This is a genomic window from Paenibacillus sp. sgz302164 (genome assembly GCF_056120505.1).
The window spans coordinates 115,344-230,686 of record NZ_JBVYOL010000001.1 but is presented as its reverse complement, the minus strand read 5'-3'; the positions used below and the strand labels follow the sequence as shown (position 1 = coordinate 230,686).

Below are 115,343 nucleotides of genomic sequence, written 5' to 3'. Positions count from 1 at the left end.
AGCAGCCGGAAGAGATCGACCGCCTGATGCAGCTGACGGACCCGGGACTCGTCTATCTGCTCTACGATACGGGCCATGCCTACTACGGCGGTTACGATCCGCTGAGCCTGCTCCGCAAACATTATGACCGGATTGCTTATGTCCATCTGAAGGATGTCCGCCAGCAAGTGCTCGATGAAGCGAGACAAGAAGGCTGCGATTTTGTCACCTGCATTCGCAAAGGCGTGTTTACCGTTCCGGGCGACGGCTGCATCGATTTTGCTCCGATTGTCGGCGAGCTTGCGCAGAGAGGGTACAGCGGCTGGGCGCTGCTCGAAGGCGAGCAGGACCCTGCGGTTCATCCGGCATACGAATACGCTCAAAAAGCGTTGACCTATATCCATTCGATAGCTTCGGCTAGGAAAGAAGAGGTGTAAGAATGAGTTATTTGCAGCTTCCGCAAGGAAAAGAGCTGGATTTCGTCGCTATCGGGAGATTGTGCATCGATTTGAACGCCAATGAAATCAACCGTCCGATGGAAGATACGATGACATTTACGAAATATGTCGGCGGTTCGCCGGCCAACATTACGATCGGCATGTCGCGCCTGGGGATGAAGACCGGATTTATCGGCAAAGTGGCCGACGATCAGATGGGCCGCTTCATCGTCCGGTATTTGGAGAAGAACGGCATCGAGACCGGGAACGTCGTTACGGATCGCACCGGCGCGGTGACCGGGCTCGCTTTTACGGAAATTAAAAGCCCGACCGATTGCAGCATTTTGATGTACCGCGAACGGGTTGCCGACCTGCTGCTGGAAACGGGCGAAGTGCAGGAAGAGATGATCGCCAGGACGAAAGTGCTGCTCATCTCCGGCACGGCGCTGGCGCAAAGCCCGTCCAGAGAAGCGGTGTTCCTGGCGCTGGATTACGCCAAAAAGCACGGAGCCACGATCGTATTCGACCTGGATTACCGCCCGTATACGTGGACTTCCCCCGAAGAAACGGCGGTTTATTATAACCTGGCCGCGGAGAAATGCGACGTTATTATCGGCACTCGGGAAGAGTTCGATATGATGGAGCAGTTCGAGAAGCGGCAGCAGCCTGACGACCGCACGACGGCGTCCAAATGGTTTTCGTACAGCGCGAAAATCGTCGTTATCAAGCACGGCAAACAGGGCTCGATCGCCTATACGCAGGATGGCCGAAGCCATACCGCCGCGAGCTTCCCGGCCAAAGTGATCAAAACGTTCGGCGCCGGCGATTCTTATGCGGCCGGATTTTTGTACGGCCTGATGAACGGCTGGGCGGTCGACAAAAGCATGGAGTTCGGGAGCGGGGCCGCGGCGATCGTCGTGTCCAGCCACAGCTGTTCCGACGCGATGCCTACGGCGGAGCAGGTTGCGGATTATATGGAGAAATGCAACAAAGGCGAAATCGTAATTTCATAAACATTTTCGAACGAAATAAGGAGGATTTATCGATATGACGACATCGGCAACGACACAGCGTTTGAAAAACTTTATTGGCGGCCAGTGGGTGGAGGCTTCTGCAGGAACCTCGGAGCCGGTCTACAATCCGGCAACGGAAGAAATTATCGCCCATGTGCCGATTTCGAGCAAAGAGGACGTAGACAAGGCGGTGGCCGCCGCTTCGGAAGCGTTCGCCTCCTGGAGCAAAACGCCGGTTCCGCGGAGAGCGCGGCTTTTGTTCAAATACCAGCAGCTGCTGGTCGATCATTGGGAAGAGCTGGCCGAGTTGATCACGAAGGAGAACGGCAAAAGCTATCATGAAGCGCACGGCGAAGTGCTGCGCGGCATCGAGTGCGTCGAATTCGCGGCAGGCGCCCCTACGCTGATGATGGGCAAGCAGCTTCCCGACATCGCCACGAATGTGGAATCGGGCATGTATCGTTATCCGATCGGCGTCGTCGGCGGCATTACGCCTTTCAACTTCCCGATGATGGTGCCTTGCTGGATGTTCCCGCTGGCTATCGCCTGCGGCAATACGTTCGTCCTGAAGCCATCGGAGCGCACGCCGCTGCTCGCGAACCGGCTCGCCGAGCTGTTCGCCGAAGCCGGCTTGCCGGCCGGTGTCCTGAATCTCGTGCACGGCGCTCACGATGTCGTGAACGGGCTGCTGGAGCATCCCCGGATCAAAGGGATCTCTTTCGTCGGCTCTCAGCCGGTCGCCGAGTACGTATACAAAACAGGCACCGCTCACGGCAAGCGCGTACAGGCTTTGGCCGGCGCCAAGAACCATTCCATCGTCATGCCCGATGCCGACCTTGACGGCACGGTCACGCAAATTATTAACGCCGCTTTCGGTTCGGCGGGTGAGCGCTGCATGGCCTGCTCAGTCGTCGTCGCCGTCGGCGATATTGCCGACGAGCTTGTAGCGAAACTGATTCAAGCCGGTGACCAGATCCAGATCGGCAACGGCATGGACGATGGGGTGTTCCTCGGTCCGGTCATCCGCGAGCCGCAAAAAGCGAGAACGCTGAAATACATTGAAATCGGGGAGCAGGAAGGCGCCATTCTCGTCAGAGACGGCCGCCGGGATTCGGCGGTGTCGGATAAAGGCTATTTCGTCGGGCCTACGATTTTCGATCATGTGCAGGGCGGCATGAAAATTTGGCAGGACGAAATTTTTGCCCCCGTGCTTTCGATTGTCCGCGTGGCGACACTGGAAGAGGCGATCGAGCTTTCCAACCGCTCCGATTTCGCCAACGGCGCCTGCCTGTTCACGCAGGACGGCAGCAACGTCCGCCAGTTCCGCGAGACGATCGACGCCGGCATGCTCGGCATCAATCTCGGCGTGCCTGCTCCGATGGCGTTCTTCCCGTTCTCCGGCTGGAAAAACTCGTTCTACGGCGATCTGCATGCCAACGGCACGGATGGCGTCGAGTTTTATACCCGCAAAAAAATGGTCACAGCACGCTGGTAAAAATAGTTGCATGAAGCGGGCCCGAGTAGTCGGGCCCAGGCTTCGACATCAACGCAAGGAGGAAACGCCGTGCCGCTAGTATCGATGACACACATGCTGCAAACCGCAGTTCAACATAAATATGCAGTAGGCCAGTTTAATTTGAACAACCTCGAATTTACGCAGGCGATTTTGCAGGCTGCCGAGGCGGAGCAAGCGCCCGTCATTCTCGGGCTGAGCGAAGCCTACATCCCTTACATGGGAGGACTGCAGACGGTAGCCTCTATCGTCAAAGGGCTGATCGGGCACTACGGCATCACCGTCCCGGTGGCGCTGCATCTGGATCACGGCTCAAGCTACGAGGTGTGCATGAAAGCGATCGAGGCCGGCTTCACGTCGGTCATGATCGACGCTTCCCATCATCCGCTGGAGGCCAACATCGAGGTGACGGGAAGAGTCACCCATGCGGCCCATGCGCGGGGCGTTTCCGTAGAAGCCGAGCTCGGCCGCATCGTCGGCCGGGAGGACGACATCAACGTCGACGAGGCGGAAGCGATGTACGCGATTCCCGAGGAATGCGTGCGCATGGCCCGCGAAACGGGCATCGACGCGATGGCTCCGGCGCTCGGCTCCGTGCACGGGCCTTACCGCGGGGAGCCGCGCATCGGCTTTGAGCGGATGGAGCAGATCCAGCGGATCACGGGACTGCCTTTAGTGCTGCACGGAGGCAGCGGCCTCCCGGATGACATTATCCAAAAAGCGATTTCGCTGGGGACGGCCAAAATCAATGTGAATACGGATAACCAATCGGTGTTCACGGCCGTCGTCAGGGAGCGGCTGCAAGCAAACGACAAGGAATACGACCCGAGAAAATATTTGGGTCCGGCCCGCGATGCCGTCCAGCAAGGGGTACAGAGCAAAATCCGTCAGTTCGGTTCGTCAGGCAAAGCGAGAGGGTGGAGAGACTAGATGAAGAAATTACAAATCGGCATTATCGGCGCAGGCCGGATCGGCAAAATTCACGCGGACAATTTGCTTCGTTTGCCGGACGTGGCGGTCGCCGTCGTGGCGGACTTGTTCGCCGACGAAGCGCTGCAGGAATGGGCGGCAGCCCGCGGCATCGCGCAGGTGACGAAAAATAGCGATGATGTCATCGGCAATCCGGACATCGATGCGATATTTATATGTTCGCTCACGGATTCGCACGTTCCGCTTATACAAGCGGCGGCGAAAGCCGGAAAACATATTTTTTGCGAAAAGCCGATCAGCATGGATATTCGGCAGACGAAGCAGGCCTTGGACGCGGTCACGGCGGCAGGGGTTAAGCTGCAGGTCGGATTTAACCGCCGGTTCGACCACAATTTCAAGCGCGTGCGCGAGTGGGTGGCCGAAGGCAAGCTGGGCGATCCGCACATCGTAAAGATTACTTCCAGAGACCCGAATCCGCCGCAGGAGAACTATATCGAAAAGTCCGGCGGACTGTTCATGGATATGGCGATTCACGATTTTGACATGGCCCGTTTCCTATCCGGCAGCGACGTGGAGGAAGTGTACGCCCGGGGCGCGGTGCTCGTCGATCCGGTATTTGCCAAATACGGCGATGTGGACACGGCGATTACGACGCTCACGTTCAAGAACGGCGCGATCGGGGTTATCGACAACAGCCGCCAGGCCGTCTACGGCTACGATCAGCGGATTGAAGTTTTCGGCTCCAAAGGCAGCGTATCCGCGGACAACGATTTCCCGAACACGGCGGAATTGAGCACGTCGGAAGGCATTTACCGAGACAAGCCCTTGCACTTTTTCCTGGAGCGTTACAACGAAGCATACATCGATGAGACGCGCATGTTTATCGACAGTCTGCGCAGCGGAAGCGACGTCCCTGTCGACGGCAATGACGGCTTCCAGGCGGAATTGATCGCCCTTGCCGCCAAGCTGTCCGTCCGGCTCGGCAAACCGGTGCGGATTGACGAAGCGATGCGGCTGGCGGAAGAGGTGGGCATATGAGCGATTTGATCGTACCGGCGCGCAAGCAGCCGCTTGCGGACGGCAATGTGCTAAGCATCACGCCCGAGTCGGCGGGCTGGACGTACGTGGGATTTTCCGTGTATGAGCTTGAAGCGGGCCAAACGCTTCGCAAGCAGACGGGGAGCAAGGAAGTCTGCATCGTCCTGTTGACGGGGCAAGCTCACGTGAAGACGAATAAGGCGAGCTTCGAGCGTTTGGGTAAACGGATGAGCGTATTTGAGAAAATACCGCCTTATTCCGTCTACGTGCCATCGGACGACAGCTATGAAGTCGAGGCGCTGACTGCGCTGACAATTGCCGTATGCGAAGCGCCCGGGCAAGGAACCTACGAGGCGCGGCTGATCGCGCCGGAGCAGGTGGGCGTCGAGACCCGCGGTTACGGCAATCTGGAGCGGCAAATTCATAACATTTTGCCGGAGCAGGAGCCGGCCGACAGCTTGCTGGTCGTGGAGGTGTTCACGCCGAGCGGCCATTGGTCGAGCTATCCGCCGCACAAGCACGACAGGGACAGTCTGCCCGAGGAATCCTTTTTGGAGGAAACGTACTATTACCGGGTCGTGCCGGAACAAGGATTTGCGGTGCAGCGGGTTTACACCGACGATGAGTCGCTGAACGAAACGCTCATTGTCAAAAACGGCGAGGCCGTTCTCGTTCCGAAGGGGTACCATCCGGTTTCGGCTCCTCCCGGCTATGAGGTATATTATTTGAACGTGATGGCGGGGCCGACGCGCACCTGGAAGTTCGCCAACGATCCGGCTCATGCCTGGATCATGCAGCCGCCTTCGCAGCGTTAGCCGTTCTTTCCAGTTGCAACTCATCCGGTTCATCCTCATAATGAAGGTATTGAACTTATCCAATCAACTGCAAATGAGGAACAGGGCATGAAAGCAACGATTTACGATGTCGCCAAGGAAGCGGGCGTTTCGATCGCGACCGTCTCGAAAGTGCTGAACGGCAAAGGGAAGATCAGCGCGGAGACGCGCGAATCGATCTTTGCCATTATGGAGCGCCTCGATTACCAGCCGAGCGTCATCGCATCCGCATTAACAGGCAAAAAAACGTATACGCTCGGCCTGCTCGTTCCGGACATCTCCAACCCGTTCTTCTCGGAAATCGCCAGAGCGATCGAAGATCAGGGGGAGCATCTCGGGTACAGCGTGATGATGTGCAGCACGGACAATAAAGACGAGAAAGTCGAAAGATATATTTCCCTGCTGCAGCAAAAACGGGTGGACGGCATCATTATTGCAACAGGCATCGACAATAAGGAGATTTTGGAACAACTGCTGTCCAAAAGCATCCCCGTCGTGCTGCTGGCCCGGGATATGCCGCTCGTCGCGGTGAACACGGTCGTGGTCGACGATTACGTAGGGGGCTGTCTGGCGGCAAGCCATCTGCTTGAGCTGGGACACCGCAACATCGGCATTATCGGCGAGCGGGAAAAAGTGCGGAGCAGCCGGGAGCGGGTCAGGGGCTTCCGGCAGACGATGGAGGACTACGGCGCCGTCTTCCGGCAGGAGAACTTGAAGCATTGCGACTACAAGGTGGAAGACGGCAAGACCAAAGCTTTGGAACTGCTCGGCTCGGCAGAACCGCCGACGGCGATATTCGCCTGCAACGATATGCTCGCTGTCGGAGCGCTGCAGGCGGCTAAAGAGGCGGGAATCAAAGTTCCCGCCGAGCTCTCCATCGTCAGCTTCGACAATACGATACTTGCAGCGGTGACGGACCCTCCGCTCACGACAATCGCTCAGCCTATGGAGCACATGGGCAAGCTGGTCGTGAACATGATCGTGGAGGAGCTTCGGGGGAACATGGAAGTGAAGCAGCGGACCGTGCTGCGGCCGGAGCTCACGATTCGGGAGTCGACGGCTGCGATCGGTTCCAGATAGTATGGATCCATACTTGTAAATGGCCCGTTTCCGTTCTTGAACAAGAGCGTTAGCGGGTTTCTCATCTTGTCAACTCGAGTGAAGGCAGGGCTGCTATGAAGAAAACATGGTACAACCGGTTATTGCTGTCTTATTTTCCTGCTCTCGTCATCACGACGACGATGATTATTTTTATTGCCGTTTCGGTCATTAACGAAATATCGGTGAAGGAAACCGAGAAAGCCAATCAAATCTTTTCCAATTATGTCATTAATTCAATGGAAACTTCGCTTCGCGGAATCGAACAGACGGTGCTGGACGGCATCGGCAACAACGATAAATTGAAAGCGTTTTTTGAACCAGACAACAATTCGGATCAAAGACTTGTCAATTACGACACATCCAGAGAGCTCGGCAAAATGATCAACGACAATTCCTTGATTTATTCGATTTATTTATACAGGGCCAAAGATCAAACGATTATTTCCAAAAACCTGATTGAAAAACTCGACAATTTTGCGGACAAGGATTACGCGCTGCAAGCTTACAGCCAGCCGGTTTCCATGCAGTGGTCGGCTGTGCGGGATTACAAGGAATACGGGTCGGACTCAAGCCAAAAAGTGATCACGCTCAGCAAAAAAGCGCTGCTTCCTTTCGGCGATCAAGGTGTCGTAGTCGTTAGCGTGCGGGTCGATGTGCTGCTGCGGATTGTCGATCAAATGATCAACAGCAACATTACGTTTATGGACATTTGGAGCGGGAACCACGAGCGCGTGTACCCGAACTATTCGTATGCCGCGGCTAATGATGCGAAAGAGAGCGCCGCTTTGCAAGGAACGATGATGTCGCAAATTCATTCCGACTATATCGGGTGGGACTTTGTAAGTGGTCTGAAAGTCGGCCAAATTTACGGCTGGGTCTCTTTTATTTCCCGAATGTGGCTCGGCATCGGGATTGCGACAATTTTGATCAGCATTGTTTACATCATTTATATGACCCGCCGCAATTATAAGCCGATCGAGGCGATCATGCAGCAGCTTAACGCTTTCCAGAACCGCCATGAATCGAAAGGCAGCGGCGGCAAGGACGAATTCGCTTTTATCGGCAAAGTGCTGGATACCTTGATCGACCGGACTCAAGTGTACGAAAAGCAGTATCAGGAAGATCTTCTCGTCCGCAGGAAGCAGTTTTTCCTGGAACTGATCGAGGGACACCGCAGAATTCAGCTGCAGGATTGGCAGACGCACATGGACCGGCTTCATTTGCCGAGCGAGTTCCGCCATCTCGCTTTTGCCGTCATAGAGATCGACCAATACGCGGAATTTCAGCGCAAATACAGCCCGGGAGATCAGGGCCTGCTCAAGTTCGGCATCATGAACGTCCTCAACGAATTTGCCGCGACAGAAGGGCACAGCATTTGGGCGGAATGGATTTCGGGCCAGCGGGTTGCGGTTTTGTTTATTTCCGGCCAGGCGGAGCCCGATATCGACGAAAGCTGGCATACGCTGCTGGACAAATTCCGCACCTGGATCATGGTGAACCTGAAGCAGTCCGTTACGGTCGGGCTCGGCGGCGTAACCGGCGATGTCGGCTCGATCCACAGCTTGTTCAAAGCGTCGATTACGGCGCTGCAGTACAAAATGTCCGAAGGCGCCAACCGCGTGCTCCGTTACAGCGATTTGATCGGCACGGCATCGAACGATACGCACAAATACGTGCAGATGGGCAACCGGCTTGTCCCCGATTTTCGCCTTATGCATGCGTCGTGGGAGACGCAGCTTGAGCAATTTTTCGACGAGCTGGAGGAAGAGACGCTTCAGGACGTTGAAATCCGTTACGTGCTGCACTATTTAATCCGTCTTTTTAACAGCGAAATGGAAGAGCTGCCGCTCGAGGCTTCGCGGGCGTGGTCGGAGAGAATATCGCCGTCTTTGCTTCAGCTGACGGAGTCTTCGGAAACGTTGGAGCAGATTCGGCCGCAGATGGTTGCCCTGCTCAAAGAGCTATACGGGCAGTATGCGGCGATCCGCGAATCGAATACGCATTACGGCATGATCAGCGCGATTCGCACCTATATCGAGGACAACTATGCGAACCCGGATCTTTCGTTGAATCACATCAGCGACATGTTCGGCGTGAACGGGAAATATGCCAGCCAGCTGTTCAAGGAAGAGTTCGGGATGAAATTCGTCGATTTCCTCGTGAACCTGCGGATGGAGCATGCCAAGACGCTGCTTTTGCAAACCGATGAATCGATCAATGATATCGCCGTCAAAGTCGGCTACCTGCATGCGATCTCTTTTGGCAGAACGTTTAAAAAAGTCGTCGGCGTAACGCCCGGAGACTACCGCAAATACATGAATACGTGATAAACAGCGAAAAAGTATGTTGACGGAAAACGGTTTATCGGGCGTTTCTGAATATTGTTCACCCGGCTGAATGATGTTGATTGACCCTTTGCCCATGGTGCCGTTATAACTGAGATACATTCACCGCAAGCCCGGCGGCTCCGGCCGTTCGGGTACAGGCGAATGAAGAGCGAAAGAACTGAGGAGGATTGGCTATGGTAAAAAAGAAAGCGCTTAAAGGGACCGTATTCACCGTCCTGAGCACCATTCTGACGGTCAGTGTTCTGAGCGGATGCACTAGCGGCAAGGAGGGTCAAACGACTGCCAAAGAGACAGCAAAAGAGACGGCAGGCGCATCAACCGCTGCAAAGAAACCGGTGACGATTAAAGTCGAGGTGTTCGACCGCGGCAATTCCCCGGCAGGCATGTCTGTCACAAACAACTATATTACGAAGTACGTGGAAGACAATTTTACCAAGAAAACGAACATTAAGGTTGAATACGTGCCTGTGCCAAGATCGCAGGAAGTGGAGAAGCTGAACGTGCTGATGGCAAGCGGCGACGCGCCTGATATCGTGTTCACTTACGATTCGAACGTCGTGTACAAGTATGTGCAGCAGGGCGGGCTTACCGAGCTCGGCAGTTTGATCGACCAATACGGTTCGAACCTGAAAAGCTATCTCGGCAAAGATACGCTGGCGTACGGAACGTTTGACGGCAAGCAATATGCGATCCCGGCCAAGCGCGTTTATCTGGGCAAATATTCCTCCGAAATTCGCCAGGATTGGCTCGACAAGCTCGGACTCCCGGCTCCGAAAACGACGGACGAGGTGTACCAGACGCTGAAAGCGTTCAAGGAGAAAAAGCCTGGAGGCGACCAAACGATTCCGCTCGGATTCTCGTTGGCGGTTTCGTCCTATGAGCCGATCCTCTGGACGTTCATCAAAAACACGACGGACGAAGAGCGCTACACCTTGACGCAAAAGCTCGGTTCGGGAGACTATCCGGTTCTGCTGCCCGGACATAAGGACGGCGTCCGCTTCCTGAACAAGCTGTATAACGAAGGCTTGATGAGCACCGATTTCGCATTGGATAAAGATAAAAAGAAACTGTATCAGGACGTTGCCACCGGAAAAGTCGGCATGTATGGGGAAGATGCGGGCGAATCCTACAAAATCCAGCCGCCTGACACGTACACGGTGCTGCAAAAAACGGTGCCGGGCGCCAAGCTGACTCCGATCGATCCGTATACGAACGCGGACGGCAAGCATGCCAAGCCTTCTTATATCCCTGCGGGTATTAACGTTATTATTCCGAAGTCCAGCAAAAACGCCGCCGAAGCGGTGCAATACCTGGATTGGATGGCGCAAAAAGACGTCATGTACGCGATGAGCTACGGCGTAGAAGGCAAAAACTACACGACTGTTAACGGTTTGCCGGTGCCGCTGGACAACGAGGAAACGAAAAAGAACTTCTACAACTTCGGCGACTACGTCCTCGTAACGAACGGAACCGACTTCGGCAGTGCCGATAAAAACACCGAAGCGCTGGCGCTGGCGTTACCGGAAGACCGTCGCAAAGATGCGGCTCAAGCGTCCAAGAACGGGCTTGCCGACGGAATCGCACCGCTCCGCTTCGACCATCCGATCGAGGCCGAGTCGAAATACGGCAAGGCGCTGGCCGACAAATACGAGCAGCTTCTGGTCAAATCGATTCTGGCGAAGCCGGCCGACTTTGACAAAACGTATGACGACATGCTGAAGGATTACATGACCAACGGCGGAGAAGCGATTCAAAAAGAACGCACGGAAGCCTACAAAAACATGAAGAAGTAACGGATGGATGCGGGCTTCATGCATGAAGACTGAACCGGTTTTCATGCATGAAGCCGCACATTTGCCGATTTGAGCGAAAGAGGGTGCAAAGATTGAAACGGTTCAATGTGTACATGATCAGATATTGGCAGCTGTATGCCATGCTTCTGCTCCCGGTCGCTTTTTTTATCCTTTTCAAATATGGTCCTATGTACGGAGTCTTGATCGCTTTTAAAGATTTCAACCTGTTTCGAGGGATTACGGAAAGTCCGTGGATCGGGCTCGATTCGTTTCGGGCCGTGTTCAAAATGCAAGATTTTTACATCGCGCTTAAAAATACGTTCATGCTCAATTTTCTCGATCTCGTCGTTTCCTTCCCGGCGCCGATTCTGCTTGCCATTATGCTGAACGAGCTCAGAGCGGCCTGGTTTAAAAAGATTTCGCAAACGATACTGTATTTGCCGCATTTCATATCCTGGATCATTATCGGCGGAATCGTCTACCAAGTATTCAGCACGAATACGGGCATTCTCAATTTGATGCTGGGCAATCTGGGCATCGGACCGATTCCGTTTTTATCGGATAAATATTACTGGCTGCTTACTTATTTGGTTACGGGTGTTTGGCAAAGCGCAGGCTGGGGCACGATCATTTATTTGGCGGCGCTGACAGGCATCAGCAAGGACCTGTACGAAGCGGCGGAAGTCGACGGGGCGGGACGCCTCAAACGAATTTGGCACATTACGCTGCCGGGCCTCAAGCCGACCATTGTCGTTCTGCTCATTTTGAAGCTGGGCGAGATGGTGCAGATCGGCTTCGACCGCCCGTTTGTCATCGGCAATGTGCAGGTTCGCGAGTTTTCGGAAGTACTGAGTACCTTCGTCTATAAAATGGGGATGCAGGCGGGCGAATATTCCGTCGCTACGGCGGTCGGATTTTTCCAGGCCGTTGTCGGCCTAGTCTTCATTCTCGCTTCCAACTATATTTCCAAAAAAACGACCGACCAAGGCATTGTGTAGACGCTTGTCCCGGAAAGGAGTGGAATTATGAACGCCAAAGCGGCCAGCCGTACGTTCGATATGATCAACATCGCATTTTTGATTTTGTTTTTGTTCTTTAGCTTGGCGCCCTTCCTGCATATCATTTCCATCTCGCTGAGCTCTAATGCGCCGATTTTGACCGGCAAAGTCAGCATTTTTCCCGTCGATATCAATTTTGAAGCTTATACCCGGGTGCTGATGGACTCGATGATGCTCAAATCGCTCGGTTATTCGATCTATTTGACGGTTCTGTTTACGGTCATCTGCATGGCGATGACGATTATAGCCGCCTACCCGCTGACCAAAATGGAGCTGAAAGGCCGCAAGTTTTTCATGTATTTGATCGTATTTACGATGTTTTTCAGCGGAGGCATCATTCCGGAGTATATTTTGGTGAAGGAACTGCATTTGCTCAACTCCACCTGGTCGCTCATTTTGCCGCTCATGATCAATCCGTTTTATTTGATTATTTTGATCACTTTCTTCCAGTCGATCCCGAAAAGTCTGGAGGAATCCGCCGAGCTTGACGGAAGCAGCCATTTCGGCACGCTGATCCGCATCATGCTGCCGCTTTCGATGCCGATCATCGCGACGCTCAGCCTGTTCTACGCGGTCAACCGCTGGAACGGTTTTATGGATACGCTGTTTTACATCACGGACCCGGAATTGTATCCGCTCCAGCTCAAGCTGTACCAGATGATCATGAACAGCCAGATCACGGATCAGCTGCAAATGGAAGGCACGCGGATGGTGCAGGTGCTGCCGGAGAGCTTGAAAGCGGCGAGCATCATGTTCGCTACGGTGCCGATTCTGATCGTGTATCCGTGGCTGCAAAAATATTTTGTGTCGGGCATTATGCTCGGGTCTGTCAAAGGTTAGGAGGATTCATATGCCGGATAAAGGCGAGTATTCATTTTCGACCTGCTGGAACATCAAGAAGCATCCGTCCGGCGGGCGGGAACTGATCGAAGAGATCAAGGAGCTGGGCTTCCGCTTCGTGGAGCTGAACTACAACATTAAGGCGGAGCATCTGAAAACGATCGAGCCGATGATCGAAAAAGGCGAAATCGCGATATCGAGCGTGCACAACGTGTTCCCGTATATCGCCGATAAAGACTACGATACGGATTCGGTCATGCTCGGATTTGATGATGAAGCCAAGCGGCGGCGTTCTATCGAACTGCTCATTCAATCGATCGAATACGCCGACAGGTACGGGGCGAAGGCGGTCGTCGTGCATCCGGGCGAGGTACCTTTTGCCTACAACATCGACGAAGAGCTGAAAAAGCTGTACCGCGAGCAGGGCAAAGATTCCCCGGCTTATCAGAAGCTGTGGCGGGAAATGTTGGACCAGCGGGAGGCAGGCAGTCCGAAGTATACGAGACGGATTCAGGACAGTCTGGAAGAAGTGTGCGAGCATGCCGCGAAAAAAGGGTACGACATCAAGATCGGCATTGAAACGCGCTCGCGCTGCTATCAAATGCCTTCGCTTATGGAAGCGAAGGCGATTTGCGACCATTTGCAGGGCAGCCCTGTAAGGCTGTGGTACGATATTGGCCACGCCATGATGATGGACCGTATGGGTCTCTACGACAATTTGCGCGAGCTGGAGCTGGTGCTGCCTTATATTTACGGCGTGCACATTCATGAAACGCTGGAGCTGTCCGATCACTGGTGTCCTTACGTGCACAGCAAGGAAACGTACTTCGATCATTTTCTGGGTGCGATCGAGCAGGCTCCTCTGAAAGTGTATGAATTGAAGGCCGCTTGTCAGCCGGACGAGATTCATGAGAGCCATGCGCAAATCACAAGCCGGATAGCCGGCGGCCGGGGCGCGGGCAAGGGGAAGGTGGCCGACTGATGGATCTCGAGCTGATCCAAACTTATGCGCCGTATATATACTTTGACGACCGGGAGCCCTTCTTCCCGGTTCGCGTCGGAGTGACGGTGCTGGAGCGCGAAGGGGCGTCCCCTTCGTTTCGAAGATCGTTCCCTTTTCGCGATCCGCGTCTGAAGCGGGTTATCGAGTATGCGATATATTGGGACTACGATATCCAGCATTTGTATGAGCTTGAGCATGTATGGGTCTATGTCGGGCATGAGGGGGAAGTGATCGATTGCGAAGCGAGCTTTCACGGCAAATATTTGAAAGGGCTGTTGAAGGATCGCAGCAATCTGGCGGACGAGACGCACGTGCGGCTGTACTCGCAGCCCGGCAAGCATGCGTTCAGCCCGGTCGCCGAGTTTTTCGAGCTCGTGCCTCATTTGTTCACGGCTGCGGATGAAGATGCGGGAGCGGACGGCTTGACGGTCCCTTATTTTTTGGAGGGGCGGGTTACTACGGACGAGGCTACGAACAAGCTGGTCGAAGCTTATTTGCGGTCCTGTGCGTTTAAGCCGTCCTTGACGTATAACGAGTACCGGTTGGACAAGGAGCTTTTCGTTCCCTGGTCGGAGCTGCTGGAGGAAATTCCCGGGCGGATTGCTGCCAGACTTGCCGAGATTCGCGAATCGCATAGCGGAAGCTAATATTTTGAGAGGTGAATAGGATGTATGCGGATTTAGTAAAAATCAACGATAAATGGACTGCAGCCGGTTTGGAAAGGCAGGTCACCGATCCGGACAGCCGATTCTACGGAGGCATTACCGACCCCGTTAGCGGGGTTGCCAGGCCAAGCCACGTAGGAACCGCGGCCGTATTGGCCCAATGGGTTCCCGCGCTTCTGAACCCGGATTCCGCTTACTACCAGGATAGCGGACTTTTGACAGCTATAGATCGTGCAGCCGCGTTTATGCTGAATCGCCAGCACGCGGACGGCACGATCTCTCTTGGTTCTACCAATTTCAATTCCCCGCCGGATACCGCTTTTGTCGTCGGCATCGCGGCTCCGGTGTATCAGCTTTTGCAAAAGCATCGGCAGGAGGGGACGCAGCCTGTCGCCGACAAGCTGAAGCTGTTTTTGGAAAGAACGGTTCCGGCCATGCTGACGGGCGGCTGTCATACCCCGAACCACCGCTGGGTCATAACCGCGGCGCTCGCTTTTTTGCATGACATATTCGCCCTGCCCGAACTTGTGGCAAGAGCCGATGAATGGTTGGCCGAAGGCATGGATATTACGTCGGACGGGGAGTGGACGGAGCGGAGCAACGGCATTTACAATGCGGTAAGCGACATCGCCCTGTACCATGCGGCAAAACTGCTGAATCGCCCCGAGCTGCTTGAGCCCGTGCGGCGGAATTTGCGCATGATGGTGTATCTGGTCCACCCTTCAGGGGAAGTGGTGACCGAATATTCCGGCCGTCAGGATTTCGGACAGCCCTCCGACATGTCGGGATATTTTCTCATATACCGCCTGATGGCGGCGCTCGACCGCGACCCATTGTTCGCGGCGATGTCCGATTATGCGGGAAGCTTTATCGGGGAATCCACAGCTCATCATAACGCGATGCTGGGGTATTTGCTGTTTCCCGACATCCATCTGGACGGTTTGGAAAGAGCGCCGCTGCCTGACCGTTATTTTCAGATTATTAACGGGCGGCATCCGCTCAAAGAGCATCTGGAACAGGTGGACGCAGTCGGCCACCATTCCAAAATTCAGCACAGCAGCATGCACTTCGCTTTCGGAAGCCCGGTCGTGCGCATCCGCGAGCGCGAGGACAGCGTAACGGTCATGGCCGGAACGCCGTCTTTCTTCTCTTTGCGGCACGGTCAGGCCCGGCTGCTCGGCGTGAAGATGTCCACCTCTTTTTCGCCGGGCATCGTCAAATTCGACGAATTCGAGCATCTCGGAGATGGCGATGGCGGTGCGGCTGCGTTTCGGCTGGCGTCGACGCTGGAGAAGGGCTACAACGGGCCGATTCCTGCAGCGCATCTCCAGGCAGCGAAGAGGCCGGAAGGGGTCAGCCCGTGGTATTTGCTCCCGCACCAGCACAGGCCAATGACTCATGTGCAAACGCACAAACTTCAGGCGGAGCTGACGCAGCAGGGCGCCGAATGGTCGATCCGCGTGAAGTCGGATGAGCGTGAGGACGTGTACACACAGCTTACTTTCATTTTTGGCGAGGAAGGAACGCTTGAAGGCGACGGCTTGCACGCTTCGGGCGACGGCCGGTTTTTCCTGCAGAGCGGATCTTGTCTGTACAAGTCGGGCCGGAACGCCATACAAATAACCGGAGGCGCCTACGAGCACTGGCTGCCGGGTGTGCGGGAGGATCAGCACCCCGGCGGCTGCAAGTACGTTCATGTGAACCTGCTGACGCCGTTTGACAGAACTTTTACGATTCATTTGCTTTAATGGAAAATGTGAAGTGGAGCTAAGTACCGGAACGTGCCGGAGCACGCTGGAACTTGCGGGAACATGCGTACTGGACGATGCGTACCGGAACACGCGGAGGAGAAACGAAACAGGCCTTTGGAAAGGATGAGCGGATTGACAGCATATTTTGAACAATTGGACAGCTCGCATTACAGGTTCAGTGACAAGGACGAGGCTATTTTGACGCTTCTGGCCGACCGCTACAAAGGGGCGAATCCGGCTGCCCCTTTTATGTACCGCGCTTTTTACAAAACAGGGATTTTGCAGACGGCCGACGGGATGTACGACATCAATCTGGCCGACAAGCTGCCTGACGCCCGAGTGGGCCAATATGCGTACGCCTGCGCGCTGGTATGGAGCGAGAGCGAGCGGAATCTGGAAATCGGCATCAGCTGTCTGGGGCCGCTGCGTTTTTACTTCAACGGGCAATTGGCGTACCGCTCCAATGTGATCGACGAAATCAAGCCGGATGCGAAAGTCAAGCTTAGTCTTGATTTCCGCAAAGGCTGGAACATGCTGGCCTTGCAGCTGCGCAAAACGCCCGCAGGCTTCGGCTGCCGGATCGGCGCCGAGGAGGCAAAGGTACGCATCCTGAACGTGCTCGCTCCGTTCGCGGAGCGCCAAGGCCAGGCAGGCTGGGTATTCTCCGAGCCTTGCGATGAAGACCTATTCGCAGGCGGGGCGTTCCCCGACCTGCTGTCGTCAGAGATTGGCAGCGGCGTGACCTGGCTGCCCCGTACGGGCTGGAGCCCGGAGGAGCAGGACAAGCTGCCGTGCGAGCGGCTGTTCGGCATCCGCCCGGGCGGCGCGGCTTACGGCTGGACCTTGGCCGCCGTGCCGGGAACGGGCGGCCGGCAAACCTGCCGGCTGGAGGGGCGTGCCGAAGGGCCTCTGACGGTATGGATCGACGGCGAGCAGGTGGCGGTATGCAAGCAGGCCGGAGATTTTCAAACGGACCTTGAGCTTCCTTCCGGCAAGCGCCAAGTGCTGGTCAAAAGCGTATGCGGAGCGGACCGCTGGGGCTTCTCGCTCCGCCTGTTTGCGGGCGGCGCTTTATGCGCTTTCGTGCAGCCGTGCCCCATTCAAGGGCACGCGGAGCCCTGGCTCTACGCCGGAGTCGTTGACGCGAACGATGCCGGAAAGCCTTCCGGCATTATGACGATGTCGCGGCTGCTGGACGAAGCGTCCGGCACGGAGAACGGCGGAGCGGGCCGGGTCTATTGGCAGCTGGACGCCCCCGGTGCGCGGCCCCGCCCGTTCTATGAGAATGCGATGCTCAGCAATAAATGGACGACGAGCGGAGCGACGAACTTCGGCCGATGGGATTACCCGCTGGGCGTGACGATGTACGGACTGCTGCAGACGGGCCGGGTGTTGGATCGCCCGGACCTCATCGAATATGCGGTTTCGCATATTCGCGCTTGTACGGACATGTACGAATACTCGCTCTGGGATCGGCAGGAGTACGGATTTCCGGCGCTGAACCAGCAGTTGGTGCTGATGCGCATGCTGGACAACTGCGGTTCTTTCGGCTCGGCCATGCTGGAAGCTTATCCGGACTGCGAGGATTCCCGCTTTCTTGCGATCGCTGACGTCATCGCCGATTTTATTGCCAACCGCCTGGAAAGAAAGCAGGACGGCGTCTTTTTCCGGGAATGCCCGGGGGAGTATGCGGAAAATACGATGTGGGCGGACGATTTGTACATGAGCACGCCTTTCTTGCGGAGATATGCCGCAATTAAGGGAAGCCCGGCGTTTTTGGACGAGGCCGCCAGACAGTTCCTGCTGTTCAAAAGCTATTTGTACATGCCCGAGCAAAAAATCATGTCTCACGTATTTGATTTTAAATACGGCCGGGCGACCGGAATTCCGTGGGGACGGGGAAACGGCTGGACGATTTTCTCCCTGTCGGAAGTGCTGGAGGCGCTGCCGCAAGCGCATCCCGACCGTCCCGCACTGATCGAGTTCTTCAATCAATTGTGCGAAGGCTACATGAAACTGCAGGGAGACAACGGATTGTGGCATCAAGTGCTGAACGATCCCGAAGCATATCAGGAGGCCTCGTGCACGGCCATGTTCGCCTATGCTTTCGCGCGCGGCGTCCGTTTCGGCTGGCTCAGCGACCCGGCGCCGTATATGAAAGCCGCGTTTAAGGCATGGGAAGGCCTGAGCCGGCTTGCGATCGACAGCCAAGGCAACGTTCACGGCGTATGCAGCGGCTCGCGGTACTCGTTTACGGCGGAGTACTACAAGGATGATTTGCTTACCGTCCTCAATGATAACCATGGTATCGGCATCATGATGCTGGCCGGAACCGAGGTGCTGAAGCTGAAGCTTTGGCAGGATGTCAGGGAGCATATTGCTCAAGCGTGAATAAAGTTCAGCCCATTTGCTTGTTTGCAAATGGGCTTTTTTTGCTGCGCCGGGATGGGGGTGGGGAGAGCGCGAGGGTGATGGATGGTTTGCTTGCGCTGCAACCGCCCCAAGATGCAAAGACGGCACAGGCCAGGCCGTTCGTGAGCGGGTTGGGAGCGCGAGAACCTGCTCTGCCGGAAACCCCGACCGCCGGAGCCGGCAGCACAATTTGCCTGGTTGCGCGCAGAAAGCCTGATAAAAAGGTCTTTTGCCTGCAGATACGCTGACAAACGAACAATTCCTGCAATTGTGGGAGGCTTTTCACCGAAATGGGCCGCTCCCAGCGAAAAAATCTGCACTTTCGCAAGCTGTTGAAAAACCCCCACGTTAGAGGAGATAGCCATAATCTGCCTGGCCGCACGAAAAAACCTGCAAAAATACATGAATTTGCGTCCTTGATCGCTGTCCACGAACAATTCCTGCAAAAGTGCAGGCTTTTCACCGAACACATAGACTCATGCTCACTTTCAGCGAAAAAGCCTGCACTTTTGCAGGTTTTTCGCCAAAACAAGCGAATTTCGGAGAAAAAGCCTGCACTTTCGCAGTTTTTTTCCTAGCAAGCTGATTTTGTCCAGTCGTGCAGTCCCACGACCTATACCTGGAGAGGCGCAAGCCCAGAAAAGGCGGCTGTCCCCAAATTAGCCGCACTCGTTCTCCTAGCCCTCGTAGAGTGTCGCGACTTGCTCGGGCAGCCTGCACTTTTGCAGACTTTCTTCCGGCCAAGACGCCTCACCGCCCCATTTTGCTGCACTGCAGCTCATGCTGCCAGGTGACGCGCCCCCTCTAGTTCCCTCGCCCCGTCACATTCGGCAATCTGACTTTCGCGGGCTTTCCGGTCTGTCAGTGCCGTTGGTTTCCCAACGGGTACCGGCATGCATGGCCCTATTGTGAATGCGAACCCCATATGAGGCCTTGTGGGGCAGTCGACTTTCCGATTCCGGGTCTTTCTCCGAACCAATGATTGAGGCGACCGGGCGGCGATCCTTTTTTTTCATAGCCGAATCGTGAAAAGCAAGCATGCAAATTGGCGAATCAATCTGTCTTCTGAACGCGGTCGCTCATCTTCGATGGAGGGCATCCTTTAGCTTTGCAGAACTCGAACGAAAAAAGAAAAACTTACGAACCTATGTTCTAATTTTTGTCGGTTTGTGGTATACTGGATCTATGAAAAACGAACCGAAATTCGGGTTACAGCCGGGGGGCCGCGTCCTGCCTGGAAGGTCGCTTACGGCAAAAAACTGACCGGCGATTAATATCCTGAGCGATAAAATAAATCTGAGATAGAGAGCAATAGCAAGGAAAAATCCGAAAAACGAATATAAGCTTGCACTAATCGCCGAATTTAGTCCAAAACCTATTAGATGCACAAAATATAGTGTTGTATAATGGAACTCGCACACAATATATTGTGCTTCTACATATTTTATCAAGATATGCTTGACCTATGTTGTTGCATAATTTTGAGGCCTATTGGGAGGGTGTTGTTGTTGGAAATGATGCAAACAAGGAAGAAGTTGGATGGTTTAAGCGAGAAAATCTTTTTGGACCGGTACGCGCTTAAAAATGCGGATACCAGCCTGGCCAAGGTTGGCGATACCGTGCTTGTTCTGACGAAAGATGATCCCAAATTTCCAGCTAAAGAAGTCGGCGAAATCATAAGCCGCGACGGCAAAACGGTCAAGGTGAGGACACGCAGCGGCGAAGTCGTCGAATCCGCGGTGGAGAAGCTCACTTTAAATATAGAAAAAACTCCCGAAGAAATGTGGGACAGGCTGGCGGGAGCGATGGCTTCCGTAGAGACGACCCCGGAGAAAAAGAAAGAATGGACAGAGAAGTTCCGGTACATTCTCGACGATTGGAAGCTTGTTCCGGGCGGCCGGATTGCGGCCGGTGCCGATGCCAGCGACGAGCTGACGCTGTTTAACTGCTACGTCATCCCTTCCCCGCAAGACAGCCGCGGCGGAATTATGAGCACATTGAGCGAAATGACCGAGATTATGTCCCGCGGCGGCGGCGTTGGCATCAATCTGTCCTCCTTGCGCCCGCGGCGTTCCGTTGTCAAAGGCGTTAACGGTTCTTCCAGCGGCGCGGTTTCGTGGGGCGGATTGTTCAGCTATACGACAGGGCTGATCGAACAGGGCGGAAGCCGCCGCGGCGCGCTTATGCTGATGATCAACGACTGGCACCCGGACCTGGAGGATTTTATTACCGTGAAATCCACGATGGGACAGATTACGAACGCGAACTTGTCCGTTTGCGTCAGCAACGGTTTTATGAAAGCTGTGAAAGAAGATCTGGAGTGGGAACTTGTGTTCCCGGATACGACTGATCCTGAATATAACGACAAGTGGGACGGCAATCTCGACGCCTGGAAAAAGCTCGGCAAAGAAGTTAAGCATTACCGCACCGTGCGGGCCCGCGACGTATGGCATACGATTATCGAATCGGCGTGGAAATCGGCGGAGCCCGGCGTTGTGTTCATGGAATATTACAACCAAATGTCCAACAGTTGGTACTTCAACCCGATCATCTGCACGAATCCGTGCGGCGAGCAGGGGCTGCCGGCGTGGGGCGTATGCAACTTGTCGGCCATTAATCTTTCCAAGTTTTACGATGCCGACAAGCATGATGTGGATTGGGAAGACCTGGCTACAGTCGTTCGTTATTCGACGCGCTTCCTTGACAACGTTATTGACAAAACGCCGTATCATTTCGAAGAAAACCGGCTCAATCAGCAGGGCGAGCGTCGCGTGGGCTTAGGAACCATGGGGCTGGCAGAGCTGATGATTAAGCTGAAAATCCGTTACGGCAGCCCGGAGTCGCTGCAATTCCTGGACAAGATCTACGGCTTCATGGCCAAAGAAGCGTATCTGGCGTCAGCGGAAATTGCAGGCGAAAAAGGCTCCTTCAAACAGTTCCATGCTGAGAAGTTTTTGCAAAGCGGCTTTATGAAAAACATGACTCAGGTATATCCCGAAGTCGGAGCCGCTATTCAAAAGAAAGGCATGCGCAACGTAACGGTCATTACCCAGGCTCCTACCGGCAGTACGGGAACGATGGTAGGCACTTCCACGGGAATCGAACCTTACTTCGCTTTCGAGTATTACCGTCAAAGCCGTCTTGGCTTCGATAAACAGTATGTGCCGATCGCACAGGAGTGGAAAGATCAGCATCCAGATCAGGACTTGCCGGATTACTTCGTCACCGCGATGTCGCTGACCGCGGAAGACCATATTCGTGCCCAAGCCGCTATTCAAAAATGGGTGGATAGTTCGATCTCCAAAACCGCCAACTGCCCGTCCGATTTTACGGTGGAAGAAACGAAAAGGCTGTACGAATTGGCATTCGATCTCGGATGCAAAGGCGTAACCATCTATCGCGACGGCAGCCGCGACGTGCAGGTGCTCAGCACCAGCGCTGAGAAGAAGGAAGAAGCTGCGGCGCCGGCGGAAAAATCGCCGAAAGAGCAGGAAGCCGAAACATTCGCCGACATTTCGAGTCAGCTCGCCGTCAATGTAGACGCGAAAACGGAGCAGGTTTTCGATAAACAATACAAACGCCGTCCGCAAGTATTGCGCGGCGCCACGTATAAAGTCAACACGCCTTTCGGCATGGCGTATATTACGATTAACGATATGAACGGCACGCCAAGCGAAATCTTCCTGAACGTAGGCAAGGCAGGCTCCGACGTATTCGCCATGTCCGAGGCGCTGGGCCGCGTGTGCTCGTTGTTCCTGCGGTACGGCGATCACGGCGATAAAGTGAAGCTGCTCGTGAAGCATCTCAAAGGCATCGGTGGCTCCGGCGCTATCGGTTTCGGCAACAACCGCGTCGAATCGATCGCGGACGCGGTCGCCAAAGCGCTCGAGCAGCACGACGAAGTGATGAACGAATCGGACGATGCGCGGAGTTTCGTGACCGCGACCAGCGAAGTGCCGGATGCCCCGGCACCTGCTGCGGCCAGCAGCTACAGCGACGGAGGCCACAGCCATAGCGCGCCTGTTCAGGACGCGTCCGCGTCGAAGGACCTGTGCCCATCTTGCGGCTCAGCATCCTTGATCAACAGCGAAGGCTGCAAGAACTGCGCCAACTGCGGCTACAGCAGATGTTCATAAAAGAAAGCCAGGGCGATGCCCCTGGCTTTTTTTCAGCTGTGTGAAATTCCAGAGCTGCTCTGGTTTTCACGTTGAAGTTAAGATAATACAAGAAAACGGGTCAAATTCTGGATAAACTCCAGGCTTTGACCCGTTACCATTTATATCTGAACGCAAGGATCCAAAGTGATAAAGTTTAAAGCAAAATAAAATTATTTGGGGGGAGAGACACGTGGCTTGACAAAAAAAGAGCCACATTAAACTGCGGCTCTCATAATAAACTTAACGCCCGCCAGTATTTGTAGCCCAGACAGGATACCAGCCTTTATCAGCGTGCTTTGTGTTATAAACAACTGCATTACCGTCATCTTGAACAACTAGAATGTCGCCAGAAAGGTCAGCTGGCACATTATTTCTTCCGTAATGGCCTGGAGCCCATAATTCGGGAGCAAATCTCCATATAGTATAGCCTTTTACCCTTTCTTGTAAACCAAGAGCTTGTGGGGAAGAAGGAGGTTGGTTTGCGGCGAAACCTAAATATTCGGGATAATATGATTTGTAATAACCAGCAGATGAATCATAATAATCAGCATGAAAATTAACAGTGTCTGAAGCCCAGAGAGACGTTGTGGTATTATTGAAATTCTTATAAAGTACTAGATTTCTATCGTTCTGAAAGATGAGGGAATATATACCATTATTCGAAGTTAACACTTGACCTTTTTCAAGTGTTTCACCAGCTACGAGCGTACTCTTTGCAGACGCTGCTGAGACAATAGAGAGCTGAAGCATGAATACCGCAAACAAAATTAATGAGATCTTTTTCATAATAACCTCTTTTCTAAATAGTATTTTAATTCTGGTGCAAAGCTTGTTATAAAGTTCAGTCCATACAAGTTCAGTAGAACTTCATACACTTCCTCCCTCTTTCCGTCTTATCCTAATTATTACATATACCATTAAAATAGTAAACGTTTAACTTGAGATGCTTAGAAAGCAACAAGAAGGATTGCCTTCTCCTCAAGATATGAAACGAAATATGACGGATGCTAGCAAAGATGCACTTATTGCTTCTTCGACGATTGAAATACTGGCTATTCGCAGTTTCACATGGGTAATATAAATCTATAAAACTTGGACAAGGGAATCGTGTTCGGTGAGATGAGCGGGTTGTGGCTCCAAACTGATCGCGGTTCTTTTTTGTTTTAAATTTCGACTGTTTTGAACTTCAGTCCACCTGCAATTAAATAAATCATCGTTTTTAGGTTTTTGACCGGCCTGTAGCCGCGCGCACGTCGTTTAGCGCTTTGAATGAGGCCGTTAATAGCCTCCATAATGCCGTTTGTCACTTTCGATGTAAACCATCGTAAGATTCCTTTTTCATGCTGACGAATGGTTTTCGCAGCCTTCACCATATCAGGGATTTGGCTGTGCGTCGCCCAGTAGTACCAACTGTCCAGGAACAGTTTTGCCTTCTCCGGTGTTTCCTAATAACGGAGCCACGCGTGTTTGCGGGCTCCGTTTTCTAATAAATTATGGAATATCACCGTTTTCTACTTTTCAGTATTAGTGAGTGTTATTTGAATTGATTGAGAAAATTGTTTCAAATCATCTATGGGGGCGCAGAATGATTAAGCGCTCCTTTTTTTATTTATTCTAGTGAGAAATACCAATGAAGAATTATATTTATTGATTAGACCCGAGCGTGATTATGCAGGTAGCATTGCTAGCGGCGAAGAGCAAAAAAAATCAAACTTTTACCGAAAGTAATTCTATTATTATTTTTCTATTTATCCTATAAAATATTTTGTAAGCGGATTCACAAGATACATCATGCCCAATACCAGAAAAAGTAGGAAGGGAGAAGATTATGGCGAAAATGAGGGTTTTAGCAGTCTTGTTAATTGTTACAATGCTTACAGGGTTAATCCCATTTACACCACCAGTCAAGGCAGTTGCGGCAGATAACAGTTTGATGCTGTGGTACAAGTTTAATGAGGGAAGTGGAACAACAGTTACGGATTACTCCGGTAACAACCGCAATGGCACCTTGAATGGTGGTTACACTTGGGGGACCGCGGCGAATGGATCGGGAGCGGTCGAACTGGACGGAAGCAGTGGTTTCGTACAAATGCCGAATGGTATTCTAACAGGGGTAACGGATATTACCGTAACGACCAGCGTCTATCTTGACGCAGCGAATGCTGACCCGGCCTGGATATATACTTTTGGCTCCTCTGAATACGCTGGTGCACCGAGTACAACGTATTTCGCACTATTGGAAGACGGGGGCGGGAATCTTAGAAGCACGATCTCATTAAACCGGTGGGAAAATGAACAAAACACAGCAAAGAGAGCGCCTTTAACCAAAGGGGTATGGAAAAACGTTGCTTTTACTTTGTCAGGAACAACAGGAACGCTGTATGAAGATGGGGTAGTGATTGCCCAAACGACAAATGTTACGAATGCTCCTAAGAATATTGGCGATCTGTACAACTATATCGGCAAACCTGAGTACTCGGCAGACAAGTATCTCAAAGGTAAAGTATCGGATTTCCGCATATACAACCATGCTTTATCCTCCAGTGAGGTAAAAAATGTCTGGATTGAGTCTTTAAATGATACGGATGCTGTCACAACCGTAAAAGGACTTCTTGACTTAGGGGATCTTTCTGCGGTAAAAGGCAATGTCAGTTTGCCTGCCGCATATGCCGGCGCCTCCATCGCATGGACTTCCGATAACCAGAGCGTTATCCAGAATGACGGTACTGTAACTAGACCGTCAGGTGTAAATACAACGGTAAACCTGACTGCTACGATAACCAGGGGCAGTGCAATCGATACAAAGATTTTCACTGCGAATGTATTGAAAAGCGGGACCGTATATTCCTTGGATTCCACTTCATACACGCTGAAAAAAAATACGACCCACGCAACGCTGTTAACTGTCACCTATGATGATTTATCTACGGCAAATGTCACCAGCAGTGCAACGTTTAGATCCTCGGACACAACGGTAGCATCAGTAGATGCCTTAGGTGTGGTTACGGGGATCAGTAGGGGAAATGCGACGATAACCGTAACATACAACGGACAAACATGGCAAGTATCTGTTACAGTAACTGAAGATTTGGTTTCATGGTACAAGTTTGATGAGGCAAGCGGAACGACGGCAGCGGACTCCTCCGGAAACAATCATCAAGCCACTCTTACTGGTGGAGCTTCTTGGGTTCGCGGAGAAATTGCAAACGCCGTAGACCTTAACGGATCCAATCAATATGTCGATCTTCCTGATGGGATTGTATCTACTCTCCAAACTTGCACCATTTCAACTTTAGTTAATTTGGATACGGTGAAATGGTGGAACCGAATTTTTGATTTTGGCTCATCCCAAACGAATTATATGTTTGTCACGCCAGAAGCCGGAAACCTCCGTTTTGCCATACGAACACCCGCTATTAATGAACAAATCATCAATGGAACATCGCCCGTTCCGGCTAGTTCATGGCATCATGTTGCGGTCACATTAGATGGAGCGACGGGAATTCTCTACCTTGACGGTGTTGAAGTAGGACGCAACAGCTCCATGACGCTCAAACCCTCGGATTTGGGCAATACCACTTCAAACTATATCGGAAAGTCTCAATTTAATGATCCGCTTCTTGATGGACGGGTGGATGACTTCCGTATTTACAACAAAGCCCTTACTTCAGATGAGATAAGTGCACTTGCTGCATCATCACTGGCTAATGTAGCAGTGACAGGTGTCAAGGTGGATAAAATCGGAGCAAGTGCTGTAGTTGGAGATACGATACAATTAACAGCTGCAGTATCACCTTTAAATGCAACAAATCAGGTAGTAACCTGGACCAGTAATAACCCTGCCGTAGCTACGGTAAACGCTGCAGGTTTGGTTACAGCAGTTGGAGCAGGCAATACAGACATCACAGTTTCAACTGCCGACGGAGGCAAAACTGCAACTTGCGTTGTGTTCGTAGCAGCTAGTGCAGATGAGCTTCAAGATCCAGAGATAGAGTTGGCAAAAAAGCAATTGGTGATTCCCAATGCAGGCGATATACGCGGCAACATCACATTGCCAAGCACAATGACGGTTGGAACGGAAACCGTGAATATCACCTGGACAACTGACAAATCTGATGTTGTGAATGTTAACGAACAGGTAAATGGAAATTATGATCATACACCTCCCGGTGTCGTTACAAGACAGGCAGCAGATACACAGGTATCATTAACCGCACACTTGACGCATCAAACAGCAACCGGAACAAAGGATATCATCATTACCGTTAAGGCAAAACCGGCACCGATCCATGAATCCGATTATGCAGGATATTTATTTTCATACTTTACGGGTGCCAATCGGCCTGATGCGGAACAGACTTACTTCGGATTAAGTCAGGATGGATTGCATTGGGACGCAATGAATGGTAACGATCCGGTACTGACTTCACATGTTGGAACCAAAGGAGTACGGGATCAGTTTATCATGCGTTCGCCTGAGGGCGACAAGTTCTATCTGGTTGCAACGGATCTTCGGATCGCTGATACGGATTGGGGTTCGGCACAAACATCCGGAAGCAAGTCGGTGGTCATCTGGGAATCCACTGATTTGGTGAACTGGTCCAATGAACGATTGGTCAGGGTTGCCACGGATGATGGGGGAAATACATGGGCTCCTGAAGTTGTATATGATGACAAAACAGGAGAATATGTGATGTTCTGGGCATCACGAGTTGGATCGGATAACTATGCGAAACAAAGGATTTACATTTCCAAGACCAGGGACTTCTATACCTTTTCGAAACCTGAGATATGGATTGAAAGACCGGTTGATGTAATAGACGTAGATATAACAAAGTACAATGGAACCTATTACAGATTCTCAAAAGATGAGACACATTCCAATATTCTTATTGATACGTCCGATCAATTGTTGGGCAAGCCCTACAACGTACTTTCGTCCGATAGCGTTGGAGCGCAGCAGGGTGTGGAAGGTCCGGCAATTTTCAAATTCAACGGTGAGAATAAATGGTGCCTGCTGTTGGACAACTATGGCGGTGGAGGTTACTTTCCTATGGTATCCACTGACATCGCATCAGGGGTATTCAGGAAGCTTGCCCCTTCCGAGTATAGGTTGCCGCCAGGACCGCGTCACGGCACAGTAATGCCGATTACAAAGGCGGAATACGATGCCGTTATGGCCAAATGGGGGGCATGGAAACCTGTGGAAGCTCCACAGCAAAACCCCGTACTGGAATATAAATTCGATGAAACTAAAACAGGCAACGCAATCCAGGATACCTCAGGCAATAACCGCACTGGCACCTTGAACGGGAATGCAACATATGTAACGGATTCGGATACGAAGTCACAAGTCCTGTATCTGGATGGTTCAGACGGCACATACGCAGCTTTCCCCCAAGGCTTCTTTGATGGGAGAGATACGGTAACGGTTTCCATGGATATCAAGCCGGTAACGGTAAATGGAAACTTCTTTACCTTTGCGATCGGTAAAGATAACAACAAGTATATGTTCTTCCGAACACGGAATACTGAACTGCGGAATGCCATTACAACAGGCTCATATGGCTCAGAGCAGGAGGTCAAAGCAACTACGGATCCCATAGCAGGCAAATGGATGAATATTAAGCTTGTCGTTACACCTACGAGCATGGCCATTTATAAGGATGGAAGATTGCTCAGTAAAAACAAAAATGTAAACATATCCATGTCCGATTTAGGCGAGGACTTACTGGCCTATTTGGGAAAATCATTCTATCATGACCCGTACTTTAAAGGCTATTTTGATAATATCAAGGTATACAACCGCGCGCTTACGGATCAGGAAATCGAAAGTGAATTTGGTATTAAGGATGATTCGGTAAAAATAATAAGCGCAGAAGATGTAACAATGACTACAACAGTTGGCCAAGCACCTCAATTGCCTTCAAATGTAAATGTGAGATACAGTAATAACACGACAGGCACCGTTCCTGTAACATGGGATGCCATCGATCCGCATCAGTATGCAAACCCAGGAGCCGTAACCGTACAAGGATCTTTATATGATAATGAGTACGGGAATCCACTTATAATGAACCGAGCAGATCCATATATTTATAAGCATACAGATGGTTATTACTACTTTACTGCTTCATATACGGACGGCTCAGAAGGTCACAACAATGTAGGCATGTACCAGTATGACCGAATCATACTGAGAAGAGCAACAACGATACAGGGACTTGCCACTGCTGAGGAGAAGGTAATCTATACAAAGGACCCCATTAACGGGAATCAAAGCCCCCATGTTTGGGCACCTGAAATCCATTATATGGATGGAAATTGGTATATCTATTATGCGGCCACAATATCCAATACCGATATTTGGCAGATCCGTCCACAAGTACTCATGTGTCCAGGAAATCTGGACCCTATGGTAAAAGAAAATTGGCAGTATATGGGGCAGATGCAGAAGACCAATCCGTCAGACATGGCTTTTAATGGGTTTTCTTTAGACGCAACAACCTTTGAACATAATGGAACGAGATATCTTGTATGGGCTCAGATTGATTCTGTTTCAAATTTATATATAGCAAGAATGAAGGATCCATTAACGATCGATACGAATGCAGTAAAAATATCATCCCCCCTATATGATTGGGAAAAACATGGATATGAGGTTAATGAGGGACCAAGTGTCCTAAAGAAAAACGGAAAAATATTCATTTCCTATTCCGCAAGTGCTACGGATGCCCTTTACTGCCTTGGACTTTTAACGGCTTCCGATACAAGTGATTTGCTGAACCCTAGTTCGTGGGAGAAGTCACCTAATCCGGTATTTAAATCCGATGCTGCAAACGGGCAATATGGACCGGGACACAATAGCTTTACAGTGTCCGAGGATGGTAAGGATGATATTCTTGTCTACCATGCGCGTGAGGAAGAAAAGTACATCGGCAATGGTTATGAACCGTTATATGATGCAGGCAGGCATACCAGAGTTCAGAAATTGTATTGGAACAGTGATGGTACACCGAACTTTGGAGCACCTGTTGCTGATGGAAAAGTGCTGTCATCTGTGAAAGCTAAAGTCAAGATTATAGTTGCAGAACCATCCCAAACAAATCCTGTGCTGGAATATAAATTCGACGAAACAAAAACAGGAAACGCAATCCGGGATACCTCAGGCAACAACCGCACAGGCACCTTGAACGGGAATGCAACATACGTAACCGATTCGGATACGAACTCACAAGTCCTGTACCTGGATGGTTCGGACAGCACATATGCAGCTTTCCCCCAAGGCTTCTTTGATGGAAGGGATACGGTAACGGTTTCCATGGATATCAAGCCGGTAACGGTAGATGGAAACTTCTTTACCTTTGCGATCGGTAAAGATAACAACAAGTATATGTTCTTCCGAACACGGAATACTGAACTGCGGAATGCCATTACAACAGGCTCATGGGGCTCTGAGCAGGAGGTCAAAGCCACTACGGATCCTATAGCAGGCAAATGGATGAATATCAAGCTTGTCGTTACACCTACAAGCATGGCCATTTATAAGGATGGAAGATTGCTCAGTAAAAACAATCATGTAAATATAGCCATTTCCGATTTAGGCGAGGACTTACTGGCCTATTTAGGAAAATCATTCTATAATGACCCGTACTTTAAAGGCTATTTTGATAATATCAAGGTATACAACCGCGCGCTTACGGAAACAGAAATCGCCAAAGAATTCAACATTACGGATATTCCACTGATTAAGGGTGCGTCAGCAGACGGCTACAGTATTGTTACAACGAAAGCCGATGCGGCGAACCATAAGGCTACGGTATATTTCAGCCGCAGCAACAGCACGAAAAAAGATTTGAAACAAGTGCCGCTAACCTACGTGCTGTCCGAAGGGTGCACGATGGATGGAACAAACGGTCAGACTGTGGATCTATCGAATCCTGTTTCCGTTACCATCCATTTACCGGATCAAAGTACGCAGGTATGGACCGTGCAAGGCGTATTTGCCAACAATCCGGCTTTGGGCGGTCAATTTGCAGATCCTGATGTTGACGTTTTTAACGGGAAATTCTACATCTACCCGACAACCGACGGATTTGAAGGCTGGAACGGAACACAATTCCACGTATTCTCGTCCGATAATATGACGGCTTGGAAAGATGAAGGAGTTATTTTGGATGCGGGAGCAGGCAAAGACGTCCCTTGGTCGATCGGAAGCGCATGGGCGCCAACCATTGAAGAAAAGAACGGAAAATATTATTTCTACTTCTGTGCGAAGCGTCAAGATGGAGCTTCCTTAATCGGCGTAGCTGTAGCTGACAGCCCGACGGGTCCATTTATAGCGCAAAGCACACCGTTGATAACTCCTGAGATCGTGAAGAATGCCGGTATTACAACCATGTGGCAGACCATCGACCCCTCCATCTTCACGGATGACGATGGTACTTCCTATATGACTTTTGGTAACGGATCTCCTGCCATCGTTCAGCTCAATGATGATATGGTAAGCTTAAAACCGGGAACGATGAGAAGCCTGACCGGAGCAACCGATTTTAGGGAATCCATGGTAGTCATAAAGAGAAACGGAGTTTACCACTTTACTTGGACGTGCGATGATGCAGGCAGTGAAAACTATCATGTCAATTACGGTACGTCAAGCAACCTGCATGGTCAAATTGATTTCAAGTATACGTTGTTGGCGAAGGACACAAGCAAAGATATCCTAGGTACAGGACACCAGTCAATCGTCAAGGTGCCCGGCAAGGACGAGTATTATATCGCCTACCATAGGTTTGTAACGCCATTGGGACAGTACACCAGCGGATTCGGCTTCCATCGGGAGACTAGCATCGATAAGCTGGAGTTTAATGCAAATGGGTTGATGAAAGTTGTAACGCCAACCCTGGAGGGTATTACCCAACCTGTAATAGCCGTACCCGTAACAGGTATAACCGTAACGGGCGGAACGACTGTAGAAGCAGGTAAAACGCTTCAAATGAATGCTTCCGTAACACCGGAGAATGCAGCGAACAAGACGGTTACATGGAGTGTTGTAAATGGAACCGGTCAGGCAACAATCGATATAACCGGATTGTTAACAGCGAATGGCGCCGGAACCGTTACAGTTAAGGCTACAGCGAACGATGGTTCAGGCGTTGTAGGAGAATGTGATATTACCATAACTGCTAAACCATCACCAACACCTACGCCAACATCTACGTCAACACCTACTTCAACGCCAGCACAACCAGAACCAACACGAACTCCTGGCAAAGTTGAGGTGGCCCCGCCAGTTGTTGATCAAGCAACAGGCACGGCAACGGCAACTGTCGATTCAGCTGCCTTGGATAAGGCACTTCAAGAGTCCAACGTTGCGTTGGTTGAAATACCAAAGGCTGAAGGCGCAAATTCATTCGTTATCAGATTGCCGGCTCCGGCTCTGGCATCCACGGATGCTGCAAAGATAGTAAAATTGAAAACAGAAACAGCTGATTTAGCGGTTCCTACCAATATGCTGGAGGCATCCGAATTAGTTGGGGCAGATAAGGTTGACATTGCGATAGGAAAAGCGGATACCTCAAAGCTCGACAGTGAGACAAAAGCCGCCATCGGCGAAAGGCCTGTCATTGAGCTTAACCTTAAGGTTGATGGTACAACAAGGTCATGGAGCAATCCAAATGCACCTGTTACCGTAACAATACCCTATACTCCAACCGCTGCTGAATTGGCAGATCCTGAACATATTACGGTATGGTATATTGACGGAAACGGGAAAGCTGTTGCAGTGCCGACAGCCAAATACGATCCGGAGTCCGGCAAAATCACCTTCATTACCACATATTTCAGCAGGTATGCCGTAACGTATGTGAATGACTCTTTTAGCGATATTAACAACTACCCATGGGCGAAGAAGGCCATCGAGGTCATGGCTTCCAAAGGGGTAATCAACGGAGTGGCTGCAGACCGTTTTGCGCCGGACCGTGATATTACGAGAGCAGACTTCGTGTTCATCTTGGTAAAAGCCCTCGGACTTTCTGCAAAGACAGACAGCAATTTTACTGGTGTACGGCAGGACGCTTATTATGCAGATGCTCTTGCAGTGGCTAAAAAACTTGGAATCGCAGCTGGCGTCGGAGACAACAGGTTCAATCCCGATGAGAAGATATCCAGGCAGGACCTGATGATACTGATTGACCGCGCGATGAAAATCGCCAAGAAGGAACTGGCCGCAGGTTCGGATGCGGATCTTGCCCAATTCGAGGATCATGCAAGTGTTGCACCCTATGCAGCACAAAGCGTATCAACCCTAATCAAGAACGGAATTGTTACTGGTGATGGAGCAAAAATAAATCCTCTAGATACCGCTACAAGAGCGGAAGCAGTTGTTCTGATCTACAGAATATACAACAAGTAGAATCTGTAGGAATCTGTAAAATTGATCATCAAACATTCCCTACCACCAAACAAGCCCGGGTATGAACATGAACCCGGGCTTGATATTGAATACCCCCAATACAATCAAACGGATCTGAGAAGGGTATCTCTTATTATTAATGATTTATCGGATATTTCAATTTTAGAAAGTCAAAGTCAACTTTGGGAAATATATTTAGCTAATAATCCGTTCCTATGAGGAAAATAATTGAGGCATTACATGCAAAAGTAACATGGGTGAATGATGCTCGTTCGATTACTGCAGCTAAATCAGATTTGTCATCAGGTAGGTTCTAATGAAGTGGAAATTAATGGAGAAGTAGGAACTAGATACAGAAGTTCAAATAATCAACGGAAGTATATTTGTCCCATCCCAATAAGGCTCGTCAGTGAAGCATTAGGCGCTGAGGTCAAATGGGATACCTTAAACAAGACAGTCGTAATAACAACCAATTAGTAACAATATTGAAGGAATGATTAGGATCAAATAAAGCTTTGTATAATTATGTATAAGTATAATTATTTTTAAATATTTTTTTCTAACGAATTCTGCAACAAATACTTCATCTTCGCCACTGGCGAGTGTAGTTTCTAACGAATTCTGAAACAACTAAAACGGAGCCACGCGGGTTTGCGGGCTCCGTTTTCTAATTATTTCTGGAATATCACATTTTTTTCTTCATTGTTTTTGTGTGGAGTCATAATTTTTGAGGAAATTTTCAGAATTATTGAGACTGGATTTTCAGAATTGATGAGAAATATTGCTTCCATTTAAAAAAATCCAATTTGGTTTCCAAAGTAAGTTACTCCATCCGATGACTTCATTATCAATTACGTTATCATGAATTAGAGCTTTGCACCACAACCTTTTCTCCACTGTTCATAGATGCCATCATCGTGATTCACCGAGCTATATGAGAATAGATCAATAATCGATGAGAATACGTCATTGTTTTGAAAAAATTGATATCTTATAATAGCTTTAACGAAACCGAATGAAAACGCTACCAAAACAAGGTACGTCCTCAAATTCATCGATGACCTTTTGCGCTGGAGTAGAGTGAAACTGCCATTTGGGCACTTCATATTTTTTTTGGATATCGTTATTTGTCAATAATACGTTGAATATAAAATAGGGGGCCTGACATGGTACGAATAGAAAAATACAGCAAGAAAAGCATCTCAACAATAAAATTCCTCTTTATTATGCCTTTTATGGTTTTACTTGGTGTCTTTGCATATTACCCGCTATATGGTTGGGTTTATGCATTCTTTGACTATACGCCGCCGATTCCGCTGTCCCAATCGCCGTTTGTTGGTCTGAAGTGGTTTCATACCTTGGTCGAAAACCAAGTAAAGATCGATCAAACGCTTCAAATACTCAAGAACACGTTTGGGATGAGTGGCTTGAATCTGCTATTCTCCTGGCTTCCAATGATTTTTGCCATATTCCTGACGGAGATCAAATCCGTACGTTTCCGGAGGTTTATACAGACGGTAACAACCTTGCCGAACTTCATCAGCTGGGTATTGGTCTATTCACTGGCATTTTCAATGTTCTCTAGTGAAGGTATAGTCAACGGCCTTTTGAAACAACTTGGATTTATCGATTCCCCGATATTACTTCTTCAAAACTCCGACCATGTTTGGATTATGATGTGGATTTGGACGACATGGAAAACATTGGGTTGGTCAGCCATATTGTATATAGCGGCGATTATGAGTATTGATGATTCTCTATATGAAGCGGCCTATGTAGACGGCGCGACAAGAATGCGGGTGATCTGGCATGTAGTATTGCCGAGTATGGTGCCGACCTATTTTGTTTTGTTGATGCTGCAAATTGCGAGTTTTCTGAATAATGGCTTGGAGCAATATTTCGTATTTCAAAATGCATTTAACAAGGATTCCATACAGGTTTTAGACTTATATGTTTACAACCTAGCAATGGGAGGCGGCAGCTATTCCGTGTCCGTCGCGATCAGTATGCTAAAGAGCTTGATTAGTGTTGTACTTCTCTTTTCTGTGAACGGACTATCAAAAAGACTAAGAGGAGAGAGTATTGTATGAGTGATAAAGCAGTAGGGCTGGCGCCGAATGATAAAGTGCATGGCAGCCATCTCACTAGAAAAATTAAAGTCCAGGTCAGTCCAACAGACAAAATGATTACTGTTTTAATATATTTCCTGTTTTCCCTGTATGCGCTTATTTGTGTATATCCATTTTACTCAATCATTATTAATACGATAAGTGCAAACGATATCAGTGCCAAAGGTGATGTTATCTTTTACCCGATAAATATCCAATTTCATAACTACGTGGATGCGTTTAAAATACCGGGGTTGTGGGATGCAGCCATTGTATCTGTAGGAAGGACCGTGATTGGAACCACTTTGACGGTAGGGGCTTCCGCCTTTCTGGGATTCATGTTTACCCAGGAGGACATGTGGAGGAGAAAATTATGGTATCGCTATACGGTTTTAACCATGTTTTTTAATGCCGGGGTTATTCCATGGTATTTGACAATGAGGTCTTTGCATCTGACAAACAATTTTTTGGCCTATATTCTGCCGACAATCGTAGCTCCGTTTTTCATCATTCTTGTAAAGACTTTCGTGGAATCAACGCCGAAGGAATTGCAACATGCGGCAAGTATCGACGGGGCCGGGACCATGACCCTTTTTTTCAAAATCATGTTGCCGATTTGTAAGCCCATATTGGCTACAGTTGCCATATTCGCTGCAGTGGATCAGTGGAACTCCTTCCAGGACACGTTGTTGTTGGTCACGGAGAGCAAACTATATAGCTTGCAGTTTATTCTATATAACTATATTAATCAGGCAAGTTCCATATCCAGCATGGTAAACCTGCAGAATGCCGGTTCGACAGCGATAACAAGTCTGGCAACAAAGCAAACCACTACTTCAATTCGAATGACGGTGACCATTATTGTTGTAGCGCCCATTATGTTGGTTTATCCGATTTTCCAAAGGTTTTTTGTAAAGGGGATTATGATCGGTGCAGTGAAAGGATAACTTGCACCGGTTTAATAAATTGAAACAATATGGGGGTTGAGTATGAGTAAACCTAGTAAAGCAGTAAAAAAATCGATGTTGTTATTGTTTGCAAGCCTCTTAATGGTTTCGATAGCATTGACCGGCTGTGGAGGCGAATCTAACAATAAGGCTGCATCAACGGAACCAAGTAAGTCACCAGACTCCGGTACTGGAGCTACATCCAAGGCTAGTACAGCACTAGATCACAGTAAACCGCTGACCATTACCGTTTTTGACAATGCAGCAAATTATCAAGGTGAGCAGAAAGGGTGGTATGGAAAGCTTATTAAGGATAAGTTCAATATCACATTGAACATTCTTGCTCCGCAGATTGCCGGCGATCAGCTATACAAGACAAGATCGGCAGCAGGAAATTTGGGCGATCTCCTGATCGTCAATAACAATCAGTTGGAAGAATTAATTCCAGCCGGTCTGATTATGGATCTCACGGATAAGATCAAGAATACGCAGAACCTGTCCAAATATGTGGATAATCATTTCAAACCTTTCAATGCAGCATTTCAAAAAGTAAATCCGAATGGCAAGATTTATGCTTTGCCGACTTTTGAGGCAGATACTTCACCAACGACATTCTCGGAACAAACCCCTTACTCAAGCCCAATAATGCCTTGGGATTATTTCAAGGGAGTTGGGGCTCCCAAGCTGAACAATCTGGATGATCTTTTAAATGTTCTGAAGCAAATGCATGAGAAATTTCCCAAGACTCCGGACGGTAAAGCGATCGCTCCGATCACCTTGTGGAAGGATTGGGACAGCAGAGGCACTATGGAAAATGCACGCTGGTTGAGCAATTGGTACGGTTATGAGCAGCCAGAAGGAACCACCACCATCCAGTTGAATGCAAAAGGCGACATCGTTCCGCTCATTGATGACAACAGTATGTACAAGAAGATTCTGCAATTCTATTTTAAAGCAAATCAGATGGGTTTGGTTGATCCTGACTCACCAACCCAGGATTGGAACAAAGTATCAGAAAAGCTGACCAACAAGCAGGTGCTTCTCTTGTGGTACTCATGGGAAACAGGGTTCTACAATACAATTGAAAGAGGTAAAAAGGGTGACGGGAATGTTGCTGTTCCGATCGCTGACATGCACATCATTCAGGCAAGCGATGCTTATTACGGCAATGGTAGAGTATTTGCTATCGGTTCCAAAGCCAATGATCCCGATCGGATCATGGAATTCATGGATTGGCTTGCTTCTCCTGAAGGCCTGCGCTACTATGTGAATGGATTTGAAGGCTTCAACTACGAAAAGACGGCAGACGGTAAATTTAAGCTGACCGAAGTGGGTCAAACCGCATTCCAGAAAAATACACCCGTTCCGGAAGAGTACGGAGGCGGCGGATACCAGGACGGACAAAGCAAGCTTAACACGATGATCATAAGCGATTTTGCCAAAGATCCAAAGACAGGGGAGTTCTATAACAGCAATTACTGGGGCTCAACAATTGAAGCGAACAAGACAGCGTTAACGACGGATTGGCAGAACACCTATAATGCAGAAAACGCAACAGATTACTACCTGAAACATAAGATGATCGATATCGTCCCCAATATCAATACAAGTTTAGGAAGCGATTCATCAGATATTAAAAACAAACGCAGCCAGATTTCTGACTATGTAAAGAACACATCCTGGAAAATGGTATTCGCAAAGAATCAAGCAGAGTTCGACAAGCTTTGGGAAATGTTGAAGAAAGATGTGATAGGCCTCGGCTGGAATGATGTATTTGCTTCGGATACGGAAAAAGCGCAAAAGATTATTAAAATGCGTGCCGATGCATTAGCTAAAAAGTAAAAATTATAATTTTTTATGAATGAGGGATATGTATGATCTGATCTTATATATCCCTCATTCATTTTCTGATTCTAGACTAATACACCGTCCGTCGATGATCTTTTGCAGATTCTTGCAAAGACGCTTTCGTGGAAAGAGTTCGCTTAATGAAAGGAGAAATCAAACATGCTTAGAGTCGTAAACGTTGAAAACGGATTGGTACAAGGGCTGCCAGCAGCCGACCCCCGGATCACGATTTTCAAAGGGATCCCGTTTGCCGCTCCGCCCGTAGGAGAGAACCGCTGGCGTGCCCCGCAGCCCGCCAAAGACTGGAGGGGCGTGCTCAAAGCGTACGAATTCGCGCCGGTCTCGATGCAGGTCAGACAAGAAATCGACGAAAACAATATTTATACCCGGGAATGGGCCGTGGAACCGGACATCGCCATGGACGAGGACTGCCTCTACCTTAACGTGTGGACCCCGGCTAACCGTGCCGATGAAAAGCTGCCGGTGTACGTATGGTATTTCGGAGGAGGTCTGCAGGTCGGTCATACGGCCGAGATGGAGTTCGACGGGGAACGCATCGCCCGAAGAGGCATCGTCGTAGTCACGATCAACTATCGTCTGAACGTGTTCGGATTTCTATGCCACCCTGAAATCACGGCGGAATCGCCGGAAGCTCCCGCGAACTTCGGCCACCTCGACCAACAAGCTGCTACAAGATGGGTCAAACGCAATATCGCTGCTTTCGGCGGCGATCCGGACAACATCACCATCGGCGGACAATCTGCCGGCGGCGGAAGCGTCATGAGCCAGCTTACTTCACCGCAGAACAACGGCCTCTTTCAGAGAGCGATCGTGCAGAGCGGGGTATTCACGGAGCTCTACCCGGGAGCCCGCACGCCCAGGTTTCTGCGCGATATAAGGGAAGCCGAACAGGAAGGTGTTCAATTCTTCGAATTTCTCGGCATTTCCTCGCTTGTGGAAGCGCGGAAGCTTGATGCGGTTTCTCTCCGAGACAAGATGCTGGAGTACAATGCGTTCTGGGGCACCGTCGTCGACAATAAGTTCAGTGATGGCAACGCGTTCGAATTGTTCCTTCAAAACAAGCGCTTGCAGGTACCGGTGATGTTCGGCCATACGTCATCCGAGTTTTTCAGCGCTCCGGAGGCCGATTCGCTGGACGAAATCAAGAACTTGGCCGTCGACTTATTCGGCGATGATGCCAATGAATTTCTTGAAATTTGCGGATTTCCATCAAGCAACTTCGATGAGGTCTTGAAAAAAGCTTCGGTAAGTGGCATCGAATACGCGATACGGATTGCCGGGCAGGCCAATGCAGATACCGGCGCCAATCTCCCGTTGTACTATTACAATTTCGATGCGGGAATCCCAGGTTGGGATAACCCTGGAACGTTCCACTCGGTGGATCTCTGGTTCTTCTTCGAGACCCTCGCCAAATGCTGGAGGCCGTTCGTCGGCAAACATTACGATCTTGCCCGCCAAATGTGCAATTACTGGGCGAACTTCATTCGTTGTGGAGATCCGAACGGCAAAGATTCTACGGGAGAGGACTTGCCGCGGTGGGAGCCCTATACGCCAAATGCACCGTACGGCATGCGATTCGTGGATCAAGCCGAGTTTTCCAGTGAACAACCCAGTGATATGATGCAGCTCCTCGTGAGACAATATTTCAAGAGAAAATCCGTTGAATTCGTATGCGGAAGTATAGATTGACAAGGGGAGGAAGTTCCATGAAACTGGAATTCGGCAACTATATCACTGAGAGGATATTTAGCCATGCAAGAGTTGAAAGGGAAACAGGTTATCATTCATGATGGCGACTTAAAGCGCAGGGAATATGCAAACCGCGCCTGTTCTTTTTGATCGAGTGCTATCACCATAACCAGCTGCCCCATTACCATTTCAATGAACATCTAGTTTTCGATCTAGGCAAGAGTGCCGAACGAGCCGTCGTTCCTTTGCTTCGTTGACTGTTTTCAAACAGTAATATATGCTAATAAATAATTGATGTATTGTCATTTTTTTGATACTGGAGGATCATGATGACCAACATTTTCTATGTTGAGTATGATGCCGCGCACGCAAGCAATTTTGTGTTCGATATCCCTGAGGGCCATAACTGTTGGCTGCTCGTCGTGACCCATACACCTGCCCTGTTCTGGGTCAATGAAGAATTGAAGGAGTACCCGGCACACAGTGGAGTTTTATACCATCCCCATCAAAAAATTTATTACCGGGCCTGCGCGGAACAATATAAGAACGACTGGATTCGTTTCGAATCCAACGAATCGTATGTAACGGAAACATCGCTTCCATTCGGAGTGCCATTTTCATTGAATGACCCTGAATACTGCCACAAAATATTCCAACTCCTCGTCAGCGAACACTCATTTCAAAAATATTATAAAGAATCATCCATTGACTGCTTACTGAGAACCCTGTTTAACAAGCTGCTGGAATCTTACTTTCAAGAAGTAATTACGCCCAAATACTACAACTTGTTAACGCTTCGAACCGCCATTTACAGTAATCCTAGCCAGGACTGGGCGGTTCCGAGAATGGCCGACTCTATCCGCATCAGTCCTGGGTATTTGCAGACAATTTACAAGAAGACTTTCGGGATTTCTTGTATGGATGACGTGATTACAAGCCGCATCCGCCAAGCCAAGGAATATTTGTTGCACGGCTCTCTATCCATCGCGGAGGTCGCTTTACGCTGCGGGTATAACAACGTGGAGCACTTCTGCCGTCAATTCAAGCAGATTACGGGCTTTACACCAAGAAAATTTCACAAGCAGATGGAAGGCGCATCTGTTGAGAAGGCCGCCAAACCGTAACTTACACAACAAAACAGGAGACTCTTCGCCAAACGTCCTACGTGGTTGCATGAACCATTGAATCCCGAAACGGTGATCCCCTGGACGAAGTCAGCATGAAGTTCTGATCGCTGTTTAAGGCGGGCAAGAGAATATTATAGTAACAAAAATGCATCTGACTGGTCTCTTTCTGAGGTGCAAGGTTCATGACTATTAAACGGTTCGGCTGTCACGCTCAACGATACGGACAGCCCAGCTTTCGTGGGACGCCATCAATGCCATTTCACTTGTTCGGTGAAGACGGCATCATTTTATACCGAAGTGGCAGGTGGTTTCACAGGCGTGTTTTTTGGTATGTATGCAACGGGAAACGGTAAGCAGTCTAATGTACCTGCGGCATTTGATTGGTTCGAATACAAGCCTGCTGATTAGAAATAGAATCCGATTGTAAAGTGAAGGAGGCAATCATCACGAGTGAAGCACGTTTAGAGTACAAAGAAAGACTATTTTTTCGCTCCCCAGCCAAGCATTGGGACGAAGCATTTCCGATTGGCAACGGACGGCTGGGAGCTATGATTTTCGGAGGGCCATGCTCCGAACGATTGCAGCTTAATGAAGATTCCTTATGGTATGGAGGGCCGAGGGATCGGCATAACCCGGATGCTTTGGTACATCTTCCGGAAATTCGCCGCCTCATTTTTGAAGGGAAGCTCAAAGAAGCCGAGTCCCTCGCTTCGCTTGCCTTAACTGCGATCCCTGAAACCCAGCGTCATTATGTGCCGCTCGGCGATCTGTTTCTTCATTTCCAAACATTAGACGATAACCAAGTCATCGATTATGAACGGGAGCTCGATTTATCAGAAGCAGTGGTCAGTATTTCCTTCAAGGCGGGTAAGGTTCATTATCGTCGCAAGATCTTTGCGAGCTATCCGGACGGCGCGATTGTGATTCGATTGACGGCTGATACGCCGGGCCAAATTTCCTTTACGGCAAGAATGGGAAGGGAAAGGTTCCGATACGTAGACCGTATCCGCACAGAAGAAGGTAATTCGATCATGATGAGCGGCAATAGTGGCGGAGGTGTTAACTATTGCGGTGTGTTGATGTGCAAACCAGAGGGAGGCCAAATGCGTACGATTGGGGAGCACTTGGTCGTGACCAATGCCGATGCCGTCACATTGGTCATTTCCGCCGCCACGGATTTTCGAGAGTCCGATCCTGAATCCGCAGCGTTTGCGAATGCCAAGCGTGCTGCTTCACGGACGTATACCGATTTATTAACGGCCCACATTGAGGATTATTGTAAACTGTTTGAGCGGACGTCGTTAAGGCTTGATGCTGCATTCAATGCTGTGGAACAAGATACCTCGAAACGATTGGAACGGATGAAAGCTGGAGATGAAGACCCCGGACTTCTAGCTTTATATTTTCAGTATGGCCGTTATCTGCTTATTGCTTCAAGCAGACCAGGATCTTTACCTGCGAATTTGCAAGGTATTTGGAATAAGGATATGTTGCCGGCCTGGGACAGCAAATTTACCATTAACATTAATGCGCAAATGAACTATTGGCCGGCTGAGATCTGCAATTTACCCGAATGCCATGAGCCTCTCTTTGAATTGATCGAACGGATGATTCCAAACGGTCGCCGAACCGCTCAAGTCATGTATGGGTGCGGTGGCAGTGCTGCCCATCATAATACTGATATTTGGGCGGATACCGCACCGCAGGATCTTTATCTACCCTCGACATATTGGCCCCTTGGTCTTGCATGGTTATGTTTGCATCTTTGGGAACATTATCAATTCAAGCGGAATGAGGCCTTTCTGAAACGTGCTTACCCGATGATGAAAGAAGCGGCTGCTTTTCTTGTTGGTTATATGGTCGAACTTCCTAGTGGAGTGCTTGTCACTTGCCCCTCTGTCTCACCTGAAAACACATATAGATTGCCGAATGGAGAAACGGGCGTGCTTTGCTATGGGCCATCCATGGATAGCCAGATTGCTCGCGAATTGTTTCTCGCATGTCTAGCGGCAGGTGAACAGTTAGAGACGGATATGGACTTCTTGACAACGCTTAAACTTACAATGGATAAGCTGCCACAGCCCCAGATTGGGCGTCATGGGCAAATACAGGAGTGGATTGAAGATTATGAGGAAGTGGAGCCAGGACATCGTCATATCTCACACTTGTTCGCTTTGCACCCGGGAACACAGATCACTCCAGAGAAGACACCAAGCCTAAGTGCTGCTGCTCGCCGGACACTTGAGAGACGACTTGCAAACGGAGGCGGACATACAGGCTGGAGTCGCGCCTGGATTGTGAATTTTTGGGCTCGGCTGGGAGATGCGGAAGAAGCATACGAAAATGTAACTGCCCTTTTGACGCACTCCACATTGCCCAACCTTCTCGATAATCATCCGCCGTTTCAGATAGACGGCAATTTCGGCGGGACTGCGGGTATCGCGGAAATGCTGCTGCAAAGCCATGCTGACGCCATTCATTTGTTACCAGCTCTCCCTAATGCTTGGTCCAATGGTGAAGTAACGGGGCTTCGCGCCCGCGGTGCGGTAACGGTAGATATGGCATGGAAGGACGGTCAATTACAGCATGCTGTACTGAAGCCAGATAATAAAGGGGTGTATCGTATTCGTTGCAATCTGCCCATCCAATTATGGATTGAAGGGGAGATTTACGAGCCAACGCAACTCGACGCATCAACCTATTCGTTTGAGGCGGAGGCAGGGACTACGGTTCATGTACTTGCTAAGGCCGAATCCAAGCCCGCGAATTGAGATTTCGGTTTTATCGTCTAACCAATACTCCTTAGAATAGAGGTGGGATTTGAAATTGACATTGATGCTTTCCTGCATCTAGTACCGCTTCAAGGTGAAGATGGTATGGTGGCGGTCATGTTCGGCAGCATCTTACTCGCTCAGATCGGGTCAAACTCGCAACTGAAGGGAATTTCCAATCAGAATATCAATGATAAACTCGTTAACCGTGAAAAGGGCCGGCTGGAATTTGCTGTGGATGACGATCAGGTGATGTTCATACCGTTGTTCAGAGTCGAGGAAGAAGAATATTCAGTGTATATGAAAGAAACATCGAATTTAGCAAGGAGTGAACAGATTAATATGAAAAAACAAGCACGAAATCCATATCTTCCATCATGGGAATATATTCCCGATGGAGAACCGTATGTTTTTAACGGCAGAGTTTATGTATATGGCTCTCATGACCGTTTCAATGGACATGCGTTTTGCTTGAACGATTATGTCTGTTGGTCGGCACCTGAGGATGACCCGGCAAACTGGCGGTATGAAGGCGTGATTTACAAAAAAACAGATGATCCGCTTAATCCTGATGGAAGCATGTGTCTGTATGCACCAGATGTCACGGTTGGTCCGGATGGACGTTATTATTTGTACTATGCCCTAGACAAGGTTTCTATCGTTTCGGTCGCTGTTTGTGATACCCCGGCCGGCAAATATGAATTTTATGGCTATGTTCGATATGCCGATGGAACACGTTTGGGAGACAGAGAAGGCGACGAGCCACAATTTGATCCAGGAGTGATGACAGAAGGAGAAAGAACGTACCTGTATACCGGTTTCTGTGCAGCTGGGGACAAGTCAAGAAGCGGTGCCATGGCTACGGTCCTGGGTCCCGATATGCTCACGATTTTGGAGGAACCGGTATTTGTCGCGCCAAGTGAACCTTACAGCAAAGGCAGCGGATTCGAAGGGCATGAGTTTTTTGAGGCTCCTTCTATAAGGAAGAAAGGCGATACGTATTATTTTATTTATTCATCCATCGTCATGCATGAACTGTGCTACGCGACCAGTAAATGTCCAACAAAGGATTTCGTATATCAGGGAGTCATTGTCAGCAATAATGATCTTCATATCGACTCATACAAACCGGCGAATAAACCCATGTATTATGGCGGCAATAACCATGGTAGCATTGTTGAGATGAATGAAAAGTGGTACATTTTTTATCATAGACATACCAACGGAACGAATTTCAGCCGGCAAGGTTGTATCGAACAGATCGAATTCCGCGAGGATGGTACGATTCCGCAGGTGGAAATGACATCCTGCGGTTCGAATGGAGGGCCGCTTGACGGTCGAGGGGAATATCCTTCGTACCTGGCTTGCAATCTGTTTTGCAATGATGAGGCGTTGTATACAGGAGCTCCCGGGGAATGGATGGACTGTCGGTTTCCGAAGATTACCCAAGATGGGAAAGATGGAGATGAGGAGATCGGATATATCGCCAATATGAGGGATTCCGCAACAGCCGGATTTAAATATTTTCAGTGCGATGGGATCAAGAAAGTCAAAATCAGGGTGCGTGGATATTGCCGTGGTGCCTTTGAAGTGAAAACATCATGGGACGGTCCTGCTCTCGGGAAGATATCGGTTGACTTTACAAATATATGGAAGGAATATTCTACGGATCTCGTTATACCGGATGGCATACAAGCCTTGTATTTCACGTATACGGGTACGGGAGGAGCGAGTCTAGCTTCGTTCACATTGGAATAACCAACATAGGATTCTGCTCATTCCAGGCAACGTTCTTTAAAGCAAGGATTGGAAAAGCAAGAGAGCTGCTCAAGCAGGATGAGCTGAAAATTTCGGAGGTCGGTTTTCGTGTGGGGTACGAGGCGGCTCACTCGTTTACCCGATTTTTCAAGAAAATGACCGGTTTGACACCCTTGGAGCATCGGGGTGCCCTACGAGCTAAGAAGTGAGTTGAGAAAGACGTCACGACTATTGAACATGGCTGTTTATTGTAGGAACTAAATGAAGGAAAGGGGTAATGCAGATGTACCCGAATCCCATTATATGGGCTGACTATCCGGACCCCGATGTGATCCGGGTGGAGGATACTTATTATATGGTCAGTACGACCATGCATTTTATGCCGGGGTGTGTAATATTGAGGTCGTATGACCTGATCCATTGGGAAGTGGCAACATATGTATATGATGCTTTGGATGATACACCGGATCAGAGGCTGGAGGGTGACCGACAGATCTATGGAAAGGGAATGTGGGCGGCATCTTTGCGTTACCATCAAGGTAAATATTATGTATGTTTCGTAGCAAACGATACTCATCAAACGTATTTGTTTTCTGCGTTTGAAATCACAGGACCATGGATGAGGCACCCGAATATCGAAGGATTCTATCATGATTGCTCACTTTTGTTTGATGATGATGGCAGAGTTTATATTATATATGGAAATGCCGAGATTCATCTTACAGAATTAAAGGAAGATTTGACCGGTCCCCAGCCTGGTGGATTAAACCGGATCATTGTGAGGGAGACAGGACCTTATCATCTTGGTTATGAAGGTGCCCATATCTATAAGATTAATGGAAAATATTACGCATTTTTTATACACATTACACAGTCCAGACATAGTCGCAGAACACAAGCCTGTTTTGTAGCAGATTCCCTGGAGGGGGACTTTGTTGGCGGAGAGGTGTTTGATGATGACATGGAGTATTTTAATGCAGGTATAGCACAAGGCGGAATCGTTGATACGCCAGATGGTAAATGGTATGCCCTCTTGTTTCAGGATCATGGTGCCGTTGGCCGTATCCCTGTCTTGGTGCCTTTGCATTGGGAAAATGATGTTCCGGTATTCGATAGGAAGCCACCCCCATATATCGACATTCCGAGTACTAGACCCGGATATGAATACAAACCTTTGGTCGGAAGCGATGATTTCTTCTACAAGCCGGATGAGAACGGCAAGGTTCATCTGAAAGACTACTGGCAGTGGAATCATATCCCGACAGATATTTTGTGGTCCGTAACGGATAAACCGGGTACATATCGTATTCAATCTGGAAAAATCAATCCCAATTTAACATTTTCGGTAAATACATTGACACAGCGTACAATGGGGCCCACATGCGAAGCTATCGTTACCTTGGATGGAAGCGAGCTAAAGGATGGCGATTATGCAGGCTTGTGCTTCTTGATCAGCACCTATGGCTTCATTGCACTTACCAAGGAAGCTGGACAATACTACTTGGTCATGTTGGCAAGAACCACAGACGATAAAACGATCTTCGGAAACCTAGTAGACAAAGAGACTGGGGTGGAATATGCAAGGATTCCAGTGGACAGTGACAAAGTTACTTTGAAGGCTTATGGCAATTTCGTGAACAATACAGACGAGTGCGAGTTTTATTACATGGACGGAGAAGACTGGAAAAAGCTTGGTATTACCCACAATATGGTCTGGAAAATGGATCAATTTGTAGGGGCACGTTACGGGTTGTTCCTATATTCTACCAAGGAGATTGGAGGAACGGCTCAGTTTTCTAGGTTCGTGTACAATGTGATGAAATCCTGAGGATGAGTGAGCATACATGAGATAAATCCTTAGTATTGAGGGACGGGAAACTATAGTTGAATAACTAAACCAGCTTATACCTTGTCAAGATTTTTCAATAACACCGCAGTGTATATTTAGTGATAAATAATAACTTTATCTTGATTCCATGGTTGTAAAAGATTATTATGGACTTGTGGATAGGAGTGATACCATGCCTATTATTCAAGCGCTGGACAGAGCATTGAAAATATTGGATTTATTCGACGAGCATACGACAGAGCTGAAAATTACAGAAATCAGCGCGAGAATGGAGCTTCACAAGAGTACAATACACTCCTTATTGAAAACGCTACAGTTACACGGTTATATCAATCAGGATATGGAAACAGGAAAGTACAAGTTAGGGTTAAAGTTCCTGGAAAAGGGACAGCTTATGCTGCAAGGCCTGGACATCCGTACAGTTGCCCGAAAGCACTTGACTGCTTTGTCGGAGCAGACAGGTCAGACAACCCATCTCGTTATTCTTGATGGGAAGGAAGGCGTGTATTTGGATAAAGTTGAGGGGGAAAAAGCTGCGATTCGCTATTCCCGAATCGGTCGCAGAATATCACTTCATAGCAGCGCGGTAGGAAAGGTGCTGACAGCCTTTAGAACGAAGGATGAGATCGATATGCTCCTTCGGAATTACCATTTCTCCAAGATTACAGAAGCGACGATTACGGACAGAGAGGCATTCCTTCGCGAATTGAATCAGGTAAGTGAGCAAGGGTACTCCATTGACAATCAGGAGAACGAACCGGGCGTACGATGCGCTGCAGCTCCTATTTTCGAACATAATGGTTCGGTTGTAGCAGCGATCAGCATATCAACTTTAATTTCAACGGTAGATGACCTATTGTTTAAGCAGTATATTGCCCTACTTAAGAAAGAAGCAGAGACGATTTCACAGACCCTGGGGTTTCGGCAAGTTTTGTAAAGCATGTCGAGTCCAGGCATTTTTTACACTAGAATTCGAGAACTCTGTTTTATAATGTAAAACAAAATCAAGGAGTGAGCTATCTATGAGAATTATCCGTTTTGTAAATGAAGGGCTTTCACAGCTAGCTGCAGTTAATGACAATGAACAAATTTTCGCACTGCCGCAATGCGATTTTTTAACCTTGATCCAAGAAGCTGACGAAACGGAGATTTCACCGCTCGAGTTGGTTTTCAAAACGATCGAAAATAGGGAAGTGCTATCAGGTCAAGTCGATCAGCTGCAGCTTCTGGTTCCAATTGAAGCGCCCGAAGTTTGGGCTGCTGGGGTTACGTATGAGCGAAGCCGGGATGCGCGAAATTATGAGGCAACCGAAGGCAAACTGGATGCCTTGACCTTTTACGATAAAGTTTATGACGCTGTGCGTCCGGAGATTTTTTTCAAATCGACGGCTGCCCGAACGGTAGGACCGGGCGGCGACGTACAACTTCGAAGCGATTCCGTGTGGCAGGTGCCTGAACCGGAGTTAGGGCTTGTTCTGAACGCTAAGGGGAAAATCGTAGGGTACACCATTGGCAATGATATGAGCTGCCGGGATATTGAAGGCGAGAATCCGCTCTACCTGCCACAGGCCAAAGTATGGAAGCGTTCCTGCTCCTTGGGACCAGCGATCCGTTTGGCCGAAACGGTAGACGACCCTTACAACTTGCAGATTACAAGCCGAATATATCGTAACGGGGAAAAAGCCGTCGAGGGAACGGCTAATACCAATCAGCTAAAACGAAAGCTTGAGGAATTGACCGAATATTTGATTCGGGATAATGTATTGTTTGACGGAACCGTGCTGCTGACGGGAACTTGCATTGTACCGCCTAACGAATTTACACTCGCTCACGGAGACCGGATCGAAATTGAGATTACCGGTATTGGGACACTTGTCAATCATGTTGTAGGTGCAGGAAGCTAATCTGTAATTATACATTTGATTTATAAAATACATACATTCAAGGAGGAATATATATGGCATCTGTATTTGTTGGAGGGCAAACCTATTTAAACTATATTAACGGTGAATGGTGTCCAGCCGGCACTGGGCAAACCGTCCCCAGCATAAATCCTGCCAAAAGAAGTGAAGTCGTGGGCTATGTGCAGTCGTCGTCATTGGAGGAAGTGAACCAAGCGGTTGCGTCCGCCAAAGCGGCACAGCAAGGTTGGAGAAAGTTATCGGGCTCGGCAAGAGGCGACTACTTGTTTAAAGCAGCCAATGCGCTGGAAAGACGCATCGATGAAATTGCCGAGACGATGACGCGTGAAATGGGCAAAACATTGCCGGAAGCAAAAGGCGAAACGGCACGAGGGATCGCCATCCTGCGCTACTATGCCGGTGAAGGGATGCGGAAGATCGGTGAAGTGATACCCTCCACGGACAGCGAAGCGCTGATGTTTACGACCCGTATACCGCTTGGGGTTGTCGGAGTTATTTCACCTTGGAATTTTCCAGTGGCGATTCCGATATGGAAAATGGCGCCAGCCTTAATTTATGGTAATACGGTCGTGCTGAAGCCTGCTCAGGAGACGGCGGTGACGGCTGCCAAAGTCGTAGAATGCATCGCTGAAGCGGGACTTCCTGCCGGAGTTATCAATTTAGTGACCGGAAGCGGATCTATAATCGGGCAAGGACTTGCAGAGCATCCGGATGTAAACGGAATCACATTTACCGGCTCCAATCAAGTTGGCAAACGGGTCGGTCAGGCGGCACTAGCCAGAGGGGCGAAATACCAGCTTGAGATGGGCGGGAAAAATCCGATCATTATCGCTGCGGATGCCGATTTGGATTTGGCGGTTGACGCGACGATCAGTGGCGGAATCCGGTCGACAGGACAGAAATGTACGGCAACAAGCCGTGTCATTGTGATGCGTGATGTGTATGAAACTTTCAAAGAAAAGCTCCTGAGCAAATTAAAAGGTTTAACAGTTGGTCATGGATTAGATGCCGATACATGGCTCGGCCCTTGCGCAAACGAAAATCAGCTAAGAACGGTGCAGTCCTACATTCAAAAAGGAATAGAGGAAGGAGCTGAGCTGTTGTTCGGCGGTGCTTCACCGGATCATCCAGATCTCGCCGAAGGCTTCTATATTCAGCCCACTGTGTTTGATAAAGTAACGCCAGAAATGGCGATTGCCCGGGAAGAGATTTTCGGCCCGGTCCTCGCGCTAATTCAAGTCGAAACCATGGAAGAAGCCATTCAACTGGCTAACAATTCGGATTATGGTCTGAGCGCTTCCATTTACACGCAAAGCATAAGCAATATTCTTTCGTTTATTCAAGATATGGACGCCGGTTTGGTAAGAATTAATTCCGAGACAGCCGGGGTGGAGCTGCAGGCCCCATTCGGCGGGATGAAGCAGTCCAGTTCTCATTCGCGCGAGCAAGGTCAGGCGGCAATCGAATTTTATACCTCGATAAAAACGGTATTTCTCAAAGCGTAAGCGTATCACTTTTGCTATAAAACCTAATTCGGAAGGGTGAGGGTTGATGAAAGAGCAATTAAAATCGATTATGGCTCATGAAAATAACGATTTGTTTACGATCCGTACGCACGCGCAAGGCCCAAAAGGCTCATTGCCATTAACAAAAGAAATGTTATTGCATGCTCCAAGCGGAGAATTGTTCGGTCTTACCCAAAATGTTGGAATGGGGTGGAAACCTTCCCGCCTGAAGGGTAAACAGTATCTTTTGTTAAGCACGCAAGGAGGCATACGTAAGGAAGATGGCAGTCCCGTCGCACTCGGCTATCATACCGGTCACTGGGAAGTTGGCCTGCTGACGCAGGCTGCAGCAGAGGTGATCACGGAAAGCGGTGGGGTTCCTTTCGCCGGATATGTGAGCGACCCTTGCGACGGTAGGTCCCAGGGTACGGAAGGCATGTTTGACTCTCTTCCTTACCGCAACGATGCAGCGATCGTTTTCCGGCGTCTCATCCGCTCCTTGCCGACGCGCAAAGGTGTGCTCGGTGTAGCAACCTGCGACAAAGGATTGCCCGCCATGATGATTGCTCTGGCCGGGATGCACGAACTTCCTTGCGTAATTGTGCCCGGCGGAGTGTCATTACCCCCCACGGAGGGCGAGGACGCTGGGAAAATCCAAACCATAGGTGCAAGGTATGCTAATGGTGAAATCAGTCTGGAAGACGCTGCCGACCTCGGCTGCCGGGCTTGTGCCACACCGGGTGGAGGCTGCCAGTTTCTTGGAACGGCAGCTACTTCGCAGGTTATTGCAGAGGCTATGGGCATGACGGTGCCTCACGCTGCGCTTGCACCATCGGGACAGCCCGTATGGGAAGAGATGGCCAGGCAGTCGGCCCGCGCTATGATGACGCTCGAGGAAAAGGGAATCCGGATGAAGGATATTTTGACCGAAGCGTCCATCCATAATGCGATGGTTGTTCATGCGGCCTTTGGCGGATCGACCAATTTGCTGCTGCACATTCCTGCCTTCGCTCATGTGGCAGGGCTGCCCGTTCCGACCGTTCAAGACTGGATTCGTGTCAATAAAGACGTACCAAGACTAGTCAGCGTTTTGCCGAATGGTCCGGAATATCATCCGACTGTTCGAGTGTTTCTGGCCGGAGGGGTGCCGGAAGTGATGCTGCATCTCCGCCGTCTGGGGGTACTAAAAGAAAATGCGTTGACAGTAACCGGTGAAACGCTGGGGACTGTACTGGATTGGTGGGAAACGAGCGAGCGCCGAGGGCGGATGAGAAGTCTGCTTATGGAAATGGACGGCATAGATCCGGACAACGTCATCATGAGTCCAGAACGTGCCAAAGAAAGGGGATTGACCTCGACGGTTACGTTTCCTATGGGGAATCTGGCTCCGGAAGGATCAGTGATTAAATCGACGGCGATTGACCCGACAACCGTTGGAGCGGATGGGGTTTACCGCCATCGGGGCAAAGCCAAGGTGTTTACCTCAGAGAAAGCGGCTATCTCGGCAATCAAGATCGGCGGTATTCAAGCCGGTGATATTATGGTGTTGATGGGGCGCGGACCATCGGGTACGGGGATGGAGGAGACCTATCAATTAACCTCAGCTCTAAAGCATTTGCCGTTCGGCAAATACGTGTCCCTAATTACCGATGCGCGGTTTTCGGGCGTATCCACAGGTGCCTGTATCGGTCATGTTGGACCTGAAGCGTTAGCTGGCGGACCGATTGGTAAGCTGCGGGATGGAGATACGATTGACATCGTAGTTGATCGTAACAGCTTGGAAGGCAGCATCCATTTTCTGGGCGATGGTGACGAAGTGCTGACCCCCGAAGAAGGAGCACGTGTGCTTGCTGCCCGAGTCCCTCACCCGGAGCTCGCCGCAGACGAAAGACTTCCTGACGATACTCGTTTATGGGCTGCATTACAATCTGTCAGCGGAGGAACCTGGACAGGGAGCGTTTATGATGTGGATCGGATTCTTGCTGTCTTGGAAGCGGGAAAAAAAGCTTTGGCTGTGCAAAACAATTAGGAGGGGAAGTATGAAATGGGCTATATTACGAACCCGATTTTGACAGGATTCAATCCAGATCCTTCTATTCTTAGGGTTGATGAGAAATACTATATTGCCACGTCCACGTTTGAATGGTTTCCCGGTGTTCAAATTCATCATATCAGAACGGTGTTTTTTATTTGATCTACACGGATGTAAAAAGCAGAATTGGAGTTTTCAAGGATACCCACAACTATTTGGTAACAGCTACGGATATTGGTGGGCCTTGGTCGGAGTCTATTTACCTGAACAGCAGTGGATTTGAGCCGTCTTTGTTTCACGACGATGATGGGCGCAAGTGGCTCGTCAATATGCTTTGGGATTCCCGCAAATAAAATACGCCAGCTCCTCGCCGGCTACACTGCATGGGACTTTGAAAACCTTTTTCGAGCCGACTTCAAACGAAATCATTTTGGGATGGTTGACAATGATCCCATAGCCCTTGTTCGTTACATAAAACAGTCAGCCGGGTTTGCCCTCTTTTTTTTTCTACGTCTAACCAATTTTTTCAAGAAAATTTTCAGAATTAGTGAGGATAGATTCTCAAAATTGTTGAGAAATCTATAATTAATTGAGGTCGACGAAGACGCCGTGATCGAAGGATTTACGCTCAGTATGAGAAGTTGTAAAGTAGGGAAAACGTTCACGCAGACGGCGCAATTGGCGTACTCAGTTTTGTTAAATTGGGCGGGTGCCACACCGACAAATCCGCTCTGGTAAAGAAATGAAACTCAGCCCATGCTTACATGCATGAAATTTACGGTATGATAGATGCTATCCGTGAAAACATCATTCAATACGCTTTTTATATGGGGATCGAGAACAATGAAAATGGAAAATACGTAAAACTAAAATTCGTTTGAAATAAATGTATATATGCATGTGCAGTTGAAAGGCTAAAATATTTTTTCTAACGAATTCTGCAACAAACCGTCAATTTCGCCACGGTGCATAGAAAATTCTAATCAATTCTGGAACAACAATAACGGAGCCACGCGGAAACAGCAATAGCGAAGCCCGGGGGGCTCTTTTGCATCCACGAAGTTTCGCTCAATCGCTTGGTAACGAAAACTGTAAAGATATTTACCCGACTTGCTTCTACTTTGTTCTGTTTTACCCACTCTTTACTATCCTCCAAACATGTCTTCTAACGACATTTCGGGACCGGGTGCATTCCTGCAAATGGGTGCGTCCACTTTGACTATGCCCTTGAACTGTTCTGATTTATCGAATAGCGTCTGTTTTAATTTCTCAATGGCAGGCACTACCCGATCAAATAAAACGGATATTACTGATGCGGCCAATACCTGGAACATTAAACATTTCGTGGCGGTAACAGTGTCTAAGAAACATAGGCATTTCCTATATGTTGTATAGATATATCCATATTGATGGACACCTTATGATGCTAATAAAATTATGGGGAAGAATATTTTAGTCCAAGTTTCCCGAGAGAGGAGGCAGATTTTATGTGGTCTATATTATTAGCGTTAGGTGCTGGGATCGTGATAGGGGTTGTTTTTCAATCTCTCCGTATACCGTCTCCAGCTCCTCCAATGTTAGGGTTGATAGGGCTCTTCGGCATGTTTCTCGGACAACGGCTTATCCCGTGGATTCAAAAGCTGTTGAATTAGAATCACCATTGATCTTTTTAACTCAACCTTGGAGGGGATAAATCGATACCGAATGATACTAAGTAGGTACGGGGCGGCATTTTGGCATCCATGTTCCCACCGTCGGTTTTGGCTTATTCGATGGAAATGTTTCCGCTCCAAAGAAGAGCTACCATTATCGGGTTAAATAGTCCGATCTTAAAGTTAGGGGTGATCATATTTGACATTAGAAACTGCAGGAATCCATCACATTGCTGCATTGGCTCGTAATCCGCAGGAGAACGTCAATTTTTATGCAGGCATACTTGGTCTTAGGCTCGTAAAGAAAACCATCGACTTTGCCGACACGCCGGAAGTTTACCACTTGTATTTCGGCGATCAATCCGGAAGCCCCGGTTCCATTATGGCCTTCTATCCCTGGCCCGACTCTAGGCCTGGAGAAGTAGGCGGGGGGCAAGTAGGAATAACTACGTTTGTCGTGCCGCCCGGCTCATTCGACTTTTGGGAGAAGCGGCTCAACAGCTTCGGCATAACCCCACAAAAGTCAGTCCGGTTTCAAGAATCATACCTTCAGTTTAGGGATCACGAAGGGCTTCATCTTGAAATTGTTGAGCGCGAAGATGGATTGAACAGCAAGTGGTCGTTTGACGGAATTCCTACGGACAGAGCGATAAAAGGATTTGGCGGTGCTGTTCTTTTCAGCATGAAAGCAGAGAAAACGATGCATATGCTTGAAAACGTATTGGGATTGAAAAAAGTAGGTGAAGACGTCGGTTACGCTCGTTTTCAATCATTCGGACATATCGGGAACCTGATCGATGTTCCTCTTGAGAATAAGCAATGGAGACATGGTGGGGCAGGTACCGTTCATCACATTGCCTGGCGTGCAAAAGACTTTCAGGAGCATGAGCAATGGTTCCAGAAAGTTAGTGAGGGCGGCTATGTACCTACTCATAATGTAGACCAGCGATATTACAATGCGTTTTATTTCCAGGAAGATGGACACATCTTATTTGAAATTGCAACCGATCCTCCAGGTTTCGCACGAGATGAAACTCCTGATGCATTAGGTGAAAAATTGATGCTCCCGGAATGGCTTGAACCCGTACGTGGTAAAATTGAAGCTAACTTGCTGCCAATTGAAGTGAGGGCGCTAGATGGAGACAAAAGATGAGACATATCTTTGAAAAGGGAGCGGCTTACACGTGCCTACACTTGTCCTTTTTCACAGGCGAAACGGAGCAAAATTTATTGCCACTGGCCAAACTCCAAACTCGTTTCCTCCATCATCCGTTCTTTCCCTAAGGGGGAATGTGACGTCCAGATCGGCGGCTTCGGCATTACGCCCGAGCCGGATGCGCTCGTGACGAAGCCACGCGGCACGAAAGTGCTGGGGAACATACAACAAATTTAGGATAGAGGTGTGATTATGAATCGTACTGTGAAATTATCGATTATATCCTTGCTGATTCTCCTCTTCGCCTTAGAGCTTGTCGCTTGCGGCAAAGACACTGCCGCTCCGGCGGCGAAAGATGCAGCGCCCGTCGACAAAAACGCTGCCTCGGCCAAACCGGCTGCTTCCGCTGCTGTCGAAGTGAAGGCCGAAGCGTCCAATTTTGAGTGGAAGCTGGATAAAACCGAATTTACCTCCGGAACGCCGATCCATTTCACCGTCACTTCGAAGCAGGGCATGCACGGTTTCGCCATCGTCGGCACTGACTCGAAGATCGCGCAAGTCGCCGAAAATGCAACGAAAGACGTCACCTGGACGCCTGACAAACCCGGCGAGTACACGATCAATTGCATTTTCATGTGTGGCAGCGGCCACAGCACGATGATAACGAAGATTACGGTGAAATAATGGTAACACCTCTCTGAATCTTCGCATAACATCGATTTATAAATACAATATATGATCAAATGGAGGAAAATATGGGTGGAATAGCGATATTCGGATTCGGGCGCATTGGCAGGCAATTGCTAAGAGTCGCTTTGCAGGAAGAGCTTTTTGTTCCGGTTTCCATTTCGGACATCAAAGATGAGGCGACGCTAGCGGCGCTATTCGAAGTGGATACCAACTATAGACGCTGGCCTGAAGATGTTTCCGGGCATGAAGGCCGTATCGTTATCGGCGGCAGGGAAATAAAGTTTATCAATTCGTCGAAGGAAGTCCCGGATTGGAAGGCATTGGATGTGGACTTGGTTATCGACTGCACAGGCCGGGCCGTTACCCGTTCCGTTGCCGAGGTCCATTTGGAACGTGGTGCCAATAGAGTGCTGGTTAGCGGCCCAAGCAAAACTTTTGAAGATTGCGATGCCGTGTTGCTGAAAGGAATAAATCTGGATCAGTTTGATCCGGTCAAGCACAGGATCATAAGTATGGCGAGCTGTACAACCAACGCATTGGCAGCGGTCATCAAAGTCGTCAGGGAAAATTTCGGGATCAAATTCGGTTTATTCTCAACAGTTCACTCCTATACGAACACACAATCACTAACCGATCAGCCTATGAAGGATCGACGGGATTCATGGGCCGCTGCGGAAAATATCATTCCTTCCTCATCCGGAGCTGCAAGAGCATTGAAGTTCATTTGGAACGATCTGCAGATTACGGGTAAGGCATACCGAGTTCCAACTCGTACGGGCAGTATTGCTGAATTAAACCTGGTGACGGAAAAGCCGTGCACGGTCCAACAGGTGAACGATATGTTCCGCAGAGCCGCTGTGGAAGGCGAGTTGAAGGGAGTCTTGGACGTTTTGGAAGAGGAATGGGCGTCTTCTCGTATTGTAGGCGATTCCCATTCCTCCATCATTGACCTTCCTTTGACCCAAGTACAAGGAGAAATTCTCTCAATCGCAGCATGGTATGATAATGAGTGGGGCTATGCTTCACGATTAGCCGAAGTCGCGGCTTATCTGGTAAATAAGTAAAATTGTTAGATAAAAAGGGAGTATTAGTATGGTCGAGAAAAAGGTAACATGGCTGGAACTTTTTTATGATCTGCTTTTTGTAGCGGCAGTGTCAAAATCGAACCACATCTTGTTGCATGCAGACCATGGGATCATTCCCTTTGAATACTTAACCAAATTTGTTTTAATATTCATACCAATTTGGTGGGGATGGGTGGGACAAACTCTCTTTAATAATCGTTTTGGCCAAGATATAGGAACTCATCGAAAATTCATGATCTTTCAATTATTCTTTGCTTTAATTATGACAGCAAGTCTATCCGTAGATTTCGATCGATACTATATTCCCTTCCTTGTAGGTTATATTGGTTCGAGAGCGCTGACAGCAATTCAATATCTTACCGTACACAAATCAAATGGCACACATCAGCGGATGACCGCTCGATATTTGGGGACGCGATTTTGGATTGGGATATTCATTTCTTGCTGTTCACTTTTCTGTGACTCATGGATCCGTTATGCAATTCTGTATACTGGAATTGCCGTAGATATCATGCAGCCGTTATACGGCCGGCGGTATCTGATAATAACACCCACACATACCCATCACTTATTGGAACGCTTTGCATTATTTACACTTATTCTTATTGGCGAGTCGGTCATTGGTATCCTTTCGGTCTTGCAGTCTAGTTACTGGAACTGGGCAACTATGTTGTTCGCCTTATTTACTTTTATATTAGTGATTGCCATGTGGTGGCAATATTTTGATAGTATTGAAAGGAAAGTGAGGAAGGATATACAAACAGCTGGCCAAACGATTATTTATGGTCATTTATTCATATATGTATCCATGGGCTTAATAGCTGCTTCGATCCAATTAATATTTCAGGAACAACTGCATTATCCATTTATGTTGGCTTTTATTTTCGGATCAGTTCTGCTTTATTTTATCTCTACATCATTCGTTTTTAACCGATACAGACATAAACATCTAAGGCTGAAAACCTATCATTTGGCGACATTATTAGGACTGCTAGGTTGTTTTTTTGCGGTGGACAATGTTTATATCGCACCTAATTTTGTAATTATTGGAGAAATCATGATATTTTTTATTGTGTATGCGAAGTTATCGGCTTGAGTTTATATAGGAGTGTGAAAGGAAGTGTCTGATGAATTCCAGCGATATGTAGGGAAAGATATCGAAGTTTTATTTCACCCAGAAAGATGCATTCATTCGGCAAATTGTATGAGTGGGTTACCTGTAGTTAACAAATATTAATAAATGGTTTACTATTTTAATAAATGGATCTTCAGTACATGCTGAAGGTCCATTTTATTTAAAGTAGAGACGAAAAATCGACAACGCTCCCCTGCGCTGAGAGTTGGAAGTGACATAGTTGCGAGACAGGTTCAGGTAATCGGCCATGTTGAACAGGCTGATCTTCATATTTTCAGACTACACGGACCAACCCTAAAATCTAGTAACCTCACCCGAAATCAAGCGGATATATTATATGACAGGTTCGTCTTATAATGATTACAAAGTCATTGTCATCCAGAGATCACCCCGATCACGCTCATCACTACCAATCAGCTATTATACGAAGGATCAGTTGGGTCGGAACTAAAATTTTTCTTTCACATTCTTATAGCGTCCTCGATTTTACCATTGATGGTCTGTACATCTAACTAAGGGGGATACACTATGGAATTGCGCCAGCTTGAATATTTTATTCAAATATGCAAATCGGGAAGTTTCACCAAAGCTAAAGAAGAATTAGGTGTGACTCAGCCTACACTAAGCCAGCAAATTCGGGTTTTGGAAGACGAGTATAATATTCCATTGTTCAATCGGGTAGGTAGGGGGGTTGAAGTAACGGAAGCGGGGAAAATTCTCTTGAATAAGGGCAACGCTATTATGAATCTTCTTGAAGATGCACGAAATGAAATATATGGCCGAAACAATATATCTAGAGAAACAATTTCTATTGGGTGTTGTCCTGCTGAACTTGAATATCTTGCTCCTTATTTCATGAGATTTCACCAAAAGTACCCGAATATTTTATTGAAAATTATCGATGCAGAGGATGCCGAGAAAAAAGTTCTGGAGCAAGTGGTAGACTTTGGAATAACTGCAAATTCGATTTCTGATGCTTCGGTCATTTCGACTCATTTGTATAGACAAGAAATGGCGCTATTGATTCACTCAGAACATCCTTTGGCCGATAAATCTTCGATTCCTTTCCGATCCTTGAAGCAAATGAATTCGATCATGTTTCTAGAACAAAACAAATCATTAATTGAAAGGTATTGTTTCTCGTGTGGGTTTACCTTGAAGTCGACCATAGAAACGTCCTCCACTTCAGTATTGATTCATTGGGTTCGCCATAGACTTGGAGCAGCTCTTATACCAGCATCTTTGCTCGAAAGTATAAGGGACGATTCTTTGCGTATTATAAAATTAGAAGGCCATGCTCCTTGTTGGGATATATCTCTTGTATATCTTAATTCCGTTAGTATGAGGTCCACTGCACGCATATTCGTTCAAGAGATAGATTCATATGTAAGAATGGGAGACGCGGGATGATGGTATTACACAGTTACAACTCTATTGGGAAAATAGGAGTGAGGTTGAGGTGAATCTTTCATGTTCAGGCAATTAGAATGTTTCATTCAAATTTGCAAAGAAGGAAGCTTTACTAAGGCTGCAGACATTTTAATGATTTCTCAACCTACTTTAAGTCAACAGATCCGCTTTCTAGAGGTAGAAGTTGGAACCCCTTTGTTTGAGAGAGCTGGTAGAGGGGTAAAGATTACAGCTGCCGGGAAAATACTTTACGAAAAAGCTCTTTCCGTGATGAGGCTCATCGAAGAATCGAAGAAAGAAACTCACGAGTTACGCAATGCCCGAACAAATAAACTTTCGATAGGAATCTCACCTATGGACTTTTCTTGTTTAAAACCTCGTTTTTTGAAATTCCATGAACAGTATCCTGATACTACTTTAAAATTTGCCAGTGCAGAAAATATATCACAGCAATTATTGAATAATAGTATCGATATTGGCATTATCGACAATCATGATCCAAACAAAGAAATTCATATGATGCACCTGTATAAAGAAGAACAAGTATTGGTCGTTTATGCGGATCATCCATGGGCAGATCGAACCTTTATTTCTTTTCAAGAGCTAGAAGATTTAGAATCTTCCTTATTTGTTAGTGATATAAGTTTAATCGAGCAACTTCATACATTCAGCGCTAAGATCACCAAATCCTTGCAATCAAAGTTTGAGTCAACTTCCATGGCAATTCTTCTTTTTATGGTACTGCAAAAGATGGGGGTAGCTATTTTACCTGCTTCTTTAATTGGAAACTTTGGTCAGCAATTGAAAATGATTCGTCTCATAGATCCAACGCCTGTTCGTGAGATCAAGCTTATTTTTAAAAAGTATCATTATAATAATCCTTCTGTTCAAAAATGTATCGATTCTTTTCTAGAACAATCGAAAAAGTTGGCAGACTACGGCCATTGCAAATAGGGGAATTATGAGGTTTAAATCGAGAATGTCAAGGGGATACATTCCCTAGTGGATGGCTTGTACCGATTACGGTACCAAACTATTAAGCGAAGTTTCGCGGATGCTAAAGGGCTGCACGGACTTCGCTATTGCCGGTTCCGCGGGAAGAATAAAGTGCAGGAACAGGCCTCCATGACCGCCATCTGTCAGAACGCGAAAAAGATCGCCAACCACCTTGCCAAGAAAGCAGGATGAGGGCAGATCATCTTAATTTTATACGAGAATTCGCTTTTTTGAAATCATGGTATTCAAAACCATGCATAAAAAAAACAAAGCCCTAAAAAAACAGGGCTTTGTCCACAGTCTGAGATCAGCTGCTGAGCTTGTCTTTTTCACACCCACAAAGGAAGCCATCGCCGCGAGGCGATGACCTCGGATCATAGCCCGTTCATGCAGGTTCGATTCCCATCACAATACGAAGCTTGCTTATATTAGATCCTCCCTTGGGGGTTCGTCATGGACTTGGAGCAGCTTATACCAACATCTTTGCTCGAAAGTCTAAGGGACGATTCTTTATGTAGGAGAGAGGATCAAATGCAGAAATACATTGCGTTCCAATTAAGCAGGGAGAAATACTCGGCTTTTGGCATTGGGGCTGTGGTAAGAAATCGATCAAGGAGATAGATGCCAGCGTGCTGGATATATAGATTTTAGCTATATAATGTATAGAAATGAAGGAATGGTTTGCTAATTCATTTTGCCCTATCATAGGAATCAAGTAAATCTTTTTCATATAAAAGAAGGAGTGTCGTACAAGATGAGTACCGTAAAATTTGCGGATCGTGACGGCTTGCAATTAGAGCGGGAGGAAGGGAGCGGGATCATGGGTTCAGGTAACGTTCATCATATCGCATGGCGAGTCAAGGGTTATGAAGACCACGCAGCATGGAGAAGCCATGTTGAGAACAACGGCTTCCACCCTACACCGATCATTGATCGGCAGTATTTCCATGCCATCTATTTTCGGGAAGAAGGCGGCATCTTGTTTGAAATTGCGACGGATCCGCCGGGTTTTGCAAAGGATGAGCCTCAAGATCGCTTAGGTGAGGCATTAATGCTGCCAGAATGGTTCCAACGCAATCGTGCTGAAATTGAAAAAAACTTGCCGCCCATTCAAGTACGCGAATTGGAGTCGTTCAAGCCATGAAGCATATTTTTCAAAAAGGCTCAAATCCGAAACTGCCGACACTTCTTTTATTACATGGCACGGGCGGGACGGAATACGATTTATTGCCGGTTGCTCAGAGGATCGCTCCGGACTCCAATGCTCTAAGTGTTCGAGGCGAGGTTCAGGAGAATGGAATGGCTCGATTTTTCAGGAGATTGGCTGAGGGTATTTTTGACGAGGAAGACCTTTTGTTTCGAACGGAAGAGTTGAACGGATTCATTGATCAAGCAGCGAACCAATATGAATTCGACCGCCGGAATGTCGTGGCTATTGGGTATTCTAACGGTGCCAACATTGCGGGAAGCCTCTTGTTTCATTGTAGGAATGCATTAAGAGGTGCAATTCTATTCCATCCCATGGTTCCTCGTCGTGGTGTAATACTTCGCGAATTAGCTCATATCCCTATATTTATTGGTGCCGGAACGAATGATCCAATCTCTTCTCAACAAGAAACCAGAGAGCTGCAGTCGCTATTGGAAGGTGCAGGCTCTTCCGTTGAAATACACTGGGAACATGCAGGTCATCAGTTAACGCATCAAGAAATTAATGCGGCAGCTCATTGGTTCAAAAAGCATTTCGATTCCTAACCTTGTTCACATACTTTAAAAGTGGAAGAAGGGTAACTTTGATATCGATCAATCCCAACAATCAAACGGAACGGGACAATTATAAGCTACTAATCGGGAGTATTCTTCCTCGGCCGATAGCGTTTGTGACGACTTTATCGACAGACGGCATACTTAATGCCGCTCCTTTCAGCTATTTTAATATCGTGACTTCAAATCCGCCTATGCTGTCGATTTCCGTACAACGGCAGCAGGGCAAACAGAAGGACACCGCAAGAAATGCGATAGAAAAGGGAGCGTTCGTCGTTCACATTTCGGATGAGTCGAATATTGAGGCTATCAATCTTACAGCGGTCAGCTTGCCGTCACACGAAAGCGAGGTCGAATGGGCTGGCTTAACTCCTGTTCCGAGTGCAGCAATGCCAGGGTGCGATCTATTGATCGGGCGCATCGTTCACTTCCATATTCATGAATCTTTATATCAGGATGGACGGATTGATCCTAATAAACTTCAGCCTATAAGCCGGCTCGCGGGTGATTTCTATTCGAAGCTGGGAGAACTATTTTCAATAAAGCGCCCCCAGTTGGATGTCAAACTAAGGCTTGAGCACGAGAGCAGAAGCAAATGCCATGATCTATCACGTAATAGAACATCATAGCTAACGTGAATAAGCAAGCAAGACAAAGGAATATTTCCTTGTCTTGCTCGCTTATTCACATTAGCGGCTTAGGAAACCTGAAATATAGTAGCCTTGCAACCCCTACCTGTAATATAAACTTTTCTTTTACTTGCAATAACCTTCTAGCAATGTAAGTCTGCTTTTATATGGTAGGTATCCCCAATAATAGGGCATTAAGTTCGCCAAACAAACAGCCTATGAACGAAATGTACAGAAGCTGAAGTCGTCGCTCAATTAATAGTTCTATAGAAGAAGCAGTAGGTGAAGCAGGAGATGGGATTCCCGGCAAAACGTTGGTTATCGGGGATATGTGCAATTGTGTTTAAACTTTCGTTTCAAGTCAAACTGATCCTGTCATTTGTGTTCGTTATCTTCATACCGGTTATTCTATTCTTCTGGTATATGCTTAATGAAGAGTCCGCCAATACAATAAAAGAAATAACGGTGAACAACGATAATGTGCTGGCGGCCGAGAAAAAGAACATTGAGAATAACGTGGAGCTGATGAAATGGACCGCCCAGCTTTCGTTATCCAACGGGGAAATGAACGGTTATCTGCAAATTCAACAACGACAGGATGCAGCGGGTGTTCTTCATATTAAGAATGATGTGGTCAGCAGCTTTCAATATTTTCTGTTCAACAATCCACGAATTGCGAATGTCCGGTTGTTCACGGCCAACCCTTATGTGAATGAGATTTGGCCAGTCATCCTACAGGAGTCACGTATTCAGGACAAACCCTGGCATGATAAGGTGATGAAACAGAGCGGTTTGCCCTGGTGGGAGATTGTACAGGACGAAAAAGTTCTCACCGATTCACCATCCGAACCATCGCTGAATGAGCCCGTCATGACGTACTTGCAGGAATTCAAATTTGCGGACAACATAACACATAACGGGATTCTAGAGATATTGATGAAGCTGTCGAATTTCTTCACTCGAACGTTCAGCAGTGTGCAGGACACGAACTCCCAGCTGATCGTAGTAGCAAGGAGCGGACAGGTATTCAGCTTGAAGACTTCACCTGTGTTCAAGCAGCACAGCGCGGAGCAATTGATGGAAAGTGTGAAGTTGACGAGTAATACAGATCGCGAGACGGTACAGTTCGAGGTTAATGGGCAGTCCTACTTGGCGATTCAGAGCTACATTCCATCGATCGACGTACATCTGGTCAATATGGTTAGTCTTGCGGACACGATGGAAGGCATTCACCATTCGAGAGTTCGTTATATTGTACTCATTTCGTTACTAGCGGCATTTCTCGTACTGCTGTCTTACTCGATGCAGGCGATGATTTTGCGCAGGCTTAAGGTGTTAAGAGAATCGATGAAACAGGTAAGAAGCGGTAACTTTGACGTCGAGCTGCCGCCGATTACCGGTACCGATGAGGTAGGAGAGCTGGGCTTGCATTACCGCAATCTCATTCTGAAGATTAACGAGCTCATTCAAGAGCAGGCAGCTAGGCAGGCGGCAGGCAAAGAAGCCGAGCTTCGGGCGCTGAAGAACCAGATCGATTCCCACTTCCTCTACAATACGCTGGAGAACGTCAAGATGCTGGCGGAGATTGAAGGGCAGTTCCTTATATCGGACATAATGACCTCGCTAGGCGGTATGATGCGGTATTCGATGGAATGGAAGCGGGATCACGTGATGCTCAGCGATGAGATTCAGCAGGTCCAGCATTATGTATCCGTCATGAACATCCGTTATGATGGAAGACTTGATCTCCGATTGTCGATTGCACCGGAATGTCTCGAGCAGGAATCGCTCAAAATGTCACTGCAGCCCGCACTCGAGAATGCAATCAAGCACGGGATGAGCCAAATGCATTCCAGCAACGGGAATCTGGCCGTTACGATCTCTGCCGTCCGGCGTGATCAAGCTTGTGTCATAGAGATCACTGACAACGGCCGCGGCATACCGGAAGAGAAGCTGGGCTTATTGAATCGGATGCTCCGAATGGAAGAGTCCGCTTACCAGGAGGCCCGGCAATTATTCGTTCGCAACAATAGCCACGACAGCAATGGAATCGGTTTGCGTAATGTGGACCAACGCCTAGTGATGAGCTATGGGACGGAATATGGGATTCAGATCGAGAGTAAGGAAGGGAGCTATACACGAATAATCATGACTTTGCCGTATCGGGTCATGGGAGGGGAATTAGACATCTATGATTAGCTTGCTGATCGTCGACGACGAGAAGATCATCCGGAGGGGCTTGCAATCGATGATAGAGAGGCAGTTTCCTAATCTGTTTAACTGCCGATTTGCCGAGAATGGACAAGAGGCGCTGGAGCTGCTTCGCCATGAGCCTGCGGATATTATGATCACAGATATCCGAATGCCAATTATGGATGGGTTCGAACTGCTCGATCAGCTGCAAGGCCACCCGGTTAAACCCGAGATTGTATTGCTGTCTGGCTATAATGAGTTCGTATATGCGCAGAAAGCGATTCGCTGTGCTGTGAAGGATTATCTCTTGAAGCCTGTGAGGCGGGAGGAGTTGTTTGCCGTCCTGGAGCGATTAAGGCAGGACATAAGGATGAGAGAAGAACGAGCAGACAAGTCGCGTGAAGATGCCAGACTTGTTGCTGCCGAGCTAGTTACTCAGCATTTGACCCAGAAGGATGTGGATGACGCGGTAACAGAGAACAAGCTGAAGCAGGCCGACTTTTGCTGGTTGGATACAGGATATACGCTGGGCTTGCTTACGCGGCGCGGTGGAGGATCACAGCCTAGCAGCACGGATGCTGCCTCTTTCAAGAAACAAATCGAAGAACTGTTACAAGGGCGAATGGATTGGATGCTCACGCGTGATGGAGAAGGCGGAACGATTATGCTCGCACGCGATCCGGTTATGTTCTACCAGTTGGCGGAACGGTGGAGGTTGAGTGTATATGAGTCGCAGCTGCGAATCGCGGTTAGCGAGTCTGTTCAAGGGATAGAGCAGGTAAGGTGGGCATACAGCCAAGCGAAGCAAACCTTGAAATACAGTTTTGTGCTTCCAGAACTCGATGTGCTGGACTACACCAGCATAAGTGAGCGCAATGAGCGGCATGTCGTTCCTGTTGAGTTGATTGGGCGATTATCGAATCTGATGGGAATGGGACGCGGGAACGAAATGAAGCAGCTTCTCGATCAAGTTCTAGATGTTCGTATCATTAGCTGCTGTGAAATCGGCTACCTGGAACGGATCAGCCAGCTGCTCAATGAAGAGGTGTTCGACAAGGTGTTCCGCATCTACGGAAATAGAGTGCTTGGCCTATTAAGGCCGTACGCCCATGTTGGACATATTGCGAATTTCGATCGATTTGAACATTATTATGCAGCTGTTGAGCAGCTTCTCGATAGTCTGGACCGGTTCATCCAAGATTGGAGAGAGCAAGCGCCTACGGATCAAAATACGATGCAAAAAGTTCTCGCCTACTTGCAGACGCATTATGCCGACCGTTTGAACATGGCGGTCGTGTCCAACCATTTCTCACTCAATTACTCGTATTTCAGCCAAGCCTTCCAAGAATATAGCGGTGAGAGTTTCTCGAACTATGTTCGCCGGTTAAGGCTGAACAAGGCGAAGGAGCTGCTGGTGCACTCCGATTTGAAGGTGTACGAAATCAGTGATCAGGTTGGATTCGAAAATGTGAAGCATTTTACGAGAATATTCAAGGAAACCGAAGGTATCACAGCGCTGGAATACCGAAGCCAGCGAAGGTTGTTTGAAACCCAAGATGAGCTAAGATTGCTCTGAACTTAACAGAACCCTCAAATCATGCGATTACACCTAAAACCGGTAGAAAAACGATATTCGAATCCTAAACCAGTTAAAGACTTCCAGATAACGACGGAAAACGATAACTCAAGCAAAGTTTAAGGCAGCTGGCCAGAACGGTCAGCTGCCCTTTTTCAATAAACGGGCAGCCTTGTACGTCAGGCGTATTGAACTTGTATCTTTGCTTTTATGTATCTGCCAAGCGGCACCAAAATCAAATGTTTGCTGAAGCAAGGCGGGACGGCGAGGCATTCACGGTTATTATAATGGACGTCGATTATTTTAAAAAAATCAATGACACCTACGGCCATTTCGCAGGGGACCAACTGCTTGTACATGTGGTCCGGGCTTGCCAAACGCAACTGCAGGCCGGAGAGCTGTTTGCCCGATACGGCGGGGAGGAATTCATATTTGCGCGAAAGAGCTGCACCGCAGCTGAAGGTGAGGCGCTCGCCAATCGATAATTTCCTTTGGTAGTTGATTGCAGGGCTCTTTTTGCTCTATCATATAAAGGACACCTCTTCTGTGTGGTAGTGAGTTGCTCGACACAATCACTATACCAAACGGAAGCGGTGTTTTTCTATTTTTGCAAGAGATAAATCATTATCCTAGTAACCGTGGATTCAAAAGGTTTCTGTTTCGAGGCTTACCCAAAGTAAGTCTGGAGGTCGGGTGGCTTTCGCTTTCCCACAATCTGCTGAAGAAAGCAGTAGTGGATGCCAAAAACGAAAGAGCTAAGAGCAAATAGGCCGCTTAGCTCCCTTTTTCATTTCAAATATTCACTTTTTTACGATGAGATCTGCCCCGAACCTTCTATAATTGTTACTTTTAGGATAGCCTCTTCATACAATTTAGTTTTTAAGGAAGTTAATCAAAGCGATATTGAATTGTTCAGGGTGAGTCGCGTTCAAGCCATGCGGTCCACCTTCAATTACGACGAGTTGACTACCTGCAACAGCTTCGTTGGAAAGTTTACCGCTTACTTCAAGCGGCACAATCGCATCGGAATCGCCATGGATAACAAGCAATGGAATATCAAATTTAGCCAAATCGCCACGAAAATCCGTACGGCCGAAGGCATCAACGCAATCCAGCGTCCCTTTTGGTGAAGCGTAAGAAGCAATATCAAGGTTGTAAACACGGAAGGACTCACTGACCAGATCGGTTCTATCCCCCGCTTTAAAGAAATTGTGAGTGAAGCCGTCAAGGAAGGCGATGCGGTCTTTTTTCAAACCGTCTTGGAAGCCCTGAATGGTGCCTTCATCCAGACCACCTTCCGGATGCTCATCGGATTTGTAGAAGAACGGCGGAATTGCAGCAGCCAACACGGCTTTTTTGACACGACTTGTTCCATATGTACCAACGTAACGAGCGACCTCTCCGCCACCCATCGAAAATCCGACCAGTGTCACGTCCTTAAGGTCCAGATATTCGATTAGCTTATGAAGGTCCGCCGCAAACGTATCATAGTCGTAACCGTTCCACGGTTGGGAGGATTGTCCGAATCCACGGCGGTCATATGTAATCACGCGGTAACCTGCATCGATGAGTGCTGGAACTTGACTCTCCCACGAGCGCCCGCTCAGTGGCCAGCCATGGATCAAAACGACAGGTTTGCCTGCGCCAAGATCTTCAAAATATAATTCAATGGGTTGCCCGTTTTCTGTTCCTACTGTTAATTTAGCCATTTTCATATTTCCTTTCGAATTGGTTTTGGTTAAGCTGAGACAGTCAAAATAAATTGACTATCTTTTTTGGATGAATAGGTTACCCTCCGTGGCCCCCAAACATTGTTTGAGCATAAAAAATACCCGCACCGTAGGCGCCACTGTGTTGCATAGCAATCTCCAGAACGGCATCATACGTTTCTTGACGCGCCCAATCGCGCTGATACTCAAGAAGAACAGATAGCCAAGTCACGGGAATGGCTCCTGCTTGAATCATGCGTTGAACGGACATGTTATGCGCTTCCGTCGTCGTCCCGCCTGAAGCATCCGTTACGATGTATACTTCATATCCATCATTAATGGCTGAAACTGTAGGGAAAGCAAGGCAAACTTCTGTCCACAGTGCTGCCATAATCAGCTTCTTGCGCCCTGTTTTCTTCACTGCTTCCACGAAGTTTTTGTCTTCCCAGGAGTTCATTGTTGTTCGGTCAATCGGCTTTTGATCAGGAAATACAGCCTGAATGTGCGGATGAATAGGGCCAGAAAACGATTCAGCAGCAACCGTTGTAAGAATAATTGGAGCATTGAAAACTTTAGCTGTTTTAGCCAGTCCAACCGTATTGTTAATAATCGTTTGGCGATCTGCGCTTTGTACGCCAAAAAGCATTTGAGGCTGATGGTCAACTAGAATAATAGCGGAGTTCTCAGCAGTTAGTAAATCGGACTTGTCGTTAAACATATAAAAATCCCTACTTTCTATTTATGATTACAACAGATCCACAAATATGAGAACCTGAACCTGCTGCATATAACAAGTCTATTGAAATGCAAACGGATGAACAATCTTCATTTTTCTATATAGCCCATAGGTAAAAACTATAGATTATAAAATAAAAATAATGTATAAGTGATTCCTATGGTTGTTATAGAGAAAGCCTTATTGATAGAAAGAATCCTGACTTATAAACTTAAATAGAAGGTAAATGATTGAACAAAGAACATCATTAATGACTGGATTGAAGGAGGAAAGTTAGTTTGTGGGATTCACTGCTTCTCGCTTTAGCTACAGGTATCGTCATTGGCGTTATTTTTCAATTGCTGAAGATCCCCTCTCCGGCGCCGCCCTTTTTGGGATTACTTGGTCTCTTAGGAATGTTTTCAGGACAACGGTTGATGCCTTGGATACAACTTTGGTTAAGCCGTAAATAACACCTAATAAATGACAAAGGAGAACAAAATCATGTCTGAGAAACCGACGATTGTTGAAGCAAGTCTAGTCATTCATAATGCCCACATCGTGACGATGGACGATGCTAATCCAGCAGCCACAGCAGTTGCAGTTAAAGGCGACCATTTCCTGGCGGTGGGGGACGATGCCGAAATCATGAAATATGTTGGACCTTCCACGCAAGTTGTAAACGCCAACAAACGAATGTTAATTCCAGGTTTGAACGATTCTCATATTCATCTTATTCGAGGCGGTCTCAATTATAATCTCGAGCTTCGATGGGATGGAGTGCCATCCGTAGCGGATGCCTTGCGGATGCTGAAAAAGCAGGTGGATCGTACGCCAGCACCTCACTGGGTTCGTGTTGTTGGCGGCTGGACAGAATTCCAATTCGTGGAACACCGAATGCCAACTTTGGATGAAATCAATCGAATTGCTCCGCATACACCGGTATTTATCCTCAATCTTTACCGTCAGGCTTTTTTGAATAAAGCGGCCTTGCGAGTCATCGGATATACGAAAGATACGCCGAATCCGCCAGGTGGAGAAATCCAAAGGGATAGCCAAGGGAATCCAACAGGAATGCTCATCGCTAGACCTAATGCTACTATTTTGTATGCGACCTTAGCGAAAGGACCGAAGCTTTCATACGAGGATCAAATAAATTCAACCCGATTGTTCATGAGGGAATTGAATCGATTCGGAGTCACAAGCGTGATTGACGCTGGCGGGGGCTTTCAGAACTATCCCGATGATTATCAGGTTTTTGATGAGCTTGATAAGCGTGGAGAGATTACGGTTCGTACGGCGTATAATTTATTCACCCAGCATCCCAAGAATGAACTGAGTGATTTTAAAGCATGGACTGCTACAACGCAGCCGTATACGGGCAGCTCCTACTATCGTCATAACGGAGCAGGTGAAATGCTTGTTTATAGCGCAGCAGACTTTGAAGATTTTGTAGAACCTCGTCCAGAACTTCCAGCTGTACTGGAAGATGAGCTCTTCGGAGTTACCCAGCATCTCGTAGAGCAACGTTGGCCATTTCGTCTTCATGCCACTTATGGAGAATCCATCACACGTTTTCTCGATGTATTTGAACGCGTGAACAAAGAGGTTCCCTTCAAAGACTTGCGCTGGATTTTGGATCATGCCGAAACAATCCAGGAGAAGGATTTGGAGCGAGTTGTTGCATTAGGCGGTTCGATCGCCGTTCAAAGCCGAATGGCTTTTCAAGGTGAATATTTCGTCGATCGATACGGGGCCGAAGCAGCAGAAAATGCGCCTCCGATTACCAAGATGATTAAATCCGGATTGCGCGTTGGGGTAGGGACAGATGCTACCAGAGTAGCCAGTTATAATCCTTGGGTTGCCTTATACTGGTTAGTGACGGGGAAGACACTTGGCGGGCTAATCTTGTACCCTGCTTCCAATCGTGTGGAGAGGCATGAAGCGCTTCGCATGTATACATCAGGAAATGCATGGTTTTCCAAGGAAGAAAATGTGAAAGGGCAAATCAAAGCGGGTCAATATGCTGATTTATCGATTCTTTCTGATAACTTCTTTCTTGTCTCCGAAGAAGCTATTAAAAAAATTGAATCTGTCTTCACTGTTGTAGGAGGCAAGATTGTCTATGGTACTAACGAATTTCAGCCTTTGTCGCCGCCAGCTCCGCAAGCAAGTCCAGACTGGTCTCCGCATAATATCTTTGGAGGCTACTACAATGGAACAAATTACGGAGGCGGCGGAGCGGGAGTTCAGGCACCTCAAAAGGCGCACCATCATCATGGATGCAACCATCACCATGGCAGTGGCTTCTGTGACCTGGATTGCTTCGTTTTCTAAGTATGTTTCACCAAAATAATCCAATAGGGGCGAGATCATCATGTCTGAAGTTACGATCAAAGTAAACGATAATGGGCCATTGCGTATTACAGGCAAAGTAGAAATGGTGGATGCGGTGGGCAACCGTTTTGAAACCAAGGAAAGTTTTATTCTTTGCCGGTGCGGTTTATCCAGTCAGAAACCGTTCTGCGACTTGACTCATAAAGGTAAGTTTGAAAGCGCTCCTCGAGCTTAGATTAAAAGATCAATATCGATCTGACTATATTTCGTATAGCCTAAGCTTATAGTTGGAAATGTTGCTAAATTCGAAAGGAGCTTTTTGATGACAGAAAAACTAACGGAAGTGCTTAACACCCAGATCGCTAACTGGAGTCTGTTGTTCACCAAACTTCATAACTATCACTGGTATGTTAGAGGGGGGCAGTTCTTCACTTTGCATTTGAAGTTCGAAGAACTTTATACGGAAGCTGCACTTCATGTGGACAATCTTGCCGAGCGTCTGCTGGCATTAGGCGGTAGTCCGGTAGCGACACTTCATGAAATTATCGAAAAAGCTACATTAAAAGATGCAGCAGGCAATGAGAATGCAAATGAGATGGTCCGTACGCTTGTTGCTGATTTTGGGATCATTGTGAGTGAGCTTAAAGAGGGTATGAGTATTGCAGACCGTGAAGGCGATGAGACAACTGGGGATATGCTTTTGGTAATTCATAGCTCCCTGGAAAAGCATGTATGGATGTTGAAATCGTACTTAGGGTAATTTTCCAAAAAAATAATGGATTGCTGGAAGACCTGAAAGAGAGCAGCCTTAAAAAGCTACCTTTCTTGAAGGTCTTCTCCTTATAATGTGAGAAAGTATAAGTTTGAACTATTGTCATTGAGGTGATGAAAATGATCCCTATTCTTGGGCGTATTAACCAGCTGAGCAGGAAACAACGAATAAATGGTTTGACGGAAGAGGAGAAAGCTGAACAAGCAGCATTGCGTCAAGAGTATTTGCGGCTTATTAGAGGCCAAGTTTTGTCTACCATGTTAAGCGTATCCGTTGTCGACCCTGAAGGTAATGACGTAACTCCGTTAAAGCTGGTGCACGAGAAAGAAGAGCCAAAAATTTAACTGGCTAGTGCAATGGAGAGTTCCTTCAGCAAAAAAAAGAGCAGTTCCCCAGCTATCATTTGCTGTGTGAACTGCTCTCTTTTTGACGGATCGTATTAAGTCAGTTGTGGAACTCTCAAACCAAGCCCCTCGGCGATCGCTTGTCCCCATTCGGGATCTGCTTGATAGAAGTGAGAGATTTGAAGGAGTTTGATTTCATCTTTCTCCACCGGCTTCATTGCATTTACTATGTTATATACTAATCGTCCGCGTTCTTCTACACTAAGCAATCGATACAGGTCGCCGGCTTGAGTGTAATGATCATCCTGGTCATATGGGACGCTATCGGCTGAACCGGTTATTTCAAACGGGGCTGTCTTGTACGTTTCCGATTCGGCAGCTCCGCCATAACTGTTTGGTTCATAGTATATCGAGTTTCCCCCATTACGATCGGAACGCATCTGTCCGTCACGTTGGTTGTTATTCACTTCGAAGATAGGTTTATTGATAGGCAGTGTATTATGGTTCGTGCCAACCCGATAGCGATGAGCATCGGCATAGGCGAATAGACGGCCTTGCAGCATTTTATCCGGCGAAGCCTCAATACCAGGTACGAACGCCCCAGGGGAGAAGGTTGCTTGCTCAACTTCGGTAAAATAATTGTCCGGGTTTAGGTTGAGAACCATGCGTCCAACCTCGATAAGAGGGTAATCCTTCTGCGACCACACTTTCGTTACATCGAAAGGATCGAAACGGTACGTCTTTGCATCCTCCAGCGGCATCATTTGTACATACAGCTTCCATGCGGGAAAGTCACCTTTGTCTATGGCATTAAACAAATCCTCGGTATGATAATCTGGGTTTTCACCGGCCAGCTTGGCGGCCAGCTCGACATCCAGGTTCTTCACGCCTTGTTCCGTTTTAAAATGATATTTGACCCAAATGCCTTGTCCGTCCGCATTGACCCACTTAAACGTATGGCTTCCGAAGCCATGCATATGACGGAGAGTCGCAGGAATACCACGATCGGACATCAAGATAGTGACTTGATGCAAGGATTCGGGAGACAAGGACCAGAAATCCCAAACAGCATTGGGGTTTTTTAGATGAGTTTGAGGGTGCCTTTTCTGAGTATGAATGAAATCCGGAAATTTAATGGCATCCCGAATGAAGAAAACAGGCGTGTTATTGCCCACCAAATCATAGTTTCCTTCTTCTGTATAGAACTTTACAGCAAAGCCGCGTGGGTCACGTACGGTATCTGCAGATCCCAGTTCACCTGCTACCGTGGAGAAGCGTATAAATACCGGTGTACGTTTGCCAACCTCAGACAAAAAGCGGGCCTTTGTATAGGCGGAAATATCGTTGGTTACTTCAAAATATCCGTGTGCTCCGGCACCTTTGGCATGAACAACACGTTCGGGGATGCGTTCCCGGTTGAAATGAGCAAGCTTTTCCAGAAGGTGGACGTCTTGAATAAGGGTTGGACCGCGTGAGCCGGCAGTCATGGAGTTCTGGTTATCTCCAACGGGAGCGCCCCAACTTGTAGTTAAATGGCCATTTTTGGTTTCCATGTACAAACCTCCTAAGTAATAAATGAGTATAACGACGAGCCATGGTGAATCGGATTTACCGGGTACGATCCCGAATCATTTCGCCGAGTTCGCATAGGTCTCGTTTTGGGATGATGCTGACTAACTGCGTGGTTCTTCTAAACGAATAAAAAAGGGGACAATCAAGCTCAAACACAACAATCCAGCTAATACTTCAAAAGAGAATAAATAGCCTCGTTGATTGATCAGATAAATTGAAAGAATCGGCCCAAGTGATGCACCTATGAACACCATAAACATGTGGAACGAAACCGCGATCGCCCGGATCTCCCCCGCAATGTGACCAATTAGTGAGATCAATGCAGGAAGAGCCATAGCAATTCCAATAATAAACACGACGCTCATCGAAACTAAAAAAATGAGGTTAGGCCAGAGGCCTAACAAGCCCAAGCCGATTCCAGCAAAGATCAATCCACACCATAAAACGTTTTTGACTCCCATTTTCGCGACCAATCTTCCATCAAACGGTGCTACTAGCATTCCGATAATACCAACCGCACGGACCCAGAGAATATCTTGGTGACTTAATCCGAAGAGTGAACTGTTTAAATAACTTCCAAGTGTCGTAAAAAAACCGACAAGCGAAATAAAGAGCGTAGCAGAAATGATATAGCAAAGAGGCAAACCCTTCCTTTTGAAAATATAGCCTATTCGCAAAAAGGCAGAAAAGAAGCTACCCTCTGGTTGCTGTGTTTTATCCTTTGGAATAAAGGCAATCAAGATAGAGGAAATTAAATACACCGCAAAAAGAATATAGAAAACATAAGACCAACTTAAGTATAAAACAATATAGCTGCTATATATTTGTCCAACGATAGTGGCCATTAAAAACGCCGTACTAATGAACCCAATAATGGTTACTCTTCTTTTAATTGGAAACATTTCCATTGCGTAGGCCAAGACAGACGGAGGGAACATGGACGCCGCCAGACCTTGGAAGGCTCGAAGGGCAACGAGCCAAGAAAAGCTGCTGACACTTCCGATTAGAGGCGTTATTACAGTGAGCAATATTAACCCTGACAACATCATTTTTTTTCGTCCAAAACGATCGGATAAAACTCCAAAGAACAGACCTCCACCTGCAAAGGCAAACGAAAAAGCACTGCCGGCCCAAGCAGCTTGAGAAGACGACACCTTGAATGCATCTGAAATAATCGTTATTAATGGAATCGTTAAATACGTACACGACACTACAACTAATGCACACCAGAAAATGATACCGGTAATGAATGAGAAATTTGACGATTTGGACAACGGTTCGTTAACCAAAATACCACCCCTTGATCTTCTGCTTTTTTCCATTTGTTTATTTATGTTCTGCTAACCAAGTCGCTACTTTTTGAGCATCATCATCCTTAAGGATTCCTGCAGGCATACCGCCTCACCCCCCGCCTTATTAAGAACGTAACTGAGTATTACAAGGAAACATCATGCTTTTGGTTATTTTGAACATCCATTGCTTTCACGTTTGTAAAAACATTGATAGCAAAAACCAAGATACCCGTTCCTGCTACTGCTTCACCAATACGTTTTAACGTTGTAACCCAATTCGGAGCGTAGCCATGGGCCATTAAGGTGAGAGTAATAAGCATGATGGGGAGGCCGATGCCTTGCAACCAGAAGTGCCACTTCGCTAGAGGAGATTCTGCTGCTTTGGGAAAACGAAGATACGTGAATCCGCAAAGTGCTAATGTTGCCCACCCGAAAAGATTTGTATGGGCGTGAACGCTCGTTAATGCAAAGTTAAGCGTTGTTCCCATGTAAATACCGATGCAAATACCAAGCAAAATATAAACGACTGCCATTTTCAAAAAACGTACTCCCATAGAATTTCCTCCTTGTTAATGATAGAAAGAACAATTCATCCGGCCGGGAATTATCCTAATTACTTAAACTTCTTTCAAATGGAAGTTTATTTAACTTTATTTTATAAGCTGTGATAAGTAACTATCAATATGATTCTGTCTATAAATCGTATAGATATTGCTTATATCAGCTTCGCCCTTGAAGATATAGTTTTTGGCTATACATGCTATAGAAATAATGGAATTGTTCATGACGAATAATTTCAATATGATAGGACATAAACAATTAAAAGTCATAAAAGGAGTGTTTGCAAAATGGAAAAACAAACAGAAGGGATACACCATATAACGGCTTTTGTAAAGAATGCGCAAAAAAATGTGGACTTTTATGCAGGGGTACTAGGTCTGAGACTTGTAAAAAAAACGATCAACTTCGACGCCCCGGACGTTTACCATTTGTATTTCGGTAATGAAGCAGGTAGTCCAGGTACCATAATCACATTCTTTCCATGTGAACTTGGTCGTAAAGGGCGCATCGGTGGAGGACAGGTCGGTATAACGACATATGTCGTTCCTTTAGGTGCACTCGATTTTTGGAAAGAGCGCTTAGAAAGCTTTAATGTTCCTTATTCTATAACGACGAGGTTTGGTGAGAATTACTTAACATTTTCAGATCAGGATGGTTTACAGCTAGAGATTGTGGAGCGCGAGGAAGGGGATTTGAGTCATTGGTCGTTCGGTGGTGTTTCAATAGATAAAGCTATCAAAGGTTTTGGCGGCGCTGTCCTTTATAGTACCGCTCCTGAAAAAACGATGAATGTACTAGAGCAGGTCTTAGGTCTTCAAAAGGTGGAACAAGAAGAAGACTTTATTCGCTATAAATCGAAGGGAAGTATTGGTAATGTTATTGACGTAAACATCGCGGTAATGGGGTGGGGCATAAGTGGAGCCGGTACGGTTCATCATATTGCATGGCGCGCAAAGGATAATGAAGATCATGCTTCATGGAGAACTCATGTTGAGCAACACGGTCTTCATCCTACACCCATTACCGACCGGCAATATTTCAATGCGATTTACTTTCGTGAAGAAGGCGGCATACTGTTTGAAATCGCCACGGATCCACCCGGATTTGCAGTTGATGAGCAGCCAGATGTATTAGGTGAAAAACTGATGCTTCCGGAATGGTTTGAGGCTAACCGTGCAGAAATCGAAAAAGGTTTATCACCTATCCAAGTACGTGTGATGGATTCAGAAAAAAGGAATGAATGAAGAATTTAATGAAGAATTCAAAATATATAAAGGGAAGGAGCGTGTTCAATTGACCGATTTTATTTCAGTGGTTAAAGAGCGAAGATCTGCAAATAAATTTATCCCAGGAAAAGAAATATCTGAACGAGATCTTGACGAGATTTTTAATGTTGTAAAATTTGGACCTTCGGCATTTAATTTACAGCATACTCATTATGTAGTGGTGAATGACCCCGATGTCAAAGAAGACGTATATCAAGCTGCATTTAAACAGTATAAGGTCCAATCGGCATCGGCAGCAATTCTAGTGCTTGGCACCATGGATGCTTATAAGGATGCAGCAAGAATAAATGAAGGATTTCTTAATCTAGGAGTCATTAATAAACAAGAATACAATATGACTATCGAATCGGTTACAAAATTTTATGAAGATAGAGGGGAAAGCTTTATGCGGGATGAGGCGATTCGTAACGCTTCCTTATCCGCACAGTTATTTATGCTCGCCGCAAAGGAAAAAGGTTGGGATACATGTCCAATGATCGGTTTTGATCCTGAATTGATGCGGTCAGCACTCCACATTCCTGATCGATATGTGCCTGTCCTATTGGTTGCAATAGGTAAGGAGGATACATCCAAACAGCGGCCTCGAGGTTATCGTAAACCCGTTCGTGAGTTTGTTAGTTTTAATCAATTTAAATAGCTGATAAGGGGAGTTCTAAAATGATCCAAGTATTCCCGGCCGATTCCCGGTTTAACGTAGATCAGGGATGGCTGCGCAGCCGTCTAAGCTTCTCGTTCGGCAATTACTATGACCCCGATAACACCGGGTTTGGGGTTTTGCGAGTATGCAATGACGATGACGTAGATCCTGGCAAAGGATTTGGTGCCCACCCGCACAGCGATATGGAGATATTGACAATCGTACTTTCAGGGTCCGTCCGTCATGAAGATAACTTGGGTAATATGGAAGTAACAACAACTGGGGAAGTACAGCGAATGAGCGCGGGGTCCGGAGTCGTCCATGCCGAATACAACGCTTCGCAGACTGAACCGATGAGAATTCTTCAAATTTGGTTCATGCCAAATGTACGGGGATTAGATCCTTCCTATGAAACCCGTAGGTACAATTCAGAGAAGTTAAAGAATGCCTTGCTCCCCATCGTTGATCCGCAGGGATCAGAGCAGATTGTTAAAATCCATCAAAACCTAACTCTCTATTTATGCAGATTGGATAAAGATAAAGATATTACTTTTCGGCAGGAAGATGGACGCCGGATATTCCTTTTCGTCATTGAGGGACGACTCACTGTAAATGATACTCGGTTAGGTGAAGGGGATACGGCTCGAATCGAATCTTTGGCTCAGTTGAGCATTATAGCGGAGGAAGATGCATTTCTAATGCTGATTGACCTTCCATAAGAATGAATAGGAGGGTTTGTATGAAAGAGGTACTTGTGGTTAGGCATTCGGTTGGAGGTAGGACATTTATTCATACCGAACAACAACCCATGGAATATTCGGTGATACGTATGGGTCAGGGCTGGAGAATTGCTTTAATCATTACACAGGACGTGGATATTCATGAGATTCTCCGTTGGAAACAGGAATTGAATGTGTTTCTATTTCGGGAATATGATGATCAATCTGCGAAAAAAATTTGGTTTTATGTTAAAGAAGGTTCTGTCACGTACGACGATCAGCTCAAGCAGATTACTATTTTCGCCGAGTCTCGGATCGAGTATATTCCGGATGAATTTGGCATTTAAATTATGGATGGCTAAGCGACGCTTGCCGCTCTTTTCGAAGTGGATACTAACTATAAGCGCTGGAGGGAGTCTTGGATGTTTTAGAAGGTGAATGGGCCTCTTCCCGTATCGTAGGTGATTCCCATTTCTCCATCATTGACCTTCCTCTGACGCAAGTACAGGGAGAACTCCTATCCGTTGCAACATGGTACGATAACGAATGGGGTTACGCTTCACGATTAGCTAAAGTAGCGGCTTATCTTGTAGATTCTTGTTGATTTTCGCGTCTTTTAAATGCTTAAGCACTTGAAGCTCTTTAAAAGCTGGTTTAATTTCTTTTGGTAGTTGATTGCAGGGCTCTTTTTGCTCTATCATATAATGGACACCTCTTCTGTGTGGTAGTGGGTTGCTCGACACAATCACTATACCAAACGGAAGCGGTGTTTTTCTATTTTTGCAAGAGATAAATCATTATCCTAGTACAGCTTTATTTATCAAGGGTTTAAGACCAATTTCGCTCTGCGAAGTATGCGACTTCATTCATGAGGATGCCGAATTTAAGCAAATGGTTATACCCACATTGTGGATACATTTCCATAATACCGCGGGTCCACCACCATCAGGAAATTAGTACAATGGTAGTAATACCCATATGGGGGCGAGTCAGTATGTACCATGCAATTCATAAGAACAGCGGGCAGGTCGTTACGCTGGAACCCGAGCAGGTGAATGATATGTTCGTCGATGTAGCTGGGCGCATTGTAATCTGCAGCACAGAGCAGGAACTCTACTGGTTGCTCGCAGACGCAGAGCTGAAGAAAGTTTTACTTTACGCCACTCACCCCATCGTCTGATGATACACACGTTTCGTTACTATTTCTTGTTCCAATACAGTGTCAATCTACCGAGGTCGGGAAGATTGATTATGCTGCTAAACCAAATAAATTTATTTGTGAAATCAGCAGCTTTTCATTGCCTCTTTCTTTTATTTCTAATTATGGTTGGTTACCTATTATAACGTTCTTCTCTTTTTCTTCCATGTGCTTTAAATGTGAAAGCCCCCAATAATGTAAGCTATCCATTAACGCGTCCAGTTTTTTACCGTGCGCTGTAAGTGAGTATTCTACTTTTGGTGGAACTTGAGGATAGATCACTCGTTGAATGATGTCTTGCTCTTCTAATTCGCGTAATTGCAACGTAAGAATCCTCTGGGAAATATCAGGTATCAAATTTTTAATTTCATTAAACCGGAGTGTTTCACTATGAATAAGATGCTGAATAATAATTGGCTTCCATTTACCTACGATTATATCCAAGGCAACGGACATTTTGCAATCTATCGGATTAACTTTCATACCGTTAAACCTCCCATATTAACTTGTTATACAATAAACTTATTATATTATAGTACCTTACTAAATTCCACATTTGAACCACAGTAACATTTTGATTACTATGGCACATTAATGTGCGTTCTTTACAGAAACGAGATAAAGTTTATAATTTAAATATAGCAACTTACTAAAAATAATGAATAAGGGGTGACCATGATGAAAATTTAATCAGGCAAGGGAATTCTATATATTTTCAATTTCATAAGTGCGATAAGTTCCGAAGATTTTATCTTTTTAGTAGTCGTTTGTTAGAACTTATAAATTACAATTTAAGGGAGAGGTTATTTATGAAACACATGAAAAAATTGATGGCGACAGCCCTTGTTTTAACTATCGGAGCTGGTATTGTTCTTGGATCTAACGCAGTATCGATAGTCAGTGCAAAGTCAAATGATAATGCACAAAATCAACAGCAATCAGCACTCATTGATCCAAATGATACAGCTTTGCTTCTTGTAGATCCTCAAAGCGGCTTGTTCCAAACCGTCAAAGATCTTGATGTTCCTACAGTTCGTGGAAACGTTAAAACACTTGCCAAAATGGCTGAGCTGGCAAACATCCCTGTAATCACGACTGCTTCTGTTCCGGATGGTCCGAATGGGCCTCTAATTCCTGAAGTCAAAGATCTACCTCATGCAACATTTGTACCGCGTCACGGAGAAATCAATGCATGGGACGATCCTGACTTTGTAAAGGCAGTAGAAGCTACCGGTAAGAAAACACTCATCATCGCGGGTACATGGTCCAGTGTTTGTATGACTTTTCCTACATTAAGCGCACTGAAAGCCGGCTATAAAGTATATAGTGTCATAGACGCATCTGGAACATACAGTAAGATGTCATCGGATATTACATTAACTCGAATCGTACAAGCTGGGGCGGTTCCCGTTGATACTGTTTCTTTAGTAGCTGAAGTACAGAGAACATGGAATCGTTCGGATGCGGACAAGTTCGCTGCTATTTATGCAGAGCGGGTTCCTAACTATGGTTTGCTTATTGAGAGCTATCAAGAAGCGTATGGAGCAGGTCAGAAAGCAGTGACTAAATAAGTTTTTAATCAATTCTTCAATTCAATAAGGAGGAGTCCTAGGAGGCTCTTCCTTTATCTTTACTATGTAAAAGACAAGGACAAAGCATTATATTCGTCTACGTTGGACGGGACGGGCGAAATGAAACTGTCCGACCATGCTGTGTCATGGTTCCATGATACTAACCGGTTGTGAAATCCTTTGCCCCTTGGAAATGCCGTTTCCGGCAAAGATCAATTGGGATTTTGACAGAACCTTCATAGAACATATTAAAATATACAGGGGGCAAATACCAAACGTGCCAGCCCTACTAATCGATTCAAAGCTCGCTCCGCTTGAACACCGGTAGATGCCCTGATGGTAGGGCAGTATGCTTTATTTACTTCGCCTAAAGGGTTATACTTATAGGAATTACCTCTAGGGGGGCTTTTAATGTACCATGTACTTGTAGCGGAAGATGAGCATTGGATTCGCAGCGGTATAGTGGAGATGGTGGACCGGATCGGCGGAGGATTCAAGGTAACGGGTGAAGCCGGCGATGGAGAAGAAGCCTGGAATTTGATTCAGGAGCTGTGTCCGACTGTACTGATCACGGATATTATGATGCCCAAGATGGACGGGCTTTCCTTAATCAAGAAGATAGATGAGATCAAATTTCCACTTGTCAGCATTGTCATTAGCGGATATGATAACTTCTCTTATGCTCAGCAGGGGATTCGGTACGGGGTGTCCGAGTATTTGCTCAAGCCGGTGAGAGAGGACGTGCTGAAGGAAGCGTTGGAGCGGTCTTTGCAAAGGCTCGAGAGGCTTAATCCTGCTCACGATCAGTTGATGAACATTCACAACTTTTTGGAGCGCATGCCGGCGATGGATGTACAGCAGCTTATGACGGAGCAAGTCCAGCTGGTGCAATCCATTGTCAAAGACAAAAACAGCCATCCAAGCTCCAGGCTAGGACTGCTTCGGATTTTTGCCGGTAAGTTGAACGATCTCCTCGAATATACGTATCCGGAATATGTGAAAACAGCTGCACCTCTGGAGACGACGGAAGAATCGCTCAAAAAGCTGATTCAAGCCTTGATCGAAAGCTGGTGCCAGTTTGGTCAGCAGCAGCATAACAAACGGTCCTTCAGACTTGTGATCAAGAAAGCGTGCGACTTTGCCGAAAAAAACTATATGCAGGAGATCAGCTTATCGCAAATCTCAGACTATGTCGGCCTTAGCGTCTCCCATTTCAGCGCGCTCTTCAAGCAACACTTGGGCGACTCCTTCGTCAATTACCTGAATAAAATCCGCATCGACAAAGCGAAGCAGCTGCTGCTGGAGCCCGATTTGAAAATATATCAGATTGCCGATATGGTGGGTTTTTCCTCAATGCCGTATTTTAATCGTGTTTTCAAAAATGTAACCGGACTATCCCCGAACGAATATCGGAAAGGGATGGGCATCTGAAGCTTCAAAGCTATAACAGGCTGTTCAACTGGCAAATTGTCGGTGGACGGCCTTTTTGTCATCTCCCGCTTGTATCGGAAATCAGAAAATTGTGTAAAGACTTCCCGGGACAGTTTCATTATGATGAAGCCATAGATTAATGTCAACGTATCAGACGGAAGGAAAGGCTATCCGAATCAGATCAACAAAGCATATGGGAGGCATCTATTTAATAGGAGGCAATCGCCATGAAAAACGTCATTATGATTACAACCGATCAACAAAAAGTAGATGCGATGGGCTGTGTCAATTCCAGCTATCACACCCCGAACCTGGATAAGCTGGTGGAACGAGGCGTACGGTTTACCGGCGTGATCTCGACGTCCGCCCAATGCTCACCTTCCAGGGCTAGCTGGATGACAGGGAAATTCCCTCATCAGGTAGGCGTCAACAATATCGGCCATGTGTTGGATCCGCAAGAGTGGGGCATTGCCAAGGAATTTAACCGCGCCGGATATGAAACTGTATATTTAGGAAAATGGCATTTAGGATTATCTCCAGCCGACCATGAATTCCAAATTACCGATTATCGGACCGACGGCTTCGAACTGGGCGTAGCCAATCCCGATCCGCGGTTTCATAGCCACAGGGATGCGCTGACAACGACGAAAGCCCTCAATTATTTGGACGACTATGAGGGGAGCAAGCTGTTCTTTATGGCAGTAAATTGGTTTATGCCGCATCCAAATGCGCCGGTGGACCCTCCCTTCGAGCTCATCAAGCAGTATGCAGAGCAGTTCCCGAAGTCTGAAATGCCTATTACGAGCAGCTATTACAAGGACGACCTGTCGACTAAGCCGGAATTTCAGCTGATACGGTCCCAGACGGGCGAATCCGCCATGACGGAAGAAATTGTCCGCAGAGATGCCCAGCACTACCGTTCCATGCTGAAGCTCATGGATGACAACCTGGGGCGCCTAATGAGCAAGCTCGAAGCCAAAGGGATGCTGGAAAATACTATTATCCTGTTTACGACAGATCATGGTGACATGCAGGGGGCTCATAAAATGCGCCTGAAGGGCGTTCTCCCTTATAAGGAGCTATATAACGTGCCTGTCATTCTGTATGCACCGGGAGAGAATCCGGCTCGTAACGTCATTCCGGACCTCGTATCCAGCGCGGCTGTAACCGGTACGCTGCTCGACGTCGCAGGCATCCAGGTGCCGTCCGAATGCGAAGGCGGCTCGCTGCTGCCGCATCTTCGGCTCACTGAGCCTCCTGCGGATCAACTCGTCTTCTTCGAGCATTACAAGGCCTATTGGGGCTATCATCCTTTCCGTGCCGCCCAGACGCCGGAGTGGAAATATGTATACTACTACGAGGAAGACATGGAAGAGATGTACGACCTACAGAAGGATCCCGATGAACTGGTCAATATAGCAGGGAGACTGGAAGCGGAAACGGCAAGGCAGTCTCTTCGCAGTGCTGTGGATCATTGGTGGGACGCAACAGGCGGCTTATCACGTCCTGTAATTCTAGATACCGTAAACAAATGGGGTAAAGAATAGGGGAGGCTAAAGAGGATGTTATCTTTACGGATGACATCCTTCTTTTGTTTCTTTATATAGGAAAAAAAGATATACTAAATCGATAAAGAACATCTAAGGGATGTTTAGCCTCGAATTCATACAAACGTAAAGGCATGGTTCGGAATGAGACAATTTTGGGATCGATTCCCCATTAAGGTGAGCATGGTTTTCCTGTTTCTTGGAATCAGCTTTCTATCTATGATTCTGGTGGGCTTTTTCTCGCATTTGAACTATAGCAACACGGTAAAGAAAGACTTTCACACTGTGACGGATGAAGCGACCAAACGATTGCATTACCATATTGAATTTTATTTCGAGCAGTTGTCTAAGACCACGAAAACAGTCGTTAAAGAAGAGCTTCTCCAACGTTGGTTCGAGGACGGCGGAAGCATCTCGGTATATGATGCAGAAGACATTGAAGCGATGCTGAGACGTAACGTCGCGTTGAATTATAACGAGATAGCCGGAATATTCCTCATGTCTACGGACAAGCGTGTTCTTGCCATGCGGAACTACAGTTCAGAGGTTGAAAGCTTCCTCTCAGAGCCGTGGTATGACGTCCCGATTTCGGGGCAGCGTGTCCTTATCCCGACTCATACGATTAAATATCCGCAACATAACGGCCTTTCCGTAATCTCTATCTTAAATCCGGTTTACAGCAGCACTACGTTAGATCAGGTCGGTTATATCGTGATGGATTTGTCGCTGTCCGAAATAGAGGAAACGTTCGAAAGGTCGAAGCTCGGGCAATCAGGGCAGTTTATGTTGCTCTCCCCGGACGATACGATTGTTTACCACCGCGTTAAAGAGTGGCGCGGACACAAGCTTGCCGAAACGCCATTGGGCAATCAAATCGAGATACCGGCCGAAGGCGGGGTCAGTATCCAAACGGTTGACGGAAAAAGTATGCTGATCTCAACAAGCAGCTCCAAGGTGCTCGGCTGGAGGGTCGTGGCTGTCGTTCCATTTGACGAAATGGCGAGCGGGCTTTACTCGGCACGGAACACTACTATTGTTGCGTTTGGGCTTATTGCGATACTGGTTATATTTCTTGTTCCGCTTGTGTCCAATTTGTTTGTGAAGCCCGTGCTTCACTTGAGGCAGAATATGAACCCGGTGTTCCAGGGCGATTATAATACCAGAGCGGAATTCCGGAACGGAAAGAACGAGTTTCAGATATTGAACCACAGCTTTAACAAAATGGTCGAGCGGCTGGACGAGCAGATCCATACCATATCGGAGCTGAAGCTCCAAGAGGTACACATGCGGCTGAGGCAGAAGGAAGCTTATATCCAGGCGCTTCAAAATCAAATTAATCCTCATCTGCTCTATAATTCTTTGGATGTGATTAAAAGTATCGGCTATATTAACAATGACGAGCTTGTCGTAAGTATGGCTACTAATTTGGCAGACGTATACCGATATACCGCGAAATTTTCAGACCATGAGGTCACTTTACGGGAAGAGCTCACGATTCTGGAGAAATATCTTGAGATTACGCACATCCGATTTCCGAAGAATTTTCAGAGCCGGATTACGGTTAACCCGAAATTTTACGGCTGTTTGCTCGTGAAGCTGACTGCTCAGCCTTTGGTGGAAAATGCGGTGAAATACGTGGTCGAGCCAAGGGCGGGTAATGCTGCTATATTGGTCAGTACGTATGACGACAAGGACGACCTGGTAATTGAAATTGCGGACAACGGACCGGGTATTCCGGAATCGAAGTTGGATGAGCTTAGGCAAGGACTTAATGACATCTCCCGGCACGTTAACGATCAGGAGTTCATCCAAACGGAATCTTTAGGTATTAGGAATGTGCACACACGATTGTTTTTGAAGTATGGAGAGGGTTATGGGCTTGCTCTTTCTTCTTTTCCTAATAGAGGCACCGTCATTTCCGTTCGCATCCCGCTGAAATATAAAGAAGTATAGGAGAATGCCAGCATTGGACAAGGCCGTTCGACCGGATTATAACCGGTGGCGGTCTGTTTTTGTTATGCATGTTTGTGTAGGTTTGGAAATCAGATAATCGTATAACGACTTATGCCCGTTGAGCGGCTATGATGTAGCTATAACTCGATCCACATCAAAGTTTTACTCAGGAGGGAACGCACGTGCAGAGTCAATCCGCTATTAAATTGGTGCAGGCGAAACCGCAATCGCGCAGAAAGTCGGCGTTAAGGGAATGGAAGAGGGGTCTTCCGTTATATCTGATGATTTTACCCGGTTTGTTGTATTTCTTAATCTTCCGCTACTTGCCGATGGGCGGGATCATTATTGCTTTTCAGGAGTACAGTCCGTTTGCAGGTTTCGGCGGCAGCGAATGGGTAGGTTTGGCGCATTTCGAGCGTTTGTTCGGAGAAGCGGATTTCTTAATCCTGTTAAGAAACACGTTAGTCTTGAGCGCGCTTAACTTGTTCTTATTTTTCCCTGCCCCGGTTGTGATCGCTGTTGTTCTTAACGAGGTTCGTGTACGTTGGTTTAAGAAATTTGTTCAAACAGCCATTTATATGCCGCACTTTATATCGTGGGTCGTAGTAGTGGGCATTACCGTCATCCTGTTTGCTACACAGGAAGGCGCGATTAACAAAGGGCTTGCCAGTGCGGGCTTCGAGCGAATTGAGCTGATGACAGATCCTAATTATTTCCGATGGGTGTATGTGTTCCAGAGCATCTGGAAAGAAGCGGGCTGGAATGCGGTTATTTTCCTTGCGGCGCTGGCAGCTGTAGATCCTACCTTGTATGAAGCGGCTGTCGTCGACGGCGCGAATCGTTGGAAGCAGATGTGGTATATTACGCTTCCGGCGCTTAAAGGAACGATTATTATATTATTTATTCTGCGATTGGGACATGTCATGGATATAGGCTTCGAGCACATTTATTTGATGCAAAATTCGCTGAACTTATCGGTTTCCGATGTATTTGATACGTATGTGTACCGGTCCGGTGTTCTGCAAGGTGAATTCAGCTTTACGACGGCCGTAGGACTGTTCAAATCGCTGGTCGGCCTTGTCTTGATTATGCTGGCAAACAAGTTTTCCAAAAAAGCAGGCGAAGAGGGGGTTTACTAACATGAATGCATTTGACTCGCGTGGAAAAGATCCGCTCTTCACCGGAACGATTTATGGGTTGCTGGTCCTTACCCTTCTGGCTATTTTGGCCCCTTTTCTTTATGTTGTGGCCAGCTCGTTAGCGACTGAACAGGAATTTGTGTCCCGCAGCTTCTTTATCATTCCTCATGAGTTGACCATCCAAGCTTATGGCTACCTGCTCAGCAACGATAACTTTATGAGATCGTTCCAAAATGCCGTGACGATTACAGTGACGGGTACGGCCATCAACATTTTGCTGACGAGCCTTATGGCATACGGCTTATCGAAGAACTGGCTGAAAGGTCGTCGGACGATGAACTTTATGGTTCTGTTCACGATGATTTTTGCCGGGGGGATGATTCCTACCTATCTTGTGGTCAAGGAACTGGGCCTGCTTAACAGCTACTGGGCACTTTACCTGACCGGCGCGATAGCCCCATTTAACCTGATTGTTATGCGGAGCTTCTTTCAGAACATCCCTTCCGAATTGGAAGAATCAGCAAAAATCGATGGCTGCTCCGAGATGCGTTTGTTCTGGCAAATCGTCATGCCGCTATCCATGCCGGCGGTTGTTACCTTCACTTTGTTTTACGCAGTACACAACTGGAACACCTATTTCTACGCGATCCTGTTCTTGAATAACTCGCATGATATGCCGCTTCAAGTGTTTTTGCGCCAAATGCTGATCGAGTCCGATTCCAGTATGGCAGAAGGTTCGGGCGGCTTCTCTTACACGCCTGCCGTTAAAATGGCTGCTGTCCTAATAACAGCGTTTCCGCTGTTGGTCGTGTATCCTTTCATGCAGAAATATTTTAACAAGGGAATGCTGATGGGTTCGGTGAAAGGCTAATTTATTAGAAGCGAGGGAAATCCAGTGGAGCAGCGTCAGAACGATCAAGTTATACGGTATGTGCAAAATGAAAAAGGCCCTACACTCGGTTATACCGAGGGAACGGGAGTAAATATAATCCGTCAGGACGGCCTGTCATTTAAGGATTTGAACAAAGACGGCAAGCTGGATCCTTATGAGGATTGGCGCTTATCACCAGAGGAGAGGGCGAAGGATCTTGCGTCTAAAATGTCCGTCGACCAAATCGCCGGTTTGATGCTGTACAGCAAACATCAAGCGATTCCTGGGAGTAAGGGCTTCAATCCGGCGACTTACGGCGGCAAGTCCTATGAGGAGAGCGCCTTGGAGCCATACGCTTTAACGGATCAGCAGCGGCAGTTTCTGGCCAAAGACCATATCCGCCACGTGCTTGTGACGAGCGTGGAGAGTCCGGAGTGCGCTGCGAGATGGAATAACCTGCTGCAGCAGGTTGCCGAAAGCGAGCCTCTTGGCATTCCGGCTAATAACAGCTCTGATCCGCGTCACGGCCTGGATGCTTCCACCGAATTCAAGGTCGGCGGAGGCAGCCAAATATCGATCTGGCCGGAATCGATGGGCCTTGCGGCAACGTTCGACCCCGAGCTCGCCCGCAAGTTCGGGGAGATTGCGGCCAAGGAATATCGGGCCCTCGGCTTGTCGACTGCTCTGTCTCCGCAGGTCGATATCGGCACTGATCCGCGCTGGTTCCGGTTCGGCATGACGTTCGGCGAGGATCCGCATTTGACTGCCGATATGGCCCGCGCTTATATAGACGGCTTCCAAACGTCGGAGGGCGAAGCGGAAATCGTGGACGGCTGGGGCTATAACAGTGTAAATGCGATGGTGAAGCACTGGCCCGGCGGCGGCTCTGGTGAAGCGGGGCGTGACGCGCACTTCGGCTACGGCAAATATGCCGTATACCCGGGAAATAACTTCGAGCAGCACCTGATTCCTTTTACCGAAGGAGCGTTTTGCCTGAACGGCAAGACGGGGCAGGCGTCCGCGGTTATGCCTTACTATACGATCTCCTGGGAGCAGGACAAAAAGAACGGGGAAAACGTCGGCAACTCCTACAGTTCCTACCTCATTAATGATTTGCTCCGCGAGCAGGTCGGCTACGACGGTGTCGTATGCACGGACTGGAGCATCACTGCCGACGAGCCGGAGGATATTACGAGGCTGAATCCCGGTGGAAGATGCTGGGGAGTTGAAGAGGGGTACACCGTAGCGGAGCGCCACTATAAGCTGCTCATGGCAGGAGTGGACCAGTTCGGCGGTAACAACGAAGCCGGCCCGATCATTGAGGCGTACCAGATCGGCGTTCGGGAGCATGGTGAAGCTTATATGCGGAAGCGGTTCGAGCAATCGGCCGTTAGGCTGTTGAAAAACATATTCAGACTGGGTCTGTTCGAAAATCCATACGTCGATGTCGAGAAAACCGTGGAGACGGTAGGCTGCGAGGCGTTCACACAAGCCGGCTACGAGGCTCAGCTGAAAGCGTTCGTCCTGCTGAAGAACGAGAACCAGGTCCTCCCTATGAAATCAAATAAGAAGGTATATATTCCGAAGAGGAAGCTCCCGGCCCGCAGCAACTGGATTGGACGGCTGGTTCCGGCAAGCGATGGCTATCCCGTCAACCTTGATGAGATCAGACGCTACTTCGAAGTGACGGAGGAGCCTGATGAAGCGGACTTCGCCCTCGTCTTCATCGAAAGCCCGCACTCTACGATGGGCTACAGCAAGGCGGACGTGGCTGCCGGCGGTTCGGGGTATGTCCCGATCAGCCTGCAATATGGACCTTATACCGCAGAGCATGGTCGGGATGTCAGCATCGCAGGAGATCCGCGAAATGTGCTGAACCGGGCGTATAACGGGAAGATGGTCACCGTGACCAATGCAGGGGACCTTGACATGGTGCTGGAGACGAAGCAGCGGATGAAGGACAAGCCGGTCATTGTGTCTCTGACCTTGAATAATCCAATGGTCGTCGCGGAATTCGAGGGTGCAGCCAGTGCGATCTTGGCCAACTTCGGAGCTGTGGAGAAGTCCATTATGGATGTGATTACCGGAGCTGCGGAACCGAGCGGCTTGCTGCCTTTCCAAATGCCGGCCGATATGCGAACCGTCGAGGAGCAGCATGAGGACGTTCCTCATGATATGAGAGTATATGTCGATTCTGCCGGCCATGCTTACGACTTCGCGTACGGACTCAATTGGAGCGGTGTCATGGAGGATGACAGAACAGCTAAATATGGAAAACGGCTATCAAGCATGAAATAGTGAGATGATTGGAGGAATTACGTATGAGGAAACCGGATCTATTGGTGTTCTTGAGCGATCAGCATCATGCGCGTTACTCAGGCTATGCAGGGCATGCGACGGTTTGCACGCCTCATCTGGACCAACTGGCTCAGGAAGGGATCGTCATGTGTGCGGCTTACACGTCGTCACCGCTATGCGTTCCTTCTAGAGTATCGATGCTGACCGGACAGCTGCCGGAGAAAACTGGCGTCTATACAAATAACGGCGCGATCGGCAGCGATCAGGCAACTTTTCTTCATGGCATCGCTGCGGAAGGTTACGAGACTGTGCTGTGCGGACGGATGCATTTTATGGGCGAGGACCAGCGGCATGGGTTCACCAAACGCATTATGGGTGAGATGACTCCGCTATTTTGGGGGCGATACGGTGCGGCCCGTTCGGATTTGGGACCCTATGTCGGCACAATGGCCAATCAAAGCTTGAAAATTATCGGAGGCGGGACGTCTCCTGTGCTTGAGTACGACAAGGCTGTGATCAAGGCCGCCTTGGACTATTTGAATCAAGACCATGAGAAACCGCAGTGCATCTTTGTCGGTACGTATGGTCCGCATCATACATTCGTAGCTCCTCCTGAGCGGTATACGTATTACAAGGAAAGGGTAGACATTCCGGAGTCGTTCCGGCTCGATGAGGGTCATCCTGTCCTGCAGAAGATGCGAACCGGGAACAAGCTGACGGAGGACAATGTTATCAAGCTGCGTGCCGCCTACATGGGGATGATCGAAACGATAGATAGCCAGGTCGGAGAAGTGCGTGGTGCATGGAACCGTTATTTGGAACGCAGCGGTCGGCAAGGAGTGTTCATCTATATGTCCGACCACGGCGAGCAGGCCGGTGAGCATGGGTTGATCGGGAAGAACACCTTCTATGAAGGCTCGGCAAAAATCCCCATGATCGTGGAAGGAACCGGAGTATCAGCCGGTCGTCGAGTTGAGCAGCCGGTAAGCATTATGGATTTAGGTCCGACGCTGTGTGCCTATGCCGGAGCTGAGACTCCGCCAAGACAGGACGGCATCAGCCTGAAATCCTTGCTGGAGAACGGCGCTGAGGATCCGGAGCGGTACATCATTAGCGAGTGTATAGCAACGCTGGACAGCGGTCCGGTTCCAGGGCGCATGCTAAGGCAGGGCAACTGGAAGTATGTCGCCTACGCCTTCCATGAGCAGTACAACCAGCTGTTCGACTTGAGTAAGGATCCGCAGGAACTTCACAATCTGGCTCAAGAAAGAAGCGACGTTGTCGGACATTTTGAGGTCATTTTGAAACAGACCTGGAATACGGCCGCGATTATCGAGAAGCATCTGGAGAAAGCGGAGCATCATCAGCTGTTGGCCAAATGGGGCAAGGCTACCGATGTTCCGGAGCTTGAAAGATGGCCGGTGCCGGTCGAGGCTACTGCCCTTCCGGTTGTGGAGTAAGGAAAACTTTTCAAATAGTAAAATGAGTTCGCCGGATTTAAGATAATAAATCAGATAATTGTGTAACGCATATTTTATGCTAGTCCCCTATGATAAGGATGTAACTCAAGACGGATTTAGATGAAGAGAGAGGGGAATACAATGAAAAAGATTTTATTGGTTTTTTGCGCACTTACGTTATCCTTCGGCAGTGTTGTAGCCTGCTCCAAGCCTAATGCCACAGGCAAAGCATCCCAGCAGACTGGAGATAATAAGGCGGTTGCAGACGATTTAAGCGAAAAAATGACGATCACTTGGATGGCGCGTTCGTTCCAAGGCGGCGGCTGGCCGGATGATAACCCTATGATTCAAGCGTTAAACAAAAAGTTCAACGTCGATATAAAGATGCAGTGGGTGCCGGCAGCAAACTATAAAGAAAAGCTGAACGTGCTTGCCGCTTCCAACGATTTCCCGGATATTTTCCTGGTGCTTAATCCGGAGTTCAACAAGTGGAAGAAACAGGGACTATTTCAAGATCTTCAGCCTGCGATGAACCAATATCCGAACTTGGCCAAGATTCCTAAGGAGCCTTTGTACGTTCTTAATCCAAAAGGCAAACTCCTCGGTCTTCCTTTTTATATTACGGAAAATAGAGATACATTAAGCGTACGTGAAGACTGGCTGAGGAAGTTGGGCATGTCCGCTCCGAAGACCATCGACGAATTTTATGAAGTAGCGAAAGCGTTCGCATTGAAAGACCCAGACGGCAACGGAAAGCAGGATACGACCGGATTCTCACTGTATTATGACACAACGAGCAATTCGATCCGCGATATCGAATTCATTATGGCCAGTTTTGGGCTTTATAACCAATGGGCAGATGTTAACGGAAAGCTGGTTCCTTATCAAACGCAGGTGGCTGAGTGGAAAAATCTCTTGACCTTCCTAAATAAAGCCTATAATGAAGGTGTTCTCGATAAGGACTTTGCCGTCAATAAAATCAGATCCACTGTAGAGAAGTTCGAATCGAACAAGGTCGGGTTTGCCTATCTGAATCCGAACGATTGGAAGAATCACCAGGCTGCCATCACCAAGCTTGTCCCGGACGCGGTTATTAAACCGTTGGATCCGCCTAAAGGACCTACAGGCAAAACAGGAACCTCTAACATTAATATGCTGGATAAGAACGTCATCAACGCCAAGATTGATCCTAAGAAGCAGCAGCGGATCCTGAAAATCCTCGACTACTTCCTGTCTCCGGAAGGCTCTGATTTTATCAAAAACGGGATTGAAGGCGTACATTACAAGAAGGTAGCCGAAGGCAAATTCGAGAAATTGGAAGCAGCGGACAAAGACCGTCAAAATCTGTTTAACAACTGGGTGTTCCGTCCATTCGATCCGAGTATTCAGATGTACAAATGGGAGGATCCTACCTATCACCAGGTGATAAAAGACATGTTTACCCAGAATGAAAAGTATACTTGGAAAAATAAAGCCGCTGGACTCGAATCCGAGACGTTGACGAAGTCCGGGGCGAACTTGAACCTGAAATGGTGGGAGACAGTCTCCAAAATCATCATGGGCCGCGAGCCGGTATCCGCTATCGAGAAAGCGTCGGCTGACTGGCTGGCAGGCGGTGGCAACAAAATCATTGAAGAACTGAACGTTTCATATAAGGAATAACGGTTGGTACGATCCCTGAGGAGTCACTTACGAAAGTATGAGGCCTCTCAGGGATTTTTTTTTAGCTTGAGAGTATCACTATTCAGAGAATCGGATAACGACTTATCGTGGGCGAGTGTTTATGATAAAAGTGTGCCACACGCTAGCTTAGAGGAATGGAGCTGATCAATATGAGAATTTTGTTTTTGGATTTGGATTCGACAAGTCCGGATCACCTAGGATGTTATGGGTATCAACGGAATACTTCGCCGAATATCGACCGCATTGCTACGGAAGGTGTTCGCTTTACTAACTACTATACATCGGACGCCCCTTGTGCTCCGTCTCGCACAGCGCTGATGAGCGGCAAATTTGGGATCGTCAACGGCCTTGTCGGACATGGCGGAACTGCAGGCGATATGAAGCTTGAGGGAACGGAGCGGGAGTTGATGGGGAAGCTGACGCGGGGAGGCTCGCTTCCTTCGTATCTTGGACTGGCGGCCGATATGAATACGGCTTTGATTAGTCCATTTGCTCAAAGACACTCGACCTTTCAGTTTTATGCCGGTTTTAATGAAATCTTGAACACAGGAAGATATGGCAACGAATCGGCCGAGCATGTGACGCCGGTGGCGTTGGATTGGATTCAGCGCAATGGGAGTAAAGATAACTGGTTCCTGTACATTAACTACTGGGATCCGCATACGCCATACCGTGCACCTCGAGAGTTCGGCAATCCGTTCGAACATGAGCCTCTGCCAGAGTGGATTACCGAAGAGGTTTTGGAGCGGCATAAGGAAATGGTCGGCTCCCACTGTGTGCATGAGCTGAACATTGATTTCCGAAATAAGAAATATACCAACGAAACGAGCCCTCAATTCCCGCGTCACCCGGGTGAGATTCTGAACATGGATGATATGCGGAAGATGATAGACGGCTACGATTGTGGGATCCGTTATATGGATGACCATCTAGGCACATTATTCAAAGCTCTGGAAGAGCAAGGCGTCATGGAAGAGTTGATCATTATTATCTCTGCCGACCATGGCGAGAACATGGGGCAGCTCGGTATCTATGGAGAGCATGCCACCGCAGATCAAGGGACATGCCGCATTCCAATGATTATCCGCTGGCCGGGAATGAAGCAGGGAATCGTGGATGACGGACTGCATTATCACCTCGATTTGCTGCCGACCTTGGCGGAGATGCTGGGCAGCCAGCCAATCCCGGATTGGCACGGACAGAGCTTCGCTCCGGCACTCAAGGAAGGTGCTGAGTGCGGGCGTGACTACTTGGTTGTCTCCCAATGCGCTCATGTAGCCCAGCGTGCGGTTCGCTTCAGGGACTGGATTTATATTCGTACCTATCATGACGGTCTCCATTTGTTTGATGAAGATATGCTGTACAATTTGGCCGAGGACCCGAAGGAGCAGTTTAACGTTGCGGCTGAGCATCGAGAGCTCTGTTACGAAGCTGTTTATTATTTAAACCAGTGGCATGACGATATGATGCGGCGCAACAGCGATGATGTCGATCCTTTATGGACCGTGATGAAGGAAGGCGGACCGTTCCATGCCAAGGGCTATCTAAGAAATTACATGGAGCGGTTGCAGGAAACGGGAAGAGCGCACCTTGCAGATAAGCTCAAGCGGAGACACCCTGCAGAGTTTCCACAGGAACGAAGCAGCATCCTAGCAGGCTTTCAGGCGAAGATAAGCTCAAAAATGGCGGGCAAATAAGAAGGGGATGAGAGAAATGAGTGCCAAGACTACGAGACCGAATATCCTGTGGATTTCATTAGAGGATACGAGTCCGAGGTTCGGCTGTTACGGTGATGCGCTGGCGCGGACTCCTCATATCGATGAGCTAGCGGCTGCGGGTACGATGTACCCTAACGCGTTTGCAACGGCAGGCGTCTGCTCCCCGAGCCGTTCTGCAATCATTACGAGCATGTATCCAACTGCAATAGGTGCTCACCACATGCGTACGGAGCATGTTAACAGGTTTATGCCGGAGCTTCCGACGCCTTATTTTGCAGTTCCTCCGGCTTATGTTAAGACGTTTACAGAATATTTGCGGGCAGAGGGCTACTATTGTACGAACAACTGGAAAACGGACTATCAGTTCGCTTCGCCATTGACCGCGTGGGATGAAGATAGCCGGGACGCGCATTGGCGCAAACGGGACTCGGATCAACCGTTCTTTGCGGTATTTAACCACATTCTGACGCATGAGAGCAGCATGTGGGGAAATATGATCCGCGGAAATTATTATCCTGATCATAATATGGATCGGCCGCTAGTTACCGATCCGAATCAGGTGAAGGTACCGCCATACTTGCCGGATACTCCTAAAACCCGTGAATCTATCGCCAGGTATTACGATCTGCTTGCCGAAGCGGACGAGTTCGTCGGTTCCCAATTGCAGCAATTGGAGGAAGACGGTCTCGCGGAGAACACGATTGTGTTTCTATGGAGCGACCATGGCGAAGGCCTGCCCCGTGCCAAACGTTGGCCATACGACGCAGGAATCCGGGTACCTCTGATCGTCCGCTGGCCAGGCATGATGGAGCCGGGACAAGTGAACGATACCCTCGTCAGCTTGATTGATCTCGGTCCTACCGTGCTGTCGTTAGCCGGGGTAACCGTGCCTAACCATATGCAAGGTCAGCCTTTTCTGGGGAGCAAGGCAAAGCCGAGGGACTATGTGTTCGCGACTCGTGACCGGTACGATGAGTCTTATGACATGATCCGCGCTGCACGGGATAAGCGGTATAAATATATCCGGAATTATTATCCGGAAAAGCCTTATCTGCAATGGGTTCAGTTCAGCCATCAGCATCCGGCGTTTCAGGAGCTGTGGAGACTGGAGCTTTCCGGCCAGTTGGAAGGAGACCAGCGGTTATTGATGCAGCACAAGCGTCCCGCTGAGGAGCTATATGACTGCTTGGAGGATCCTTACGAAATCAGGAATCTGGCGGCCGATCCGGCCTATAGTAAGGAGCTGGGGAGGTTTCGTTCGGTCGTCGATGATTGGCGCAGCAAATACGATGTGTGGGGTGACGTGCCGGAGGAGCAGATGGTAGCGCAAATGTGGCCCGGCGGGGTACAGCCGCAAACCGCCGCACCGATTTTCATTCCCCTAAACAGCATGCTGCCCGGAAGGGAAGCCGTGACCCGCGGCGAGTATGGGGAAACGACTGCGTTCCTGCTGCATTCGGCTACGCAAGGAGCATCCATTGCTTACACAATAGAAGACGGAGACAATCCGTCTTGGAAGCTGTATACCAAACCGTTAATCCTCACGGAAGGCACGATGAATATTCGCGCTAAGGCGGTTCGTATCGGCTACAAAGATAGTGAGGAAGCGGCGGCAACATTTAAGAGAGTTTAGACTGCACCAAACAATAGGCAAGCTTTAGTTACGAAGGTAACACTCGGATCGGCATGATTAGCGGGGAGCAAGTAATAGACCTGAACTATGCATATCGCTCGATGCTGGAGGCAGAGGGGGTCATTCGCTCGGTACAAGTCGCTGAAGCCTTCGTTCCGGCAAATATGTTGGAGTTCCTGCAGGGCGGCGAGCAAAGCATAGAATTGGTCAAGAAGGCGATAGACTATGTCCAAAAGCATGGAGATGCCGTGAAATATAAGGTGTTCCATAGCGTACCGAATATTGCCGCTTGGATGTAGAAGCTTCCGGCAGGATTCCATTCGAAGGCGCACCGCCATACCAGCTCGACCATTTATCAGGTGTTTAAAGGAAGCGGGTATTCCATTATAAATGGAGTTCGATATGATTGGTCACAAGGCGATTTCTTTGTAGTGCCGAACTGGGCATGGCATGAGCATGTTGCGGCTGAAGAGGCATACCTGTTCTCTGCAAGCGACCTGCCGATTATGGAGAAGTTCGAGCTTCAACGTGAAGAGGGTTATGAGGCTAACGAAGGGCATCAAACCATAACGGAAGAATTTAAACCGTTACTGCCTTAAATTCGCGACGTGCGCGATTCCCAAAGTGTGTGGTTAATTATATGCATCAACTTAAAAATAGACGACTCATGTCGGATGTCAAGAACAATTGCCGCGTAAATCGCGGCTTTCTTGTTTTATTGGACAAAGTTATTGTCAAAACTTCAGTGAGAGGAACTTTATACCATTCGGGCAGACATCGAAAAAGGCAGGATTTCAATTCGATAGTTTGTGTGGTGACGCAATGTTTCCTAAATCGCCCATGGAGACCGACTGACGTTACATGAAGTCATACTGGATGATGACTGTAAAAGACCCGCGGAGACGGCAATAGGAATCCACTCAATTCAACGCTAAGAAGGACAAATCGGCACGAACGATGCCGCGGCTGGATTGGAAGCCTTTTTGAGCTAAATGGCAGTAATGTCGCATTAGCGTTACTTATTTTCAAAGTAATGAACAAGGCGTAAGATAGGAAGTAGTTAATGAGGAGAGTGCATCATATATGTTACCTGCCCCCGCAAATCGCGTCGCATCTATCGCCATTCCTGCAATCTGCGAAGCCTACTTACAGAGCCTGCTCGGCGTTGTTGACGCCTGGTTTATCGCTAGTATCGGACTTGTCGCCGTGAACGCGGTCGGCGTGGCAAATATTTACAGTCTTACATACATCGGTGTTTTCACTGCGGTTTCCACTGCTTTGTCCGTGTTTCTCTCGCGGGCCGTAGGGGCCAGGGATTTCAAACGAGGACGTTCTGCCGTTTGGCACGGCTATGTGGTCGCCTTGGCGCTAGGGTTCATCCTCTCGGCCGTTTCCGTCTTTCTTGCATCGCCCTTGCTTCACATCATGGGGGCGTACGGAGAGCTTGAAGAAGCCGCTTTGCCTTACTTTCAAGTTGTGCTCGGCATCTTCCCGCTCATCGCATTGTTTACCGCTCAAGCAGCGGCGTTTCGTGCTACGGGGGATACCAAAACACCTCTCAAAGTGGCTCTTGAAATGAACGTGTTTCACGTCGTACTAGATTATGTTCTAATCTTTGGCATCGGATCAGTCCAAGGATTCGGCTTGGGTGGAGCGGCGTGGGCCATGGTCATATCACGGCTGTACGCGCTGCTTCGATTGTGGTGGAAGTCCAGAGGTGTGGAAGCGATCCGCCTGCAAAAAGAGGATTTTACATGGCGGCTGCCGCTTTTGACCGAAATGATTAAATTTGCCGTACCCGCTGCAGCTGAGCGGCTTTCCATGCGGCTTGGGCAGGTCATCTACTTTGGTCTTATCGTGCGAATGGGAATTAACGTCTATGCGGCACATACGATCGCTGGAACGCTCACAGTATTTGCCTCGACCGTCGGGGCGGGGTTTGCCACGGCCGCAAGCGTTACTATCGGGCAGGCCATCGGCAGCAAGGACCTGGCTGCCGTGCAGTCGTATCGACGATGGAGCTATATTCTGTCGGCTGCCTCGATGACCGTCATCACCGCGCTCATTTGCATCCTCGCGCCTTGGATCGGGCTGCTGTTTACGGATAACCAACAGGTTATTCAATTGTTGCTCATCGTGCTGGCCATCGACACCGTCTCACAGCCGTTTCTGGCCTCCACGCTCGTGGATACCTCTGCAATCCAAGCAGGCGGGAACAGCAAATATCCGATGATTGTGACAACAATCGGCATTTGGGGGATCCGAACGCTCGGTGTATATGTTTTTGCTTGGAACATGGGATGGGGATTACCTGCCGTCTGGGCCAGCATTGCGGCCGATAACACGCTGAGGGCTGTTTTGTTTGCAAGGTACCGAAAAAGGCAAGGTATAGTGTTGCGTAACTAACGAGTTTCTTAAGATTCGTGATCCGCTAATGGAGACGTTTAATGGGGCGGACTTGAATTATAAAAGAATCTTTAGATACAAACGTTGATGCTGAATACACACTAGCTTCCTGGTTAAGGACTTGGGCAACTAAAACAAATAAAGTCATCGACATACCATTAATCCCTGATTTACTTAAACCTTTTTGACTTTAGAGAAGAAGCCTTCTTGGAAGGCATTGGCGAAAAATCTGCCATCTCAAGATTTCCTGTAACTCTCCTGAAATTATTTTACGTATTGAACGAGCAGATCGATATACTTGGAAAAATATTATTTATTGGGGACTGACAGCATTATATGAATGACGATAATGAGGTGTGTCATTATTAGTGAGGATAGATTCTCAATATTGTTGAGAAATCTTTAATTATGCATTAACATACAGGAAGTAGTTTATCCAAGTGATAAGAAAGTGTGATGTTCACTCTTAATTTAGAACGAAAATAAAGGGAAGTAGCCGTGGATGCCCTTCTCATGAAGGGCTTTTGTTTTGATGTGAACGCTTAGGAAGGCAGATCATCCGTTACAAATTTCTAATTCAATCGTTACTACTGGTAAGGCCATTTCACTTCATAGGAGCGTCTGAGGTACCATGATAAAGAAAGAACTTGCACATATTCGAAAGCAGTTTAAGTTGGATCACCACATGCTTGAAATTTTCAATATTCTTAACGTATATATCATGAAGGAAAGTAACGAGATCTATCATTATGAGCGTCAGCCGTTTGCCCTATTGGACAGGGAGAAGCAGGAACTATATATGGCCAATTTCAAAAAATTGCTCACCGGCGAATTGGATCAGAAGATGTTCGAGTTAAAGTTTCAGGAGGAAGCGGAGACGCCTTCACAGGTGCTTCTCCATCAAGGTTTAGTGACCGGTAATCCGGAAGAATGGCAAGATCTGATGCTCCTGTTGGTGGATAAAATGTTGGCGGATACCAAATATGAACGGGATACGGTCATTACTTTCGTACATGGACAATATTTTAAGCCTACCAAAATCAGGAATGAAGAAGCCGAGGAGAGCGAAAAGGACGAGATGTTCGCGAATCCGTTCATTCTGTGTAGTGTGAATTCCACAGAGCAACAGCGGAAAACCCTCATGTTTGATTACGTCGAGCGGGAATTCAAGTATATTGTCTTCGTAGATCCGATCATTAAATTGAACTCGCCGGAGCAAGGTTTTTTCTACCCTAGTGTGACGGACAACTATTCCGACATGAATCGCATTCTGTACTGCACGGGGAAAGCTAATGAACCGAATGTGCATTTCATCGAGCAAGTTTTGAATGCCGAGAAGACCGTCACGGCGCAAGAAGAGAGAGCCATTTTTGAGGAAATCGTGAAGGAAGTGGCGGGAGATCAGCTCGACGCTTCAACGATCGCTCACGTGTACGAGGAAATTCATCGGGTCATCGAGACTAACGAGGAGGAGGAACCTCCGAAGTTGGACTATAAAGATGTGGAACGCATGCTAACGGTGAGCGGCGTAGAGAACGTGACGATGGAAAAGGTGGAAAGAGCGTTCCAAACGGTCATCGATGACAAAAACTATGAAATCAAAGCAAGCAGCGTCATTCCGAAGTTCACTTCGAAATCGATTAAAATTGATACGAAGATAGCCACGATTTCGGTCAGTCCGCAAGATTTAAAGTACGTGAGACAGGTGAATTATCAAGGAAAACGATGTATCTTGATCGAGGTCGACGAAGACGTCGTGATCGAAGGATTTACGCTCAGTACGGAGACATTGTAGAGTAGGGAAAGTTCACACAGATGGTTTCTCAAACAATATGTAATACTAAATTCGTTTGAAATGAATGTATATTCATGCAAGTGCAGTTGAAAGGCTAACATATTTTTTCTAATGAATTCAGCAGCAAATATGCTTTTCCGCCGCGGCGGACTTAAAATTCCAATCAATTCTGAAACAATAAAAACGGAGTCACGCGGGTTTGCGGGCTCCGTTTTTTAATTAATTCTGCAATATTACATTTTTGAGAAATTCCAGAATTAATTAGAATTGTTTCAGAATTCGTTAGAATCAATTGTTTATGCGTTTTACTGCATAAAATCATCAAGTTTCCAAGATACGGCTATTTCAATCAAGTTTATGTCTTTAACCCCTTCAAGTGAATCAAAACCGTAGCCTCCATCATGCCATTCCTCCGACTTGTGATAGTAATAAGGCTACAGTTTCATAAGCCACAGCAACCTCATCGTGTTGTTATTGAACTTTTGTCCATTAGTTGAACGAGAAAAGACAATTTAAGGTAAGTTATCCCCATTGATAAAAATCTAAAACAAAAACTTTAGATCCAACATCAAAATAAACCTGTGCCCATTCAAATTCATCTTCACCTTGAGGTGGATTCGTTGTTAGTTTATATACCCTGACATTTGATCCTAAAAAAAATGCCTTAAGCATTGTTATTAGTTGTTGTGAAACCTTGTTATACTCCTTGTCATTTTCCATGGATACAACATTATCATCTGTATAGTATATTTCTCCTAAATAAATGTCCCTCATCTTAAACATTGAAAAAAACCAATATGTGCTTACAGTAAATAAGCTTTCTTCCCATGATTCCAATTCCTCTAAACCGATAAGCTCAACGTACTTATGGTCTGAAAGATCGCTATTTTTATTAAACTCACGTACTGCTTCCTTGATGTTTACATTCAGTTCAACAAACTTATATCGATGACCATAACAATTCCCCAGAAAAGTGTTCATGTTACTCAAAGCTTCAAGATAACCATTAATCTTAATGATTTCATTATTCATAAATAAGCTCCATTTCTAATTATACAAAATCGATAGCCCAGCATCCACATTGTTTTGTTAAGTGAGCATTAGTACAAAGTTCCCCTTCTTGTCACCAGTAATGGACAGAGTACATATGATAGTTTATGTTGAATTATCCAATGAGTAGTAGTGTACATTTTAATTAAACTCCATATTACTTAAATATTAATGAATATTATGAAAAAGTACACATGAATTTTTCTAAAGAATTCTGGAATATCACATTTGTTTTACTTTTCTTGAGCAGTGTTCCGATAGCGGAATGACTTGAAATAATGATTTGGCAGCATCGAGGCTGTTCAGTCAAAAAAAGTCTGTCATTTTTAAAAAACCGCGAAGGCTTGATACTGCGCGGTTTCTTGCTATTTATAGGCAGAATCTTTCATTATTCTTTTATTGAGCTGAACTATACTTAAATTAAAGCTTTAATGCTGCAATCATCATAAACGGGAGGAATTAGCAATGTCCAATGATAAAACATCAAAAGATTTTGAGCTTGAAGATTTGGAGAAGCCGTTGACGGAGCAGGAAATGAAAGAAACAACCGGTGGGGGCAATAACGTTCCAGGCCTATTTTTCCAACCGCCTCAAATGCCTGCAAAACCGCCGGAAATACATGTCCCTGTCAATCCCTGCCCGTCACCACCACCTCCATCTTTTGCTATCCATACCCAACCAACACTTCAAACCACAGAACCAACCGTAACCCCTATACTCCCAACTCCAAAAAGTAATGGGTCAGGAAAAATTCCTGATTTTGTCCCGAAAGAACTAAGAGACAAACTTGGAAACCCGTGATAGATGGATTCTTGTAAAACAAATTGTTGAAATGGAAAAAGCCTAACGACAGTTAGGTTTTTTCCATTTCAACGTGAAGGGGGGCTTTATATGGATGCTATGGAACTTGTAACGTTCAGCGTGAACGGTACGGAATGGCGACTGCGCGATGTACTCAAGCTTGCGTGCATGGAGGGCGGTTTTAACGCTGTCGAGGATAGCGTTCGAAGAGCCGTTACGCTGGAATTTGCGGAACAGCACCATATATCGATCGATGAGCAAGAGTGGAAAGCGAAAGCCAATGAGATCCGGCAGCAATTGGGGTTATACAGCGCAGTTGAAACTTTGGAGTGGCTTCGCAGGCGAGGATTGGCGACGTCCGATCTGTTCGAGACGGCCAAAGCCCGTCTTTTAACGGAGAAGGTGAAGCAAATCGTATCGCAAGATCGTATGGATACTTATTTTCTGGAAAATCGGCTTTCCTTTGATAAAGCTAATGTTTCTCAATTGGTTATCGGCAGCAGGGAGCAGGCGCAAGAGCTGCTATTTCAGCTTGAGGAGGGTGAGCCGTTCTACAAGCTGGCGCAAAGCTATTGTTTGAACGGCAGCAGCAAGTATGACGGCGGGTACGTCGGGTGGGTCGGTCGAGCGGAATTGAGCGGTGAAGAGGAAGCGGCCGTTTTCGGTTCGGAAGCCGGACAGACGGTGGGGCCTTTTCCATTCGACACTTCCTATCGGTTGCTCCATGTTTGGGAAGTGTCTCCAGCCGTACTGACCGCGGAGGTTCGGGTAAAGCTTGCCGATCTCCTTTTTGAAGAGTGGCTGAACGAAGCTGTAAAAAGATCGAATATCGATGTTAAACTATGGGACTATTTGGCGGGGAATTAGGCTGATCATTCAGGAGGCTCGGGGATGCTGGATTTACATGCTATGATTTTGGATACGATCCCTATTTTTCAAGTGCTGTCGCCACAGGAGAAAGAGGAGGTATTTGCCTCCTTTGAGAAGATTTCTTTCCATATGGGAGACACGATTATTCGGGCAGGAGAACGAGGAGATTCGTTCCATCTCATTTTGACAGGCAAAGTGCGCATCATCGGAAAGGATCTGGATGGCAAGGAGCTCAATTTAGGTGTAATGGAATCAGGCTCGCATTTCGGACAGGAAGCGCTGTTGAATGAAGAATTTCAAGAACATACGCTGAGGGCGTCGACGAAGCTGGAGCTGCTAAGATTGTCCCGAACCATGTTTATGCAAATGATCGACGCGCACCCTGAATTGAGGGGGTACTTGCTTGAGCAGTTGGCCGATGATGCGATGCGCAAATTTTTGAAGCGGACGGCGCTGTTTGCCCCGCTGCATCATCAGGAGCTGCGCTCGCTGCTTGACATTATGGTCATGAAGGAGTATGTCCCCGGCCAAGCGATCGTCAGAGAAGGGGAGGCAGGAGACGCTTTCTATATCCTTCGTTCCGGCAGTGCTTCCATACTAAAGGATAGCGAGGGAGGCCGGAAGCTTAATACGGTAAAGGCAGGGGAGTTTTTCGGGGAGCTGGCGCTGTTGACGGGGGATCCCCGGAAGGCCAGCGTTGTAGCAGACGAAGCGGTTTCCGTGTTCAGTCTGACCAAGGAAGATTTTGACAAGCTAATTATGAAATTTCCGAAAGTCAGGGAGACGATTATCGGGATTGCTTCTGCTTATTTACAAAATGCGGATATGCCCCGAAATACGGAAACGAACGTTACCGCGGAGGATAGCGCAAGTTACGCAACCGAAAGCATTGCGGAAGATGCCGAGCAAGAGCAGCGGCAGCACGAGGGAGGTCGGAGAACTTGGCGCTTATGGAGCCGGTTCCCGGTGCGCATCCAGCAAAGCGAGTTGGACTGCGGCCCAACCTGTCTCTCTATGATCGCCCAGCACTACGGCAAGCGATTGAGCATCCATCGGTTAAGAGAGCTGGCGCAAGTAGGCCTGGAAGGAAGCACGCTGTTCGATCTCTGCAAAACCGCGGAGTTGATTGGCTTTCAAGCGGAGGCGGTCCGCAGCAGCTTGAAGGGGCTGGCCGAGCAGACGCTGCCTGCTATTGCCCATTGGAAAGGCAATCATTATGTCGTGGTCGTAAACGTGGACGAACGATATGTGACCGTGGCCGATCCGGGTATCGGTTTACTGACGTATTCGCATGACGATTTTCTGAAAGGGTGGACGCTGAACACAGTGTTTTTGAAGCCTGTTGAAGCTTTCTTCTCGCAAGAAGAGTCGAAGCCATCATTCAGGCGCTACTGGGCGTTTTTTGCCTCCCACAAGCAGGCTCTGTTCCATCTTATCTGGATGACACTTCTATTGCAGGTCATTAACCTGGCGCTGCCGCTGTTTACGCAGCAGGTGATTGACAGGGTGCTTGTTGGCGGGAATTATGATGACCTGAACTTTATGCTGATCGTCATGCTAGGCGTCTCGTTGCTAACCATGCTCGTTCAATCGATCAGGGAATGGGTCATTATGGGTACGTTCATTAAAATTGACATCGATATGATCATGAGTTTTTATCGACATGTGTTTCGCTTGCCTATGCGCTACTTCGCCACACGGAAAGTGGGCGACATCTTGACGCGCGCCGGGGAAAATCAGGTCATCCGTCATTTTCTTGTAACGAACAGTATGAATGCGGTGCTGAACGTGATGACGATTGTCGTATACATAGGCATTATGTTTACATATAACGTTACTCTGGCCTGGATCGCGCTGGCGTTCATTCCATGCTTTATTGTACTTACGCTGGTTGTGACTCCGCTTATGAAACGCAACAGCAGGAAGCAATTCCAAACCGATGTCGACTTGCAGAATGCATTAGTGGAGACTATTGGTTCCATGCGTACCGTGAAAGCTCTCGCGGCCGAAGATGAGGTAAGGAAAAAAGTGGAGGGCAAGTTCCGTCAATCGACTCTCGTACAAATGAAGGGTTGGAAAATCGGCTTCTTCTCCGGCTCTGTCGCCTCAGTGCTGCAAACCTTAAGCAGTGTAACCGTGCTGTATACAGGGGCCGGGTTTATTATCGGGGAGAAGCTGAGCGTAGGGGAACTGATGGCTTTTAGCGCGGTGTATGCACTCGTTACAAATGCGGCACTGGGCCTAATCGGCATCTGGGACCAGTTTCAAGGCGTGCGGATTGCTTTGGAACGGCTCGACGATGTGTTCGAGACGGAGGAGGAGGAATCCGATCCGACCCGATTAACAGCGCTGCCGAAGCTGCAGGGAGTGATTGAATTCGAACGCGTATCGTTTCGTTACCATTCCGACGGGAAGAATGTGCTGCAGAATATTTCCTTCGACATGGCTGCGGGTCAGACGATGGCCATCGTCGGTCGAAGCGGGTCAGGGAAATCAACTCTGGCGAATTTGCTGCTTAAGCTATATGCGCCAAGCAGTGGGACAGTTCGGATCGACGGGTACGACCTGAAGCAGGTGCAGGCCGCTACGCTCCGTAAGCAAATTGGAGTTGTGCAGCAGGAAGCGGGACTTTTTAGCGGAACGATTCGTGAAAATATAGCTTATCAAATTCCCGATGCTTCGATGGATGAGGTGATGGCCGCATCCATGCTTGCGGGAGCGCATGAATTCATTATGACATTTCCGAATGGCTACGATACACAGGTTGGGGAGCGGGGGGCGAGCTTATCCGGAGGGCAGCGCCAGCGTATCGCCATTGCGCGGGCGCTGATCGGCAATCCGCGAGTTCTGATATTCGACGAAGCGACGAGCGCGCTCGACAATGAATCCGAGAGGACGATACAGCGGAATATGAGCACGATACTCAAAGATCGAACGACCCTCATCATCGCGCATCGACTGAGCACCATCCGGCATGCGGACCGCATTCTCGTACTTGATCAAGGGGTACTTGCAGAGTCGGGTACTCATGAGCAGTTAATGGCTGCGAAAGGTCTTTACCACATGCTGGTCAGTCAACCGTTGGATTAATGCTGCATACTTTTCACCGTGGGTCGCGTTCGTGTTGAGGTCCATTAGTAAAAGAGCGATTAGCAAAGAAGCACCGCGAACTTATTTTCGGGGTGCTTTTGCGTGCCTGATGAAAAGTGCAGGATTGTCTATTATTCTAAAAGATCCTCAATATTTAGTGTGATACCGCCATAGGTTGCATATCCGTAACTTTTGGGCTTGCCGTCTGCATCTGTGTCAAACAACAGCTTACATATACAAGCACAAGTCCTAAAAAAGCACAAAAATACCCTTGTATAAACTTAAAAATGCCCCTTTGATAAATGAATATTCTTAAAGTATATTCCTTGTAAACGGATACAAAATGGAGCCGTGTCAAGACGTTGTAACTTTGGAGGTAAAAATCGCCATCTTCTGCCTAAGATACTTCGGTAGCGTCGATGCATCACAGCATGTACAATAGTTAGAGAAGACGTTTGACAAAGGAAGGGCTGGGTATGGAGCGCAAAAGTTGGATGCGAAGGGCTATTTTCATAATAAGAAACATGAGATTCCAAAATAAATTAATGGCAGGTTACCTTCTGGCTTGTGTCATTCCGTTACTCGGTGTAAGCGCCATCATCTTTCATCAATCGGCTACGGCGCTCGAGGATTCCTCTCAAGAATTCGCCGCTCTGTATACGTCTCAAATCAGGACTACTTTGAACGAATTCATGAAAGAATATGACAAGGTCACGAAGTCGGTGCTGGTTGACAACGAACTGATCTACAAGCTAGGTGAAGAGGGAAATATGTCCATGGACGAGTTGATTGTCCAAAGAGTTGCCGTCCAGCGGCTGCTGATGCGGGTCGCATTGCTCAAACCGGAGATCAGTACCGTGATGTTGATCAGCCGCGATAAAAACGTGTATCAGTATACGACTACGACAAGTAGAGTGAATGAGAACATGTTGCTATCGCAGGAGTGGTTCAAGAGGCTCCGCAGTTCGGATGATACTTTTTTTATTACCGGGTTGCATGACCGTTCCTATTACGAGGACAAAGGGGCAGGAGCCGTAGTGACGGTAGGAAGAGTGCTGTTCAGTTCCAACGGGGCATACGCAGGTATACTTCTCATCGATCTGGATCCGTTTACACTGCTGCAGCTTGATCATGATTTCGTATTGGCTCGGGACAAATACGGCATAAGTGTCATCATAAGCAATCGACAAAAAGAAATCGTCTACCATTCCGATGCGGCCAGCGGCCGGTTATCCTGGCAGCAGGTGCTTGAATCCGGAGCGGAGTACATCAAGGATAACGACAGCCATGACCGGATTATTTTATCGGGAAGCACCTCGCAAGGGAATTTGTTTATCAAAACCGAGATTCCGCGCTCGAAGCTGCTGCAGAAAATCAATCAGATCAAAGGAATGACGGTAATCGTTATCCTGATAAGCTGTCTGATCATCACGCTCATTTCGTTTGGTTTAAGTTATACGATCACCAAACCTATCAAGGCTCTCCGCAGGAGCATGAAGCAGGCGGAAGTAGGCCAATACCTGCCCATAGAGAAAGAACAGGCAAATGACGAGATCGGAAGTCTGGTAAACAGTTACAACAAAATGATTATAACGATCCGAACCTTAATTGAAGACGTGTATATCGCCGAGATAAAGCAGCGACAAGCCAAATTCATCGCGCTTCAAAATCAGATCAACCCGCACATGCTATACAATACCTTGGAATCCATCCGCATGAAGGCGCTGGTAAAAGATGACGAGGAGACCGCCGGCATGATTAAAATTTTGGCTCGTATGTTTCGGTTAACGTTAGGTAAAGAAGGCAGACACCATTCGGTGAAGCATGAATTGGAGTATACGGTCAATTATTTGCAGCTTCAGAACATCCGGTTTGATAATATGTTCAGGCTGGATATCAGAATCCCCGACGAGATACTGCATTGCAGCATCATCCCTCTAGTATTTCAGCCTATAGTGGAAAACAGTATCAACCATGGATTTGAGGACTACAGCCGGATCATGAATATCGGGATTGAAGGCGTCTGGACGGAAGAAGGGGGGATTTTAATCCGGATAACGGACGACGGGGTCGGTATGTCTTTGGAGAAACAAGCGGAACTGATTGCATTGCTGGAGGATGCCAAATCGGATAAATATAAACTGGAAGAAACCGATATACCGGAGAGTAACGGGTTAGGCCTCAAAAATATCGCTGAACGCATAAAACTCCATTATGGCGATCGGTATTATCTGACAATTCGCCCTGGAGTTGATCATGGAACGACAGTCGAATTTTTAATCCCTAAGCTTTAGGCGGATGTCAGGTGCGAGAATAGAAGGAGAGGGGCTTTTGGGATGAGGTTGATCTTGGTGGATGACGAGAAAGGCATTGTGGACGGTCTCAAAAAAATGATAAGCCGCTATATCCCGGAATGTGAGGTTATAGGCACAGCTTATAATGGTTTAGAAGGGTTCAAATTCATTCAAAAGCTGCAGCCGGACATCGTCATTACGGATATTCGGATGCCGCAAGCGGACGGCCTCGACATGATCAGAATGCTGAAAGACGCGGGCAGTCGGACAAAATTCATTCTGTTAAGCGGATATGCCGACTTCGAATACGCTCGAAGAGGCATGCAACTGGGAGTGCAGTTCTACATCAATAAGCCGGTTGAGGAAGAGGAACTGCGCGACTGCGTTTACCAGGTCATAGAGGCGGTCCGTGCGGACACGGCCAAGCTGCAGGAAGTGGACGAATTGAAGCAGGAGGTTCATAGCCGTATGCAAGAGAGCGCCTTGCGGGATATCCTTGATGTCGGCGGCGAAAATACGGAGCTTTTGGAAGAGCTGCTTCAGATTGCGCGAATTCCGACAGAGGGTGCTTGGTTCGTTTGTACCCTGCTTGAATTCGACGGCGGCGCCGAAGCTTTGAAGGAATTTAGTCTTCAGCAGGTGTTCCGTCAAATCGATCTGGGCCTGGGGCAGTACCGTGGAGTGTATCGGTTTCGTTATTCGGGCGCCCAGGTTGCAGTGGTGGTTACCCATGGCGGTTCCATCGGGTATGCAGATCTGGTTCGTTCGGTACAACGTCTTAAAGAAAAGGTATACCGGCAATTGGAGCTGTCCATGACCGTCGGCATCGGTACGGTTCAAAAACGGGCCGCCGGAATCAGCCAATCTTTTGAGGAAGCCCGTTACGCATTAAGCTATAAAGTCGTTAAAAGGGCGGGCGCCGTGATCCCTTTTCCTGAGATCATGAATCTGACAGAACGGAGTCAGCCTATTCCTGAAGCGATGATCGCTAAACTGGAAGCCGGTCTGGACAACATGGACGAGATGGAATGTGTTGGCATCATCCGTGAGATCTTTCGAGGGATGCAAGCCGAATCAAGCATGAGTCCGGCGGATCTCCAGTTGCAGTGCTTGAACATCCTTTTATCGAGTGTTCGGAAGATGTCCTTTCAGCAGCTGCAGCAAAACGATTTTTTGGGCCGTCATATTTTGTCGCTAGAGGGCATTTCGCGGTTTCGGACGCTGGAGAGTCTGGAGGAATGGATGGTTCAAGTCATCAGAACAATTATTGCGTTCAAACTGGAGCATAATATTCCCAAGAAGAAGGACATTATCGCCGAGGTCAAGGAATACGTATCTACACATTACAATGAACCGATCACCCTTGCAGATCTGGCTGCCCGTTTTTTCATCAGTCCCTATTATTTAAGCCAGTTTTTCAAACAAAAGACGGGGGATACTTATGTGAATTTTTTGACTCAGATCCGAATCGGCAAAGCGAAAGAGCTGCTGGAGAAGACAGATTTGAAAGTGTACGAGATCTGCCAAATGGTAGGATACTCGGATTCGCAGCATTTTGCGCGGTTATTCGAGAAACTGACAGGGTGCAAACCCAGGGATTATCGCAAGAAATTGCCAAGCGTTTAAACGTACTTAGCCACTCCATCAGGAGTGGTTTCTATATATATTCTTAAAAATACCCTTGTTTAAACTTAAAAATGCCCGATTGAGCGATGTTTCCACTAGTTGTATAGTATCTGTGTAAGCGAATTCAACAACTAGAAACTGGAGGGAACAAGTTGAAAGCAGTTGCATTTCATCGAATGAAGGTGTTTTGGCCGCTGTACGTGATGGCGATTCCGGGAATTATTTTTCTCATTGAATTTAAATACATTCCGCTGGCCGGTTCTGTAATCGCCTTCAAGGACTATTCGGTTTTCAAAGGATTCATCGATAGTCCATGGGTAGGTCTCAAGCATTTTAAGACCCTGATTCATCATCCTGACTTCGTCCGAGTGTTCGGGAATACGCTAATGCTGGGATTTCTCAAGCTTGCACTGGTCTTCCCAGTGCCTGTTCTGCTGGCGCTGATGATTAACGAGATTCGAAAATCGGCGCTGAAGAAAGGGATCCAGACCGCTCTGTACATTCCGCACTTTTTGTCTTGGGTTATTGTTGCCGGTATCGTCTTCGATTTTTTTTCATTAAGCGGGTTGTTCAACATTGTAAGCGGGTGGTTTGGTTTTGAACCCCTGCTGGCTATGCAGGAAAGCGTATACTTTCGGCCTGTTTACGTGATCGCATCCATATGGAGAGATGCCGGTTGGGGAACCGTGGTGTATATAGCGGCCATCAGCTCAATCGATCCTCAGCTGTACGAATCGGCGATGATCGACGGCGCATCCAAGTTTAGGCAAATCCGCCACATTACGTTTCCGCTTCTTTTACCTACCGTGCTGGTGCTGTTCCTGCTTGAAATCGGCAATTTCTTGGATCTCGGTTTTGATCAAGTGTATAATCTGATCACTCCGATGACGTATAGTGTAGGAGACATCCTGGATACGTACGTGTTCCGGACAGGCATTCAGCAAGCGCAGTACAGCTTTGCGACGGCGGTCGGTTTATTCCAGTCGGTGATTGGATTTATACTGGTGTTTATATTCAATAGGCTGTCGAAGAAAGTTTCGGATGGGGGGCTCTGGTAGGCATGTTTGAATCGAGAGGAGAAAAAGTATTCGTAACGACAATTACGGTCTTTCTCATACTGTTGTCCGTCATAGCGCTCGTACCGCTCCTGTCCGTGATCTCCACCTCGCTTAGCTCCAAAAGTGCCGTGGATATGAACCTGGTAACGATATGGCCGAAGCAATTTACGTTAGACTCCTGGGGACATATGATCGACCGTCCCGACCTGTGGAAATCGTTCTTCTTGACCTTGAGCTCGACGGTGATTGGCACGGTTTTGGCCCTGCTAATGACCGCGCTGCTTGCGTACCCGCTGTCAAAGCCTGAGTTTCGCTGGGGAACTGTCATTATGGTCGGCGTCGTGATTGCGATGATCTTCAAGGCGCCAATCGTGCCTTACTTCCTAACGGTTCGCGGAATCGGCCTTTATAACAATCCGCTGGTCCTGGTCATACCGCATATCCTGAATCCGTTCAATCTGATCATCATGAGAACCTTTTTCAAACAATTTTCCAAGGAATTGGAGGAAGCCGCCTTCATTGAGGGCTGCGGATATTTCCGGATGCTGTTCCAATTCGTGCTTCCGCTGTCCAAAGCAGTATTGGCGACACTTGCTTTATTCTACGGTGTGATGCTGTGGAATCAGTTCCAGCATCCGCTCTTTTTTCTGCAAGATCCGGACTGGTTTCCGCTGCAGATCAAGATTCGACAGTTCATTACCGACGATAACGTGATTATGGCGGGTGCCGTTTCAAAGGCTGATCTTAACTATAATGAGCGGACTCTAAGGGCAGCGACAGTTATTTTTGCGATCATCCCGATCATTTTGGTGTATCCTTTCTTGCAGAAATATTTTGTCAAAGGAGCCATGATCGGCTCCGTAAAAGGGTAAACGACCCTTTCCGGTTTATGGGCAAGCAGCCTTAAACATATCATTACGATTCAGAGGGGGAATACCATATGAATTTCAAAAAGATGGGGTTATTAGTAGCGGCAGGTGTCCTTGCGATTACTGCTGTCACCGGCTGCAGCGGAAACACGAACTCTTCCGAAGGTTCTTCAACTTCTGCCCAGAATCAGGCCTCCAATGCAGATGAAATAGTCGATATTGAAGTATGGGGCACCAACATCGGCTATAAACCGATCACCAAAGGCAGTAAGCTGTATGAATTGTATAAGGAAAAACTGGGCGTCGGCGTCATCCATCCCTATGTGGAATGGAACGGAGGCACCAACTACCTGAATCAATTGAACCTGAAGATCGCCGCTAACGAAATGCCGGATCTGTTCTTGCCCCAGCAGGGCATCGAAGACAGCTTGGCTAAAAACGGCGCAATTGCCGACCTGACTGAGCTGTTGCCCAAGTATGCACCGAATTTATGGGAAGCCATTCCGAAAGAAATGTGGGATGTGGTCAAAGCCAACGATCCTACCGGTCAGGGGAGAATCTATTATATCCCCGGTGTGGTGGACTACGGGAGATACGCCGGTATGATCCGCAAGGATTGGCTTGACAAATTGGGCCTGTCGATGCCGAAAACCCAAGACGAATACGTGAAGGTGCTGGAGGCGTTCCGGGACAAAGATCCTAACGGCAACGGCCAGAAGGATGAGCTTCCGACGGGTGGCCGTCAGGAGGCGCGTTGGATGGATCATCTGTTCGCCATGTACGGAGTGGCCATGTTCGAAGGGTATCCGGATTGGGACCTGTACGACGGCAAACTGACTTATTCTGCGGTTACACCGAATATGAAAGCCGCCTTGGAGTTCATCGCCAAGCTGTATAAGGACGGGTTATTGGATAAGGAAACGCTCCTCAACGACAAGGCCAAGTGGGATGGCAAGATTGAGGCGAATAAGGCAGGAAACTATTTCCATTGGGTGGAAAGCGGCTATTTGCCTTTAGAAAATCTATATAAGAACACTGGTGTAAAGGCTGAATTCTCGGTACTCCCCATACCGGAAGTCGCGGGCTATAAGGGCTTCTACACTTGGAAGAGATTTACCCCTCCGGCCTGGGTGGTCAAAAATAACAAGGATCAGAAGAAGTTGATGGCTACCTTGAAGCTGCTGAACAACATGTACGATAAGAAGAATTGGATCCCTCTGTACCTTGGCGTGGAAGGAATGCACTATGCGATGAAGGACGGCAAGCCAGCTAGACTTCCGGATGACAAGAGTACACAAGAGAACCTGATTCTTGATCCATATGCAAAAATATCTACCCTTGATTTCATGATCGATCTAAATAAGAGTACAGCTTCGGAAGACAGAATGTGGGCGATTAATCAGGTTAACCGAAATATGCAGGAAGCCCAGAAGTATGTCAAGATCATTGCCGGCGACGGTATGCCGGCCAGTGTGTACGACGGCTTCCCGGACATTAACAATCGTACTCTGTACGTGGAATACGCCACCAAGATTATCCTTGGTCAATACCCGATCAGCAAATTTGATGAATTCGTAGACAAGTGGAACAAATCGGGTGGTGAAGAGGTAACGAAGCGTGCCAGAGAATGGTATGCGAAAGTGAAAAAATAATTGTATCCGCCCGGCTTCGATTTGAAGGCGGGCGGATATTTCCATCCAAGCTGCGAATATCGGGTGGTTGAAACTAAGTTGAAGCAGGGGGCTATTATGAGCAATCGTCTTAGGGAAGTGCTCGTGGGTCAAGAGCATAATTATATCCTTCCTTTTCTCTGGCAGCATGGTGAGGAAGAGGAGGTGATTCGGGAAGAGATTGCCCGTGTTCATGAATCCGGAATCGGGGCCGTTTGCGTGG

General features: G+C 47.7%; 87 protein-coding genes and 7 pseudogenes (2 of these 94 cut by a window edge). 82 read left to right on the top strand and 12 right to left on the bottom strand.

What is annotated here, in order from left to right:
• The 15 genes from iolE to AC0LWT_RS00820 all read left to right on the top strand — a co-directional run.
• Nucleotides 1–416 carry the 3' portion of a myo-inosose-2 dehydratase gene (gene iolE / locus AC0LWT_RS00890; protein ID WP_474679330.1) on the top strand. The gene continues 502 nt to the left of window position 1, outside the view, so the window shows 416 of its 918 coding nt (coding positions 503–918); its start codon lies off the left edge, out of view; its stop codon occupies nucleotides 414–416.
• Nucleotides 417–418: 2 nt separating this feature from the next.
• Nucleotides 419–1,429 carry a 5-dehydro-2-deoxygluconokinase gene (iolC, locus tag AC0LWT_RS00885; protein ID WP_474679329.1) on the top strand — a complete coding sequence of 337 codons (1,011 nt, stop codon included), beginning with the start codon at nucleotides 419–421 and terminating at the stop codon, nucleotides 1,427–1,429.
• A gap of 34 nt (nucleotides 1,430–1,463) precedes the next feature.
• A complete protein-coding gene (locus tag AC0LWT_RS00880) occupies nucleotides 1,464–2,924 on the top strand; it encodes a CoA-acylating methylmalonate-semialdehyde dehydrogenase (RefSeq protein ID WP_474679328.1) in 1,461 nt (486 codons plus the stop codon).
• Between the two features lie 69 nt (nucleotides 2,925–2,993).
• Complete coding sequence (gene fba, locus AC0LWT_RS00875) at nucleotides 2,994–3,872, top strand: class II fructose-1,6-bisphosphate aldolase (RefSeq protein WP_474679327.1); 879 nt, start codon at nucleotides 2,994–2,996, stop codon at nucleotides 3,870–3,872.
• Nucleotides 3,873–4,910, top strand: coding sequence for an inositol 2-dehydrogenase (gene iolG, locus AC0LWT_RS00870; RefSeq protein WP_474679326.1), 1,038 nt, complete (start codon nucleotides 3,873–3,875; stop codon nucleotides 4,908–4,910).
• On the top strand, nucleotides 4,907–5,725 hold the full coding sequence (gene iolB / locus AC0LWT_RS00865) for a 5-deoxy-glucuronate isomerase (RefSeq protein WP_474679325.1): 819 nt from the start codon (nucleotides 4,907–4,909) through the stop codon (nucleotides 5,723–5,725). The genes iolG and iolB overlap by 4 nt, the downstream gene beginning before the upstream one ends.
• A gap of 87 nt (nucleotides 5,726–5,812) precedes the next feature.
• Nucleotides 5,813–6,823 carry a LacI family DNA-binding transcriptional regulator gene (locus AC0LWT_RS00860; RefSeq protein WP_474679324.1) on the top strand — a complete coding sequence of 337 codons (1,011 nt, stop codon included), beginning with the start codon at nucleotides 5,813–5,815 and terminating at the stop codon, nucleotides 6,821–6,823.
• Nucleotides 6,824–6,918: 95 nt separating this feature from the next.
• Entirely contained in the window at nucleotides 6,919–9,171 is a 2,253-nt protein-coding gene (locus AC0LWT_RS00855) for a helix-turn-helix transcriptional regulator (RefSeq protein WP_474679323.1), read from the top strand.
• A gap of 194 nt (nucleotides 9,172–9,365) precedes the next feature.
• Nucleotides 9,366–10,985: an extracellular solute-binding protein gene (locus AC0LWT_RS00850; RefSeq protein WP_474679322.1), complete on the top strand. Its 1,620-nt coding sequence runs from the start codon at nucleotides 9,366–9,368 to the stop codon at nucleotides 10,983–10,985.
• 113 nt (nucleotides 10,986–11,098) lie between these two features.
• The gene (locus AC0LWT_RS00845) at nucleotides 11,099–11,983 is read left to right on the top strand and encodes an ABC transporter permease (RefSeq protein ID WP_474679829.1); all 885 of its coding nucleotides are present in this window, start codon (nucleotides 11,099–11,101) and stop codon (nucleotides 11,981–11,983) included.
• 27 nt (nucleotides 11,984–12,010) lie between these two features.
• On the top strand, nucleotides 12,011–12,883 hold the full coding sequence (locus AC0LWT_RS00840; protein WP_474679321.1) for a carbohydrate ABC transporter permease: 873 nt from the start codon (nucleotides 12,011–12,013) through the stop codon (nucleotides 12,881–12,883).
• Between the two features lie 10 nt (nucleotides 12,884–12,893).
• Nucleotides 12,894–13,865, top strand: a complete 972-nt coding sequence (locus tag AC0LWT_RS00835; RefSeq protein WP_474679320.1) for a sugar phosphate isomerase/epimerase family protein — start codon at nucleotides 12,894–12,896, stop codon at nucleotides 13,863–13,865.
• Nucleotides 13,865–14,533, top strand: a complete 669-nt coding sequence (locus AC0LWT_RS00830) for a hypothetical protein (RefSeq protein ID WP_474679319.1) — start codon at nucleotides 13,865–13,867, stop codon at nucleotides 14,531–14,533. The genes AC0LWT_RS00835 and AC0LWT_RS00830 overlap by 1 nt, the downstream gene beginning before the upstream one ends.
• Before the next feature lie 20 nt (nucleotides 14,534–14,553).
• Entirely contained in the window at nucleotides 14,554–16,299 is a 1,746-nt protein-coding gene (locus AC0LWT_RS00825) for a hypothetical protein (RefSeq protein WP_474679318.1), read from the top strand.
• A 135-nt stretch (nucleotides 16,300–16,434) separates the two neighbouring features.
• Entirely contained in the window at nucleotides 16,435–18,693 is a 2,259-nt protein-coding gene (locus AC0LWT_RS00820) for a glycoside hydrolase family 88/105 protein (protein WP_474679317.1), read from the top strand.
• Here AC0LWT_RS00820 and AC0LWT_RS00815 read toward each other — a convergent pair.
• Complete coding sequence (locus AC0LWT_RS00815) at nucleotides 18,684–19,184, bottom strand: hypothetical protein (protein WP_474679316.1); 501 nt, start codon at nucleotides 19,182–19,184, stop codon at nucleotides 18,684–18,686. The two genes, AC0LWT_RS00820 and AC0LWT_RS00815, sit on opposite strands and share 10 nt — an antisense overlap.
• Nucleotides 19,185–20,228: 1,044 nt before the next feature.
• Between AC0LWT_RS00815 and AC0LWT_RS00810 the strand changes: the two genes are divergently transcribed.
• Nucleotides 20,229–22,850 carry an adenosylcobalamin-dependent ribonucleoside-diphosphate reductase gene (locus AC0LWT_RS00810; RefSeq protein WP_474679828.1) on the top strand — a complete coding sequence of 874 codons (2,622 nt, stop codon included), beginning with the start codon at nucleotides 20,229–20,231 and terminating at the stop codon, nucleotides 22,848–22,850.
• Nucleotides 22,851–23,111: 261 nt separating this feature from the next.
• Here AC0LWT_RS00810 and AC0LWT_RS00805 read toward each other — a convergent pair whose 3' ends face one another.
• Together AC0LWT_RS00805 and AC0LWT_RS00800 are read right to left on the bottom strand one after the other, a co-directional pair.
• Nucleotides 23,112–23,657, bottom strand: coding sequence for a hypothetical protein (locus AC0LWT_RS00805; protein ID WP_474679315.1), 546 nt, complete (start codon nucleotides 23,655–23,657; stop codon nucleotides 23,112–23,114).
• Between the two features lie 377 nt (nucleotides 23,658–24,034).
• Nucleotides 24,035–24,301: pseudogene (locus AC0LWT_RS00800) on the bottom strand (ISL3 family transposase); the annotation flags it as partial.
• Nucleotides 24,302–24,699: 398 nt separating this feature from the next.
• Here AC0LWT_RS00800 and AC0LWT_RS00795 point away from each other — a divergent pair.
• The 17 genes and pseudogenes from AC0LWT_RS00795 to AC0LWT_RS00715 form a co-directional block, all read left to right on the top strand.
• The gene (locus AC0LWT_RS00795) at nucleotides 24,700–33,285 is read left to right on the top strand and encodes a family 43 glycosylhydrolase (protein WP_474679314.1); all 8,586 of its coding nucleotides are present in this window, start codon (nucleotides 24,700–24,702) and stop codon (nucleotides 33,283–33,285) included.
• 261 nt (nucleotides 33,286–33,546) lie between these two features.
• Entirely contained in the window at nucleotides 33,547–33,762 is a 216-nt protein-coding gene (locus AC0LWT_RS00790) for a stalk domain-containing protein (RefSeq protein WP_474679313.1), read from the top strand.
• Between the two features lie 689 nt (nucleotides 33,763–34,451).
• Complete coding sequence (locus AC0LWT_RS00785; RefSeq protein WP_474679312.1) at nucleotides 34,452–35,375, top strand: ABC transporter permease subunit; 924 nt, start codon at nucleotides 34,452–34,454, stop codon at nucleotides 35,373–35,375.
• The gene (locus AC0LWT_RS00780; protein ID WP_474679311.1) at nucleotides 35,372–36,340 is read left to right on the top strand and encodes a carbohydrate ABC transporter permease; all 969 of its coding nucleotides are present in this window, start codon (nucleotides 35,372–35,374) and stop codon (nucleotides 36,338–36,340) included. The genes AC0LWT_RS00785 and AC0LWT_RS00780 overlap by 4 nt, the downstream gene beginning before the upstream one ends.
• Before the next feature lie 42 nt (nucleotides 36,341–36,382).
• The gene (locus AC0LWT_RS00775; RefSeq protein ID WP_474679310.1) at nucleotides 36,383–38,182 is read left to right on the top strand and encodes a type 2 periplasmic-binding domain-containing protein; all 1,800 of its coding nucleotides are present in this window, start codon (nucleotides 36,383–36,385) and stop codon (nucleotides 38,180–38,182) included.
• Between the two features lie 165 nt (nucleotides 38,183–38,347).
• Entirely contained in the window at nucleotides 38,348–39,898 is a 1,551-nt protein-coding gene (locus tag AC0LWT_RS00770) for a carboxylesterase/lipase family protein (protein ID WP_474679309.1), read from the top strand.
• A gap of 326 nt (nucleotides 39,899–40,224) precedes the next feature.
• Nucleotides 40,225–41,022: a helix-turn-helix transcriptional regulator gene (locus AC0LWT_RS00765; RefSeq protein WP_474679308.1), complete on the top strand. Its 798-nt coding sequence runs from the start codon at nucleotides 40,225–40,227 to the stop codon at nucleotides 41,020–41,022.
• 240 nt (nucleotides 41,023–41,262) lie between these two features.
• Complete coding sequence (locus AC0LWT_RS00760) at nucleotides 41,263–41,433, top strand: beta-xylosidase family glycoside hydrolase (protein WP_474679307.1); 171 nt, start codon at nucleotides 41,263–41,265, stop codon at nucleotides 41,431–41,433.
• 20 nt (nucleotides 41,434–41,453) lie between these two features.
• Entirely contained in the window at nucleotides 41,454–43,796 is a 2,343-nt protein-coding gene (locus AC0LWT_RS00755) for a glycoside hydrolase family 95 protein (protein ID WP_474679306.1), read from the top strand.
• A gap of 342 nt (nucleotides 43,797–44,138) precedes the next feature.
• Complete coding sequence (locus AC0LWT_RS00750; RefSeq protein ID WP_474679827.1) at nucleotides 44,139–45,554, top strand: family 43 glycosylhydrolase; 1,416 nt, start codon at nucleotides 44,139–44,141, stop codon at nucleotides 45,552–45,554.
• Nucleotides 45,446–45,763 carry a helix-turn-helix domain-containing protein gene (locus AC0LWT_RS00745; RefSeq protein ID WP_474679305.1) on the top strand — a complete coding sequence of 106 codons (318 nt, stop codon included), beginning with the start codon at nucleotides 45,446–45,448 and terminating at the stop codon, nucleotides 45,761–45,763. The genes AC0LWT_RS00750 and AC0LWT_RS00745 overlap by 109 nt, the downstream gene beginning before the upstream one ends.
• 74 nt (nucleotides 45,764–45,837) lie before the next feature.
• Nucleotides 45,838–47,382: a glycoside hydrolase family 43 protein gene (locus AC0LWT_RS00740; RefSeq protein WP_474679304.1), complete on the top strand. Its 1,545-nt coding sequence runs from the start codon at nucleotides 45,838–45,840 to the stop codon at nucleotides 47,380–47,382.
• 193 nt (nucleotides 47,383–47,575) lie between these two features.
• A complete protein-coding gene (locus tag AC0LWT_RS00735; RefSeq protein WP_474679303.1) occupies nucleotides 47,576–48,340 on the top strand; it encodes an IclR family transcriptional regulator in 765 nt (254 codons plus the stop codon).
• A gap of 85 nt (nucleotides 48,341–48,425) precedes the next feature.
• The gene (locus AC0LWT_RS00730) at nucleotides 48,426–49,307 is read left to right on the top strand and encodes a fumarylacetoacetate hydrolase family protein (protein ID WP_474679302.1); all 882 of its coding nucleotides are present in this window, start codon (nucleotides 48,426–48,428) and stop codon (nucleotides 49,305–49,307) included.
• A 53-nt stretch (nucleotides 49,308–49,360) separates the two neighbouring features.
• Nucleotides 49,361–50,830, top strand: coding sequence for an alpha-ketoglutaric semialdehyde dehydrogenase GucD (gucD, locus tag AC0LWT_RS00725; protein ID WP_474679301.1), 1,470 nt, complete (start codon nucleotides 49,361–49,363; stop codon nucleotides 50,828–50,830).
• 46 nt (nucleotides 50,831–50,876) lie between these two features.
• Nucleotides 50,877–52,859: a YjhG/YagF family D-xylonate dehydratase gene (locus AC0LWT_RS00720; RefSeq protein ID WP_474679300.1), complete on the top strand. Its 1,983-nt coding sequence runs from the start codon at nucleotides 50,877–50,879 to the stop codon at nucleotides 52,857–52,859.
• A gap of 15 nt (nucleotides 52,860–52,874) precedes the next feature.
• A pseudogene (locus tag AC0LWT_RS00715) lies at nucleotides 52,875–53,209 on the top strand (family 43 glycosylhydrolase); the annotation flags it as partial.
• A gap of 666 nt (nucleotides 53,210–53,875) precedes the next feature.
• Here AC0LWT_RS00715 and AC0LWT_RS00710 read toward each other — a convergent pair.
• Nucleotides 53,876–54,062: pseudogene (locus AC0LWT_RS00710) on the bottom strand (IS5/IS1182 family transposase); the annotation flags it as partial.
• A 287-nt stretch (nucleotides 54,063–54,349) separates the two neighbouring features.
• Between AC0LWT_RS00710 and AC0LWT_RS00705 the strand changes: the two are divergent.
• From AC0LWT_RS00705 to AC0LWT_RS00635, 15 genes and pseudogenes are all read left to right on the top strand, one after another.
• A complete protein-coding gene (locus AC0LWT_RS00705) occupies nucleotides 54,350–54,514 on the top strand; it encodes a DUF1427 family protein (protein ID WP_474679299.1) in 165 nt (54 codons plus the stop codon).
• Nucleotides 54,515–54,713: 199 nt separating this feature from the next.
• Nucleotides 54,714–55,667 carry a VOC family protein gene (locus tag AC0LWT_RS00700; protein WP_474679298.1) on the top strand — a complete coding sequence of 318 codons (954 nt, stop codon included), beginning with the start codon at nucleotides 54,714–54,716 and terminating at the stop codon, nucleotides 55,665–55,667.
• Between the two features lie 255 nt (nucleotides 55,668–55,922).
• Entirely contained in the window at nucleotides 55,923–56,354 is a 432-nt protein-coding gene (locus AC0LWT_RS00695) for a cupredoxin domain-containing protein (RefSeq protein ID WP_474679297.1), read from the top strand.
• A gap of 71 nt (nucleotides 56,355–56,425) precedes the next feature.
• Nucleotides 56,426–57,424 (top strand): type I glyceraldehyde-3-phosphate dehydrogenase, encoded by a 999-nt coding sequence (locus tag AC0LWT_RS00690; RefSeq protein WP_474679296.1) that lies wholly within the window; start codon nucleotides 56,426–56,428, stop codon nucleotides 57,422–57,424.
• Between the two features lie 28 nt (nucleotides 57,425–57,452).
• Nucleotides 57,453–58,541, top strand: a complete 1,089-nt coding sequence (locus AC0LWT_RS00685; protein WP_474679295.1) for a low temperature requirement protein A — start codon at nucleotides 57,453–57,455, stop codon at nucleotides 58,539–58,541.
• A 567-nt stretch (nucleotides 58,542–59,108) separates the two neighbouring features.
• Nucleotides 59,109–59,990 (top strand): LysR family transcriptional regulator, encoded by an 882-nt coding sequence (locus AC0LWT_RS00680; protein ID WP_474679294.1) that lies wholly within the window; start codon nucleotides 59,109–59,111, stop codon nucleotides 59,988–59,990.
• A gap of 60 nt (nucleotides 59,991–60,050) precedes the next feature.
• Nucleotides 60,051–60,944, top strand: a complete 894-nt coding sequence (locus AC0LWT_RS00675) for a LysR family transcriptional regulator (protein WP_474679293.1) — start codon at nucleotides 60,051–60,053, stop codon at nucleotides 60,942–60,944.
• A 57-nt stretch (nucleotides 60,945–61,001) separates the two neighbouring features.
• Nucleotides 61,002–61,178 (top strand): annotated as a pseudogene (locus AC0LWT_RS00670) (transposase); the annotation flags it as partial.
• 616 nt (nucleotides 61,179–61,794) lie between these two features.
• A pseudogene (locus AC0LWT_RS00665) lies at nucleotides 61,795–62,130 on the top strand (VOC family protein); the annotation flags it as partial.
• Nucleotides 62,127–62,738: an alpha/beta hydrolase gene (locus tag AC0LWT_RS00660; protein ID WP_474679292.1), complete on the top strand. Its 612-nt coding sequence runs from the start codon at nucleotides 62,127–62,129 to the stop codon at nucleotides 62,736–62,738. The pseudogene AC0LWT_RS00665 and the gene AC0LWT_RS00660, both read left to right, overlap by 4 nt.
• Before the next feature lie 38 nt (nucleotides 62,739–62,776).
• On the top strand, nucleotides 62,777–63,376 hold the full coding sequence (locus AC0LWT_RS00655) for a flavin reductase family protein (RefSeq protein WP_474679291.1): 600 nt from the start codon (nucleotides 62,777–62,779) through the stop codon (nucleotides 63,374–63,376).
• A 339-nt stretch (nucleotides 63,377–63,715) separates the two neighbouring features.
• A complete protein-coding gene (locus AC0LWT_RS00650) occupies nucleotides 63,716–65,575 on the top strand; it encodes a sensor histidine kinase (protein WP_474679290.1) in 1,860 nt (619 codons plus the stop codon).
• Nucleotides 65,568–67,145 (top strand): response regulator, encoded by a 1,578-nt coding sequence (locus AC0LWT_RS00645; RefSeq protein WP_474679289.1) that lies wholly within the window; start codon nucleotides 65,568–65,570, stop codon nucleotides 67,143–67,145. The genes AC0LWT_RS00650 and AC0LWT_RS00645 overlap by 8 nt, the downstream gene beginning before the upstream one ends.
• Before the next feature lie 239 nt (nucleotides 67,146–67,384).
• Nucleotides 67,385–67,630 carry a GGDEF domain-containing protein gene (locus AC0LWT_RS00640; RefSeq protein WP_474679288.1) on the top strand — a complete coding sequence of 82 codons (246 nt, stop codon included), beginning with the start codon at nucleotides 67,385–67,387 and terminating at the stop codon, nucleotides 67,628–67,630.
• A gap of 146 nt (nucleotides 67,631–67,776) precedes the next feature.
• A pseudogene (locus AC0LWT_RS00635) lies at nucleotides 67,777–67,914 on the top strand (transposase); the annotation flags it as partial.
• Nucleotides 67,915–68,017: 103 nt separating this feature from the next.
• Here the strand turns inward: AC0LWT_RS00635 and AC0LWT_RS00630 are convergent.
• A complete protein-coding gene (locus AC0LWT_RS00630) occupies nucleotides 68,018–68,854 on the bottom strand; it encodes an alpha/beta fold hydrolase (RefSeq protein WP_474679287.1) in 837 nt (278 codons plus the stop codon).
• Between the two features lie 79 nt (nucleotides 68,855–68,933).
• Nucleotides 68,934–69,572, bottom strand: coding sequence for a hydrolase (locus AC0LWT_RS00625; protein WP_474679286.1), 639 nt, complete (start codon nucleotides 69,570–69,572; stop codon nucleotides 68,934–68,936).
• Between the two features lie 296 nt (nucleotides 69,573–69,868).
• On the opposite strand from AC0LWT_RS00625, the gene AC0LWT_RS00620 reads away from it, so the two are divergent.
• The 5 genes from AC0LWT_RS00620 (at nucleotide 69,869) to AC0LWT_RS00600 (ending at nucleotide 73,022) form a co-directional block, all read left to right on the top strand.
• Nucleotides 69,869–70,042, top strand: coding sequence for a DUF1427 family protein (locus tag AC0LWT_RS00620; RefSeq protein WP_474679285.1), 174 nt, complete (start codon nucleotides 69,869–69,871; stop codon nucleotides 70,040–70,042).
• Nucleotides 70,043–70,073: 31 nt separating this feature from the next.
• A complete protein-coding gene (locus tag AC0LWT_RS00615) occupies nucleotides 70,074–71,906 on the top strand; it encodes an amidohydrolase (protein ID WP_474679284.1) in 1,833 nt (610 codons plus the stop codon).
• Nucleotides 71,907–71,946: 40 nt separating this feature from the next.
• Nucleotides 71,947–72,141, top strand: coding sequence for a CDGSH iron-sulfur domain-containing protein (locus tag AC0LWT_RS00610; RefSeq protein WP_057305706.1), 195 nt, complete (start codon nucleotides 71,947–71,949; stop codon nucleotides 72,139–72,141).
• A gap of 87 nt (nucleotides 72,142–72,228) precedes the next feature.
• Nucleotides 72,229–72,666 carry a Dps family protein gene (locus tag AC0LWT_RS00605; RefSeq protein ID WP_474679283.1) on the top strand — a complete coding sequence of 146 codons (438 nt, stop codon included), beginning with the start codon at nucleotides 72,229–72,231 and terminating at the stop codon, nucleotides 72,664–72,666.
• Nucleotides 72,667–72,797: 131 nt separating this feature from the next.
• Complete coding sequence (locus AC0LWT_RS00600) at nucleotides 72,798–73,022, top strand: DUF896 domain-containing protein (protein ID WP_474679282.1); 225 nt, start codon at nucleotides 72,798–72,800, stop codon at nucleotides 73,020–73,022.
• Between the two features lie 95 nt (nucleotides 73,023–73,117).
• On the opposite strand, the gene katA is transcribed toward AC0LWT_RS00600, so the two are convergent.
• From katA to AC0LWT_RS00585, 3 genes are all read right to left on the bottom strand, one after another.
• Nucleotides 73,118–74,575, bottom strand: a complete 1,458-nt coding sequence (katA, locus tag AC0LWT_RS00595; protein ID WP_474679281.1) for a catalase KatA — start codon at nucleotides 74,573–74,575, stop codon at nucleotides 73,118–73,120.
• A gap of 120 nt (nucleotides 74,576–74,695) precedes the next feature.
• Entirely contained in the window at nucleotides 74,696–75,883 is a 1,188-nt protein-coding gene (locus tag AC0LWT_RS00590) for an MFS transporter (RefSeq protein ID WP_474679280.1), read from the bottom strand.
• Nucleotides 75,884–76,029: 146 nt separating this feature from the next.
• Nucleotides 76,030–76,440, bottom strand: coding sequence for a hypothetical protein (locus AC0LWT_RS00585; RefSeq protein ID WP_474679279.1), 411 nt, complete (start codon nucleotides 76,438–76,440; stop codon nucleotides 76,030–76,032).
• A gap of 294 nt (nucleotides 76,441–76,734) precedes the next feature.
• Here AC0LWT_RS00585 and AC0LWT_RS00580 point away from each other — a divergent pair, with 294 nt between their 5' ends.
• Genes AC0LWT_RS00580 through AC0LWT_RS00565 form a run of 4 tightly spaced genes read left to right on the top strand, consistent with a single transcriptional unit; the run spans nucleotide 76,735 to nucleotide 79,436 of the window.
• Entirely contained in the window at nucleotides 76,735–77,691 is a 957-nt protein-coding gene (locus AC0LWT_RS00580) for a ring-cleaving dioxygenase (RefSeq protein WP_474679278.1), read from the top strand.
• 49 nt (nucleotides 77,692–77,740) lie between these two features.
• Nucleotides 77,741–78,370, top strand: coding sequence for a nitroreductase family protein (locus tag AC0LWT_RS00575; RefSeq protein ID WP_474679826.1), 630 nt, complete (start codon nucleotides 77,741–77,743; stop codon nucleotides 78,368–78,370).
• Between the two features lie 20 nt (nucleotides 78,371–78,390).
• The gene (locus AC0LWT_RS00570) at nucleotides 78,391–79,089 is read left to right on the top strand and encodes a pirin family protein (RefSeq protein WP_474679277.1); all 699 of its coding nucleotides are present in this window, start codon (nucleotides 78,391–78,393) and stop codon (nucleotides 79,087–79,089) included.
• A gap of 20 nt (nucleotides 79,090–79,109) precedes the next feature.
• Nucleotides 79,110–79,436, top strand: coding sequence for a hypothetical protein (locus tag AC0LWT_RS00565; protein WP_474679276.1), 327 nt, complete (start codon nucleotides 79,110–79,112; stop codon nucleotides 79,434–79,436).
• Between the two features lie 222 nt (nucleotides 79,437–79,658).
• On the opposite strand, the gene AC0LWT_RS00560 is transcribed toward AC0LWT_RS00565, so the two are convergent.
• Complete coding sequence (locus AC0LWT_RS00560; protein ID WP_474679863.1) at nucleotides 79,659–79,790, bottom strand: hypothetical protein; 132 nt, start codon at nucleotides 79,788–79,790, stop codon at nucleotides 79,659–79,661.
• 260 nt (nucleotides 79,791–80,050) lie between these two features.
• Here AC0LWT_RS00560 and AC0LWT_RS00555 point away from each other — a divergent pair, with 260 nt between their 5' ends.
• Nucleotides 80,051–80,269: a hypothetical protein gene (locus AC0LWT_RS00555; protein ID WP_474679275.1), complete on the top strand. Its 219-nt coding sequence runs from the start codon at nucleotides 80,051–80,053 to the stop codon at nucleotides 80,267–80,269.
• 141 nt (nucleotides 80,270–80,410) lie between these two features.
• Here AC0LWT_RS00555 and AC0LWT_RS00550 read toward each other — a convergent pair whose 3' ends face one another.
• Complete coding sequence (locus AC0LWT_RS00550) at nucleotides 80,411–80,770, bottom strand: winged helix-turn-helix transcriptional regulator (protein WP_474679274.1); 360 nt, start codon at nucleotides 80,768–80,770, stop codon at nucleotides 80,411–80,413.
• Nucleotides 80,771–81,096: 326 nt separating this feature from the next.
• Here AC0LWT_RS00550 and AC0LWT_RS00545 point away from each other — a divergent pair, with 326 nt between their 5' ends.
• The 15 genes and pseudogenes from AC0LWT_RS00545 to AC0LWT_RS00475 all read left to right on the top strand — a co-directional run bounded on the left by AC0LWT_RS00545 (nucleotide 81,097) and on the right by AC0LWT_RS00475 (nucleotide 101,792).
• Nucleotides 81,097–81,858: an isochorismatase family protein gene (locus AC0LWT_RS00545; protein WP_474679273.1), complete on the top strand. Its 762-nt coding sequence runs from the start codon at nucleotides 81,097–81,099 to the stop codon at nucleotides 81,856–81,858.
• Between the two features lie 411 nt (nucleotides 81,859–82,269).
• Nucleotides 82,270–83,289, top strand: coding sequence for a response regulator transcription factor (locus AC0LWT_RS00540; protein ID WP_474679272.1), 1,020 nt, complete (start codon nucleotides 82,270–82,272; stop codon nucleotides 83,287–83,289).
• Between the two features lie 227 nt (nucleotides 83,290–83,516).
• Entirely contained in the window at nucleotides 83,517–84,836 is a 1,320-nt protein-coding gene (locus AC0LWT_RS00535; RefSeq protein WP_474679271.1) for a sulfatase family protein, read from the top strand.
• 144 nt (nucleotides 84,837–84,980) lie between these two features.
• Nucleotides 84,981–86,789, top strand: a complete 1,809-nt coding sequence (locus tag AC0LWT_RS00530; RefSeq protein ID WP_474679270.1) for a sensor histidine kinase — start codon at nucleotides 84,981–84,983, stop codon at nucleotides 86,787–86,789.
• 182 nt (nucleotides 86,790–86,971) lie between these two features.
• Nucleotides 86,972–87,928, top strand: a complete 957-nt coding sequence (locus tag AC0LWT_RS00525) for an ABC transporter permease (protein ID WP_474679269.1) — start codon at nucleotides 86,972–86,974, stop codon at nucleotides 87,926–87,928.
• 1 nt (nucleotide 87,929) lies between these two features.
• Nucleotides 87,930–88,799, top strand: coding sequence for a carbohydrate ABC transporter permease (locus AC0LWT_RS00520; RefSeq protein ID WP_474679268.1), 870 nt, complete (start codon nucleotides 87,930–87,932; stop codon nucleotides 88,797–88,799).
• 24 nt (nucleotides 88,800–88,823) lie between these two features.
• The gene (locus AC0LWT_RS00515; RefSeq protein WP_474679267.1) at nucleotides 88,824–91,097 is read left to right on the top strand and encodes a glycoside hydrolase family 3 protein; all 2,274 of its coding nucleotides are present in this window, start codon (nucleotides 88,824–88,826) and stop codon (nucleotides 91,095–91,097) included.
• 23 nt (nucleotides 91,098–91,120) lie between these two features.
• Entirely contained in the window at nucleotides 91,121–92,557 is a 1,437-nt protein-coding gene (locus tag AC0LWT_RS00510; RefSeq protein WP_474679266.1) for a sulfatase family protein, read from the top strand.
• Nucleotides 92,558–92,698: 141 nt separating this feature from the next.
• Nucleotides 92,699–94,219 carry an extracellular solute-binding protein gene (locus AC0LWT_RS00505; protein ID WP_474679265.1) on the top strand — a complete coding sequence of 507 codons (1,521 nt, stop codon included), beginning with the start codon at nucleotides 92,699–92,701 and terminating at the stop codon, nucleotides 94,217–94,219.
• Nucleotides 94,220–94,389: 170 nt separating this feature from the next.
• The gene (locus AC0LWT_RS00500) at nucleotides 94,390–95,937 is read left to right on the top strand and encodes a sulfatase family protein (RefSeq protein WP_474679264.1); all 1,548 of its coding nucleotides are present in this window, start codon (nucleotides 94,390–94,392) and stop codon (nucleotides 95,935–95,937) included.
• A 16-nt stretch (nucleotides 95,938–95,953) separates the two neighbouring features.
• A complete protein-coding gene (locus AC0LWT_RS00495) occupies nucleotides 95,954–97,591 on the top strand; it encodes a sulfatase family protein (RefSeq protein ID WP_474679263.1) in 1,638 nt (545 codons plus the stop codon).
• Between the two features lie 53 nt (nucleotides 97,592–97,644).
• The gene (locus AC0LWT_RS00490; protein ID WP_474679862.1) at nucleotides 97,645–97,890 is read left to right on the top strand and encodes a hypothetical protein; all 246 of its coding nucleotides are present in this window, start codon (nucleotides 97,645–97,647) and stop codon (nucleotides 97,888–97,890) included.
• Nucleotides 97,867–98,190, top strand: a pseudogene (locus tag AC0LWT_RS00485) (cupin domain-containing protein); the annotation flags it as partial. The gene AC0LWT_RS00490 and the pseudogene AC0LWT_RS00485, both read left to right, overlap by 24 nt.
• A 484-nt stretch (nucleotides 98,191–98,674) precedes the next feature.
• Nucleotides 98,675–99,997 carry an MATE family efflux transporter gene (locus AC0LWT_RS00480; RefSeq protein ID WP_474679262.1) on the top strand — a complete coding sequence of 441 codons (1,323 nt, stop codon included), beginning with the start codon at nucleotides 98,675–98,677 and terminating at the stop codon, nucleotides 99,995–99,997.
• 631 nt (nucleotides 99,998–100,628) lie between these two features.
• A complete protein-coding gene (locus tag AC0LWT_RS00475; RefSeq protein WP_474679261.1) occupies nucleotides 100,629–101,792 on the top strand; it encodes a DUF4317 domain-containing protein in 1,164 nt (387 codons plus the stop codon).
• A gap of 522 nt (nucleotides 101,793–102,314) precedes the next feature.
• On the opposite strand, the gene AC0LWT_RS00470 is transcribed toward AC0LWT_RS00475, so the two are convergent.
• Nucleotides 102,315–102,824 carry a hypothetical protein gene (locus AC0LWT_RS00470; RefSeq protein ID WP_474679260.1) on the bottom strand — a complete coding sequence of 170 codons (510 nt, stop codon included), beginning with the start codon at nucleotides 102,822–102,824 and terminating at the stop codon, nucleotides 102,315–102,317.
• Nucleotides 102,825–103,307: 483 nt separating this feature from the next.
• Here AC0LWT_RS00470 and AC0LWT_RS00465 point away from each other — a divergent pair, with 483 nt between their 5' ends.
• From AC0LWT_RS00465 to AC0LWT_RS00425, 9 genes are all read left to right on the top strand, one after another.
• Nucleotides 103,308–103,643 (top strand): hypothetical protein, encoded by a 336-nt coding sequence (locus tag AC0LWT_RS00465; protein WP_474679259.1) that lies wholly within the window; start codon nucleotides 103,308–103,310, stop codon nucleotides 103,641–103,643.
• Nucleotides 103,644–103,733: 90 nt separating this feature from the next.
• Nucleotides 103,734–104,510, top strand: a complete 777-nt coding sequence (locus tag AC0LWT_RS00460; RefSeq protein WP_474679258.1) for a peptidylprolyl isomerase — start codon at nucleotides 103,734–103,736, stop codon at nucleotides 104,508–104,510.
• Between the two features lie 24 nt (nucleotides 104,511–104,534).
• Nucleotides 104,535–107,603, top strand: a complete 3,069-nt coding sequence (locus tag AC0LWT_RS00455; protein WP_474679257.1) for a peptidase domain-containing ABC transporter — start codon at nucleotides 104,535–104,537, stop codon at nucleotides 107,601–107,603.
• 476 nt (nucleotides 107,604–108,079) lie between these two features.
• Nucleotides 108,080–109,897, top strand: coding sequence for a sensor histidine kinase (locus AC0LWT_RS00450; RefSeq protein WP_474679256.1), 1,818 nt, complete (start codon nucleotides 108,080–108,082; stop codon nucleotides 109,895–109,897).
• Between the two features lie 42 nt (nucleotides 109,898–109,939).
• On the top strand, nucleotides 109,940–111,523 hold the full coding sequence (locus tag AC0LWT_RS00445; protein ID WP_474679255.1) for a response regulator: 1,584 nt from the start codon (nucleotides 109,940–109,942) through the stop codon (nucleotides 111,521–111,523).
• 152 nt (nucleotides 111,524–111,675) lie between these two features.
• Entirely contained in the window at nucleotides 111,676–112,581 is a 906-nt protein-coding gene (locus tag AC0LWT_RS00440) for an ABC transporter permease (RefSeq protein ID WP_474679254.1), read from the top strand.
• Between the two features lie 2 nt (nucleotides 112,582–112,583).
• Nucleotides 112,584–113,453 (top strand): carbohydrate ABC transporter permease, encoded by an 870-nt coding sequence (locus AC0LWT_RS00435; protein ID WP_474679253.1) that lies wholly within the window; start codon nucleotides 112,584–112,586, stop codon nucleotides 113,451–113,453.
• A gap of 68 nt (nucleotides 113,454–113,521) precedes the next feature.
• Nucleotides 113,522–115,102 (top strand): type 2 periplasmic-binding domain-containing protein, encoded by a 1,581-nt coding sequence (locus tag AC0LWT_RS00430; protein ID WP_474679252.1) that lies wholly within the window; start codon nucleotides 113,522–113,524, stop codon nucleotides 115,100–115,102.
• A 96-nt stretch (nucleotides 115,103–115,198) separates the two neighbouring features.
• Nucleotides 115,199–115,343: the beginning of a glycosylhydrolase-like jelly roll fold domain-containing protein gene (locus tag AC0LWT_RS00425; protein ID WP_474679825.1), read on the top strand. 2,540 nt of this gene lie beyond the right edge of the window; only the first 145 of its 2,685 coding nucleotides appear in the window; the start codon lies at nucleotides 115,199–115,201; its stop codon lies beyond the right edge, outside the window.

Coding starts and splice junctions, on each gene's coding strand:
- iolC (WP_474679329.1), top strand. CDS start 419: ATGAGTTATTTGCAGCTTCCGCAAGGAAAAGAGCTGGATTTCGTCGCT.
- AC0LWT_RS00880 (WP_474679328.1), top strand. CDS start 1,464: ATGACGACATCGGCAACGACACAGCGTTTGAAAAACTTTATTGGCGGC.
- iolG (WP_474679326.1), top strand. CDS start 3,873: ATGAAGAAATTACAAATCGGCATTATCGGCGCAGGCCGGATCGGCAAA.
- iolB (WP_474679325.1), top strand. CDS start 4,907: ATGAGCGATTTGATCGTACCGGCGCGCAAGCAGCCGCTTGCGGACGGC.
- AC0LWT_RS00860 (WP_474679324.1), top strand. CDS start 5,813: ATGAAAGCAACGATTTACGATGTCGCCAAGGAAGCGGGCGTTTCGATC.
- AC0LWT_RS00855 (WP_474679323.1), top strand. CDS start 6,919: ATGAAGAAAACATGGTACAACCGGTTATTGCTGTCTTATTTTCCTGCT.
- AC0LWT_RS00850 (WP_474679322.1), top strand. CDS start 9,366: ATGGTAAAAAAGAAAGCGCTTAAAGGGACCGTATTCACCGTCCTGAGC.
- AC0LWT_RS00845 (WP_474679829.1), top strand. CDS start 11,099: ATGATCAGATATTGGCAGCTGTATGCCATGCTTCTGCTCCCGGTCGCT.
- AC0LWT_RS00840 (WP_474679321.1), top strand. CDS start 12,011: ATGAACGCCAAAGCGGCCAGCCGTACGTTCGATATGATCAACATCGCA.
- AC0LWT_RS00835 (WP_474679320.1), top strand. CDS start 12,894: ATGCCGGATAAAGGCGAGTATTCATTTTCGACCTGCTGGAACATCAAG.
- AC0LWT_RS00830 (WP_474679319.1), top strand. CDS start 13,865: ATGGATCTCGAGCTGATCCAAACTTATGCGCCGTATATATACTTTGAC.
- AC0LWT_RS00825 (WP_474679318.1), top strand. CDS start 14,554: ATGTATGCGGATTTAGTAAAAATCAACGATAAATGGACTGCAGCCGGT.
- AC0LWT_RS00810 (WP_474679828.1), top strand. CDS start 20,229: ATGATGCAAACAAGGAAGAAGTTGGATGGTTTAAGCGAGAAAATCTTT.
- AC0LWT_RS00805 (WP_474679315.1), bottom strand. CDS start 23,657: ATGAAAAAGATCTCATTAATTTTGTTTGCGGTATTCATGCTTCAGCTC.
- AC0LWT_RS00795 (WP_474679314.1), top strand. CDS start 24,700: ATGGCGAAAATGAGGGTTTTAGCAGTCTTGTTAATTGTTACAATGCTT.
- AC0LWT_RS00790 (WP_474679313.1), top strand. CDS start 33,547: ATGATGCTCGTTCGATTACTGCAGCTAAATCAGATTTGTCATCAGGTA.
- AC0LWT_RS00785 (WP_474679312.1), top strand. CDS start 34,452: ATGGTACGAATAGAAAAATACAGCAAGAAAAGCATCTCAACAATAAAA.
- AC0LWT_RS00780 (WP_474679311.1), top strand. CDS start 35,372: ATGAGTGATAAAGCAGTAGGGCTGGCGCCGAATGATAAAGTGCATGGC.
- AC0LWT_RS00775 (WP_474679310.1), top strand. CDS start 36,383: ATGAGTAAACCTAGTAAAGCAGTAAAAAAATCGATGTTGTTATTGTTT.
- AC0LWT_RS00770 (WP_474679309.1), top strand. CDS start 38,348: ATGCTTAGAGTCGTAAACGTTGAAAACGGATTGGTACAAGGGCTGCCA.
- AC0LWT_RS00765 (WP_474679308.1), top strand. CDS start 40,225: ATGATGACCAACATTTTCTATGTTGAGTATGATGCCGCGCACGCAAGC.
- AC0LWT_RS00750 (WP_474679827.1), top strand. CDS start 44,139: ATGAAAAAACAAGCACGAAATCCATATCTTCCATCATGGGAATATATT.
- AC0LWT_RS00745 (WP_474679305.1), top strand. CDS start 45,446: ATGGAAGGAATATTCTACGGATCTCGTTATACCGGATGGCATACAAGC.
- AC0LWT_RS00740 (WP_474679304.1), top strand. CDS start 45,838: ATGTACCCGAATCCCATTATATGGGCTGACTATCCGGACCCCGATGTG.
- AC0LWT_RS00735 (WP_474679303.1), top strand. CDS start 47,576: ATGCCTATTATTCAAGCGCTGGACAGAGCATTGAAAATATTGGATTTA.
- AC0LWT_RS00730 (WP_474679302.1), top strand. CDS start 48,426: ATGAGAATTATCCGTTTTGTAAATGAAGGGCTTTCACAGCTAGCTGCA.
- gucD (WP_474679301.1), top strand. CDS start 49,361: ATGGCATCTGTATTTGTTGGAGGGCAAACCTATTTAAACTATATTAAC.
- AC0LWT_RS00720 (WP_474679300.1), top strand. CDS start 50,877: ATGAAAGAGCAATTAAAATCGATTATGGCTCATGAAAATAACGATTTG.
- AC0LWT_RS00705 (WP_474679299.1), top strand. CDS start 54,350: ATGTGGTCTATATTATTAGCGTTAGGTGCTGGGATCGTGATAGGGGTT.
- AC0LWT_RS00695 (WP_474679297.1), top strand. CDS start 55,923: ATGAATCGTACTGTGAAATTATCGATTATATCCTTGCTGATTCTCCTC.
- AC0LWT_RS00690 (WP_474679296.1), top strand. CDS start 56,426: ATGGGTGGAATAGCGATATTCGGATTCGGGCGCATTGGCAGGCAATTG.
- AC0LWT_RS00685 (WP_474679295.1), top strand. CDS start 57,453: ATGGTCGAGAAAAAGGTAACATGGCTGGAACTTTTTTATGATCTGCTT.
- AC0LWT_RS00680 (WP_474679294.1), top strand. CDS start 59,109: ATGGAATTGCGCCAGCTTGAATATTTTATTCAAATATGCAAATCGGGA.
- AC0LWT_RS00675 (WP_474679293.1), top strand. CDS start 60,051: ATGTTCAGGCAATTAGAATGTTTCATTCAAATTTGCAAAGAAGGAAGC.
- AC0LWT_RS00660 (WP_474679292.1), top strand. CDS start 62,127: ATGAAGCATATTTTTCAAAAAGGCTCAAATCCGAAACTGCCGACACTT.
- AC0LWT_RS00645 (WP_474679289.1), top strand. CDS start 65,568: ATGATTAGCTTGCTGATCGTCGACGACGAGAAGATCATCCGGAGGGGC.
- AC0LWT_RS00640 (WP_474679288.1), top strand. CDS start 67,385: ATGTTTGCTGAAGCAAGGCGGGACGGCGAGGCATTCACGGTTATTATA.
- AC0LWT_RS00630 (WP_474679287.1), bottom strand. CDS start 68,854: ATGGCTAAATTAACAGTAGGAACAGAAAACGGGCAACCCATTGAATTA.
- AC0LWT_RS00625 (WP_474679286.1), bottom strand. CDS start 69,572: ATGTTTAACGACAAGTCCGATTTACTAACTGCTGAGAACTCCGCTATT.
- AC0LWT_RS00615 (WP_474679284.1), top strand. CDS start 70,074: ATGTCTGAGAAACCGACGATTGTTGAAGCAAGTCTAGTCATTCATAAT.
- AC0LWT_RS00610 (WP_057305706.1), top strand. CDS start 71,947: ATGTCTGAAGTTACGATCAAAGTAAACGATAATGGGCCATTGCGTATT.
- AC0LWT_RS00605 (WP_474679283.1), top strand. CDS start 72,229: ATGACAGAAAAACTAACGGAAGTGCTTAACACCCAGATCGCTAACTGG.
- AC0LWT_RS00600 (WP_474679282.1), top strand. CDS start 72,798: ATGATCCCTATTCTTGGGCGTATTAACCAGCTGAGCAGGAAACAACGA.
- katA (WP_474679281.1), bottom strand. CDS start 74,575: ATGGAAACCAAAAATGGCCATTTAACTACAAGTTGGGGCGCTCCCGTT.
- AC0LWT_RS00585 (WP_474679279.1), bottom strand. CDS start 76,440: ATGGGAGTACGTTTTTTGAAAATGGCAGTCGTTTATATTTTGCTTGGT.
- AC0LWT_RS00580 (WP_474679278.1), top strand. CDS start 76,735: ATGGAAAAACAAACAGAAGGGATACACCATATAACGGCTTTTGTAAAG.
- AC0LWT_RS00570 (WP_474679277.1), top strand. CDS start 78,391: ATGATCCAAGTATTCCCGGCCGATTCCCGGTTTAACGTAGATCAGGGA.
- AC0LWT_RS00565 (WP_474679276.1), top strand. CDS start 79,110: ATGAAAGAGGTACTTGTGGTTAGGCATTCGGTTGGAGGTAGGACATTT.
- AC0LWT_RS00560 (WP_474679863.1), bottom strand. CDS start 79,790: ATGATAGAGCAAAAAGAGCCCTGCAATCAACTACCAAAAGAAATTAAA.
- AC0LWT_RS00555 (WP_474679275.1), top strand. CDS start 80,051: ATGGTAGTAATACCCATATGGGGGCGAGTCAGTATGTACCATGCAATT.
- AC0LWT_RS00550 (WP_474679274.1), bottom strand. CDS start 80,770: ATGAAAGTTAATCCGATAGATTGCAAAATGTCCGTTGCCTTGGATATA.
- AC0LWT_RS00545 (WP_474679273.1), top strand. CDS start 81,097: ATGAAACACATGAAAAAATTGATGGCGACAGCCCTTGTTTTAACTATC.
- AC0LWT_RS00540 (WP_474679272.1), top strand. CDS start 82,270: ATGTACCATGTACTTGTAGCGGAAGATGAGCATTGGATTCGCAGCGGT.
- AC0LWT_RS00535 (WP_474679271.1), top strand. CDS start 83,517: ATGAAAAACGTCATTATGATTACAACCGATCAACAAAAAGTAGATGCG.
- AC0LWT_RS00530 (WP_474679270.1), top strand. CDS start 84,981: ATGAGACAATTTTGGGATCGATTCCCCATTAAGGTGAGCATGGTTTTC.
- AC0LWT_RS00520 (WP_474679268.1), top strand. CDS start 87,930: ATGAATGCATTTGACTCGCGTGGAAAAGATCCGCTCTTCACCGGAACG.
- AC0LWT_RS00510 (WP_474679266.1), top strand. CDS start 91,121: ATGAGGAAACCGGATCTATTGGTGTTCTTGAGCGATCAGCATCATGCG.
- AC0LWT_RS00505 (WP_474679265.1), top strand. CDS start 92,699: ATGAAAAAGATTTTATTGGTTTTTTGCGCACTTACGTTATCCTTCGGC.
- AC0LWT_RS00500 (WP_474679264.1), top strand. CDS start 94,390: ATGAGAATTTTGTTTTTGGATTTGGATTCGACAAGTCCGGATCACCTA.
- AC0LWT_RS00495 (WP_474679263.1), top strand. CDS start 95,954: ATGAGTGCCAAGACTACGAGACCGAATATCCTGTGGATTTCATTAGAG.
- AC0LWT_RS00490 (WP_474679862.1), top strand. CDS start 97,645: ATGATTAGCGGGGAGCAAGTAATAGACCTGAACTATGCATATCGCTCG.
- AC0LWT_RS00480 (WP_474679262.1), top strand. CDS start 98,675: ATGTTACCTGCCCCCGCAAATCGCGTCGCATCTATCGCCATTCCTGCA.
- AC0LWT_RS00475 (WP_474679261.1), top strand. CDS start 100,629: ATGATAAAGAAAGAACTTGCACATATTCGAAAGCAGTTTAAGTTGGAT.
- AC0LWT_RS00470 (WP_474679260.1), bottom strand. CDS start 102,824: ATGAATAATGAAATCATTAAGATTAATGGTTATCTTGAAGCTTTGAGT.
- AC0LWT_RS00465 (WP_474679259.1), top strand. CDS start 103,308: ATGTCCAATGATAAAACATCAAAAGATTTTGAGCTTGAAGATTTGGAG.
- AC0LWT_RS00460 (WP_474679258.1), top strand. CDS start 103,734: ATGGATGCTATGGAACTTGTAACGTTCAGCGTGAACGGTACGGAATGG.
- AC0LWT_RS00455 (WP_474679257.1), top strand. CDS start 104,535: ATGCTGGATTTACATGCTATGATTTTGGATACGATCCCTATTTTTCAA.
- AC0LWT_RS00450 (WP_474679256.1), top strand. CDS start 108,080: ATGGAGCGCAAAAGTTGGATGCGAAGGGCTATTTTCATAATAAGAAAC.
- AC0LWT_RS00445 (WP_474679255.1), top strand. CDS start 109,940: ATGAGGTTGATCTTGGTGGATGACGAGAAAGGCATTGTGGACGGTCTC.
- AC0LWT_RS00435 (WP_474679253.1), top strand. CDS start 112,584: ATGTTTGAATCGAGAGGAGAAAAAGTATTCGTAACGACAATTACGGTC.
- AC0LWT_RS00430 (WP_474679252.1), top strand. CDS start 113,522: ATGAATTTCAAAAAGATGGGGTTATTAGTAGCGGCAGGTGTCCTTGCG.